The 113,331-nt window shown below is 59.2% G+C and carries 108 protein-coding genes, 2 tRNA genes and 1 pseudogene (2 of these 111 only partly in view); 42 read left to right on the top strand and 69 right to left on the bottom strand.

Going from position 1 to position 113,331, the window contains the following annotated elements:
• Positions 1-664, bottom strand: partial view of a phosphate response regulator transcription factor PhoB gene (gene phoB, locus TAN611_RS05080; RefSeq protein ID WP_015671148.1) — the 5' portion only. Its footprint begins 26 nt before the window's first position; only the first 664 of its 690 coding nucleotides appear in the window; the start codon lies at positions 662-664; the stop codon falls past the left edge of the window.
• 255 nt (positions 665-919) lie between these two features.
• Here phoB and sbcD point away from each other — a divergent pair, with 255 nt between their 5' ends.
• Complete coding sequence (sbcD, locus tag TAN611_RS05075; RefSeq protein WP_203067361.1) at positions 920-2,149, top strand: exonuclease subunit SbcD; 1,230 nt, start codon at positions 920-922, stop codon at positions 2,147-2,149.
• Positions 2,146-5,400 carry an exonuclease subunit SbcC gene (gene sbcC, locus TAN611_RS05070; protein ID WP_203067360.1) on the top strand — a complete coding sequence of 1,085 codons (3,255 nt, stop codon included), beginning with the start codon at positions 2,146-2,148 and terminating at the stop codon, positions 5,398-5,400. The genes sbcD and sbcC overlap by 4 nt, the downstream gene beginning before the upstream one ends.
• A 33-nt stretch (positions 5,401-5,433) precedes the next feature.
• On the opposite strand, the gene mak is transcribed toward sbcC, so the two are convergent.
• Positions 5,434-6,342: a fructokinase gene (gene mak, locus TAN611_RS05065; RefSeq protein WP_105229980.1), complete on the bottom strand. Its 909-nt coding sequence runs from the start codon at positions 6,340-6,342 to the stop codon at positions 5,434-5,436.
• Between the two features lie 173 nt (positions 6,343-6,515).
• Between mak and rdgC the strand changes: the two genes are divergently transcribed.
• Positions 6,516-7,427, top strand: coding sequence for a recombination-associated protein RdgC (rdgC, locus tag TAN611_RS05060; protein WP_105229979.1), 912 nt, complete (start codon positions 6,516-6,518; stop codon positions 7,425-7,427).
• A gap of 44 nt (positions 7,428-7,471) precedes the next feature.
• Here rdgC and ppnP read toward each other — a convergent pair whose 3' ends face one another.
• Positions 7,472-7,762: a pyrimidine/purine nucleoside phosphorylase gene (gene ppnP, locus TAN611_RS05055; protein WP_105229978.1), complete on the bottom strand. Its 291-nt coding sequence runs from the start codon at positions 7,760-7,762 to the stop codon at positions 7,472-7,474.
• Between the two features lie 106 nt (positions 7,763-7,868).
• Complete coding sequence (locus tag TAN611_RS05050) at positions 7,869-8,267, bottom strand: nuclear transport factor 2 family protein (protein WP_105229977.1); 399 nt, start codon at positions 8,265-8,267, stop codon at positions 7,869-7,871.
• 100 nt (positions 8,268-8,367) lie between these two features.
• Between TAN611_RS05050 and TAN611_RS05045 the strand changes: the two genes are divergently transcribed.
• Complete coding sequence (locus TAN611_RS05045) at positions 8,368-9,102, top strand: helix-turn-helix domain-containing protein (RefSeq protein WP_105229976.1); 735 nt, start codon at positions 8,368-8,370, stop codon at positions 9,100-9,102.
• Positions 9,103-9,104: 2 nt separating this feature from the next.
• On the opposite strand, the gene aroL is transcribed toward TAN611_RS05045, so the two are convergent.
• The 7 genes from aroL to TAN611_RS05010 all read right to left on the bottom strand — a co-directional run bounded on the left by aroL (position 9,105) and on the right by TAN611_RS05010 (position 15,838).
• The gene (aroL, locus tag TAN611_RS05040) at positions 9,105-9,632 is read right to left on the bottom strand and encodes a shikimate kinase AroL (RefSeq protein ID WP_111737644.1); all 528 of its coding nucleotides are present in this window, start codon (positions 9,630-9,632) and stop codon (positions 9,105-9,107) included.
• 77 nt (positions 9,633-9,709) lie between these two features.
• Positions 9,710-10,225 (bottom strand): GNAT family N-acetyltransferase, encoded by a 516-nt coding sequence (locus TAN611_RS05035; protein WP_105229974.1) that lies wholly within the window; start codon positions 10,223-10,225, stop codon positions 9,710-9,712.
• 32 nt (positions 10,226-10,257) lie between these two features.
• The gene (locus TAN611_RS05030) at positions 10,258-12,381 is read right to left on the bottom strand and encodes a TonB-dependent siderophore receptor (protein ID WP_201282917.1); all 2,124 of its coding nucleotides are present in this window, start codon (positions 12,379-12,381) and stop codon (positions 10,258-10,260) included.
• Positions 12,374-13,492, bottom strand: a complete 1,119-nt coding sequence (locus TAN611_RS05025) for an ABC transporter substrate-binding protein (RefSeq protein ID WP_203067359.1) — start codon at positions 13,490-13,492, stop codon at positions 12,374-12,376. The genes TAN611_RS05030 and TAN611_RS05025 overlap by 8 nt, the downstream gene beginning before the upstream one ends.
• 250 nt (positions 13,493-13,742) lie before the next feature.
• On the bottom strand, positions 13,743-14,300 hold the full coding sequence (locus TAN611_RS05020; protein ID WP_111737646.1) for a class I SAM-dependent methyltransferase: 558 nt from the start codon (positions 14,298-14,300) through the stop codon (positions 13,743-13,745).
• A 206-nt stretch (positions 14,301-14,506) separates the two neighbouring features.
• Positions 14,507-14,791 (bottom strand): DUF1471 domain-containing protein, encoded by a 285-nt coding sequence (locus TAN611_RS05015; RefSeq protein WP_105229972.1) that lies wholly within the window; start codon positions 14,789-14,791, stop codon positions 14,507-14,509.
• 291 nt (positions 14,792-15,082) lie between these two features.
• A complete protein-coding gene (locus TAN611_RS05010; RefSeq protein ID WP_105229971.1) occupies positions 15,083-15,838 on the bottom strand; it encodes a nucleoside phosphorylase in 756 nt (251 codons plus the stop codon).
• 356 nt (positions 15,839-16,194) lie between these two features.
• Here TAN611_RS05010 and aqpZ point away from each other — a divergent pair, with 356 nt between their 5' ends.
• The gene (aqpZ, locus tag TAN611_RS05005) at positions 16,195-16,890 is read left to right on the top strand and encodes an aquaporin Z (RefSeq protein WP_105229970.1); all 696 of its coding nucleotides are present in this window, start codon (positions 16,195-16,197) and stop codon (positions 16,888-16,890) included.
• Between the two features lie 196 nt (positions 16,891-17,086).
• Here aqpZ and TAN611_RS05000 read toward each other — a convergent pair whose 3' ends face one another.
• Positions 17,087-17,854: a class I SAM-dependent methyltransferase gene (locus tag TAN611_RS05000; RefSeq protein ID WP_105229969.1), complete on the bottom strand. Its 768-nt coding sequence runs from the start codon at positions 17,852-17,854 to the stop codon at positions 17,087-17,089.
• A gap of 101 nt (positions 17,855-17,955) precedes the next feature.
• On the opposite strand from TAN611_RS05000, the gene TAN611_RS04995 reads away from it, so the two are divergent.
• Both TAN611_RS04995 and TAN611_RS04990 read left to right on the top strand, forming a co-directional pair.
• Entirely contained in the window at positions 17,956-18,747 is a 792-nt protein-coding gene (locus TAN611_RS04995) for a helix-turn-helix transcriptional regulator (RefSeq protein WP_203067358.1), read from the top strand.
• A gap of 103 nt (positions 18,748-18,850) precedes the next feature.
• Complete coding sequence (locus tag TAN611_RS04990; RefSeq protein ID WP_105229967.1) at positions 18,851-19,597, top strand: DUF2076 domain-containing protein; 747 nt, start codon at positions 18,851-18,853, stop codon at positions 19,595-19,597.
• A 118-nt stretch (positions 19,598-19,715) separates the two neighbouring features.
• On the opposite strand, the gene TAN611_RS04985 is transcribed toward TAN611_RS04990, so the two are convergent.
• The 3 genes from TAN611_RS04985 to TAN611_RS04975 all read right to left on the bottom strand — a co-directional run bounded on the left by TAN611_RS04985 (position 19,716) and on the right by TAN611_RS04975 (position 21,529).
• Complete coding sequence (locus TAN611_RS04985) at positions 19,716-19,973, bottom strand: hypothetical protein (RefSeq protein WP_105229966.1); 258 nt, start codon at positions 19,971-19,973, stop codon at positions 19,716-19,718.
• A gap of 137 nt (positions 19,974-20,110) precedes the next feature.
• Complete coding sequence (locus tag TAN611_RS04980; RefSeq protein ID WP_203067754.1) at positions 20,111-20,443, bottom strand: hypothetical protein; 333 nt, start codon at positions 20,441-20,443, stop codon at positions 20,111-20,113.
• 198 nt (positions 20,444-20,641) lie between these two features.
• Positions 20,642-21,529 carry a pirin family protein gene (locus TAN611_RS04975; protein ID WP_203067753.1) on the bottom strand — a complete coding sequence of 296 codons (888 nt, stop codon included), beginning with the start codon at positions 21,527-21,529 and terminating at the stop codon, positions 20,642-20,644.
• A gap of 127 nt (positions 21,530-21,656) precedes the next feature.
• Between TAN611_RS04975 and TAN611_RS04970 the strand changes: the two genes are divergently transcribed.
• Both TAN611_RS04970 and TAN611_RS04965 read left to right on the top strand, forming a co-directional pair.
• Entirely contained in the window at positions 21,657-22,562 is a 906-nt protein-coding gene (locus TAN611_RS04970) for a LysR family transcriptional regulator (protein ID WP_232251666.1), read from the top strand.
• Between the two features lie 78 nt (positions 22,563-22,640).
• On the top strand, positions 22,641-23,252 hold the full coding sequence (locus TAN611_RS04965) for a hypothetical protein (protein WP_105229962.1): 612 nt from the start codon (positions 22,641-22,643) through the stop codon (positions 23,250-23,252).
• Positions 23,253-23,265: 13 nt separating this feature from the next.
• Here the strand turns inward: TAN611_RS04965 and TAN611_RS04960 are convergent, their stop codons facing one another.
• The 3 genes from TAN611_RS04960 to pagP form a co-directional block, all read right to left on the bottom strand.
• The gene (locus TAN611_RS04960) at positions 23,266-23,526 is read right to left on the bottom strand and encodes a DUF333 domain-containing protein (protein WP_105229961.1); all 261 of its coding nucleotides are present in this window, start codon (positions 23,524-23,526) and stop codon (positions 23,266-23,268) included.
• A gap of 102 nt (positions 23,527-23,628) precedes the next feature.
• Positions 23,629-24,111, bottom strand: a complete 483-nt coding sequence (locus TAN611_RS04955) for a DUF2501 domain-containing protein (RefSeq protein WP_105229960.1) — start codon at positions 24,109-24,111, stop codon at positions 23,629-23,631.
• 135 nt (positions 24,112-24,246) lie between these two features.
• Positions 24,247-24,837, bottom strand: coding sequence for a lipid IV(A) palmitoyltransferase PagP (pagP, locus tag TAN611_RS04950; protein WP_111737652.1), 591 nt, complete (start codon positions 24,835-24,837; stop codon positions 24,247-24,249).
• A gap of 816 nt (positions 24,838-25,653) precedes the next feature.
• Between pagP and TAN611_RS04945 the strand changes: the two genes are divergently transcribed.
• Entirely contained in the window at positions 25,654-27,333 is a 1,680-nt protein-coding gene (locus TAN611_RS04945) for an alpha-keto acid decarboxylase family protein (RefSeq protein ID WP_203067357.1), read from the top strand.
• A gap of 49 nt (positions 27,334-27,382) precedes the next feature.
• On the opposite strand, the gene TAN611_RS04940 is transcribed toward TAN611_RS04945, so the two are convergent.
• Positions 27,383-28,486 carry a DUF1615 domain-containing protein gene (locus TAN611_RS04940; RefSeq protein WP_105229957.1) on the bottom strand — a complete coding sequence of 368 codons (1,104 nt, stop codon included), beginning with the start codon at positions 28,484-28,486 and terminating at the stop codon, positions 27,383-27,385.
• A 168-nt stretch (positions 28,487-28,654) separates the two neighbouring features.
• Here TAN611_RS04940 and tehB point away from each other — a divergent pair, with 168 nt between their 5' ends.
• From tehB to TAN611_RS04925, 3 genes are all read left to right on the top strand, one after another.
• Positions 28,655-29,263 carry a tellurite resistance methyltransferase TehB gene (tehB, locus tag TAN611_RS04935; protein WP_187043555.1) on the top strand — a complete coding sequence of 203 codons (609 nt, stop codon included), beginning with the start codon at positions 28,655-28,657 and terminating at the stop codon, positions 29,261-29,263.
• 175 nt (positions 29,264-29,438) lie between these two features.
• Positions 29,439-30,077, top strand: coding sequence for a leucine efflux protein LeuE (gene leuE / locus TAN611_RS04930; RefSeq protein ID WP_105229955.1), 639 nt, complete (start codon positions 29,439-29,441; stop codon positions 30,075-30,077).
• 164 nt (positions 30,078-30,241) lie between these two features.
• Complete coding sequence (locus TAN611_RS04925; RefSeq protein ID WP_105229954.1) at positions 30,242-31,741, top strand: aldehyde dehydrogenase family protein; 1,500 nt, start codon at positions 30,242-30,244, stop codon at positions 31,739-31,741.
• Positions 31,742-31,769: 28 nt separating this feature from the next.
• Here TAN611_RS04925 and feaR read toward each other — a convergent pair whose 3' ends face one another.
• The 3 genes from feaR to TAN611_RS04910 form a co-directional block, all read right to left on the bottom strand.
• On the bottom strand, positions 31,770-32,684 hold the full coding sequence (gene feaR / locus TAN611_RS04920) for a transcriptional regulator FeaR (RefSeq protein ID WP_203067356.1): 915 nt from the start codon (positions 32,682-32,684) through the stop codon (positions 31,770-31,772).
• Positions 32,685-32,922: 238 nt separating this feature from the next.
• Complete coding sequence (locus TAN611_RS04915) at positions 32,923-33,138, bottom strand: DUF4762 family protein (protein WP_145961156.1); 216 nt, start codon at positions 33,136-33,138, stop codon at positions 32,923-32,925.
• Positions 33,139-33,536: 398 nt separating this feature from the next.
• Entirely contained in the window at positions 33,537-33,761 is a 225-nt protein-coding gene (locus TAN611_RS04910; protein WP_105229952.1) for a DUF4762 family protein, read from the bottom strand.
• 397 nt (positions 33,762-34,158) lie between these two features.
• Here TAN611_RS04910 and TAN611_RS04905 point away from each other — a divergent pair, with 397 nt between their 5' ends.
• The 5 genes from TAN611_RS04905 to TAN611_RS04885 all read left to right on the top strand — a co-directional run bounded on the left by TAN611_RS04905 (position 34,159) and on the right by TAN611_RS04885 (position 39,861).
• Complete coding sequence (locus TAN611_RS04905; RefSeq protein WP_203067355.1) at positions 34,159-35,646, top strand: UbiD family decarboxylase; 1,488 nt, start codon at positions 34,159-34,161, stop codon at positions 35,644-35,646.
• A 246-nt stretch (positions 35,647-35,892) separates the two neighbouring features.
• Positions 35,893-36,150 (top strand): YtcA family lipoprotein, encoded by a 258-nt coding sequence (locus TAN611_RS04900; RefSeq protein WP_203067354.1) that lies wholly within the window; start codon positions 35,893-35,895, stop codon positions 36,148-36,150.
• A 26-nt stretch (positions 36,151-36,176) separates the two neighbouring features.
• Entirely contained in the window at positions 36,177-37,238 is a 1,062-nt protein-coding gene (gene mdtN / locus TAN611_RS04895) for a multidrug transporter subunit MdtN (protein ID WP_203067353.1), read from the top strand.
• Positions 37,238-39,322, top strand: a complete 2,085-nt coding sequence (locus TAN611_RS04890) for an FUSC family protein (protein WP_203067352.1) — start codon at positions 37,238-37,240, stop codon at positions 39,320-39,322. Before mdtN ends, TAN611_RS04890 begins: the two co-directional genes overlap by 1 nt.
• On the top strand, positions 39,322-39,861 hold the full coding sequence (locus TAN611_RS04885) for a TetR/AcrR family transcriptional regulator (protein ID WP_203067351.1): 540 nt from the start codon (positions 39,322-39,324) through the stop codon (positions 39,859-39,861). The genes TAN611_RS04890 and TAN611_RS04885 overlap by 1 nt, the downstream gene beginning before the upstream one ends.
• Here TAN611_RS04885 and TAN611_RS04880 read toward each other — a convergent pair.
• The 5 genes from TAN611_RS04880 to TAN611_RS04860 form a co-directional block, all read right to left on the bottom strand.
• The gene (locus TAN611_RS04880; RefSeq protein ID WP_203067350.1) at positions 39,826-41,127 is read right to left on the bottom strand and encodes a mechanosensitive ion channel family protein; all 1,302 of its coding nucleotides are present in this window, start codon (positions 41,125-41,127) and stop codon (positions 39,826-39,828) included. The two genes, TAN611_RS04885 and TAN611_RS04880, sit on opposite strands and share 36 nt — an antisense overlap.
• 171 nt (positions 41,128-41,298) lie before the next feature.
• Positions 41,299-42,549: an MFS transporter gene (locus tag TAN611_RS04875; RefSeq protein WP_160031356.1), complete on the bottom strand. Its 1,251-nt coding sequence runs from the start codon at positions 42,547-42,549 to the stop codon at positions 41,299-41,301.
• A gap of 50 nt (positions 42,550-42,599) precedes the next feature.
• Positions 42,600-45,683: a beta-galactosidase gene (locus tag TAN611_RS04870; protein WP_203067349.1), complete on the bottom strand. Its 3,084-nt coding sequence runs from the start codon at positions 45,681-45,683 to the stop codon at positions 42,600-42,602.
• Positions 45,684-45,850: 167 nt separating this feature from the next.
• Positions 45,851-46,921: a LacI family DNA-binding transcriptional regulator gene (locus TAN611_RS04865; RefSeq protein WP_203067752.1), complete on the bottom strand. Its 1,071-nt coding sequence runs from the start codon at positions 46,919-46,921 to the stop codon at positions 45,851-45,853.
• Between the two features lie 96 nt (positions 46,922-47,017).
• Positions 47,018-47,587 (bottom strand): murein L,D-transpeptidase family protein, encoded by a 570-nt coding sequence (locus TAN611_RS04860; protein WP_203067348.1) that lies wholly within the window; start codon positions 47,585-47,587, stop codon positions 47,018-47,020.
• Between the two features lie 347 nt (positions 47,588-47,934).
• On the opposite strand from TAN611_RS04860, the gene TAN611_RS04855 reads away from it, so the two are divergent.
• The 3 genes and pseudogenes from TAN611_RS04855 to TAN611_RS04845 all read left to right on the top strand — a co-directional run bounded on the left by TAN611_RS04855 (position 47,935) and on the right by TAN611_RS04845 (position 49,835).
• On the top strand, positions 47,935-48,273 hold the full coding sequence (locus TAN611_RS04855) for a hypothetical protein (protein WP_145961157.1): 339 nt from the start codon (positions 47,935-47,937) through the stop codon (positions 48,271-48,273).
• A 393-nt stretch (positions 48,274-48,666) separates the two neighbouring features.
• Positions 48,667-48,819, top strand: a pseudogene (locus TAN611_RS04850) (aldo/keto reductase); the annotation flags it as partial.
• Between the two features lie 26 nt (positions 48,820-48,845).
• Entirely contained in the window at positions 48,846-49,835 is a 990-nt protein-coding gene (locus TAN611_RS04845) for an aldo/keto reductase (RefSeq protein WP_197951357.1), read from the top strand.
• Between the two features lie 34 nt (positions 49,836-49,869).
• On the opposite strand, the gene TAN611_RS04840 is transcribed toward TAN611_RS04845, so the two are convergent.
• Positions 49,870-50,763: a LysR family transcriptional regulator gene (locus TAN611_RS04840; RefSeq protein WP_203067347.1), complete on the bottom strand. Its 894-nt coding sequence runs from the start codon at positions 50,761-50,763 to the stop codon at positions 49,870-49,872.
• Between the two features lie 299 nt (positions 50,764-51,062).
• Here TAN611_RS04840 and TAN611_RS04835 point away from each other — a divergent pair, with 299 nt between their 5' ends.
• Positions 51,063-51,401 (top strand): helix-turn-helix domain-containing protein, encoded by a 339-nt coding sequence (locus TAN611_RS04835; protein ID WP_160031358.1) that lies wholly within the window; start codon positions 51,063-51,065, stop codon positions 51,399-51,401.
• Positions 51,402-51,576: 175 nt separating this feature from the next.
• On the opposite strand, the gene TAN611_RS04830 is transcribed toward TAN611_RS04835, so the two are convergent.
• The 4 genes from TAN611_RS04830 to TAN611_RS04815 all read right to left on the bottom strand — a co-directional run bounded on the left by TAN611_RS04830 (position 51,577) and on the right by TAN611_RS04815 (position 53,510).
• Complete coding sequence (locus tag TAN611_RS04830; RefSeq protein WP_203067346.1) at positions 51,577-52,041, bottom strand: DUF943 family protein; 465 nt, start codon at positions 52,039-52,041, stop codon at positions 51,577-51,579.
• 48 nt (positions 52,042-52,089) lie between these two features.
• Complete coding sequence (locus TAN611_RS04825) at positions 52,090-52,554, bottom strand: DUF943 family protein (protein ID WP_203067345.1); 465 nt, start codon at positions 52,552-52,554, stop codon at positions 52,090-52,092.
• A 99-nt stretch (positions 52,555-52,653) separates the two neighbouring features.
• On the bottom strand, positions 52,654-53,028 hold the full coding sequence (locus TAN611_RS04820) for a putative T6SS immunity periplasmic lipoprotein (protein WP_203067344.1): 375 nt from the start codon (positions 53,026-53,028) through the stop codon (positions 52,654-52,656).
• A 125-nt stretch (positions 53,029-53,153) separates the two neighbouring features.
• Positions 53,154-53,510 (bottom strand): putative T6SS immunity periplasmic lipoprotein, encoded by a 357-nt coding sequence (locus tag TAN611_RS04815; RefSeq protein ID WP_203067343.1) that lies wholly within the window; start codon positions 53,508-53,510, stop codon positions 53,154-53,156.
• A 364-nt stretch (positions 53,511-53,874) separates the two neighbouring features.
• Here TAN611_RS04815 and TAN611_RS04810 point away from each other — a divergent pair, with 364 nt between their 5' ends.
• From TAN611_RS04810 to TAN611_RS04800, 3 genes are all read left to right on the top strand, one after another.
• Complete coding sequence (locus TAN611_RS04810; RefSeq protein ID WP_111737662.1) at positions 53,875-54,243, top strand: tlde1 domain-containing protein; 369 nt, start codon at positions 53,875-53,877, stop codon at positions 54,241-54,243.
• The gene (locus TAN611_RS04805) at positions 54,240-54,578 is read left to right on the top strand and encodes a hypothetical protein (protein WP_203067342.1); all 339 of its coding nucleotides are present in this window, start codon (positions 54,240-54,242) and stop codon (positions 54,576-54,578) included. Before TAN611_RS04810 ends, TAN611_RS04805 begins: the two co-directional genes overlap by 4 nt.
• A 293-nt stretch (positions 54,579-54,871) precedes the next feature.
• On the top strand, positions 54,872-55,372 hold the full coding sequence (locus tag TAN611_RS04800; protein ID WP_203067341.1) for an AAA family ATPase: 501 nt from the start codon (positions 54,872-54,874) through the stop codon (positions 55,370-55,372).
• A gap of 283 nt (positions 55,373-55,655) precedes the next feature.
• Here TAN611_RS04800 and TAN611_RS04795 read toward each other — a convergent pair.
• The 6 genes from TAN611_RS04795 to gpt all read right to left on the bottom strand — a co-directional run bounded on the left by TAN611_RS04795 (position 55,656) and on the right by gpt (position 60,877).
• A tRNA-Thr gene (locus TAN611_RS04795) sits at positions 55,656-55,731 on the bottom strand.
• A 202-nt stretch (positions 55,732-55,933) separates the two neighbouring features.
• Positions 55,934-57,187 (bottom strand): glutamate-5-semialdehyde dehydrogenase, encoded by a 1,254-nt coding sequence (proA, locus tag TAN611_RS04790; RefSeq protein WP_203067340.1) that lies wholly within the window; start codon positions 57,185-57,187, stop codon positions 55,934-55,936.
• A 9-nt stretch (positions 57,188-57,196) separates the two neighbouring features.
• The gene (gene proB / locus TAN611_RS04785) at positions 57,197-58,300 is read right to left on the bottom strand and encodes a glutamate 5-kinase (RefSeq protein ID WP_105229937.1); all 1,104 of its coding nucleotides are present in this window, start codon (positions 58,298-58,300) and stop codon (positions 57,197-57,199) included.
• A 107-nt stretch (positions 58,301-58,407) separates the two neighbouring features.
• Positions 58,408-58,809, bottom strand: a complete 402-nt coding sequence (gene crl, locus TAN611_RS04780; protein ID WP_105229936.1) for a sigma factor-binding protein Crl — start codon at positions 58,807-58,809, stop codon at positions 58,408-58,410.
• Between the two features lie 60 nt (positions 58,810-58,869).
• Positions 58,870-60,117 carry an esterase FrsA gene (frsA, locus tag TAN611_RS04775; RefSeq protein ID WP_105229935.1) on the bottom strand — a complete coding sequence of 416 codons (1,248 nt, stop codon included), beginning with the start codon at positions 60,115-60,117 and terminating at the stop codon, positions 58,870-58,872.
• Positions 60,118-60,418: 301 nt separating this feature from the next.
• The gene (gene gpt / locus TAN611_RS04770; RefSeq protein WP_105229934.1) at positions 60,419-60,877 is read right to left on the bottom strand and encodes a xanthine phosphoribosyltransferase; all 459 of its coding nucleotides are present in this window, start codon (positions 60,875-60,877) and stop codon (positions 60,419-60,421) included.
• A 391-nt stretch (positions 60,878-61,268) separates the two neighbouring features.
• Here gpt and pepD point away from each other — a divergent pair, with 391 nt between their 5' ends.
• The gene (pepD, locus tag TAN611_RS04765; RefSeq protein ID WP_203067339.1) at positions 61,269-62,729 is read left to right on the top strand and encodes a beta-Ala-His dipeptidase; all 1,461 of its coding nucleotides are present in this window, start codon (positions 61,269-61,271) and stop codon (positions 62,727-62,729) included.
• A 30-nt stretch (positions 62,730-62,759) separates the two neighbouring features.
• Here pepD and dinB read toward each other — a convergent pair whose 3' ends face one another.
• On the bottom strand, positions 62,760-63,824 hold the full coding sequence (gene dinB, locus TAN611_RS04760) for a DNA polymerase IV (protein WP_203067338.1): 1,065 nt from the start codon (positions 63,822-63,824) through the stop codon (positions 62,760-62,762).
• Positions 63,825-63,994: 170 nt separating this feature from the next.
• On the opposite strand from dinB, the gene TAN611_RS04755 reads away from it, so the two are divergent.
• Positions 63,995-64,897: a glycerophosphodiester phosphodiesterase family protein gene (locus tag TAN611_RS04755; RefSeq protein WP_370576258.1), complete on the top strand. Its 903-nt coding sequence runs from the start codon at positions 63,995-63,997 to the stop codon at positions 64,895-64,897.
• Between the two features lie 9 nt (positions 64,898-64,906).
• On the opposite strand, the gene nqrM is transcribed toward TAN611_RS04755, so the two are convergent.
• From nqrM to TAN611_RS04715, 8 genes are read right to left on the bottom strand one after another with little or no spacing between them, the layout of a single operon-like run.
• Positions 64,907-65,134, bottom strand: a complete 228-nt coding sequence (nqrM, locus tag TAN611_RS04750) for a (Na+)-NQR maturation NqrM (RefSeq protein ID WP_105229930.1) — start codon at positions 65,132-65,134, stop codon at positions 64,907-64,909.
• A gap of 7 nt (positions 65,135-65,141) precedes the next feature.
• A complete protein-coding gene (locus TAN611_RS04745; protein ID WP_105229929.1) occupies positions 65,142-66,173 on the bottom strand; it encodes an FAD:protein FMN transferase in 1,032 nt (343 codons plus the stop codon).
• Entirely contained in the window at positions 66,174-67,397 is a 1,224-nt protein-coding gene (gene nqrF / locus TAN611_RS04740) for an NADH:ubiquinone reductase (Na(+)-transporting) subunit F (protein WP_105229928.1), read from the bottom strand.
• Between the two features lie 27 nt (positions 67,398-67,424).
• Entirely contained in the window at positions 67,425-68,021 is a 597-nt protein-coding gene (gene nqrE, locus TAN611_RS04735) for an NADH:ubiquinone reductase (Na(+)-transporting) subunit E (RefSeq protein WP_105229927.1), read from the bottom strand.
• A 6-nt stretch (positions 68,022-68,027) separates the two neighbouring features.
• Complete coding sequence (locus tag TAN611_RS04730; protein ID WP_105229926.1) at positions 68,028-68,657, bottom strand: NADH:ubiquinone reductase (Na(+)-transporting) subunit D; 630 nt, start codon at positions 68,655-68,657, stop codon at positions 68,028-68,030.
• A complete protein-coding gene (locus TAN611_RS04725) occupies positions 68,650-69,444 on the bottom strand; it encodes a Na(+)-translocating NADH-quinone reductase subunit C (protein ID WP_105229925.1) in 795 nt (264 codons plus the stop codon). Before TAN611_RS04725 ends, TAN611_RS04730 begins: the two co-directional genes overlap by 8 nt.
• Complete coding sequence (locus TAN611_RS04720; RefSeq protein ID WP_105229924.1) at positions 69,434-70,675, bottom strand: NADH:ubiquinone reductase (Na(+)-transporting) subunit B; 1,242 nt, start codon at positions 70,673-70,675, stop codon at positions 69,434-69,436. The genes TAN611_RS04725 and TAN611_RS04720 overlap by 11 nt, the downstream gene beginning before the upstream one ends.
• A gap of 3 nt (positions 70,676-70,678) precedes the next feature.
• Complete coding sequence (locus TAN611_RS04715) at positions 70,679-72,025, bottom strand: Na(+)-translocating NADH-quinone reductase subunit A (RefSeq protein ID WP_111737668.1); 1,347 nt, start codon at positions 72,023-72,025, stop codon at positions 70,679-70,681.
• A gap of 709 nt (positions 72,026-72,734) precedes the next feature.
• On the opposite strand from TAN611_RS04715, the gene dpaA reads away from it, so the two are divergent.
• Positions 72,735-73,526 (top strand): peptidoglycan meso-diaminopimelic acid protein amidase, encoded by a 792-nt coding sequence (gene dpaA / locus TAN611_RS04710; protein ID WP_105229922.1) that lies wholly within the window; start codon positions 72,735-72,737, stop codon positions 73,524-73,526.
• Here the strand turns inward: dpaA and TAN611_RS04705 are convergent.
• Both TAN611_RS04705 and lpcA read right to left on the bottom strand, forming a co-directional pair.
• Entirely contained in the window at positions 73,497-74,264 is a 768-nt protein-coding gene (locus tag TAN611_RS04705) for a class II glutamine amidotransferase (protein ID WP_203067751.1), read from the bottom strand. The two genes, dpaA and TAN611_RS04705, sit on opposite strands and share 30 nt — an antisense overlap.
• A gap of 75 nt (positions 74,265-74,339) precedes the next feature.
• On the bottom strand, positions 74,340-74,921 hold the full coding sequence (gene lpcA, locus TAN611_RS04700) for a D-sedoheptulose 7-phosphate isomerase (protein ID WP_054306523.1): 582 nt from the start codon (positions 74,919-74,921) through the stop codon (positions 74,340-74,342).
• A gap of 247 nt (positions 74,922-75,168) precedes the next feature.
• Here lpcA and fadE point away from each other — a divergent pair, with 247 nt between their 5' ends.
• Entirely contained in the window at positions 75,169-77,625 is a 2,457-nt protein-coding gene (fadE, locus tag TAN611_RS04695) for an acyl-CoA dehydrogenase FadE (RefSeq protein ID WP_105229920.1), read from the top strand.
• A 65-nt stretch (positions 77,626-77,690) separates the two neighbouring features.
• Here the strand turns inward: fadE and mtnK are convergent, their stop codons facing one another.
• Positions 77,691-78,890: an S-methyl-5-thioribose kinase gene (gene mtnK / locus TAN611_RS04690; RefSeq protein WP_105229919.1), complete on the bottom strand. Its 1,200-nt coding sequence runs from the start codon at positions 78,888-78,890 to the stop codon at positions 77,691-77,693.
• 139 nt (positions 78,891-79,029) lie between these two features.
• Here mtnK and mtnA point away from each other — a divergent pair, with 139 nt between their 5' ends.
• The gene (mtnA, locus tag TAN611_RS04685; RefSeq protein ID WP_203067336.1) at positions 79,030-80,058 is read left to right on the top strand and encodes an S-methyl-5-thioribose-1-phosphate isomerase; all 1,029 of its coding nucleotides are present in this window, start codon (positions 79,030-79,032) and stop codon (positions 80,056-80,058) included.
• 46 nt (positions 80,059-80,104) lie between these two features.
• On the opposite strand, the gene TAN611_RS04680 is transcribed toward mtnA, so the two are convergent.
• Genes TAN611_RS04680 through TAN611_RS04670 form a run of 3 tightly spaced genes read right to left on the bottom strand, consistent with a single transcriptional unit; the run spans position 80,105 to position 81,944 of the window.
• A complete protein-coding gene (locus TAN611_RS04680; RefSeq protein ID WP_160028199.1) occupies positions 80,105-80,647 on the bottom strand; it encodes an acireductone dioxygenase in 543 nt (180 codons plus the stop codon).
• Complete coding sequence (mtnC, locus tag TAN611_RS04675; RefSeq protein ID WP_111737672.1) at positions 80,647-81,333, bottom strand: acireductone synthase; 687 nt, start codon at positions 81,331-81,333, stop codon at positions 80,647-80,649. Before mtnC ends, TAN611_RS04680 begins: the two co-directional genes overlap by 1 nt.
• Positions 81,330-81,944 (bottom strand): methylthioribulose 1-phosphate dehydratase, encoded by a 615-nt coding sequence (locus TAN611_RS04670; RefSeq protein WP_105229915.1) that lies wholly within the window; start codon positions 81,942-81,944, stop codon positions 81,330-81,332. The genes mtnC and TAN611_RS04670 overlap by 4 nt, the downstream gene beginning before the upstream one ends.
• A gap of 150 nt (positions 81,945-82,094) precedes the next feature.
• Here TAN611_RS04670 and TAN611_RS04665 point away from each other — a divergent pair, with 150 nt between their 5' ends.
• Complete coding sequence (locus TAN611_RS04665) at positions 82,095-83,255, top strand: pyridoxal phosphate-dependent aminotransferase (protein WP_111737674.1); 1,161 nt, start codon at positions 82,095-82,097, stop codon at positions 83,253-83,255.
• Complete coding sequence (locus tag TAN611_RS04660) at positions 83,243-84,016, top strand: amidohydrolase (RefSeq protein ID WP_111737675.1); 774 nt, start codon at positions 83,243-83,245, stop codon at positions 84,014-84,016. Before TAN611_RS04665 ends, TAN611_RS04660 begins: the two co-directional genes overlap by 13 nt.
• Before the next feature lie 315 nt (positions 84,017-84,331).
• Here the strand turns inward: TAN611_RS04660 and TAN611_RS04655 are convergent, their stop codons facing one another.
• Both TAN611_RS04655 and TAN611_RS04650 read right to left on the bottom strand, forming a co-directional pair.
• A complete protein-coding gene (locus tag TAN611_RS04655) occupies positions 84,332-85,210 on the bottom strand; it encodes a siderophore-interacting protein (protein WP_187043573.1) in 879 nt (292 codons plus the stop codon).
• A 21-nt stretch (positions 85,211-85,231) separates the two neighbouring features.
• Positions 85,232-86,434: an MFS transporter gene (locus TAN611_RS04650; RefSeq protein ID WP_105229911.1), complete on the bottom strand. Its 1,203-nt coding sequence runs from the start codon at positions 86,432-86,434 to the stop codon at positions 85,232-85,234.
• Between the two features lie 138 nt (positions 86,435-86,572).
• Between TAN611_RS04650 and TAN611_RS04645 the strand changes: the two genes are divergently transcribed.
• The 5 genes from TAN611_RS04645 to TAN611_RS04625 all read left to right on the top strand — a co-directional run bounded on the left by TAN611_RS04645 (position 86,573) and on the right by TAN611_RS04625 (position 94,650).
• Positions 86,573-88,318, top strand: coding sequence for an IucA/IucC family siderophore biosynthesis protein (locus TAN611_RS04645; RefSeq protein ID WP_105229910.1), 1,746 nt, complete (start codon positions 86,573-86,575; stop codon positions 88,316-88,318).
• Complete coding sequence (locus TAN611_RS04640; RefSeq protein WP_172606309.1) at positions 88,318-89,268, top strand: GNAT family N-acetyltransferase; 951 nt, start codon at positions 88,318-88,320, stop codon at positions 89,266-89,268. The genes TAN611_RS04645 and TAN611_RS04640 overlap by 1 nt, the downstream gene beginning before the upstream one ends.
• A complete protein-coding gene (gene iucC, locus TAN611_RS04635) occupies positions 89,265-91,028 on the top strand; it encodes an aerobactin synthase IucC (RefSeq protein ID WP_203067335.1) in 1,764 nt (587 codons plus the stop codon). The genes TAN611_RS04640 and iucC overlap by 4 nt, the downstream gene beginning before the upstream one ends.
• Positions 91,025-92,353: a lysine N(6)-hydroxylase/L-ornithine N(5)-oxygenase family protein gene (locus TAN611_RS04630; RefSeq protein ID WP_105229907.1), complete on the top strand. Its 1,329-nt coding sequence runs from the start codon at positions 91,025-91,027 to the stop codon at positions 92,351-92,353. Before iucC ends, TAN611_RS04630 begins: the two co-directional genes overlap by 4 nt.
• Positions 92,354-92,451: 98 nt before the next feature.
• Entirely contained in the window at positions 92,452-94,650 is a 2,199-nt protein-coding gene (locus tag TAN611_RS04625; protein ID WP_187043578.1) for a TonB-dependent siderophore receptor, read from the top strand.
• Between the two features lie 41 nt (positions 94,651-94,691).
• Here the strand turns inward: TAN611_RS04625 and TAN611_RS04620 are convergent, their stop codons facing one another.
• The 3 genes from TAN611_RS04620 to dalD all read right to left on the bottom strand — a co-directional run bounded on the left by TAN611_RS04620 (position 94,692) and on the right by dalD (position 98,884).
• Positions 94,692-95,972: an RbtT/DalT/CsbX family MFS transporter gene (locus tag TAN611_RS04620; RefSeq protein ID WP_105229905.1), complete on the bottom strand. Its 1,281-nt coding sequence runs from the start codon at positions 95,970-95,972 to the stop codon at positions 94,692-94,694.
• A gap of 68 nt (positions 95,973-96,040) precedes the next feature.
• Complete coding sequence (gene xylB / locus TAN611_RS04615; protein WP_105229904.1) at positions 96,041-97,504, bottom strand: xylulokinase; 1,464 nt, start codon at positions 97,502-97,504, stop codon at positions 96,041-96,043.
• Between the two features lie 9 nt (positions 97,505-97,513).
• On the bottom strand, positions 97,514-98,884 hold the full coding sequence (gene dalD / locus TAN611_RS04610; RefSeq protein WP_105229903.1) for a D-arabinitol 4-dehydrogenase: 1,371 nt from the start codon (positions 98,882-98,884) through the stop codon (positions 97,514-97,516).
• Between the two features lie 283 nt (positions 98,885-99,167).
• Between dalD and TAN611_RS04605 the strand changes: the two genes are divergently transcribed.
• Positions 99,168-100,109 (top strand): sugar-binding transcriptional regulator, encoded by a 942-nt coding sequence (locus tag TAN611_RS04605; RefSeq protein ID WP_111737679.1) that lies wholly within the window; start codon positions 99,168-99,170, stop codon positions 100,107-100,109.
• A gap of 95 nt (positions 100,110-100,204) precedes the next feature.
• Here the strand turns inward: TAN611_RS04605 and TAN611_RS04600 are convergent.
• Together TAN611_RS04600 and dnaQ are read right to left on the bottom strand one after the other, a co-directional pair.
• A tRNA-Asp gene (locus TAN611_RS04600) sits at positions 100,205-100,281 on the bottom strand.
• 156 nt (positions 100,282-100,437) lie between these two features.
• A complete protein-coding gene (dnaQ, locus tag TAN611_RS04595) occupies positions 100,438-101,175 on the bottom strand; it encodes a DNA polymerase III subunit epsilon (RefSeq protein ID WP_105229901.1) in 738 nt (245 codons plus the stop codon).
• A 72-nt stretch (positions 101,176-101,247) separates the two neighbouring features.
• Between dnaQ and rnhA the strand changes: the two genes are divergently transcribed.
• On the top strand, positions 101,248-101,715 hold the full coding sequence (gene rnhA, locus TAN611_RS04590) for a ribonuclease HI (RefSeq protein ID WP_015671062.1): 468 nt from the start codon (positions 101,248-101,250) through the stop codon (positions 101,713-101,715).
• On the opposite strand, the gene TAN611_RS04585 is transcribed toward rnhA, so the two are convergent.
• Positions 101,716-102,435, bottom strand: coding sequence for a class I SAM-dependent methyltransferase (locus TAN611_RS04585; protein WP_105229900.1), 720 nt, complete (start codon positions 102,433-102,435; stop codon positions 101,716-101,718).
• Positions 102,436-102,479: 44 nt separating this feature from the next.
• On the opposite strand from TAN611_RS04585, the gene gloB reads away from it, so the two are divergent.
• Entirely contained in the window at positions 102,480-103,235 is a 756-nt protein-coding gene (gene gloB, locus TAN611_RS04580; RefSeq protein ID WP_203067334.1) for a hydroxyacylglutathione hydrolase, read from the top strand.
• Between the two features lie 72 nt (positions 103,236-103,307).
• Positions 103,308-104,699 (top strand): murein transglycosylase D, encoded by a 1,392-nt coding sequence (gene mltD / locus TAN611_RS04575; protein ID WP_105229898.1) that lies wholly within the window; start codon positions 103,308-103,310, stop codon positions 104,697-104,699.
• 61 nt (positions 104,700-104,760) lie between these two features.
• Here the strand turns inward: mltD and TAN611_RS04570 are convergent, their stop codons facing one another.
• Positions 104,761-105,519 (bottom strand): endonuclease/exonuclease/phosphatase family protein, encoded by a 759-nt coding sequence (locus TAN611_RS04570; protein ID WP_238404508.1) that lies wholly within the window; start codon positions 105,517-105,519, stop codon positions 104,761-104,763.
• A 321-nt stretch (positions 105,520-105,840) separates the two neighbouring features.
• Between TAN611_RS04570 and yafC the strand changes: the two genes are divergently transcribed.
• Complete coding sequence (yafC, locus tag TAN611_RS04565; RefSeq protein ID WP_111737681.1) at positions 105,841-106,737, top strand: DNA-binding transcriptional regulator YafC; 897 nt, start codon at positions 105,841-105,843, stop codon at positions 106,735-106,737.
• Between the two features lie 56 nt (positions 106,738-106,793).
• Here the strand turns inward: yafC and TAN611_RS04560 are convergent, their stop codons facing one another.
• The 7 genes in view from TAN611_RS04560 to TAN611_RS04530 are tightly spaced (at most 3 nt apart) and all read right to left on the bottom strand, a layout consistent with a single transcriptional unit that may run on beyond the window.
• Positions 106,794-108,023: a beta-ketoacyl-ACP synthase gene (locus TAN611_RS04560; protein WP_105229895.1), complete on the bottom strand. Its 1,230-nt coding sequence runs from the start codon at positions 108,021-108,023 to the stop codon at positions 106,794-106,796.
• Positions 108,020-108,751: a 3-ketoacyl-ACP reductase FabG2 gene (locus TAN611_RS04555; protein WP_203067333.1), complete on the bottom strand. Its 732-nt coding sequence runs from the start codon at positions 108,749-108,751 to the stop codon at positions 108,020-108,022. The genes TAN611_RS04560 and TAN611_RS04555 overlap by 4 nt, the downstream gene beginning before the upstream one ends.
• A complete protein-coding gene (locus tag TAN611_RS04550) occupies positions 108,748-109,221 on the bottom strand; it encodes a 3-hydroxy-fatty acyl-ACP dehydratase (RefSeq protein ID WP_105229893.1) in 474 nt (157 codons plus the stop codon). The genes TAN611_RS04555 and TAN611_RS04550 overlap by 4 nt, the downstream gene beginning before the upstream one ends.
• Entirely contained in the window at positions 109,218-110,390 is a 1,173-nt protein-coding gene (locus tag TAN611_RS04545) for a beta-ketoacyl-[acyl-carrier-protein] synthase family protein (protein WP_203067332.1), read from the bottom strand. The genes TAN611_RS04550 and TAN611_RS04545 overlap by 4 nt, the downstream gene beginning before the upstream one ends.
• A 3-nt stretch (positions 110,391-110,393) precedes the next feature.
• On the bottom strand, positions 110,394-110,963 hold the full coding sequence (locus TAN611_RS04540; protein WP_160028224.1) for a DUF3261 domain-containing protein: 570 nt from the start codon (positions 110,961-110,963) through the stop codon (positions 110,394-110,396).
• The gene (locus tag TAN611_RS04535) at positions 110,963-113,263 is read right to left on the bottom strand and encodes an MMPL family transporter (RefSeq protein WP_203067331.1); all 2,301 of its coding nucleotides are present in this window, start codon (positions 113,261-113,263) and stop codon (positions 110,963-110,965) included. The genes TAN611_RS04540 and TAN611_RS04535 overlap by 1 nt, the downstream gene beginning before the upstream one ends.
• Positions 113,253-113,331, bottom strand: the final stretch of a protein-coding gene (locus TAN611_RS04530; protein ID WP_203067330.1) for an outer membrane lipoprotein carrier protein LolA. The gene runs 527 nt beyond the window's last position; only the last 79 of its 606 coding nucleotides appear in the window; its start codon lies off the right edge, out of view — the gene reads right to left on this strand; the stop codon is at positions 113,253-113,255. Before TAN611_RS04530 ends, TAN611_RS04535 begins: the two co-directional genes overlap by 11 nt.

Below are 113,331 nucleotides of genomic sequence, written 5' to 3'. Positions count from 1 at the left end.
CTGTGCCGCGAACGGTTTGAACCATCTTGTCATGACCACTGCTCTCCAGCGCCTTGCGCAGCCGGCGGATATGCACATCAACGGTGCGGTCTTCCACATAAACGTTAGTGCCCCAGACGTGATTAAGCAACTGTTCGCGGCTGTAAACACGCTCCGGGTGGGTCATAAAGAAATGCAGCAGTTTGAATTCGGTGGGGCCCATATCCAGCGGCTGTTCGTTGGCCATCACCCGATGCGAAGACGGGTCGAGACTCAGCCCCTGCATCTCGATCACCTCTTCCACCGCCATCGGCGAAATACGGCGCATCACCGCTTTAATCCGCGCCACCAGTTCCTTCGGCGAGAACGGTTTGGTGATGTAATCATCCGCGCCGACTTCCAGGCCGCGCACCCGGTCCTCCTCCTCGCCGCGCGCCGTCAGCATCATCACCGGGATATCGCGGGTCAGCGCTTCGCGCTTCATATGTTTGATAAATTGAATGCCGGAGCCGCCGGGCAACATCCAGTCCAGCAACACTAAATCGGGGAACGGCTCAGACAGGCGCGTTACGGCACTGTCATAATCTTCGGCTTCCAACGGTTGGTAACCATTCTGTTCCAACACAAAGCACACCATCTCGCGAATAGGCGCTTCGTCTTCCACCACCAGTATGCGTCTTGCCATCGTCAATCCTGCCAATGTGTTAGCGTTCACAATTTGTTTGCGGGCGCCATTATGCGTCAGTTTTGTGACAGATTTATGAAATTAACCACTCAGTAACATTCACAATATAAATGCTTATCACCGTCGCGCCGACTTAACCGCCGGAATAGATAGAAATAGCATATTTTTACCCGCCAACCCGTATAATCATCGTCAACGTTTTACCGCCGCCGCGTTTCGCCCCGGCACAACCGACGGCCAATCCCCGGGAGAGTCATGCGCCTGATACACACCTCTGACTGGCATTTGGGTCAGTATTTTTTCACCAAAAGCCGTGCCGCCGAGCATCAGGCGTTTTTGCGCTGGCTGATTGCGCAGATTGAACAGCATCAGGTAGACGCGCTGATCGTCGCCGGGGATCTGTTCGACACCGGTTCGCCGCCGAGCTACGCGCGCGAACTCTACAACCGCTTTGTGGTGGAACTGCAGCAGACCGGCTGCCAACTGGTGGTGCTGGGCGGCAACCACGACTCCGTGGCGACGCTGAATGAATCGCGCGAGCTGCTCTCCTGCCTGAACACCCGCGTGATCGCCAGCGCGCAGGCCGAGGCCGGGCAGCAAATCGTGACGCTTAACCGCCGCGACGGCCAGCCCGGCGCGCTGCTGTGCGCCATCCCGTTCCTGCGCCCGCGCGATTTGCTGACCAGCCGCGCCGGCGAATCCGGCACGCAGAAGCAGCAGGCGCTGCAGGAAGCCATCGCCGAACATTATCTAACGCTGTATCAGGCGGCCTGCGCGCAGCGCAAGGCGCTCGATCTTACGCTGCCGATCGTCGCCACCGGCCACCTGACCACCGTCGGCGTCACCACCTCGGATTCGGTGCGCGATATCTATATCGGCACGCTGGACGCCTTCCCGGCGCAGGCCTTCCCGCCGGCGGACTATATCGCCCTGGGGCATATTCACCGGGCGCAAAAGGTGGCGAAAAGCGAGCATATCCGTTACAGCGGCTCGCCGATCCCGCTCAGCTTTGATGAGCTGGGCAGCGCCAAAAGCGTGTTTATGGTCGACTTCGCCGACGGCGGGCTGCAGCAGGTCACTACGCTGCCCGTCCCGCTTTTCCAGCCGATGCAGTTGATCAAAGGCGATCTCGCCCAGATCGAACAGCAGCTGCAGCAGTTTGCCGACTATCAGGGCGAGCTGCCGGTGTGGCTGGATATCGAGGTGGCGACGCAGGATTACCTCAGCGACATTCAGCGCCGCATCCAGGCGCTGGCGGATAATCTGCCGGTGGAGGTGGTGCTGCTGCGGCGCAGTAAAGAGCAGCGCCGTCAGGCCATTGAGCAGCAGGATAAAGAGACGTTGAACGAACTGAGCGTTGATGAGGTGTTTGAACGCCGTCTGGCGCAGGAAAGCGAACTGGAAGAAGCGCGGCGCGGCCGGATGCGCGCCATGTTCCGCCAGACGGTCGACGCTCTGCAGCAGAATGAGGAGCCATCGGCATGAAAATTCTGAGCCTACGGCTGAAAAACCTCAACTCGCTGCAGGGCGAGTGGAAAATAGACTTCAGCGCCGAACCGTTCGCCAGCAACGGCCTGTTCGCCATCACCGGCCCGACCGGCGCGGGCAAAACCACCCTGCTCGACGCCGTCTGCCTGGCGCTGTATCACCAGACGCCGCGGCTGCACGTCTCCCCCAGCCAGAACGATCTGATGACGCGCCATACTGCCGAATCGCTGGCCGAGGTGGAGTTCGAGGTCAAAGGCGTCGGCTACCGCGCCTTCTGGAGCCAGCGCCGGGCCAAAAACGATCCGAACGGCAACCTGCAGGCGCCGAAGGTCGAGCTGGCGCTGCTGGCGGACGGCAAGATCCTCGCCGATAAGGTGCGCGACAAGCTGGAGGCGGTCGCCGCCATCACCGGCCTGGACTTCGGCCGTTTTACCAAATCGATGATGCTGTCGCAGGGGCAGTTCGCCGCCTTCCTCAACGCCGACGCCAACGATCGCGCCGAACTGCTTGAAGAACTCACCGGCACCGAAATCTACGGCCAGCTGTCCGAGCGGGTGTTCGAACAGCATAAGCAGGCCAAACTTGAGCTGGATGCGCTGCACCAGCGCGCCAGCGGTATTGAACTGCTGAGCGACGAACAGCGCCAACAGTTGGAAACCCAGCTCGACGCGCTGCGTCAGGAAGAAACCGCGCTCAGTCAGCACGATGAACAGCAGCGGCAGACACTTAACTGGCTACAACAGTGGCAGCGTCTGCAGCAACAGCTGCAACAGTGCCGGCAGCGCTTACAGGCGCTGCAACAGGAACAGGAGCAGGCCGAACCGCAGCTGCAGACGCTGGCGCGCAGCGAACCCGCCGAAAAACTGCGCCCGCTGCACAATGAACGCCAGCGCTACCGCGATGAACTGCAGGCATCGCAACAGCAGTTGACCCAGCTTGACCAACAGCAACAGCAGCAGGCCGCACAAATGGCACCGCTGCAGCAGGCGCTGGAGCAGGCGCGCGCCGAACAACAGACACAGGCGGCGCACCGGCAACAGCAGCAGCAGCTGATCGACGAACAGGTGCTGCCGCTCGATCACCACATCGCACAGCTGAGCAAAAGTCGTAGCGAACTGCAGCAAACCCGCGACGACGCCGTGCGCCAGTGCGGACAGCAGAAACAGACGCTGGACAAACTGCACGCCGAACGCGCACAGCTGGCGACACAGGCCGAGCAACATCAGACGCAGCTGAGCGCCCTGACTCAGGCGCTCGCCGCACAACAGCAGCAGCACAGCGTGCTGGAAGCCGAAACGCCGCTGGCCGCCCTGCGCCAGCGCCTGCAGCAGCTGAGCGACCTGCGCCCGACGCGCCAGCAGCTGGCGACCCTGTCCTCGCTGGCACAGCAGTTGGATCAACGGCTGACGCAACAGCGGCAGGAGTTGGCCGCCGGCCAGCAACAGCTGCAACAGCTGGCGCCGCAGTTAGAACAGGCCAGACAGCAGTATCAGCAGCACAAAACCCTGCAGGCGGAAGTAGAGAAAACCCATGAGCTTGAGCAGCGCATTGTCAGTCTGGAAGCCGAACGCGCCCGGCTGCAGACCGACGCGCCCTGCCCGCTGTGCGGCTCTACCGAGCACCCAGCCATCACCGATTATCAGACGCTTAACCCGTCAGCCAGCGCCCGGCGCCTTGACGAGCTGCGCCAGCAGGGCGAAGCGCTGTATAAAAACGGCATCGAGCTGCGCGCCCGTCACGACGGTATGCAGCAACAGCAGCAGCGTCAGCAGCAGGCGATTGAGCAGGATGAACAGCAACTGGCGGCCCACCAGCAACGGTGGCAGACCCTGACCGCCGAGCTGGCGTTTGATTTCGGCCTGCAGGAGAGCGAGCGCCTGAAGCAGTGGCTGAGCGACTGCGACCGCGAAGAGCGCGAGGGCCAGCAGCGCCTCAGCCAACATGAGCAGGCGGCGCAGGCGGTGCAACAGGCCAAAGATGCGCTGATCGCGTTGCAGAACGCACAGCAGCAGGCGCAGCAGCAGACAGCGCTGCTGAATGAACGCCTGACGCTGCTGGAAAAACAGTATGCCGACGCTCAGCAGCAGCAGCAGCGTCTGCAGCAGCAGTGGCAGGACAACGAGGAGCAGCTCGCCGCCCAGCAACGGCAGCGCCTGGCGCTGTTTGGCGAGCAGCCGGTGGCGCAGGCGCGCGAACAGCTGCGCGCCAAACAGGCGGCCTGCGAACTGGCCAGCCAGCAGGCCGCCGAACGCTGGCAGCAGGCGCAGGAACAGCGTGAACGCCTGAACGGCCAGTTGGCGGGGCTGCAGCAGCAGCTGGCGCAGCAAACGCAGCGCGCCGAGCAGGCGCAGCAGCAGTGGCAGCAGGCGCTGAGCGCCAGTGAATTTGCCGATGACGCCGCCTTCCACGCCGCCCTGCTGGACGATGCGCAGCGTCAGCATCTGCAACAGCTGAAAGAGCAGCTGCAACAGCGTCAGGTGGAAACCCGCGCGCTGCTGGCGCAGGCCGAACAGGCGCGCGAGCAGCACCAGCAGCAGCGCCCGCAAGGTGTGGATGACCAACATGCCGATCTCACGGCGCTGGCACAGCAGCAGCAGGCGCTGGCGCAGCAGTTGAAGACGCTGCAGCTGCGTCAGGGCGAGCTGCGCAACCAGCTGACCAGCGACACCGAGCGTCGCGGCAATCAGCAGGCGCTGTTCGCGCAAATTGCCCAGAGTCAGCGGCAGTATGACGACTGGAGCTACCTCAACCAGCTGATCGGCTCAAAAGAAGGCGATAAATTCCGTAAATTCGCCCAGGGGCTGACGCTCGATCATCTGGTCTATCTGGCGAACAACCAGCTCAGCCGCCTGCACGGCCGCTATCTGCTGCAGCGGAAAAACAGCGATGCGCTGGAACTGCTGGTAGTGGACACCTGGCAGGCCGACGCGCAGCGCGACACCCGCACGCTGTCCGGCGGCGAAAGTTTTCTGGTCAGTCTGGCGCTGGCGTTGGCGCTGTCCGATCTGGTCAGTCACAAAACCAGCATCGATTCGCTGTTCCTGGACGAAGGCTTCGGCACGCTGGATGCCGAGACGCTGGATACCGCGCTGGACGCGCTCGACAGCCTTAACGCCTCCGGCAAGACCATCGGCGTGATCAGCCACGTCGAGGCGATGAAAGAGCGGATCCCGGTGCAGATCAAAGTGAAAAAGGTCAACGGCCTGGGGATCAGCCGGCTGGAGCCGCAGTACCGCGTCGAAGGCTAACCGCACACCGGGGCGCTGCCGCCCCGGTTATCATTATTGCTGCGGCCACAGCCAGGCGGCGCCGCGTACGCCGCTGGAATCACCGTGCACCGCCTGACGGATCGGCGTGGCGAACTCGCCGCCGAACACCCACTCCCGTACTTTTTGTGGGACGTTGTGATACAGCCGCTCCACGTTGCTCATGCCGCCGCCCAGCACGATCACATCCGGGTCGAACAGATTGACCGCATGCGCCAGCGACTTCGCCAGACGCTGCTCATAACGACGAATCGCCCGCTCGGCAATCGGATCCTGCTGCGCCGCCAGCGTCATGATCGCTTCCCCTTTCAGGGGATTGCCGCTCAGACGCGCGTAGTCGACGGCAAAACCGGTGCCGGAAATAAAACTTTCGATGCAGCCGGACTTGCCGCAGTAGCACGGGACCTCATCGCGAAAGCGCAGCTCGTCGTCATCCGGCCAGGGCAGTGAATTATGCCCCCACTCGCCGGCAATGCCGTTGCCGCCGGCATGCACCCGGCCGTTGATCGCCACGCCGGCGCCGCAGCCGGTACCGATAATCACCGCAAACACCACCGGTTTGCCGGCGCCGGCGCCGTCGGTGGCCTCCGACACCGCCAGGCAGTTGGCGTCGTTCGCCAGCCGCACCTCGCGCTGCAACAGCGCCGACAGGTCTTTATCCAGCGGCTTGCCGTTCAGCCAGGTGGAGTTGGCGTTTTTTACCAGGCCGGTAAACGGCGACAGCGTGCCGGGAATACCGACGCCCACCGTGCCCCGCTCGCCGGTATGCGTCTCCGCCATCTGCACCAGTCCGGCGATGGCCTGCAGCGTCTGCGCATAGTCATCGCGCGGCGTGGCGATACGGTGGCGAAACCGCTCGCTGCCGTCGTCCGCCAGCGCAATCACTTCAACTTTGGTGCCCCCTAAATCAATTCCAATACGCACTGTTTTCTCCTCTGTGCGACGTCATCGTTTTTTAATGTCACCGAGTGTGCCGCAATACGGATCCACGCGCAAATCAGAGGAAGCAGGCGATTTTTCGGCGTCGATTGGGTATCATGCCGCCCTGCTTTTGATGAACCCGCGTGCGAACGGCACGCCCAGTCAGGGATAACATTATGCTGTGGTTTAAGAATTTGATGGTTTACCGTTTGAGCCGCGACGTTGCGCTAAATGCGGATGAAATGGAAAAACAGCTCAGCGCCTTTTCCTTCACGCCGTGCGGCAGTCAGGATATGGCGAAAACCGGCTGGGTCTCCCCAATGGGCTCGCACAGCGACGCACTGACGCACGTAGTCAACGGCCAGATTATCATCTGTGCGCGTAAAGAAGAGAAGATCCTGCCCTCGCCGGTAATTAAACAGGCGCTGCAGGCGAAAATCGACCAGTTGGAAAGCGAACAGCACCGCAAACTGAAAAAAACGGAAAAGGATGCGCTGAAAGACGAAGTGCTGCACAGCCTGTTGCCGCGCGCCTTCAGCCGCTTTAACCAGACCTTTATGTGGATCGACACCGTCAACGACCTGATCATGGTCGACGCCGCCAGCGCCAAACGCGCAGAAGATACCCTGGCGCTGCTGCGTAAAAGCCTCGGTTCACTGCCGGTGGTGCCGCTGACGATGGAAAGCCCGATCGAACTGACGCTGACCGAGTGGGTGCGTTCCGGCGAGCTGCCGGCCGGTTTTGCCATTCAGGATGAGGCGGAGCTGAAGGCCATTCTGGAAGAAGGCGGCGTGATCCGCTGTAAAAAACAGAACCTGATCAGCGATGAGATCGCCGTGCATATCGAAGCCGGCAAGCTGGTGACCAAACTGGCGGTCGACTGGCAGGAGCGCATTCAGCTGGTGATTGCCGACGACGGCTCCATCAAGCGCCTGAAGTTTGCCGATGCGCTGCGCGAGCAGAACGACGATATCGACCGCGATGACTTCGCCCAGCGTTTTGACGCCGACTTTATTCTGATGACCAGCGAACTGGCGGCGCTGATCCAGAACCTGATCGAAGCCCTCGGCGGCGAAGCCCAGCGCTAAGAGCAAACAACAAGGGCGCTGTCACCAGCGCCCTTGCATCATTATTACTTACTCAGATAGCGGCACAAATAGGCCGTGGCGTCCGCCACCTGCACGTTGAACTCACTGTGGCCCGGCACAAAGAACTTCTCACCCGGCATAAACACCTGCCAGTCCGGCGCCCCCGGCAGCAGCACCCGCAATGCCCCGCTGATCACCGTCATCTCTTCCGGCTGATTGGTGCCGAAGGTGTACTCCCCTTCCTCCATCACCCCAACGCTGGTACGACCGATGCTGCTACTGTCAAAACCGATCGATTTCACTTTTCCGGCAAAATACTCACTTACATTCAGCATAGACTGGCACCCGCGTAGTTATCCGTATTGGAAAGCTCATAGTGGGGGATCGCCCGGCGGCTGTCACTGATTTTCCCGCTAAAATGCGATCGCTATGCGCCGACGCTCAATAACGGCCGCCAAGGTCATGATCGGCACGATCGCCCGACAGCTGACGGGTCAGTTCATCGCAGGCGATAATCTTGCCGTCGCGCAGTATGAAATGCGCCATCACCTGAATCTCACTGCGTGTGCCGTCGCATTTTTCCACCTCGACCCGATGATGGCTCAGCACGCTGTCGCCCTGCGCCGCCAGCGCCTGCACCCGCAGCGTCATCCGCCGGGTGATCTGCTTGAGCAGCGCCATATGACTGACAAACTGCGCATAGTCCAGCGACTGCCCGTCCACCGTCTGCCGATAATCGTCGGCGAAAAACGCGGCGATGGCCGCCGGCTGATGTTGTGGCTGCGCCACCACCTGTTGCAGCGCCTGCAGCACGATATCTTGCGGGGTTAACTGTGTCATTACCTATCTCCGTCAGAGGAATCAGGCTAAATACTAACCGGCGCAGACAATGGCGTGATAACATGATTAAGACCATATATAACGTTAATCGGCCAAAACCATGCAACTGCGCGGCATACCGCTATCTCATCCCAACCGGCACCTTACCCCCTGGCATCAGCATGATGACGGGCAGATTTACCTGCTGACGCGCGGCACTATCGCCCTGGAAACCGAGCGGCGCCAGTGGGCGATGACCGCCGGCACGCTTGGCTGGCTGCCGGCGCGCTGCCGCCATCAGGCGCAGTCCTGCGGGCAGGTTGAGGGTTGGCTACTGTTTCTGCCGCCGGAGAACTGTCAACATCTGCCGACTCAGCCGCGGCTGTTGGCCGCCAGCGCTCTGGCGCAGGCGCTGGTGGCGCGCATCGCGCAGTTTCCGCCGTCGCCGTTACCGGCGCCGCAGCGGCGCATGGTGCAGGTGTTGCTTGATGAGATGCAGGGAGAAGAAGAGACGGCGCTACAGCTGCCGATGCCGCAGGATCCACGGCTGCTGAAAATCGCCCGCGCGCTGCTGGACGACCCTGCCAGCACGCGGCGGCAGAATGAATGGGCCGGCTGGGCCGGCATCAGCGTACGCAATCTCAGCCGGTTATTTATGGCGCAGACCGGCATCGGCTTTGCCCGCTGGCGTCAGCAGGCGCGCATTATCCGTTCGCTGGAAGCGCTGTCGCGCGGAGTTTCGGTCGCCAACGTGGCCGCCGACTGCGGCTATGACAACGTCAGCGCCTATATTGCCGCGTTCCGCCGCCACTTCGGCGTCACGCCCGGCGGCTACTTCGCCGCGCTCCCCGGCTAGCGCTATTTCACCGCCTCATGCAGGCGCAGCATCTCCAGGATCTGCGTCACCACCCGGTGCGGGTCCAGTGCAGCGTCCAGCACATGATGCGCCGCATCCTGATACAGCGCTTCGCGCGCGGCCAGCACCTCCAGCATCTCTTCAGCGATTGGCCGGCCGGTCAGGGTTGGTCGCTGTGCGTCTTGCGGAGACTCCTCCAGCCGCTGCGCCAGCACCTCCGCCGGTGCGCGTAGGTAGATCACCGTGCCGTGCTGCTGCATAAAGCGACGGTTCTCTTCCGCCAGCACCGCGCCGCCCCCGGTGGCAACAATGGTTGACGGACGGGTCACCGCCTGCAAGGCGAGGCTTTCGCGGCGGCGAAAGCCCTGCCAGCCCTCCTGCGCGACGATTTCGGCGACGCTCATCTGCGTCGTCTGCTGCATAAACAGATCGATATCAATAAAGCGATAGTCCATCGCCTGCGCCAACGCGCTCCCCACGGTAGTTTTTCCTGCTCCGCGAGCGCCTACCATGAAAATGGTTTGTGTCATTACGTCTGTACCCTATACGGTGACTGAGTGGCGTTGCTGTTGATGCATCATACCGCCCGCCCTGTGTATTTCAATCTTTACAATAGTGTAAATTTCATCGCACATCGACTGCCCAACGGCAGCCCGTGCTCGGCTTCGCTCGCCATCTGGGCGCGCAGCCGCGCCGACAGCTCCACCGTAGGGATGGTTTCAAACCCCAGCCGGCGGTAATACGGCGCATTCCACGGCACGTTGCGAAACGTGGTCAGCGTCAGCTGCCTGACGCCCTGCCGGCTGGCGCAGTCGGCCACCGCTACGATCAGCTGACGCCCAATCCCGCGTCGCTGGTGCTCAGCCGCTACCGACAATTCGGCAATATGCCATTCGTCCCCATGCCGGCGTACGGCGATAAAACCGGCGACGGCCGCGCCGTCCTGCGCCAGCCATTCGCTCTCTTCGGCAATCAGCGCCGCATGCTGCGCGGCCGACATGATGGCGTCATCGGCAATAAACGCCCACTGTGGCAGCGGGCGAAACAGTTCCGCAGCCGAACGTTCCGCCGCCATCATCGCCTCGATATCCGCAGTCTGCGCCGGACGAATCGTCACACTCATCACTCTCTCCTTAACCGCCGCACCGGGTCGGTTTAAAAATCCACGCTGGCCCGCAGTACCACCTCGCGGGGTTCGCCTACCGCCACCCGCAGGTTGTTGCCGCTGGAAGGATAATAGGTTTTGTCGAACAGGTTCTTGACGTTCAGCTGCCATTTTACCCGATAGCCGTGCAGCGGCATGCTGTAGGCGGCAAAAGCGTCGGCCACGGTGTAGTGATCCAGATAAAAGCTGTTGGCGGCATCGCCCGGCCGGCGTCCGACATAACGCGCCCCGGCGCCGACGCGGAGCTCATCGCCGCTGTACAGCCCCGGCGATCCCAGGTTCTGCGTCAGGAACAGCGAGGCGGTATGGCGCGCCACGTTAGCCATCTCCTTGCCTTTGTTGGCCGGGTCATCCACCACCCGCGCGTCGGTATAGGCGTAGGCGCCGATCAGGCTGAGACTGTCGGTGATATTGCCGGCCATATCCAGCTCAACCCCCTGCGAACGCACGCGCCCGGCGGTGCGGGTCACGCTTTCGCCGTCCACCAGCTCGCTGACCATCACATTGCGTTTGGTGATATCAAACAGCGCCAGCGTGCCGGTGATGCCGTTCGGCAAGGCGACCTTACCGCCCATCTCCCAGGATTTCCCCTGCTCCGGCGGCAGCGAGCCAATCTGGGTGGCGATGGAGGAGTTAGGCTTGAAGGACTCGGTGTAGCTGCCGTACAGCGAGACATACGGCGTCAGTTTGTACACCACCCCGGCGCGCGGCACCAGCTTCGCCTCCGAGCTGTCGGTATTGACGTTAAACGGCCGCCCTTTGCCGGCATAGACGTCAAAGGTGTCGTAACGCAGCCCGCCCATCACCAGCCAGTTATCGGTCAGTTGCAGGGAATCTTGCATAAACCAGCCATAGCTGGTCAGGTTTTCACGCTGATCGCTGTCTTTGGCGCTGACCTTGGTCGAGGCCGGCATCTGACCGTACACCGGATGGTAGATATTGAAATCACTGTTTTTACTGCCGCGGATCATATCGCCGCGGTAGGTGCGGCTGTCTTCGAAATCAAAACCGAACAGCAACTGATGATTGACCCGTCCCCAGTCCACGTCGCCGTTCAACGTCAGCTGCACCGCGTTGGCATGGCTGACCGCATGGGCGGTAGCGTCCGCCTGACGCGTCAGCGCGCCGCTCTCCGGGTCCAGCTTGGTGGCGCGCGCCTGATTATCGCTGTAGCTGTTGCGGTTATAAGCGTAGGTCAGCGAGCTTTTCCAGCGGTCGTTCAGCACCTGATCGATCTGCAGCGTCACGCTGTCCTGATCGCCGCGGGTAGCGTTGTAGGCCTCATCAAAACGGCGATCGCGCGGCGTATCGACCGGCTTGCCGGTGCGCGAATCGATAATGGTGCCGCGGTCGAACGGCGTCAGGTACTCCATATGCTCGTAGGCCAGACGCACCGTGGTGCTCTCGCCGTACCACATCAGCGACGGCGCAATCGTCGTCTGGCGGTTGCGGCCGAAATTGCGCCAGTAGTCGGTTTCATCATGGTCGACGATCATCCGATAGGCAAAACCCGAGGTGCCCAGCGGGCCGGTCACATCCAGCTGGCCGCCGCCGCCCTTAAAGCTGCTGCCCCAGCCTTCAACGTGGGTATGCTGCTGCAGCTGCGGCTTTTTGCTGATCATGTTGATCATGCCGCCCGGTTCGCCCATGCCGTACAGCATCGACGCCGGTCCCTTCAGCACCTCGACCCGTTCGGTGGTCGGGGTAAAGTTACGCGCCTGAATAGAACGGACGCCGTCGCGTAAGATGGAGCCGTCGCGGTTGTCGCCAAAACCGCGCTTCATCACCGCGTCCTGCGTGCCGCCCAGCGTATTGCTTTGGGTAATGCCGCTGACGTTGTACAGCGCCTCATCAAGATTACTGACCGCCTGATCGGTCAGCACCTGCGTCGGCACCACGTCAACCGCCTGCGGCACGTTCAGCAGGCTGGTTTCACTGCGCGTGCCGGTCACGCTGGTCAGCGGCTGATAGCTCTCGGCGCTCGGCGCCTGGCTGCTGCCGATCACCAGCATATGTTCTGATTTATCGTTATGATTTTCGGCCCCGACGGCCGGCCAGACGCTGCCGGCCGCCAGCGGAATGGCGCACAGCCAGCCGCGTTGATAGTTATTCACCTGTTAACTGACTCCAATAGGTCCCTGAAAATGGCAACGGCAAAAATTGTTGGTAGAGCTGCCGGAAAGTCTCTTGCGGATCGATATCGGCAAACAGTTGCGGATAAAACGCCTTGGCAAACATCTCAACCGCCACCACGTGGTACGGGCTGAGATAAAAGTTGTGCCAAATGCTCCAGGCCCGCTGGTTTTTTACCGCGTTCAGCCCGGCGATCATCGGTTGTTGTTGAATCAGGCGGCGGAAGCTGTCGTCCGCCTGCCGGCGGCTGACCTGCGGCCCCAGCAACAGGTCGGAATAGCGCTTGCCCTGCTCACCGGCCATGCCGGTGGCCAGATAGACATCGGGGTTGGCGGTCAGCAGCGTTTCCGGGTTCAGTTCGCCGTACACGCCCTTAATGCTGGCGTTGGCGATATTCTCGCCGCCGGCAAAGGTCACCAGATCCCCCAGATTGCCGTGCGCGGCGGTGGTGCAGCAGGTGTCACGCCGGCCAAGGTGCAGATGCAGCATCACTTTGGGCTTGTCGCCGTGATAGGCAGCCAGCCGTTCGCGGACCGCCGTCATATGCTGCTGATAGAAGGTAATAAACGCCTCGGCACGCGCCTGACGGTTGAGCAGTTCACCCAGCAGGCGCACGCTCGGTACGGTGTTGTGCAGCAGATCGATACGCAGATCGACATATACCACCGGGATCCCCGCTTTACCCAGCGCCGCCACCCGCTGCGCCTCATCGCCGTCTTCGCGCGCATAGCGCGCCAGAATCACCAGATCCGGCCGTAGTTGGATCAGGCTTTCCGGATTGATCTGCCGAAAGTTGCCGCCGCCGATCGCCGGGATCTGCGCAATGTACGGGAATTTCCGGCTGTACAGCTGCCAGCTCTGGGCGTCATACCGCGCCAGATCGCGCGGCCAGCCTACCACCCGCCGGGCCGGATCTCCCGGCTCCAGCAGCGCCAGCGTATACAGCATGCGGCTTTCCCCCAGCACGATACGCTGCGGATTATCGGGCACGTCAACGCGACGGCCCAGAATATCCGTCACCGTTTTCGCCTGGGCGCAGGACAGAATGGAAAATAGCAGGGAGGCCAGTAACAACAGGAAGGATTTACGCATGGTGGTGCCGGAACGGAAAAATATCCACGCATGATAATTACTCTCATTATCATTTTCAATCACTCACCACTGGCGCGGCGTGAAACAGCGTAATTTTTCCCTTTCCCGGCTAAAACACGTTTAACCGCAGGCAAATGGGGTTTAAAAAGTTAAAAAAGTGGCGGGAACGGCGTCGGAGAAGCAAGTTTCGTGCGCGTGCCGCCAGACGCCGTCTGCGGCACGCAGCAATGATCGCTATGAAACCTCGGTTTTAACGCGGGGTGCAGACGTACACCAGCGCCGGCGGGAAATTGCGCACCACGCGCTGCTTCTTCCAGTGGAAGTAGCGCGACAGCAGCTTTTCCGACAGATGGCTGTACTGGAACAGCACCAGCGTACCGTTGCGCCCCTGCAGGTTTTCCCGCGCCTGCTGCAGAATGCGCATGCTGATCTTGAGCGGTATCGACAGCAGCGGCAGACAAGAGAAAATCACGTCGTACTCCCGCTCCAGCCTTTCCGCCGACTGCGCCATCACCTGCAGCCGCGGCTCCTCAATCTGCTGCAGACGCCGGACAAAGTTCGGCTGGATTTCATAGGCGTCCAGCCCGGCGTCGGCGCGCATCCGGCCGATAATACGCTTGGTCAATACGCCGTCGGCCGCGCCCAGCTCGGCGATGGATAACGTGCGGGTCCATTCGATCTGATCCAACATGGCCTGGCATAGCCAGGGCGAGGATGGCGCCAGCGTGCCGACGGTACGCGGCGAGGCCATAAACTGCTGGATATAAGAAAAGCGGTGTTTCAGTTGCAGCCGTGTCGCATTGATCATTCGAGGCTCCTTAACATGAACCCCTTAATCTGGGCGGAAAAGCTTAAAGATTCATTAATACCATTCCGAAAGCGGGCGACACAGTTGTAATAAAATGCAACAGCGATAAAAAAACGGCGGCGATCGTTATCCGCAAACCCGCGCCCTATCGCCGGCTGCCGACCCGTTTCACCACCGTTTTCTTGTGCCGCCGGCGCCGTTAGCGCTTAGCGGTAAATTTCTGCATTACCCCGCCACAGGCTGGAGTCTCCCGGCGTATCGAGACCGATCACACGGTAATGGGAGGCGCCCTGAGCCGCAGCTTTTTCCTGCAGTTTTCTGACCGCGTCGTCCGACGTGCCGGCAACGCCGGACACCGATACCGCACCCAGGCTCTGTAACGATGCAGCCTGCTGATTATTGACCGCCGTGACGCTGAGCGGCGCGGCAAAGGTGGAAAACGAAGCGCCGGCCAGCAGCGCGGCGGTGAGGTAAGAATAAAAGCGTTTCATGGTGGCTCCTGTTGCTTCTTGGTTATTTATTTCGTCGCAACGTTAATTATCTGCCGGCCCATGAAAACGGACGTCATGCAATGTAAAGAAGATCAATCATTGTGAGAGGATTAAGGAGAATCTGTAGCAGGAGATAAACGGACAAGCGCAGCCTGCGCTGCTGAATACACAACATAGCCCGGTCATAACGTAAATAAAACAGCGACTATTCCTAAAGCCGCATGGTTGTGCCGATGCCGACAAAAAGCGCCGACGTTATCGGCGCTTATCCGAACGTGGTATATCGTCGCGTTATTTCCCGCTCTGTTTATCCATCGCGATCAGAATCTTAATCGCTTCACAGGCGGTGTCGATCGCCTTCGCCACCTCGGCGGCCTGATCCGGCGCATCGGAGAAGGCCATCACGCCGGACGCGCGGCAGCCGCGAATCGAGGAGATAACAAAAATCGCCGCCGACTCCATCTCGGAGCACATCACGTTGGAGCGCTGCCAGATTTTCTGCCGCGCCTGCCACAGCTCGCCCGCCGGCACCGCATCAGGGAACACCTGGGTATAGAACGAGTCTTTCGAGTGTGTAATGCCTTCCAAGAAGCGATAGCCCAGCGTATCCGCCGCCTCGGCCAGCGCCTGCACCACCCGCCGGTCGGCGACCGCCGGGTATTCAATCGGTAAATACTGCGTTGTGGTGCCTTCATCGCGGATCGCTGCCGTGACGATGGTACCGGACACACCGCCGTCATGCGCCGGCGCGGCCACACGGCCGGCGGTGCCGACGCGAATAAAGGTATCCGCACCGGCGGCGATCAGCTCTTCGACGGCGATGGCCGTCGACGGACAGCCCATGCCGGTCGAGGTGACCGACACTTTCTCGCCGTTTAACGTCCCCGTCCAGGTTTTATGCTCGCGCTGGTGAGCCACCAGCCGCGGGTTGTCCAGGCTCTGCGCAATGATATCGGTCCTGAACGGGTCCCCCGGCAGCAGCACATAACGCCCGACGTCACCTTCCTTCAGGCCGATGTGGTAAAAAACGTCACCCTTTTTATACATATTATTATCTCCGTCATTTTTTATTTGCTGGCGCCTATTCTGCCAATTCAATTTGCCTGATGTATTGATCTGCTTTCCACAATACGATTTTTATCCCGCTGCCTGTCGCTGCCCGGGAGATTTAATCATCAGGCATAGGGAATAATCTGAACATTTCCCATCGCAAAGCATGGCAAATACAGGTTAATGGCCGAAAACCTATTTTTACATGGACAAAATTGTACGCCGGAGATTTAATAGCGCGCGCGTTTTATATGCCCATAAAGAAAATGGTCAAAACGTCCGCGACAAATTAAAAAGGTGTTCTATAGTTTTTAATGCTAACACCCGTTAGCTATCCCGATAGGATGGAGTCTATGTTAAAGCGATTCTTTGCCGAATTTTTTGGCACATTTTGGTTGGTGTTTGGCGGTTGCGGCAGCGCCGTATTAGCTGCGGCCTTTCCTGAATTAGGCATTGGTTTTGCCGGCGTGGCACTGGCATTTGGTTTAACCGTTGTCACCATGGCTTACGCCGTTGGCCATATTTCCGGCGGACACTTTAACCCGGCGGTAACCGTAGGCTTATTTGCCGGCGGCCGTTTTCCGGCAAAAGACGTTATCCCGTATATCATTGCGCAAGTTATCGGCGCCATTGTCGCCGCCGCAGCGCTGTATACCATTGCCAGCGGTAAAGCCGGCTTTGATGCTACCGCCAGCGGTTTCGCCTCCAATGGCTTTGGTGAACACTCGCCGGGCGGTTATTCACTGCAGGCGGCGATCGTTATTGAATTATTATTAACCGCTTTCTTCCTGATTATTATTCACGGCGCCACAGACAAACGCGCCCCGGCAGGCTTTGCGCCGCTGGCTATCGGTCTGGCGCTGACCCTGATTCACTTAATCAGCATTCCGGTCACCAATACCTCGGTCAACCCGGCGCGTAGTACCGGCGTCGCGATTTTCCAGGGTACCTGGGCGCTGGAACAGCTGTGGATCTTCTGGCTGGTACCGCTGGTCGGCGGCATCATCGGCGGCCTGATTTACCGCTGCCTGCTGGAAGATAAACAATAAGCACCGCGTTAACCCGGTCGGTGTATACCCGTCCTACTTCAAGCTGCAGGTGCGTTGGCGGCGCTCAGTCACCCGAATCACTGACCTGAGTCAACGCATCGGGACTCCTTCCCTTGCCGCCTTCCTGCAACTCGAATTATTGAGGGTATAAATAGCAAATACGCGTAAGGCTGCCGTCACCGGCAGCCTTATTTTTTTAACCGCGCCGCGCCACCAGCATCATAATATCGCTGGTAAAGGTTCCGTCCGGCTGAATGGCGAAATGGCTGACCACCTCGTCGGACACCTGCCGCTGAAACTCCCGGATGGCGGCCACCAGCGTCTCCGGCGTGCGCATCCGCGCCACCCAACTGCTGAACTCCAGCGGCAGACGGTCGCTGGTCACCTCTTCCGCCCGCAACCCCGCCGCCGTCAGCATGCTTAACCACTCACCCGGCGCATAGTTGCGCACGTGCGAAGTATCGCGCAGCACCTCAACGGTCTGCAGATAAATATCCAGCAAAGGATGCCCCGGCGAGACCACATCCATCAGGATCGCCTTGCCGCCCGGCTTCAGCACCCGTTTGACTTCACGCAGCGCCTGCCCGACATCATGCCAGTGGTGTGCCGAATAGCGGCTGATCACCAGATCAAAGTCGCCGTCGGCAAAGGGCAGCGACTCCGCCACGCCCTGCTGCGTCTGAATATTGCTCAGCCCCCGCTCCTGTGCCGCCTGCGCAACCACCGCTAGCATCTGCGCCGACAAATCGTAGGCCACGACCTGCGACACCTGCGCGGCGGCCGTAAAGCTGGCATGCCCGGCGCCGCATCCCAGATCCAGCACCCGCGCCTGCGGGTGCGCCGCCAGCAGCCGGCCCAGACGTTGTAAATCATTGCCCTGCGCGTGCACCGCACTGGTTAAATAGGCGCTGGCCTGTGCGCCAAACTGACGGTCGACGGCATCGTTGTGGCTATTGCTGTTCATAGCGGCTCCTGACTGGTTGTGAATCACTGCCAGCGACTATAATCTGCTTACTATACGGGTACAATATAAGCAGTTATCCTGGTATAAGAAGGTACCATGCTATGACCTCAACATCAGAAGCCCTGTCCGGCCCGAAGGCCCTGGGCGCATTCCTGCGCGCCCACCGGGAACGCATCACGCCGGAAATGATCGGCCTGCCCAGTTCGCCGCGCCGCCGCACCAGCGGCCTGCGCCGGGAAGAGCTGGCGCAAATCAGCGGCATCAGCGCCACCTGGTATACCTGGATAGAGCAGGGGCGAGAAGTGTCGATTTCACCGCACACGCTGGCGCGCATCGCCAAGGCGCTGCGCCTCGGTAATGCGGAACGTCACTACCTGTTTACCCTGGCGCGCGTGGCCGACCCGCAACAGACGCCGCAACAGGACGGCGTCAATCAACTGATTTTGCACAGCGTACAGGCGGTAACGGTGCCCTGTTATCTGCTGGACATCACCTGGAATATGCTGGCCTGGAACGCCCAGGCGGAAGCGCTGTTTGCCGGCTGGCTGGGCGAGGAGACCCAGCCTAATCTGCTGCACTTTATGTTTTTCCATCCGCTGGCAAAAACGCTGGTCGATGACTGGCCGGATCGCGCCCGCCGCGTGGTAGCCGAGTTCCGCGCAGAAACCAGCCATCATCAGAGCAGCGAAACCATGCGCGCTTTCGTGCGCCAGATGACGCACCACAGCGAAGATTTTAACCATTGGTGGCAACAGCACGACGTGATGGCGCGCGCCGGCGGGGAGCGTCGTTTTCGCCATGCCGAGCAGGGCCAGATGCGCTACCAGCAGCTGACCCTGCACCCGGCGGAAAGCAGCGCGCTGAAGCTGGTGATGCTGATGCCCTTGCCGTAATTGGTAACAAATTTGCAGCCAGCTTTACTGACGCGCTATTTATTGCCGCCGGCAAACCGGCTAACGTGACAGCGATCAATCTTTATTTTCCTGGAGTCATCCAATGCAATCAGAAGAACAACGCCTTATCGATGGCCTGTTCGGCCGCTTAAAAGAGGCTGAAACCAAAACGGGACAACGGGATGCTCAGGCAGAACAGCAAATTAACCGGCATCTGAGCGAACAGCCCGCCGCGCCTTACTATATGGCGCAGGCGATCATTATTCAGGAAGCCGCGCTGAAGCAGTTGGATCAGCGGGTCAAAGAGCTGGAAGGCCAAGTCACGCAGCTACAGCAGAACGGCGCCGGCCAGCAAAGCAGCGGCGGATTTCTCGCCGGGCTGTTTGGCGGCGGTACCGGCCGCAGCGCCCCCAGCCCGCAGGCTCAGGCCCAGGCGCGTCAGCAGAACAACGCCGCGTGGAATAATCAGCCGCAGGGCGGCTATGCGCCGCAACAGCAGCAGGCCACGCCGTCACGCGCCGGCAGTTTCCTCGGCGGTGCGCTGCAGACTGCCGCAGGGGTTGCCGGCGGCGTCATGCTGGCGGATATGCTGACCGGTATGTTCCGCCATACCCAGCCGGAAGAGATTGTGAATATCATTAATGAAACGCCCGCCGACGACGCGCAGAACGCTGCGCTGCAGGATGATAGCGCGATGCGTGAGTTTGATGCGTCCAATAATCTCGACACCTTTAACAACGGTGACGGCAGCTTCCTGTCGCAGGACAGCGGCTGGCAGAATGCCGATTATCAGAGCGATGATTTCGCCGACGATGACGGCTTCGGCAATGATGATGATTCATTTCTTTAACGATTAACGCCGCCCGCAATGCCAGCCAGCGCCGCCTGTCTGGCATTTTTATTGCCCGTGACAAGGAACGCATCAGACTGGTTGCCGGGGCACGGCTGACGCCCTGCCGGTACGGGGATTACTGCGGGACTTCGTCCGTTTCGATACGCGCCAGCGCGCGACGGTAGGACTTTACTTTCTGGCGCTTCTTCAGCCAAGTGGTAGTGGACACCAGAAACATGACGCCGGACATGGCCAGTACGCCGGTCGGATGACCGTAGAAGACCATCAAAACAAAATATACCGCCGAAACAATCGCTACCCACTTCGCCATATTACCGACGGCGTGTTTCTCCCGACTTTGGCGACGAATATATTCTTCTTCACTGATTCCCATATGCCTCTCCTTTTATCGTCGAATAGGTATTATATGGGGATCAATTGCTGCAATTTCAAGCAGCCCCTACGTAAAGAAGCGTAAACCAGCGCCGCCTGCGGTAAGCCGGCCGGCTCATTTCGGCCGGCATACCCCCATTAAGACGCAGGCGGCACCGGCGGCTGAGCCGGCAGCTCAACCACCGACACCCGTACTTCATAGCGCTTGGCCTTGCCCGCCGGGATCACCGAGGTCAGCTTATTGATGGTTTCCGTCGGGTTGTTGCTCAGCGATGAGGCGCAAAACAGCTCGCCGCCGTGGCAGAAGCCGGGCTTAGGCATCGGATGCGGCCCCGGGAACGGCGGGCGCTCTTTCCCCGCCATCTGCGGTGCAGGCGCCTCTTTGGCCGTCGGTGCCGATATCGCGCTGCTGCTGAACAACACCGCGGCGGCCAGCGCCGGCAGCGCCAGAGCTTTCAATCGCATTTTCATCATATCACTCCTTATTGAACGGGAACGTCCCTAACCTACTCCGCGCCAATACGCTGAGAAAGCGGCTTTTCGCTACCTTTTCACCATGCTGCCATTTGCTTACATCACGCAGGATTACGTAAGGAAAATGCCTGCCGCACCCATAAAAATGCCGGTCAGCATGTACTGACCGGCAATAAGAGTAGATGGCAGAATTGTTCAGCGTTCCAACTGCGCTTCCACCGGCGGCATCACGCCAAACTCGCCGCTGTTGAAATCATGAAACGCCTGCTGGATCTCCGCTTCGCTGTTCATCACAAACGGGCCGTAACCGACGATCGGTTCATCGATCGGCTCCCCGCTGAGCACCAGCAGGCTCACGTCGTTGTTGGCCTCAACGGTGATGCTGTCGCCGGCGCGATCCAAACGCACCATCTGGGTTTCACGCACGATCTGCTCATCATTGACCAGCACCGCGCCGTGCAGGATCACCAGCGCCAACGTATGGCCCTCGGTCACCGTCAGCTCCGTGCGATGGCCGGCATTCAGCTTCATATCCCAGACGTTCAGCGGGCTGAAGGTGCGCGCCGGGCCGGCGTGACCGTCAAAGTTACCGGCAATCACCCGTACCTGGCCGGCACCGTCCGCCAGCGGAACCTGCGGAATCGCCTGATTCAGCAGCGTTTGGTAACCCGGCGCCTCCATTTTGTCTTTGGCCGGCAGGTTCACCCACAGTTGCACCATCTCTACGGTGCCGCCGCGGCGGGAAAACGCCGTAGAATGAAACTCTTCATGCAGAATGCCGGAAGCCGCCGTCATCCACTGTACATCGCCGGGGCCAATCACGCCGCCGCCGCCGGTGGAGTCGCGGTGTTCCACTTCTCCCTGATAGACGATGGTTACGGTTTCAAACCCACGGTGCGGATGCTGGCCGACGCCGCGCCGCCCGGTGGTTTCACGAAACTTGGTCGGCGCCGCATGATCCAACAGCAGGAACGGGCTCATTTCCGCCCCAAGCTCGTTATATGAGAACAGGGAGTTGACCAGAAAACCGTTGCCGACCCAGTGCGCCTGCGGGCTGTCATACACGCCAAGGATCTTTTTCATCATTTCTCTCCGGTTGCGGACCCCACGGCCCTACTCGATGACGGCAGTGTAATTCACTCTGAATTGCTCAGGTAGTCGGCAAGATATACACTCAGCGTTCTACCAGTAGAACAATGGAGTGACGGTGTTGGTTGATTTAAACGATCTGTTCTTTTTCGCCAGCGTGGTGGATCACCGGGGATTTGCCCCGGCCGGCCGGGCGCTCGGCATCCCCAAATCCAAGCTCAGCCGCCGGGTGGCGCTGCTGGAAGAGCGGCTCGGCGTGCGGCTGCTGCAGCGCTCAACGCGTCGCTTCTCGGTCACCGAGGTCGGCCAGAGCTATTACCGCCACTGCAAGGCGATGCTGGTAGAGGCCGAAGCGGCGCAGCAGGCGATCGAACAAACCCGTGCCGAGCCTTGCGGCACGGTGCGCATGAGCTGTCCGGTGGCGATTTTGCATACCCGCGTTGGCGATATGCTGGCCGCCTTTATGGCGGATTATCCGCAGGTCACGCTGCATCTGGAGGCCACCAACCGGCGGGTAGACGTGGTGGGCGAAGGGCTGGATCTGGCCATCCGCGTACGCCCGCCGCCGCTGGAAGACAGCGATCTGGTGCTGAAAGTACTGGCGACCCGTCGCTGGTGTATCGCCACCAGCCCGGCGCTGGTACGCACCTTGGGCGAAGTGCGGCAGCCGGAGGATCTGGAGCGCTACCCGACGCTCGACCTCGGCCCGGCGCGCGCGCAACATCAGTGGACGCTGTACGGCCCGCAGGAAAAAACCTTCCGCTGGGAGCACCATCCGCGCCTGGTCAGCGACGATATGCTGATGCTGCGTAAAGCGGCGATCGCCGGCGCCGGCATTGTGCAACTGCCGCGTATGATGATGCACGATGAAATGCTACGCGGCGATTTAACCCCGCTGCTGCCTGACTGGCACCCCGAAGGCGGTATCGTGCATGCGGTCTACCCGTCCCGCCGCGGCCTGCTGCCGGCGGTGCGGCTGCTGCTGGATTATCTCGGCCAGCAGTTTGCCGCGCTGGAAGAAGAGTAATCTCCGGCAGGATGTTGTCTATACTGTGCAATAACAACGTTACCGCAGACGTAACGGTTTGGGCGCTAAAGGAAAACTATGTTACTGAGAATCGCAAGGTGGCTGTTTCAATTACCCGGCAGGCTGTTTGGCATGGTATTCAGCCGCCGTCTGACGACCTTTATCTTTTTTATGCTGGTGGCGCTGGGCGTCATCGCCGTGAAGCGCTATCTGCGCACCGACCCGCAGGCCGAGCCGCTCTCCCCGGCCGCGCAGCCCCACTATGATATTCAGCGCGAAGTGCCGCCGCGCGAGGCGCGCGGGCAGTGCGGCGGGCCGCTGCACGACAACCAGGGCAGCCCCTGGCCGGATTCCGCCGGCTATTTACGGCAGCCCGACGCACAGGAACGCGGCCGGACGCAGCGCATCACGCTGGATAATCAGCATAACGCCTTCGCCGTGCGGGTAAAGCTGGCCAGTGCGGAAAACCCGCAGCACGTCGCCGACCTGTTTATTCCCGCCGCCGCCAGTTTCAGTATCCAGACCACCGCGGCGGAACGCTATGTGATGAAAGTGAAAGATATCCAAAGCGGCTGCAGCTACCGTTCACAGCCCTTTGCGCTGGCCAGCGACCACAACTGGCGGCTGCCCATCAGCCTGCACAGCCACGGTAAGGTGCAATTTCAGGCCATTGACGCCGGCCAGTTTTAAGCGCGCCGGCGCGCTATTTTTTCACCGGATGGTCACGGCGGAACAGCTGCCAGCTCTCAATTTCTTCACCGCTTGGCAGCGTACAGGTGGAATACTGGCCGTGCTCATTCTCTTTGGCGTTCAGTTTGCCGCCAATCTCCGTGCAGTAAACATCGGCCGGATTCGCCATGCCGATGGTTCGTGGCGGCGGCGGCGCATCATTATTGGTTTTCATCTGACATCCTTGCAGCAGCGCTGCGCCTGCGAGCAGGGAAAGCAACAACGTTTTTTTCATGATTTCACTGTGATCCGGCCCGCGCCGTAAGTCACGCGCGAGGGGTAGAAACAACAACGCTGCGGCGCATCACGCCCCGCAGCGTCAGATAATATCAGGTGCTTAAGAAATAAAGGATTTGCCCTGTTTCAACACCAGATCGCAGGCTTTCTGCTTCACTTTTTCGGTGATCTGCGAGGTGCCGAGGTTGTTCAGATCCAGGCTCTTGCCTTCGCCGGTTTGCAGCAGGCCGCCCAGCCCCTGCTGGTAGTCTTCGCTTTTGGCGTCAGACTCGCTGCTGATGCCCAGTTTCCCCAGCAGTTTGTCTTTCACATCCGCCGCGCCGCTTTCCGACAGGACATTGTTTTTCACGCAGTACTGCAGGATACCGGCCGCGTTGGTCATGCTGCCGGAGCTCAGCGCCTTGTCGCCGCCGTTCAGCAGACCGGTCAGGGTCGACAGCGACGTACCGCCGCTTTCCCCACCGGATTTGCTCAGTTCGCCGGCGGCGTTGCTGACGGAATCCATTAAACCGGCCTGCGCCGCGCCGGCGCTCAATGAGGTGGCCAATGCCAGCGCCAACAATGCACGATGCTTATTATTCATAGTGTTCAAACTCCTGTCTTCTCTACGGTAAACGGCGATATCGCCGGAACATACTTTCGGACGCTGTGCGCGTCGACAAGTTCCATTTAACTGTTCGCCGCAGAATTTTTAGGATTATGAGCAAACTGCGGCGGCTCAAAACTGCCAGCGCAGCCAGGCGAAGAACACGTTGCCGTTATTGTAGGTGCCGGGAATATAGGTCGCCTGAAACGTCAGTTTTTTATAACCGACCGACGCCAGCGGCAGCGGCGCAGGGATCGGGATATAGTTCCAGTTATCGCGGGCGGTCACGCTGGCGGTGAAGCCCAGCCCCAGGCGGAAATCCTTATCATCCAGCGGACGCCAGATTTTCTCATAGGCGTAGCCGCCGATCGGCTCCCATTTATTAAAGGAGTCTTTAAACGCCATGATATAAATGCCGTGCCAGTCGCCGTCCTGATCGAAGCGCGAGATGCCGTAGCCGGCGCCCCATGGCCGCTCGTTGTACTTGTCGATATGTTCATCGTCGTACGTCCAGCGGTTGTGCCAGGTGATCGCCGGAATATAGAGATCGTGGTTCGGCGAATTGTTCCAGGTTTCCGCAACGTTGTCCGTAAAGCGCTGCCACAGGCCCGGTTTCTCCACCGGTGCGGCAGTGCTATTTTCTGAACTAACCTCAGCCAAAGAAGGCAGTGCAGGAAATATCAACGCCATACAGCCGGCAATGCATGTCCGTTTCAACAACATAAAATAACTCCTGTACAAATTACGGCCGGGGATTCTTACCGATTGCACCTGCAAGATCAAGCCAGGGCAACACTTTCCCGCCGTAAACCGCTGTTCGTTGTCTTTTCGTTAAGTTTAGCCGCTGAATATCGACATTTCGTTTTTACCGGACCAGAACCCGGTAAGACCTCGACGAAAATAGCGCCCGGCAGCGCCGTGAAAAAATATTTACCCCGCTCAAAAATCAGAATGTGATCGCACGCGGCGCCGGCGGCCTGACCTGTCACGGTAATTGTTAACTGCCGCACACATTTCCCCCACATAGCGCAGTTAATTAGATGTAAATCATTTGTGACAAGTTATGTTTAAAAAACAATTAGCACGGTTAATTATTGATATTACGTCGTTTCGCGGCCGTCTGCTGCTACACCGGCGTTAATCTCCGTCGGCCTACCGGCCCCTCATCCACGCCAGAAAAATGCATACCGGTAAAAGTACCGGCTATTCTTCCCTGTCCTTGCCAATACGCCGCCCGGCATCATCCGCACTATTTTTCCTTCATCCTTTCGCCGCTGAAAAATACCCGGCCCACATTATCAGCCTGCCAATTTATCGTTTTCAGATAGTTTCATACGTAAAGCTCCCCATACATTTCCGGCATACGGCGCCAGCCGCCGTTATCTTGAAGCCCGCCCGTGTTTACATAACTGTTATAGCAACGGACGCAATGCCATTAACGCCTCGCGACCTCTGTACACCGACAAATACAACATCGCCAGCAGCCACGCTTGCTGATTTCTACCTGAAACAAAAAAGACAATGAATTCGGAGCTAGAGATGAAAATCACTATCGGACAATTTATCCTGCAACAACTTCGCACCCTGAATATTGAACATATCTACGGCGTGCCCGGCGATTATAATCTGTCGCTGCTGGAAATGATTGAGCATGACGATAGCGTGCAGTTTGTCGGCAACTGCAACGAGCTGAACGCCTCTTACGCCGCCGACGGCTATGCCCGTCTCAACGGCGCCGGCGCGCTGATTACCACCTATGGCGTCGGCGATCTGGCCGCGCTGTCCGGCATTGCCGGCGCCTATGCCGAGTCATCGCCGGTGATCTGTCTGGCCGGCACCCCGCCGTTGCACGCGATGAAAGATCACGCCCTGCTGCACCATTCGCTGGCGGACGGCAACTTCGACAACGTGATGAACTGCTTTAAACAGTTTACCGTCGCCCAGGCGCTGATTACGCCGGAAAACGCCGCCAGAGAAATTCCACGGGTGATTGCCGCCGCCTGGACGGAGAAAAAACCGGTCTATCTGCAGTTGCCGTCAGATATCTGCGAGGTGCAGATCGATATCGCCGGGCCGGTTGCCGCGCCGCAGCTGCCCGCCAGCGATCCGCACAACCTGCAGCTGGCCGCCAAGGCGCTGCTGCAGCGGCTGCGCAGCGCCAAACATCCGCTGATGCTGGTTGATCAAATGGTCGACCGCTATCAGCTGCAGCAACTGACTATCGCCGTGGCGCAACGCTTCGGCATTGCGCTGACCAATATGCCAACCGCCAAATGCATTATTCCGGAGACGACCGCCGGCTGGATGGGGGGCTACAGCGGCAACCTGTCGCGTCCGGAGCTGTTTGAACTGATGGCCAAATCCGACTGCGTGCTGAGCTTTGGCGTACGTCTGGTGGATTCCACCACCGGCTATTTCTCCCACCAAATCCCGGCCGCGGCGCAGGTTGATATCCAGCCCTACTCGCTGAAACTGGATAACACCGCCTACCCGGCGGTGGCGACCGCCGATTTACTGCAGGCGCTGCTCGACGCCGACGATCGGCCACACGCCGCGCCAATGGCAACGCTGCCTAACCCGCACGCCCAGCTGGCCGCGCCGAGCGACGCGCCGCTCGATCAGGCCTATTTCTGGCAGCGAATGAGTCGCTTTATTCGTGAGGATGACGTACTGGTGGTGGAAAACGGCACCTCGGGCGCGGCCGTCGGCGGCATACGAATGCCGGACGGGGTAAAAGTGGTTAACCAGCCGATCTGGGGCTCGATCGGCTACACCCTGCCGGCGCTGCTCGGCACGCTGATGGCGGCGCCGCAGCGACGCCATATGCTGTTTATCGGCGACGGCTCCTTCCAGCTGACCGCGCAGGAAGTCTCGACCCTGCTGCGCTATGAGCAGAAACCGATCATCTTCCTGATTAATAACGACGGCTACACCATTGAGCGCTACATTCTGGGGGAAAATTCGTCCTACAACGATATTGGCCCGTGGGACTACGCCAAACTGCCGGCGGTGCTTAATACCCAGGCGCGGCCGTTCTGCGCAGCGGTAGAAACCAGCCAGCAGCTGGAAATAGCGCTGGAACACGCCTCACGTCAGGAGACGCTGGCGTTTATCGAGGTAAAACTGCCGATGATGGATACGCCGCCGGTGATGAAAGAGTTCTGCAACCGCTGCAACAGCTTTAACTTCGGCCTGACCAACCCGCGCCGCAGCGCATAACGCTCTCCACGGCCGGCGTCAGGCACTGCCCCGCCGGCCGCATTCCGTCTTAGCGGGCGCGCGCCATACAGCGCTGACGCCGCTCGTCCACCCGCTTGGCGAACCAGGCGGTGGTCAGTTTACGGGTAATTTTCGGGCTTTCCAGGGTAATGCCCGGCAGCATTTCACGCGGCAGTTTTTTCCCGGCGGTGTTATCCGCCAGCGCAAACACCTGCTGATACAGATCGGTGTCTTCAAACTCCAGCGTATCCCCTTTCTCCAGCGCACGACGAATGGCGGAATGACTGATATCCAGCCGCTTCGCCAGCGTGCGTACCGCCAGTTCGGTGGTGCCCGGCTTATCACTGCCATAAATAATCAAATCGCCGTCCAGCGCCAGCGGAATGCCGCTGACCTGGCTGACCGCACTCTGGAAGGCGGCATTGCGGCTGGCGTACCAGCCGGCGTTAAAGTCGGCGAAGCGGTACAGCGAGCGGCTGTAATTGGCCGGATAATCCAGCAGGTGCATAATGCCGAAATACATGCCGCCACGGCGGCTGAACACTTCGCGACGAATAGAGCCGTCGACCGAGTACGGGTAACCTTTGGCATGCGCTTCGGCAAAAGCGATGCTGACCTGCATCGGCCCGCCGGTATGCACCGGATTGAGGTTGCCGAACAGGCGCTGCCCCATCGGCACCATATCGATAAAGTCGTCGAAGATGGCGCTCAGCTCTTTTTCACTGCGCACCTTGTCCAGGCGCTCGCTGTAGCTTTTGCCGTTGGATGATTTAAGCAGCAGCGCGGTGCGCACCACAAAATGCGGGATATGCAGCTTATCGGCCCGGCGGTCGATCTCCTGCCAGGCGATTTTCGACAGCCCCGGCACCTGCGGGTCAGCATGGAAGGTGGACTCCTGCTCGGTCACCGCCAGCACGGCGCACAGGTTCTCATCGCTGGCGTCCAGCCCCTGAGCGGCAAAGGCCGCGCTAATGTCGCCGGCCCATCCCTGCTTATTCTGCGCGTTGGCCGGCATCAGTTTGACCACCTGTGCCTTCACCTCCGCCGGAGTGCGGCTTGGCGCCTGCGGCGTAATTTTGCTGGTACAGCCGGCCAACACCAGCAGCGCGGTCAGCGTCAGCGCGCGACCGGTAAATGTTCGATAGTTAGGCATCTTTTCCCTGATCGTTAAGGTATGTGCGCCCAAGACGTTATCCCAGCCGCGCCGGATGATCCAGCCCCACGCGGGAAAATCCGCCGTACCGATTCTGCGATGGCAAGCCGGCGCAATAAGGTGTATTTTACATGCAATTTAAAACTCAGCCCGAACAAGGAGCACACCATGTCCGCAGACATTCAGCCGGAAGACTACTTTCATCAGAAATATGGCTTAACCCGCACCCACTCGGAAGTGATTGCCGCCGCCGGGCGACTGCCCGCTGGCAAGGCGCTGGATCTGGGCTGCGGCGGCGGGCGCAACGCGCTGTATCTGGCGTTGAAGGGCTTTGACGTCACCGCCTGGGATAAAAACGCCGTGGCAATCGCCGAGCTGAACCGCATTATCGACGCCGAAGGGCTGAGCGCGATCCGGGCCGCCGAGCAGGATCTGAACAACCTGCGTTTCCACGGCGACTATGATTTTATTCTCTCGACGGTAGTCATGATGTTTCTGCAGCCTGCGGCGATTCCGTCAATCATTCAGGATATGCAGGCCAGCACCGTCAGCGGCGGCCATAACCTGATCGTCGCCGCGATGGATACGCCGGATTTCCCCTGCCCGCTGCCGTTCCCCTTCGCCTTTAAGCCCGATGAACTGAAAAACTACTATCGGGACTGGCAGATAGTGAAATACAACGAAGACGTCGGCGAACTGCATAAAACCGACGCCAACGGCAACCGCATCAAGCTGCGCTTCGCCACGCTGCTGGCGCGCAAGCCGTCCGCACTCTGACGGCCGCCCGCAAGGGCCGATTATCTGCACGCCGAAGCGGGAATCGCGTTGCCAATCTCGGCGCGCGGCGTTAGGATCGCGCCCGGCCAAAAGACGGGCCAGGGATTACGCCGCACGCCGCGCTGCTTCACGACGATCAACGCGCAGATGCGGCCAGGCATTTTGAGAGGTTATCGTGTTAGAAAGTTTCGGCGTCCTGAATTTATGGACCTATCTGGCCGGGGTGATATTTATTATCGTGCTGCCCGGCCCTAATACCCTGTTCGTACTGAAAACCGGCATCTCCCGCGGTATCCGCGCCGGTTACACCGCCGCCCTCGGCGTATTTATCGGCGACGCCATTTTGATTTTTTGCGCCTATATCGGCGTGGCCACGCTGATCCGCACTACGCCGCTGCTGTTTACGCTGGTGCGTTATCTGGGGGCAATTTATCTGCTGTTCCTCGGCGTGAAGATCCTCTACGCCAACTTTGTGCAAAAAAATCTGCCGGAACACCAGACGCTGGAAGACAGCCACAGCATTCTGCGCAAGTCGCTGACGCTCAGCCTGACCAACCCCAAGGCGATTTTGTTTTACGTATCTTTCTTCGTGCAGTTTATCGACTTCAACTACGCGCATACCGGCCTGTCTTACACCATTCTGGCGCTGATTCTGGAATCGGTCAGCTTTATCTATATGAGCACGCTGATCTTTGCCGGCAGCATGCTGGCGCACTTCTTCAGCCATAAAAAACGGCTGGCCAAACTGGGCAACGGCCTGATCGGCCTGCTGTTCCTCGGCTTTGCCACCCGCCTGGCGACGCTCAGCTCCTGAACCGCGCCAAAACCGGGGCGCCTTAACGCCCCGGTATGCCGCCGTCATTTTGTCACGGCGGACAAACCGAATGTCAGACAGAGCAAATTTTCCTCCCGCCATCGCGATTATGCTAAGTCGGTGAAGTTTTTCCCGATCGATCTCTTCGTATGACAGGAGGGCATATGCCTGATACTACCGTAGCAGTGATGGACAACGTGTTGCGCTTTCTTGAACGTCAGCACGGCTTGTATATCGATGGACAGTGGCAGAGCTCGCAGTCTGCGACGCGGCTGCCGGTCTATAACCCCGCCGACGGCAAACAGATCGCCACCAGCGCCGACGCCAGTGCGGACGATGTCGCCCGCGCGGTGCAATCCGCCCATCGGGCGTTCAGCGACGGCGTCTGGTCACGGCGCCTGCCGGCCGAGCGTGAACGTATTTTGCTGCGCTATGCCGATCTGGTAGAGCAGCACGCCGAAGAGTTGGCGCAGCTGGAAACGCTGGAACAGGGCAAATCCATCAATATCTCCCGCGCGTTCGAAGTGGGCTGCACCCTGAACTGGATGCGCTATACCGCCGGGCTGAGCACCAAAATCACCGGCCAGACGCTGGACGTTTCCATTCCGATGCCGCCGGGCGCCAACTACCAGGTATATACCCGCAAAGAGCCGATCGGCGTGGTGGCCGGCATCGTGCCGTGGAACTTCCCGCTGATGATCGGCATCTGGAAAGTGATGCCGGCTCTGGCCGCCGGCTGTTCAATCGTGATTAAACCGTCGGAAACCACGCCGCTGACCCTGCTGCGGATGGCTGAACTGGCCAGCGAAGCCGGCGTGCCGCCGGGAGTATTCAACGTGGTGACCGGCAGCGGTGCCGTCTGCGGCAAAGCGCTGACCGAACATCCGCTGGTCGCCAAAGTCAGCTTTACCGGCTCGACCGCCGTCGGCAAGGGCATCGCCCGCGCCGCCGCTGACCGGCTGACGCGCGTGACGTTAGAACTGGGCGGCAAGAACCCGGCCATCGTGCTGAAAGACGCCGATATCCCGCAGGTGGTTGAGGGTCTGATGATGGGCAGCTTCCTGAATCAGGGCCAGGTGTGCGCCGCCAGCTCGCGGATCTATATTGAAGCGCCGATCTACGACCAACTGGTCGCCGGCTTTGAGCAGGCGGTGAAATCCCTCAGCGTCGGGCCGGGGATGGATCCGGCGGCGCAGATCAACCCGCTGGTTTCCCGCGCGCACCGCGACAAGGTCGCCGCCTATCTGGAAGACGCCAGAAACAAGCGCGCCGAACTGATCGGCGGCGCCAGCGGCCCGGCGGGCGACGGCTTCTATATTCCGCCGACGCTGGTGGTCAACCCGGACGACAGCCTCAACCTGACGCGCGAAGAGGTGTTCGGCCCGGTGGTCAACCTGATTCGGGTGGCGGACGGTGAAGAGGCGCTGCAGAAGGCCAACGATACCGATTATGGCCTGACCGCCAGCCTGTGGACCACCAGCCTGCAAACCGCGATGGCCTATACGCCGCGCATTCAGGCCGGGACGGTGTGGGTCAACACCCATACGCTGATTGACGCCAATATGCCGTTCGGCGGCTTTAAGCAGTCAGGCAGCGGCCGCGACTTCGGCCCGGACTGGCTGGATGCCTACACCGAAAGCAAATCTGTCTGTATCCGCTACTGAATGCCCTTCCCCCGGCCCGGCCGGGGGCTTACTGATAGCGCTTGCGGTATTCGCTGGGCGAAATGCCAAAGTGCGTTTTAAACGCGGTGGAAAAATGGCTGTGGTCGCGAAACCCCCAGTCATCGCTAAGATGGGATAATTTTTGCCATGCCGGCGCATGGCGCAGCGCCTGCGCGCACAGTTCCAGGCGGCGCTGTTTAATATATTGCGCCACCACCAGCCCGTGGCGGGCAAACAGCCGGTACAGCGTACGCAGCGACATGCCGATCTCCTCCGCCACCCACTCCGGCCGCAAACTCTCGGACTGAATATGGCGATCGATAAAGCGTAGCGCCTGATTAAACCCGCGTTCGCCCTCCTCTCCCGTCGCTTCCCCGCCGACCAGCAGCGGATGCAGCAGGCTGGCCAGCGCGTTCAGCGTGGCTTCGCTCTCTTCCGCCCCCAGCGTCGGGCCGTTGATATAGCCGCACACCAGTTGATGGCTGAATCTGACCAGCGCATTCCCGGCATCAAGACGCACGGCGCACTGCACCTTGCCGCGACGCGCCGGAGATTCAAGATAGTGACGCGGCAAAAGCAGCGAGATTTGCTGCGAATCATGCTGGAACAGGAAATTGCTGGGCCGCCCGGCGTCAATCAGCGTCATATCGCCTGCCGACAGGCATGCCTGCCTTTCACCCTGCTCCATCAGGGCGCTGCCGCGCAGTTGAAAGACGGTAAAAAAGTAGCCGCCATTGCTCTGGGCGACATCCCGCCGGGTGCGGTACAGCCGCGTCTGCGCCGCATCAACGATGCTCAGCCGCAGCGCATGCGTATGGTATGCCTGCATCGCGCCGCTGAACGCCGGCCCCAGCGTTGTGGCGCGAAAACGCCCGCAGGCCGCGTTGATGCTTTGCAGCCATTCGTCAAAACCGGCACTCCGGGCCTGTACGGTAACCGCCATAATGTCCCCTTCCAGCTATCAGCAGTGACGCAGATAACAGCGGCGTCGATCGTTCAGCCAACATAGTCACTCGTTAACTTTTACGCAACAACACAAGGGAGATTTAGCGATGCGATCACAAGTTTGCGCCCGCTGGCGGCATTCGGCGGGGAAGATAACGTCTAAAAAAATCGGGGGCGGCAACGCTGCCGCCCCCGGAGTTGTTACAGGGATTGTTTCGCACTGACAGGCTCAGGCCTTAAGGCGTAGGCGTTGGAGCAGGTTTGGCAGGGCAGTAGTTCTTGGCCACAACGTTTATCGTCTTGCGCGGTACGCCATACTTATTGCGGCATTCCACCACCGAATAGCATAAATCGCTATTTCCCCCGGCGCCCCATTCAAACGTTTCCGGGCTGCAGAAAAGAATATAACCGCCGATGACCTTATCAGCTTTTTTCATGCTTATTTTTTTCATTGTAATATCCTTATATGGTGATATTGATACATCAAATAAGAAAAGCGCCAATCTTTAAACTGAAGCACATAGACAGCGTCTCCCTCACGCCAGCAATTCTAATCACTCAGGGAACGAGAGTAAAATAACAACATCATAAATGGATAACAACGGGATATAACTGAATACTTTCAAAGAAAATTAACTCCGCTTGAAATGAATCGTCAGCGAATATATCTATAACATATGGAAAATAAAAAGCAGCATCTCTCTGTGCTGAGGGCGTAAAATCACTGACCATAAATCCGCTACCTGTCGGTAATGGTATTGCCGGAAGCGCGTTGCTGAGGGTAAAGCCGAACGTTGAAATCAAACAGGCGGGGATTGGGTGCGGCAATGCGCCGCACCCGGCAAAACGATTACGGCGTCGTTGGAGGCGTGGTGGTGCCGCCGCCGGTAGAGGCGCAGTTGCTTACTGGCACGTAAAACATCACTTTCGTCGGCTGGCCAAACTTGTTGGTGCAGTTTCTGACTGCGGTGCAGCTTTCAACTCCGCCTACCGTTGATTTCTCATAGGTGGTTGCTGAACAGTTATAATAACCGCCGATGATGTTGGAAGATTCCATCATGGTCATCTTTTTCATTTTTTATCCTTAATAATGATATTGGTGTGTTTGCATAAGAAAATATCTTGATTTACTTTCAACAATAACCAAGACAAATATTACTCTCATGCCGATTAATTATATGGATCGATAAAAAAAAGAGTCAATTGCATTCCATCTTCGCGGGCAACAAACAGAAACACCCGCAATAAAAAACAAGAATAATCACATAAATGCACCCATTTAAATTCACCAACGAAATAACACATAATACTATAAGGCCAAATCTTATCGTTTCTCTGGCCTGCTCCTATGCCGAACAATAAAAAATCAGCGACAAACGCTGATACGCCACACCACCACCTTACGCACAGACCCGCACTCTCTTCTCAGCTAGTCTGGCAGGTGATAACAACCTGTGATTGAGGAGAAAAGCATGAGCCATCTGCCTGCCGCCACGGACTTTCGCCAGTTTATCGACTACTTGCGCGCGCATCAGGAACTGCTGGATATCAACATAACCGTCAGCTCTGAGCTGGAAGCCGGCGCGATTACCCGCAAGGTCTATGAAACCGGCGCCCCGGCGCCGCTGTTTCAGACGCTGGAAAACAACCCGCACGGCTTCAGGATCCTCGGCGCCCCGGCCGGGCTAAGCCGCCGCGACGGCCAGCGCTACGCCCGTCTCGCCGCCCACTTCGGCCTGCCGAAAAACGCCACGCCGCGCGAAATACTGGAGACGATTATCAGCGCCGGCGATCGGGCGCCCATCACGCCGGTTCAGGTCAGCAGCGCACCCTGCAAGCAGAACGTGCTGCTGGGCGATGACGTCGATCTGCACCGCTTTCCCATTCCGCTGCTGCACCAGGAAGACGGCGGTCGTTACTTCGCCACCTACGGCTTCCACGTGGTGCAGTCACCCGACGGCCGCTGGGACAGCTGGTCCGTGGCGCGCGCCATGCTGCACGATCGGCGCACGCTGGTCGGCCCGGCGATGGCGCAACAGCATATCGGCATGATCCATCAAATGTGGCGTGAACAGGGCAAGAATGCCCCTTGGGCGATGGTGCTGGGCGCACCGCCGGCGGCGATGGCGGTCGCCGGTATGCCGCTGCCCGCCTGGGTCAGCGAACCGGGCTACATCGGCGCGCTGACCGGCCGGCCGGTGGAGGTAGTCAAATGTGAAACCAACGATCTGTACGTGCCAGCCTCGGCGGAAATCGTGGTGGAAGGCGAGATCAGCGTCGGGCAAACCGCGATGGAAGGCCCGATGGGCGAGTACCACGGTTACGCGTTCGCCGAAGGTAAACCGCAGCCGTTGTTCCACGTCAAGGCGGTGAGCTATCGCGATCGCGCCATTTTGCCAATCTGCGTCGCCGGTACGCCGCCGGAAGAAAACCACACGCTGTGGGGCACCATGATTTCCGCCGAAGCGCTGAAACACTGCCGCCAGCAGCAACTGCCGATCGATATGGCCTGGTGTTCCTATGAGGCCGCCACCTGCTGGCTGGTGCTGTCGGTGGATATTGAAAAACTGGCGGCGCTGAATACCGACGCCGACGGCCTGGTACAGCTGATTGCCGACAAATTTTTCACCTCGCACGTCGCCTGGCTGGTGCCGAAAATACTTCTGGTCGGCAACGATATCGATATCACCGATATCAATCAGGTGGTCTGGGCGCTGGCAACCCGCAGCCATCCGAAACGTGATTTCCATGACTTTAGCGACAGCCCCGGCATTCCCATGGTGCCATATCTGGACGCCGAGGATAAACAGGCCGGCAGAGGCGGTAAAATGATCATCAACTGTCTGTTCCCGGAAGCATTCGCCGGGCGACAGCGCGCCACCACCGCCAATTTTGAACACTCCTACCCTGAGACGATTAAACAGCAGGTGAACCGCCGCTGGCGCGATTACGGCTTTTAATCCCGTAACGGCTCCCTTGCCGGCACTGCGTCGGGAAGGGAGTGTTATCAGTGATAAATGATGAGCATATCTGGCGATTATGCTTAGGAAGTTTACCTATCACAGGCAACAACAAAAAAAACATATCAGATTGAAAAATAATAAGTTTAATAAAAACCAAGCCAATAACCATTGTAGATACATGGTTGTATGTCCATAAATCCCTGGTGTATCTTTCGCCTATTCTTCTCAGGCCGATACCTACTTATGCGCAAGTTATTTATGATCGCGGGACTCGCCATGCTGCTCAGCGGCTGCCATTCCCGTTCTCCTTCCATCAATGTGCTCGGTGCCTATTTCCCCGACTGGCTGTTTTGCATCACCGGCGGCTGTCTCACCACCGTCGTGGTGTACATGATTCTGACGGCGAAGAAAAAAGCAGAGTGGCTGACGCCTTATATCCTGACCTACCCCTTGCTTATCGCACTGTTTTCCATGGGGTATTGGGCTATTTTCTTTAACTGATTACACCAGCTCAGCAAGGAGAGAGCATGTTAAACGCTGCAGGAAATACGCTAAAAAAACGGCTGTTCGTCGCCATACTGACGGTGGTGACGCTGGCCGTACTGATCTGGGTGATCAAAACCATTGATGAAGCACCGAGAACCGATGACGCTTATGTGTATGCCGATACCATCAATGTCGCCCCTCAGGTTAACGGCCGGATTATCGAGATGCCGATTAAAGAAAACCAACTGGTGAAAAAGGGCGACGTGCTGTTCCGCATCGATCCGCGCCCCTACCAGGATGCGCTGAGCCGCGCGACAGCCAGCCTGGCGCAGCTTGAACAGCAAATCATTCTGACGCAGCGCGATGTCGATGCGCAGGGATACAACGCGCGGGCAGCGGAAAAACGCGTCGACGCAGCACGGGCGGCCGCCGAACAGGATGCCAATACGCTGCGCCGTCTGGAAGCGCTGCGCCCGCAGAATTACGTCTCCAAAGAGTCGCTGGATCAGGCTCGTGCGGCGCAGCGCGCTTCCGCCGCCCAACTGCAGTCAGCCAGACTGCAGGCGCAGCAGGCCAACGCGGCTATCAGCAGCGTGGCGGCGCTGGTCGCCCAGCGCGACGTCGTCAAGGCGGATATCTCCACCGCGCAGTTCAACCTAGACCATACCACCGTGACAGCACCTTTCGACGGCCGTATCACGTCGTTAACCACCACCACGGGGCAATACGCCAGCGTCGGCCAGGCGATCTTTACCCTAATCGACAGCAGCACCTGGTATGTGGTGGCCAACTTCCGTGAATCCGAGCTGCAGAATATCCGCGACAACGCCAAGGTCGATGTCTATCTGATGAGCAACACCCGCAAGAACTTTACCGGCGTGGTGGATTCCATCGGCTATGGCGTCTACCCGGACGACGGCGGCTCCACCCAGGGCGGGCTGCCGAACGTGTCCCGCAGCATCAACTGGGTGCGCGTCGCCCAGCGCTTCCCGGTGCGCATCCGTATCGTCAATCCGGACGCCAATCTGTTCCGTATGGGCACCTCGGCAGTGGTCAATATCCGTTCCGGCGAACTATTCGGCCACAACGACGATAACGCATAATGAGTGAACCCATCGCCACCACGGAGAAACAAAACGCCCTGCTACGCTTTTTACAGCAGGAGCTGAGCGTATTCCCCGGCCGTTACAACGCCATGCTGCGCTACCTGATCTCCTCGCTGATCGTCATCATTATTTCGATGGCGCTCAACGTGCCGATGCTCTCCTTCTCCCTGCTGGTGATCTTCTTCGCCACACAGCAGAACATCGTGCTGACCCGGATGATCTTTCCGCTATTTATTCTGAGCAATACGCTGGCGGTCGCCTGCGCGATCCTGATTCTCAAGTTCACCATCAATTATCCGCTGCTAAGGCTGCTCACTGCGGCCTGCATACTGATAGTGCTGCTGTACCTGATGCGTGCCTCCCGGCTGGGTTTTCTGTTTTTCGGCGTTGCCATCACCGTCACCTACGCACAGAGCTTTGTCGATCTGAGCGCTAACGGGGAAATGCTGGTGCGTAACTGCCTGTGGGCTTGGGTAGCCGGCTGCTATGCCACCGTGGTCGCGCACGTGATCAATACGCTGTTCTTGCCGGTCGAGCCCGTCCGGCAGTTACAGCAGGAAATGGGGCGTATACTGGAACGGGTCAGCAGCTCGTTATACTCGCTGGCGGACGGCAAGCCCGTCTCCGCGCCCAGCCTGGAAGAGATTCAAAACAGCACGCTGACGCTGCATAAATACTTAAAATTCTCCGTAATGCGCGACGCCGACTACCGCAGTCATGAAGGCCGCCATCTGGCGGAAATCGCCACGGTGGAGCGTTTGTACTCCGCAACCCGCAGCCTGTACCAACTGGCCGCCGACGCGCCGTCGCCGGAGATTGCCGCACACTGCCGTCTGCTGGCCCGGGAGTGCCGCGTATTCTTGCAAAGCATGCAGAATGGCGCGCAGCCGTATCGGCTGATGCTGCAGCAACGGGAACAGGCCGACGCCCTGCCCGCCTGCCTGCGGGAAATGTACAGCGCGCTGCTGAGTATTTCACTACTGGACACACCGCAGCAGGAGACAGATGCAGCCGGCAGTGCATCGCAGCCACAGCCGACAGCGAAAACAGACATTTCGTACACCTATGTCAAATACGCGGTGAAAACGCTGCTGGCGGTAGCGATTTGCTACGTGTTTTATACCAGCACCCAATGGCCCGGTATTCACACCTCCATGCTGACCTGCATTATCGTCGCCCTGCCGGGGCTGGGCGCTTCGGTGCAGAAAAGTCTGCTGCGCATCGGCGGCTGCCTGGTGGGCAGTGCGCTGGCGCTGATCTGTACGGTATTCATCCAGCCGCATCTGGATTCCATCGTCGGGCTGCTGCTGATGGCGGCTCCGGTGATAGCCCTGAGCGGCTGGGTGACCGCCGGTTCAGAACGCAGCAGCTACGCCGGCGTCCAGATTCTGTTCGCCTTTTCTCTGGCAATGTTCAGCGACTTCGCCCCCAGCCCGGAGCTGCCGGAAATCCGTGACCGGGTAGTCGGTATTCTGCTGGGTATCGTGGTCACTACGCTGGTACACGGCCTGCTGTGGCCGGAAACCGAAGGAAAAACGCTGCGGCAGTCGCTGGCTGGCCTGTTTACCTACTTCGGCGGGAAAATCAGCCCGCTGAAACTGAACAACGGTGCGCAGGCAGGCGGCTGGGCCAAACTGGAGGCCACGCAAAAGCTGCTGGCGCAGGTGGCGCTGGAGCCCAACTGGCGCAGTAATGACAACGAACTGCTGACGCTGAACTGCCAGACCCTGCTGGGGAAACTGCGTGAATTGCACGTAGCCCTGCATCGGCTGGAAACCGAATACGCGCTGGCGGCTGAAAAAATGCCGGGCAGCCCGCGGCTGGCCCTGATTGAACAGGCGATGCTGACGCTGGCGGCGGATCTCAGCGCCTACGGCGCGGGGCTGCAGCACGAGCCGGTTCAGCCGGTAGTCATCGGCCGCGCCTTGGCGCACGGCACCCCGCTAAGTCAGGCGCTGCAGGACATTTCGCCGGCCCCCTGGGAAAAAACGCTTTTGCTTCACGCTCAAGAGGTTATTACTCTATGCCGTTCTATTCCGCCATGGCGTGCGGACGGTGAGGTAATCCTATCCAAGGTGTGATGATGAAAAGAGAAGTGATTCAGCGCAATGCTGACGAGACCAGAAACAAATTGCTGCTCGCCGCGAAAAACCTGCTGGCGGAGGAAGGCTATATCGCCTTTAGCGAAAACCGCATTTGTGACATGGTCGGCGTCACCCGCGGCGCGTTGCGGCACCACTTCCCCGCCGGACGTTATGATCTGATCAACGCTCTGGCGTCGATGTTCCTGCAGGAGGTACCGGCCGGCGATACCCGTGACAGCAAACAGCGTATTATCGAACTGATGACATTTATGTATCAGCAGCCGAAGCATAATCCGCTGGTGCTGCTGATGGAGATCTGGCTGGCCACCTCGGCCGACCCACGACTGGCGGCGGCGGTGAAAGAGGTGTTTGACCAGCGCTACCAAATCTTCTTCGGCGTTGACTCACCGGAGTCGCTGCCTGAGCATACCACGCCGTATCGCCTGCTCTTCTGGGGCGCCATTCTGGCCTTGCATCAGCAGGATAACGACACCCGCAGCCTAAAGGCGGCGCTCGATTTCCTGAGCGCCAACTGAATGCTCCCCCGCCGGCGCATCGGCGGGGAGAGAATGCGCGCCGTGGCGCGTTCTTTTCGGCATCATATTGTTCATATCAATACCCGATGGCTTCTGATAGATACCCAGCGCGAAATAGCGGGCGGTGGCGTACATGTATTCGAAAATTTCCGACTGCGTATCTTCGTACTCGCTCCAGAACACCTTCGAGGTAAAGCAGTACACCTCGATAGGCAACCCCTCGGAAGTCGGGCTAAGCTGGCGCACCACCAGGTACATATCATTGCGGATATCGTCGCGCGCCTTCAGATACTCAAGCAGATACTTGCGGAACAGGCCCAGGTTGGTAATGCCGTGGTGGATCAGCTGTTCGTCGGACAGCGTTTCCATCTTTCCGCTGAGATAGTCGCTCAGCCCGGCGAATTTCACCGGCGATACCGTTTTCAGCCGCTCCAACAGCGCGCCGTCGGCAAAGGTGATGCTGGACTGATCGATAAAGAAACTGCGCTTGATACGTCGGCCGCCCGAGGAGAACATCGGCTGCCAGTTAGTATAGGTTTCGGTAATAAAGTTCTTGGTCGGCACCCGGGAAACGGTGTTGTCCCAGTTGCGGATGGTGATGGTATGCAGCGCGATATCCGTCACCTCGCCGCTGATATTGCCCTGCGGCATCTCCACCCAGTCTCCCAGCTGAATCACATTGGATGACGACAGCTGGATATTGGCCACCAGCGAAATCAACGTGTGCTGGAACACAAACATCAGCACCGCGGCGACCGCACCCAGACTGGAGATAATGATCACCGGCGATTTGTTGGACAGCGTGGCGATCACCAAAATGGTGGCGATCGACGACACGATGATCTTGCCGATCTGCACATAGCCTTTGATCGAGTGGGATTTTTCGCCGTGCTTGCGGATATAGGCGCTGTTGCTGATATCCAGCAGTTCATTAATCAGCATCGCAGAGTGGATAATGAACAGCACGCCGCAGATCGCCTGAATGGTTTCCAACAGCCCTGACGGCAGCCCCTGCACCAGTCGCGACAGGAAATAAACCGTCACCACCGGCACAATATTGGCCAGCCGTCTGGCGACCCGCATATCTTTATCCAGCGGATCGGATTTATGGGTGTGTAAGATAAAGCGTCTGACAATGCCCAGTAGGAACAGTTTACAGACCACAAAGGAAACGAAGCCGGCGAAGAGCAGAAAAGCGATCGACAACAGGGAAAACGTCAGCGGCGTCGCCAGCAGCCAGTTCCAGATAGATAACAGCTCTTGCATGTCAGAGATCTCAAGAAAGGAAAATTCCCTGCCACAAGAATAGCGACTCTTCGCCGATTTTTTTCACCAAACATGTGATTGAGCGCATGGAACTGCCCGTTTGACGCGATATCTCCCCTACCAGAAGCTCTGATAAGACGCGCGACCAAGCGCGCGCCATCCGACATAACGTTACACCGCCTCTTTGGCACCACGGCGCAGAGAAAACGGCCCGGCTCCGCTGAGGGTGAACACGGACATCAGCGTAAAGCCCAGCGTAACCAGCCCCAGTACCAGATACGCGCCCTGGAAGCCGATGCTTTCATACATATTGCCGGCAAACACCGACATGAAAATCATCGCCAGCTGCTTGAAGAAACAGAAGCACACCAGATAGATGGTGGCCGAAAAGCGCACTTCAAACTGGCTGGTGATGTATTTGAAACAGCCGACAATCAGGAACGGCACCTCAAACATATGCAGCGTTTTCAGGATCACCACTTCCAGCGCCGAGGTGGCAAACGAGGAGCCGATAATACGCACCGACATAATGGCGCCCGCCAGCAGCAGCGCATTCTTGCCGCCGATACGGTTGACGATCAGCGGTGCAAAAAACATGATGGTGGCGTTCAGCAACTCGCCCAGCGTGGTGACATAGCCGAACACCCGGGTACCCTGTTCACCGGAGGCGAAGAAAGAGGTGAAAAAGTTGGCGAACTGCTGGTCAAACACATCGTAGGTGCAGGAGACACCCACCACGTACAGCGAGAGGAACCACAGCTTCGGCTGTTTGAACAGTTCCAGGGCCAGCTTCAGGCTAAAGGCGCTCTGATTGGCGCCCACGGCGTCCGCCACCACCGCAGAAGAGTGCGTATCGGTGCGTGAAAAGAACAGCAGCAGCGCCAGAATCACGGCACAGCCGGAACCCAGCCAGAACACAAATTCGTTGTTGATGGTAAACATAATGCCGACGATCGAAGCGCACAGCGCCCAGCCCACGCAGCCAAACATGCGCGCACGGCCGAATTCAAAGCTGCTGCGGCGGCTGACTTTTTCAATATAGGCCTCAATCGCCGGCGCGCCGGCGTTGTAAATAAAGCCGAGGTAAATCCCGCCGACGATCGAGCCCAGTAAGATATTGAACTGTAATAGCGGCCCGAAGACGTAAATAAAGAACGGGGCAAACATCACCAGCATACCGGTGATCACCCACAGCAGATGTTTACGTAAACCAAGCTTGTCGGACAGCAGCCCGAAAACGGGCTGGAACAGCAGGGAAAACAGAGAAATACAGGCAAAAATAACGCCGGTATCCCGTTGGCTGATATGATTAATTTCGTGTAGCCAGATAGGGAAGAATGGGAAATAGGCTCCCATAATAAAAAAGTAAAAGAAGAAGAAAAAACCGAACATCCAAAAATTAGTATTTTTTAAATAATACATCATGGATTTCCTCAGTTAAAAAAATGGGCAGGCCCAGGCCTGCCCGCTTATTATTTTTGACCCCAGACCAGCTGGTAGCGATAGCGCCCGGCGCTGAGCAGGTATTCCGGTGCAACGGAAGGACTCCAGGAGTCGTCGCCGCCGATCCCCATATGGAAACCGTCAATATTCAGCCAGACGCCCGCCTCCGGCTGCAGCAGGTGACGATGGCTGGTTTCCATCAGCTGCTGCTGGCTATAACGGCTGATGTTGAACTGGAAGTCGCCACGCCAGCGGTGCGCGCCATATTGCAGTTCGCGGGTGCCGCAGCGCAGGCCGTTTTCGCACGGGAAGACGTACGGGGTGTACATCGCCTCCAGCGGCTGCTCCCAGCGGTCAAAGCAGGCGGCGGTCAGGCGGTCCGGGTAATTCTCGTGCGGCCCCAGCCCCAGCCAGTTCACGCGCTGCGCCAGCTGCGACAGCTGGCAGCTCAGGCCGATGCGCGCCGGCGGCGGCGTGCCGTTGGCGACCTCAACCTCCGCCGTAATCTGCAGATCGCCACGGCCGTCGATGCGATAGGTTTTGCGGCTGATAAACAGCGTTGCTCCCTGATGCTGCCAGGCATGCGCGGTGGTGATCAGCACCGCACGGGGCAGCGCTTCGGCCTCGCACTGCAGCAGCGCGGCCTCTGCCCGGTAGTGGCCGGCGGCCTTCCAGCGTTCAACCCAGGCGTTCGGGTCGATGCGGGTGACCTCGCTGACGCCGATGTCATTATCCAGCGGCGCGCGGGTGAACTGATCGCGCAACGGGCTCAGCAGCTGCGCCTCTTCACCGATCCAGTACTGCATCAGCACGCCCTGCCGGCGGCAGAATTCCCAGCGCTTATCACCCAACGCAATACTAAAATGCGTCTCGCTGCTGGTCAGCTGCGGAGCCTCGTCGGCGTGCGCGGCAGGCTGCCCGTCGAGTTTTTCCTCCAGCGCCCACTGCTGCCAGGCGCTGATATGCCCGGCCGGTGACCATGCCGTCGCCTGCGGCTGCGCCACGTGCACCGTCAGCCACAGCTGTCCCGCCGCTTCCGGCATCGGCACGGCCGGCAGGGCGATCAACTGACGGCCCTGCGGAGCGATATCCAGCACCACCTCTCCCGTAGCCAGCGGCCGGCCGTCCTGCGCAATCGACCAGTGCAACACTTCGTTATCGCTATGGCGGAACAAATACTCGCTGACGACTTCAATCCGGCGCTCATCACCCGGCAGCAGCGTAAACTGGAACAGCTGCTGCGCATGTTTGGCCTCATACAGCGAAGGATGCGGTGTGCGGTCTGCAAACAGCAGCCCGTTCATGCAGAACTGGCGATCGTTGGGCGTATCGCCAAAATCGCCGCCGTATGCCGCCCACGGCGTACCGTCGGCGTCATACTTGGTCAGGGACTGATCCACCCAGTCCCAGACAAAACCGCCCTGCAGTCGCGGATACTGGCGGAAAGCCTGCCAGTATTTCGCGTAGCCGCCGAGGCTGTTGCCCATCGCGTGGGCATATTCACAGAGAATCAGCGGGCGCTGCTCTCCCGGCATCGACAGCCACTTCTTGATCGACCATTTTGGCGCGACGGGGAACGGTTGATCCTGATCGACGCGCGCATACATTGGGCAAATAATATCGGTCGCCGCGGTATTCGCGCCGCCGCCCTCATACTGCACCGGACGCGACGGATCGTCCGTTTTCAGCCAGCGGTAAAGGGCATCGTGGTTGGCGCCGTGGCCGGACTCATTGCCCAGCGACCAGATAATAATGCTCGGGTGGTTGCGATCGCGCTGCACCATGCGCGTTACGCGCTGGCTCATGGCCGGCAGCCAGCGCGGATCGTCACTCAGCCGGCTCATCGGCGTCATGCCGTGCGTCTCGATATTCGCCTCGTCCACCACATACAGGCCGTAGCGGTCGCAGAGCGTGTACCAGCGCGGATGATTCGGGTAGTGGGAGCAGCGCACCGCGTTAAAGTTATGCTGCTTCATCAGCAGAATGTCCTGCAGCATAGTCTCTTCGTCCATCACCTGGCCGCGCTGCGGATGATGCTCGTGGCGGTTGGTGCCGCGAATCAGCAGCGGTTTGCCGTTCAGCAGCAGCAGACCGTTTTCAATGCTGACCTGACGGAAGCCGACATCGCAGGCTTCCGCCTCAACCAGCGTGCCATCGGCGCGCTGCAGCAGCACCACGGCGCGGTACAGGTGCGGGGTTTCCGCACTCCACAGCGCCGGGCGTTCAACCTCCAGCCGCAGCGTAGCGCGCTCGGCGTAGGCGCCGCGCTCATCAATGGCGGCGCTGCCGAAAGGCGCACTGGCCTCTGCCGTCAACGCGTCGTCCCGCCACAGCTGAACGGTGACGCGTAAATCGTCACGCGGTTCCCCCGCCATCCTGACCTCTGCCTCCAGACACGCGCGGCTAAAATCATCGTTAAAACGGGTCGTGATGCGCAGATCGCCGATGTGCGCCGCCGGTTTATGCAGCAGGGAGACGTCGCGGAAAATACCGCTCATCCGCCACATATCCTGATCCTCCAGATAGCTGCCGTCGCTCCAGCGCAGCACCATGACCGCCAGACGGTTTTCACCGTTGACCAGAAAATCGCTGAGATCGAATTCGGACGGCAGGCGGCTGTCCTGGCCGTAGCCGACCCAGCGCCCGTTGCACCACAGATGGAACGCGGAGTTCACACCGTCAAAGATGATACGGGTCTGCTCACCGCGTATCGCCTGCTTATCCAAACTGAATGTGAGCGAGTAACAGCCTGTAGGATTGTCGGCCGGCACCTGCGGCGGATCGACCGGAAACGGATAGGTAATGTTGGAGTAGATTGGCGCATCGTAACCGTCCATCTGCCAGTTAGAGGGCACGGTCACGGTGTCAGCATCGGTCAGATCGTTCAGCAGCCAGCTTTCCGGCACCGCTTCCGGCGCGGAAAACCAGGCAAATTTCCAGTCGCCGTTCAGGCTGCGCACCCGGTCGGCGTGGTGGTTATGTCGCGCCTCATCGGCATTGCGCCAACTGCAAAAAGGCGGGTGGGCCTCCAGACGGTTAAGCTGTGTCACGCCGGGGTTTTCCCAGTCACGACGCGCCAGAACGGCGGCAAGTGAATCCGTATTCAGGGTCATGGCTATGTCCTATCAAAAATTGATATCCGCTCACAATTGATAAAGAACATACGGAGACGGGGCAATTTCTGTAAAGGAGTAGCTGTTTAATGAGTGAGCCGACTCACATTAATGGCGCCATTTGGTGAAAAAATGTGAGCGCTTCGCCACAGCGCACGACCGTGCGCTTACAGACGTGAAACCTGCCGCGCAAGCTGCAGCAGCGATTCGGCCAACGCCTGCGGTGAAGAGGCCTGTGCGTTGAACGGCAGGACGGTTTTACGTTTGACCAGCGTGACCGGCAGCAGTTGGTTGCCGGTGACGGACTCGCCACGGGAGAGTTGCAGCAATCTGTCGACGCTGCTCAGCCCCAGCTGCGGGAAGTCCTGCTTGATAGTAGTCAGCGGCGGGATATAGCAGGAGCTGTCTTCAGTATCGTCATAGCCAATCAACGAAATATCAGCCGCGACGCGCAGGCCGAACTCGCTTATCGCGCGCATCGCCCCCAGCGCCATCTGATCGTTGGCGACCAGCATCGCCGTGGGCAATGTGCCATCGTTCAGCATCTGCGACGTCTGTTGAAAACCGGACATCGCACTCCAGTCGCCTTCAATTTCCGCAACGGGCTGCAGCTGATGCTGCGCCAGATACTTATGCCAGCCCGCCAGCCGCAGCCGCGCCGAGATGGAAGAACGCGGCCCCGCCAGCAGCGCTATGCGTTGATGACCGTGCTGCAGCAGATGTTCGACCCCCAGCCGCGCGCCGTCGTCATGAGAGAAAATAATGCTGTTAACGGGGTAGCTATCGGAAACATCGAGGAACACCACCGGCACGTTGCCGCAGGCCTTGGCAACGGCGAGCGCATCGTCTTCATCCAGCGGGTAGTTGATAATCAGCCCGTTGACCCGCTGCGTCAGCAGGTTATGCACCGCCGCCTGGCACGCCTCCACGCCGCTGCGTTCGACCATGCCGATCACCACGCTGGCGCCGGCCTGGTCGGCGCGGGACTTAATGGCGGCAACGATTTGTGACGGCGCATGCAGCGCCAGGTTGGCGGTGACGACGCCGATCAGCGGCATCTGCTTGCCCGCCAGCTGCTGGGCGACGCGGTTGGGGATATAATTGAGCGCCGCCATTGCGGCCTCGACTTTCTCACGGGTTTTGGCGGAAACGTGGTTGGCCTGGTTAACCACGCGGGAGACGGTCTGATAAGAGACGCCCGCATGCGCTGCAACATCGTATAGCGTGACCGGTTTCACATTCATCCCCTGATTCCAAAGTTATCCGCGCTATCATGCCACAGCCGGCAAGATTTTTCGTCACCGGGCAAAGGAGCGCCGCAGGCCCCCGCTGGTTTACGGCTCAATACGTACCGGCGTACCGGCCGGCACCCGCGACCACACGTCCTGCATTTCGGCGTTGGTCACTGCGATACAGCCATCGGTCCAGTCCATACGCTGCAGCAACGGCGCCAGCCATCCCCAGCCGTTGGGCTGTCCGTGGATCATAATATGGCTGCCAGGCGAATAACCGCCCGCTTTGGCCTGCGCGATATCGTCAGCATCCGGGTAAGAGATATGCAGGCTGAGAAAATACTTGGAGCGGGAGTTGCGCCAATCGATGGTGTAATCGCCTTCCGGCGTTTTCCGATCGCCCTCGCGCGTTTTCGCCCCGCCGTCTGCCGCCCCCCCTAGTGCAATAGGGTAACTGGCAACCACCCGGTTGTCCTTCAGCAGGCTCAGCGTACGCGACGCCTTGCGAATCAGCACCTGGTCAACCTGCTCTGCCGCCGTACGCTGCGCCGGCGGCGCACCGTAGCCAAAGTGCGCCATCAGCCAGCTATAGGCCAGCGGACACAGCACCAGCAGTGTGAAAAAAATCAGCAGATAACGGCCGACACGGCCAGGGCGCTTGAGGCGATGCATAACGGTGAGATCTCCATAAAAATGGGCTGAGCAAGGTGCTCAACCGCGGGTCCTTACGTTTGTTCTTCGCCGTCGCCGGTACGCGTCAGCGGTTCTGCGGAAAATAGATATAGCATTCATATATCAATCATCCGCAGCATATTATATGAATCCGTTACCGGCGACCATGAAAAATAAAACAATCAGACTATAAGCCATAGATAAAATTAATAACCACAGCGCAGAAAAAAAACACGGTGAAAAACGTTTAACAGCAAGTATACTACGACAGGCTATGCATCAGGATTGACAGTAGCCATTTAAAATATCAATAAATCCAAAAGAATCATAAAAAAAGGGAATATTCAATGAATAAAATAATTAGCGCCGCCATATTGGGGACGGCTTTTTTGTTATCCGGCTGTTCATCAGAACCTTCAGAGAGCGATATCACCAAAGCGATACAAGCATCATTCGACGAGAGTAATAAACAACGTGAAGAACTCGTTGGTGAGATTGCAAAAAAAGAAGAAAACAGAGTCTCTCTTATTTCTGCCAGAAAAATATCCTGTTCCAAATCAGGGGATAAGAAATACAACTGCGAAGTCGAAATGGAAACAAAAATGCCGCTGGTAGGCACATCAAAATCAATAAGTCCGTTACAGTTTATCAAAGACGACGGCAGATGGAGGCTGGTCTCAGGCTAATTTATAACAAACTGAAAACACTGGCATATCGGCCGGTGTTTTCAGTGTTGGAGACAGAAAGACAGAGCCGCTCCTCTCAGCGCTGAATAAAGTTCAGATTACCCGGCCTCTGCAGGAAAAAACGCCGTAGCAAGGTTCAGACAAGATTAATGAATTCCTCTAATCAACCCTAGCGAATTGCCCCATCTAATCAAATAAATCCCTCTGCGTTATGCTCTTTCCACTCCACGCTGAAAGGGTAACGCCATGCAAACAGTAAAACTGAACAACAATACTGATATGCCTCTACCTGGCTTTGGCGTGTACCCGATCACAAATACCGCCGAATGAGAGCGCGCCGTTACTGACGCCATCGAAAGCCTGAACGATACGACGGCAGCCTATCAGCATGCGCGCATGGAAGAAAATATCAACGTCCTCGATGTTGCGCTCAACCCCGAAGAGATGCTGCAGATTACCGCTCTTGATACCGCAAGCAACGCGTTCTTCTCACGCCATGACCCGGCCAGAGTGGAATGGCTGACCAATCGTAAACTCGACGTTTAATCCCGCCACAGAAGAGGTAGTTATCGATGCAAAAACGTTATCTTGGTAAATCCGGCCTGGAAGTGTCGGCATTAGGACTGGGTTGCATGGGGCTGAGCTACGGCTATGGCCCGGCGACCGATACCCGCCAGGCCGTCGAACTGATTCGCGCCGCCGTTGAGCGCGGCGTGACTTTCTTCGATACCGCCGAAGTCTATGGCCCGTACCTGAATGAAGAGGTGGTGGGCGAAGCCCTGAAGCCGCTGCGCGATCGGGTGGTTATCGCCACTAAATTTGGCTTTACCTTTGGTGATGATAACAAGCAGCAGATTTTAAACAGCCGTCCGGAACACATCCGTGAAGCGGTGGAAGGTTCACTGCGCCGCCTCAACACTGAGGTGATTGATCTGCTGTACCAGCACCGCGTCGATCCCGATGTCCCGATCGAAGACGTGGCGGGCACGGTGAAAGATCTGATTGCCGAAGGCAAGGTCAAACACTTTGGCCTTTCCGAAGCCGGAGCGCAAACCATTCGCCGTGCGCATGCCGTCCAGCCGGTCACCGCCCTGCAGAGCGAATACTCAATGTGGTGGCGTGAACCCGAGCAGGAAATCCTGCCGCTGCTGGAAGAATTGGGAATTGGCTTTGTGCCGTTCAGTCCGTTAGGCAAGGGCTTCCTGACCGGCGCCATCACCGCCGGGACGACGTTCGGCGCGGACGATTTCCGCAGCAAAGTACCGCGCTTTACGGCAGAAGCGATTGAAGCCAATGAAAAACTGCTCACGCTGCTGGGCGAACTTGCCGCAGAAAAAAGTGCGACCCCGGCGCAGATTGCGCTGGCGTGGCTACTGGCGCAAAAACCGTGGATTGCACCCATCCCCGGCACCACAAAACTGCACCGGCTGGAGGAGAACCTGGGGGCTGCCGCCATCACCCTGTCTCAGGACGATTTGCGCAAAATGTCCCAGGCGCTGGAGACGGTGAAAATCGTCGGCGAGCGCTACCCCGCCGCGCTGCAGGCTCGCGTCGGCCGGTAAGGCTTAAACCGGCTTGCGGCACACCGCAGGCCGGTTACTCCGAATAGCGCAGCGCATCTATCATCAACGCAAAGGCAGGCGGATGCTGCTTACGGCTGGGATAATACAGATAATACCCCGGAAATGAGGGGCACCATTCCTGCAGAACCTGGACGAGTTCCCCGGATGCAACCTGCTCCTGCACCATATCCTCTGGCACACAGGCAAGGCCGAATCCCGACAGCACCGCATCCATCCTTTCCGACAGCAGATTCAACGTCAGCTGCCCTTCAACCCTGACGCGCAGCGGCTTCCCGTCCTTTTCAAACTCCCAGTGATACAGTCCTCCGGCGGTGGGCAGACGCATATTGATGCATCGATGATGCTGAAGCTCATGCGGCGTCTGCGGAATGCGGTTAGCCGCAAAATACTCCGGCGCGCCGACGACCGCCAGACGCATATCCGGCCCTATTTTCACCGCAACCATGTCCTTATCGACGCTTTCACCAAGCCGCACGCCGGCATCGTAACGCCCGGCGACAACATCGACAAAGCCATTATCCACCACCAGTTCGACATTGATTTGTGGATATTCCCGAAGGAACGGTTTCAGCTTTGGCCACACCAGGCTGCGTGCGGCATGTTCCCCCGCCGACAGGCGGATATTCCCGGAGGCGGTGCCGTTGAGCTGAATCAGCGCCTCTAGCTCCTGCTCCAGATCGGTAATGCGTGGTTCCAGGCAGGCAATGATTCTTTCGCCGGCTTCCGTCGGCGCAACGCTGCGGGTGGTCCGGGTCAGCAGGCGTATATTCAACCGCCCTTCCAGCGCCTTCATCGCATGGCTGAGCGCGGACTGCGAAACCCCAAGCTTAGCGGCCGCCTTGGTAAAACTTCTCTCCCTGGCAACCACAAGAAAGATCTGCAGTTCGTTGAAGTTCTCTTTCAGCATTAGCGGTTTCCTTATTTACAACACTCATGAAAGCCATTCATAGATGCAATCATTTTAGCCCCGTTACTAACAATAATGATAATTGATATTCTTTCCCTATCGTCAACAAACCGGAACTGGCTGGCATTTTTTGCGGCGGTGTATATCACATATTGAAAAACGTGCGCAGATAATCAAACTCATACCGCCCCGATGGGCCTAACTGAGTGGTTCAGCGCATGGCCCCGCGCACTGAACGTCATGACAGGAAAAGACACGCCGAGCGTCTGGTCAGGGCAGCGGCTATCAAGGGTGAAATCATGATAAAAACAGAAGACATCATCGAAGAAATAACCCTATGGATTGACTCAAACATTCATAAGCCCCTGCGGATTGAGGATGTGGCATCCCGGGCCGGCTATTCCAAATGGCACCTGCAGCGTATTTTTTCTCAGGTGCAAAAAATCAGCATCGGAAAATATATAAGGGAGAAAAGGTTAGCACTGGCAGAAAAGGAACTAGTTGAAACCAACGCCCCGATTATCGACATTGTTTGTAAATACGGCTTTGATTCACAGCAGACGTTTACCAGAGTATTTTCAAGGAATTATAAGCTGCCGCCGTCAAAGTACCGGGATATGAAGAGAATGCAGGGCTGAAACAACCCCCCTGCTCGCGCCTAATGGGCGTATTTTTATCGCTGATTGTACATGGTAGACGCCAACCTCAGGGCGAAAGTGCCTACTCTTCGGCAAACGTGCCGGGTGGCGCCACGATGATGCAGAGTCTTGCTGGCTGTCAAACCGACCTTTATAGATGCAATAGGCATCGCTATTACTCACGCACAATGCTGACCACATCTCCGTTATCTTGCAGTAAATAGCGGCCGTCATATGTAATCAATAACGTACGATCATTTTTTATCTGTCTTACGGAAAACACGGCGTTCTTATCAATACAATTATCCTTGGCTTTCCTGGCATCAAAACACAGCCTGTCATACTTCCCTTCCTCTTTATAGCCGCTGCCAAAATCCCAAAAAGTTATGGTAAAACTACCATAGCTTGCCGGTTTGGGAATACTATAGCGCTCCTTTAGCATATCTTTATTATTCAGCCACCAGTCTATTTTTCCACGGTCCGTGAGAGGAAACTCCTTGACCAAAACATCGCTAAAATTATCATTCTCATAAACTGCGACAATTTCAACCGTACACAGCGAGAGCCAAACGAAAGACCCAACAAGGAGACAAGTAATCATTGCCGGTATATAAAGCTGCTTTTTATTCATTAATTTCATTCCGTTACAAACCACTCTCCAGGTCAAGTCCATGACGTAAAAATCGCTTTACCACCCTTTCACTTTCACAATATCGCCATTACCTTTCACCATATAGCGCCCATTATCCACGGTGAAAAATACGCTCCCAGCACGGTTATTGCTAACAATAAGCACGGCATCTTTTTCAATGCAGTTCACATCTTTCTTCATCTCAGGAAAACAAAGCCTGTCGTATTTTTCTTTCTTTTTATAGCCGTCACCAAAATCCCAAAAAGTAATGGAGAAACGTCCAGAATCAAGGGATGGGTTAGGTATACCATAGTTTTTACTTAACTCATCCTTATTCTCCAACCACCAGTTTATCTTTCCTTTATCTGTTAAAGGGAAATTAGTTACCAAGACATCGCTGAAGTTGTCATTTTTATGGACTACTATAATCTCAACCGGACGTAGCAACATCCAGGACAAACAAACGATAAATGTGCATACAACCAATAACACATAACGTATAGTTTTATTTTTTGCTTTCATTGCGTCCTCCATGATTCTTTGAAAGCAGCTGACGACTATTCGCCAATGGTATAACATACTTTACTCATCTAGCCTACGGAATATTTCCCCATCATAATATTAATTGACGGCATAATTTAAATTACCAATGTAAAAGTTAGCTTGAATCAATTTTTGCCGTTTCGATTTATCGTTATCCAAGCCATAATAGACAACGTAGTTCCTATAGTTTTTGAAGTGATAACCAAACGTAGGTAAGCATTGACCACTCACAACTCTAAAAGGGACATCGTCAAATAGCTTCCTAAATGATGCCTCTTTTTCGTTAGTGATTTGAATTGAGGTAATACGATCACCTAACTTAACAGGGTATAATACGCATGGTGCGTTACCCTCTACCTTAACATCTGCATATAGCGTTTCCGGTAAACGGTCGCCAGAACCGGGGCAACCAGAGAGAAGTAAAATGGAGCATATAATAAAAAATTCTTTCATTATTTTCCTCTTCCTTGTGATAACCCTTTCAGGGCGGTGGCAACTATACGTTAAACACCGGTAACTTCACCAATAGTACCGACACAAAAATGATATATCCAATTATCACTCGGGAAACATATACGTCACGGTTTACTATAAGTTTTTGTTACCTTTTTATGGCCATAGGTTATAAATTCAAATCTGTAATACTGACCGCTAAGCACGTAGAGCAGTTCATAATTCGTACTTTCCTTCAATAGTAAGGGAATACAAGTATCAGGATATCGCTTTACAATACCGTCCTCCATTGCCAGTGGCTTTTTATGATTGTTTTCTGATGAGCTTAATGAGTAATACTCCAGCGTATCCCCAGGAGAAGAAGTTATACATATACGGTTTTTATCTACAGTAGCATCACCTGCCTGATGAAAAGTCAGCCTATCGCCAGCACATCCCGTTAGAAATACAAGCAAAACGAATAAAGAAGGATATTTAATCATTTAATAAAACCTATTGATAATTTCTTGCATTAACCAACCGCATAATTCACAACTGCGTCGCAGCATAGTTCGTTAATACTTCCTTATCTTATCTATAAAAACAACTAGAAAACCAACTAGAAAACCAATAAATTCACACCATATAAAACACATAAAAACAGTCATATTAATTATGATTCATAATAAAAACATTATGGTTAGTTTATATTATCGAGAATTATAAGACATTGTTACATCATGTATACTTTGATCTATGGCACATTTATTAAAGCAGAGAGCGGAAACATCAAGAATCTATGGCAAGATATCTAAGGCATGGAATTATGCTCGTATTTAACATGGTTATACTTAAAGGGATATTGATATGGCTTGGGTTTATCAGCAAAGCACAGGGAAATTATCCAGAAATGGAAAATTGGTTAGTATTGGGTATGCGGGCGCGGATAAAGGAAAGAACAATCCAGAGCTTCAGAACGTGGCCAACGTTGGTCCCTTGCCGAGGGGAAAATACATCATCACCGGACGCCCATTTCATCATCCCACCACAGGAAAATATTCCATTCGCCTGCAACCGTGCCCATCAAATGAAATGTTCGGGCGAGCTGGCTTCTTGATTCATGGTGATAGCATTGCCCGACCAGGGACAGCATCTACCGGTTGCATTATAATGCCACTACGAACACGACAGGAAATATGGGCAAGCAACGACAGATACCTAGAGGTGATCCTATGAATAAGCTTTTACTGATCGCCGGGCTGATGTTCACCATCTCCGCCGGAGCAGCAGCTCCCGGCTGTACATCATGGCCGATGAACATGGCTGAAGTCTGGATGAAAAATGAAAAAATTGTTGATATCGCAGATATTGACGAGGCAAAAACAGAATCCAAACTGCTGGCTATCGAGAAACATGACAAAGGAGAATACACACAGATTTATCACTTTGTATTTCATGATAAAAATGGGAATAAGTACGAAGTAATCACGCAAAATGACGCATCGGCCGAGGAGTGCTCATTAAGCGACGTTAATGTTTTCTTGGTATCAAAAAGTACTGTTACTCACTGACAGAATTACCATATCAGTGATGTCAGTCTGACTCTTTACGTCAGGAAATATTGCCAGTTTTCAGGGATAAAACTCAGTGCATGCCACACTGACATGAGGATCGGTCTCACTTCTGGCACGACATGGTTACCAAGAAAAGTGACTAGGTTTGTTGTGAGCGAGGAGCGGACACGGCAGGTATCAGCACGAGCAGCAATACTCTTCACTTATCATATCGCCGCGGCGCCAAACCACACAATTTAAAACCTACTGTGTTTTAATACTGTTGGGTTTCATCAGTTAAAGGACAAGTTATGCTAATCATCTTCAGTGGATTGCCGGGAAGCGGAAAGAGCACTATCGCTCAAGCTTTGGCAAAGCAGTTAAGCGCATTTTACTTGCGAATCGACACGATTGAGCAAGCCATACTCAAAGCCGGAGAAGATAGCCGTGAAATGGGGCCTGCTGGTTATTTTGTCGCTTACTCACTCGCTAGGGAGAATCTGCTCTTAGGATCAACAGTAATCACTGACTCAGTGAACCCAATGGCGTTGACCCGTGATGCCTATCGAGAAATCGCTGTATCAGCAAGAACCCGTTTTTTAGAAATTGAGATTGTATGCTCCGATGAGATCGAACATCGTAAACGAGTAGAAACAAGAGTGTCAGAAGTAGAGGGGTTAACCCTGCCTGACTGGAAATATGTCACAGAGTTGACTTATGAACCCTGGAACAGAGAACACCTCATTTTAGACGCCTGCAGCTTATCCAGTAATGAATGTGTCTCGCGGATCACCGACGTTCTTTCCCAATGACTCGATCTTGAGAAACGCTCCAATGAGAGCTTAGCAATGCCCGCTTTTGGCACATAGCAGACTCCGCCATCCCCCCGAACAACTTTGGATATAGACTAGACTTTCCTTCAGCCAACCTTTGGTGAAACTACATCATTCAACCGAGAGCAATTCGTCAAACTTGTGATGTTGCGAGATACTGAACATGGCAATGCATTGCCCATATCTACAACACGAAAACGCACTTTGGTGCTGAACAAAGCAAAACACCGAAACGATAACTTAATGATTTTATGCAGAAATATGGTGCCGATAATAGGAGTCGAACCTACGACCTTCGCATTACGAATGCGCTGCTCTACCAACTGAGCTATATCGGCTTTGGGAGGTGGATCTGCGGGCAGATCGGCGTGCGTTGAACAACTTATGCAAAAGCTGGCGATGAGTCAATAGGCGGCTAATCGTTCGCTGAATATCTCATCAACCGTATACTTATTGTGGGCTAAATCCGTCGCGGGCGGCAGAAATAAACGGGGCGCAGCATGCTGCGCCCCGCCGACTTGGTTACCCGCTCGCTACGCGTCAGCCGCGCACCAGATCGTCGCCGTAGCCAATCCACTTATAGGTGGTCAGCGCGTCCAGCCCCATCGGGCCGCGGGCGTGTAATTTCTGCGTGCTGACCGCCACTTCCGCGCCCAGGCCGAACTGGCCGCCGTCGGTAAAGCGGGTGCTGGCGTTCACGTAAACCGCCGAGGAGTCCACCGCGCGGACAAAGTACTCGGCGTTGCTCAGCGAACGCGTCAGGATCGCGTCGGAATGGTTGGTGCCGTGGCTGCGGATATGGTCAATCGCCTGGTCGATATCGTCCACCAGCGTCACGTTCAGATCCAGCGACAGCCATTCGTCTTCGTAATCTTCCGCCTTCACCGCAGTTACCTGCGCCGGGCCGTCCTGCAGCAGCGGCATCGCGCTGTCGCTGGCGTGCAGCGTCACGCCGGCCGCCGCCATCCGGGCGCTGAGCGCCGGCAGGAAGCTGTCGGCAATGCTGCGGTTCACCAGCAGCGTCTCCACCGAGTTACAGGCGCTGGGGCGCTGAATTTTGGCGTTCTCAATCACCGTCAGCGCCTTGTCGTAATCCACATTGTCATCAACGTAGATATGGCACACGCCGATACCGCCGGTAATCACCGGAATGGTGGACTGCTCGCGGCACAGCTTGTGCAGGCCGGCGCCGCCGCGCGGGATCAGCATATCGACGTAGCGATCCATCCGCAGCAGTTCGTTCACCAGCGCCCGGTCCGGGCTGTCGATCGCCTGTACCGCCGCCGCCGGCAGGCCGCACTGCTCCAGCGCCTGCTGGATCACCTTAACCGTCGCCTGATTGGTATGATGCGTCTCTTTACCACCGCGCAGGATCACCGCATTGCCGGTTTTCAGGCACAGGCTGGCAACGTCGATGGTGACGTTGGGCCGCGCCTCATAAATCACGCCGATCACGCCCAGCGGCACGCGCCGACGCTCCAGCTTCAGCCCACTGTCCAGCAGGTTGCCGTCCAGCACCTGGCCGACCGGATCGTTCAGGCGGCACACCTGCCGCACGTCGTTGGCGATCGCCGTCAGACGCGCCGGCGTCAGCAACAGGCGGTCCAGCAGGGCTTCGCTCATCCCGCTGGCGCGCGCCTGCGCCATATCCTGTTGGTTAGCCTGTAAAATGATGTCGCTGTCGGCTTCCAGTCTGTCGGCCATCACCGACAACACCTGATTTTTTTTCGCCGTGCTGAGCACCGCCAGTTGCCAGGAGGCCTGCTTGGCGGCCTTCCCCATCTGCTCGAGCATGCTTACTCCTTAACTTACGATCATATCGTCGCGGTGCACGGCCACCGGGCCGTATTCATAACCGAGAATGTCACTGATTTGCTGTGAATGGTGCCCGGCGATCATGCGCATGGCGTCGCTGTTGTAGCGGCTGACGCCGTGGGCCAGATCGCGCCCCGCCAGGTTGCGGATGCGGATCACTTCGCCACGGGAAAAGTCGCCCTTCACCTCGCGGATGCCCTTCGGCAGCAGCGAGCTGCCACGCGCCATAATGGCATCGACGGCGCCGTCATCCACGGTGATCTCGCCGGCCGGCGGTGCGCCGAAGATCCAGCGTTTACGGTTCTCCAGCGGGGCTTCCAGCGCGTGGAAGCGGGTGCCCACCGGATGGCCGTCAATCACGTCGGCCACCACGCCCGGCTTGCCGCCGGCGGCGATCACCACGTCGATGCCCGCCCGGCAGGCTACGTCTGCCGCCTGCAGCTTGGTGCCCATTCCGCCGGTGCCAAGGCCGGAAACGCTGTCGCCGGCAATCGCCCGCAGCGCATCATCAATGCCGTGCACTTCGCGAATCAGCTCCGCCTGAGGGTTGTTGCGCGGGTCGGCGGTGAACAGGCCCGGCTGGTCGGTCAGCAGCAGCAGTTTGTCCGCGCCGGCCAGGATCGCCGCCAGCGCCGACAGGTTGTCGTTGTCGCCGACTTTGATCTCTGCGGTGGCAACCGCGTCGTTCTCATTGATCACCGGCACGATGCGGTTATCCAGCAGCGCATTCATGGTATCGCGCGCGTTGAGGAAACGTTCGCGGTCTTCCAGATCGGCGCGCGTCAGCAGCATCTGCCCGACGTGGATGCCGTAGATCGAAAACAGCTGTTCCCACAGTTGGATCAGGCGGCTCTGCCCTACCGCCGCCAGCAGCTGTTTAGAGGCGATGGTGGCGGGCAGTTCAGGGTAGCCCAGGTGCTCACGCCCGGCGGCAATCGCCCCGGAAGTGACAATAACAATGCGGTGACCCGCAGCATGTTGCTGTGCGCACTGGCGCACCAGCTCGACAATATGGGCTCGGTTCAGACGCAGCGATCCGCCGGTCAACACGCTGGTGCCCAATTTCACAACCAATGTCTGGCTGCCGTTCATAATTATTCGCCGTTGAAAAAGAAGAAATGCAGAGGACTTTGTAACAGGAGAGACGCGTTATGCCAACAGGCACAACGCGAATTCAGTGCAATTGCCGGGGAAACAGCCTAAGCAGAAAGTTTGATCGGCTGCTCGTTAAAATCGTCGGCAGGTTCCAGCGACAGTTCCATCCCGTTCAGCAGCTCCGCCAAACGCTGATGGAAATCCCGCAGCGTGGTTTCCAGCTTGTCTTTTACTTCAGCATCTTTAATCTTTTCCGGCTGCCATACGCCTTCTTTATTAAACAGCCCGAACTGATAAGTATAGGTAAAACGTGCATCATCCGCCTGCAGCTCAATCCACCAACCCCAGAACTCTCGCTTCTCCGGCGCGGGTTTCACGTTGACGCATACGGCCAGACAGTCAAAGAAAAACCGGTCGTTCTCACATTGCCCTTCACGCAGGTACGGCCCCAAGCTGGCAAATCGTTTCATTAGTCGGCTTTTAGGGTGACCACTCGGTAACGTCATACTGCAACCTCCTTAATGTAGACCCCTCTTTTTAACAAACTGTTAAAAATTAGCAACTCTTTAACGCATTTTGTCATTCAGCCAGCTACTCATCTGCTGCAGCGCCTTGTGGAAGCTGCGGTAAACCGGCGCGCGTGGAATCGCCAGCAGTTTGCCGTCCAGCGACGAGGAGGCAATCAGCTGCGACTCCGCTTTTGCACTGAGCGGGTCCTGCTCCCAATAGCCGGACAGCATCGGCGTGTAGCAGCGACGGCCGAGCAGGCCCTGCATTTTCAGTGAGTAGCGGTTCAGTTCCATTTTCAGCACATTATCGGAAGCGTCGGCCATGCCCATCCGGCTGGCCAGCACGTCCATATACATGTCCGGCACCTGCTGCTGGTTGCGGGCATCGCACAAAATACCGTGCACCACCGGGCCCAGGCAGGCTACGCCGCGCAGGCGCTGCGGTTCCAGATACGCCAGCCGCACCGCCACGTTGGCGCCAAAGCGGAAGCCGAAGGCGGTCACCCGCTGATGGTCGACCCAAGGCACGCCGGGCAGCTGGTTCAGCACCTGCTGGTGCAGGAAGCTGGAATCCTGCGTCAGTTTCCATTTGGAGGAGGCGCCGATTGACGGCATATCGATGGTCAGCATCGCAATGCCCAGCGGGGCCAGATAATCGTTAAACAGGCGGTGGTAGTCGGTCTGCAGCGTATCGAGGCTGCCGCACATCAGCACCGTCGGGAACGGCGCCTTGCCCTGCTCCGGCATATGCAGGAAGCCGGTAATCGGGCTGCCGCCTTCAATCTTGAACTCCAGCTCCTTCAGCTGATAAGGGAGCAGCAGCGCCGCCTCTTCATAGGCGCGGTTGGCCAGCACTTCGGCCTGCTCCGCCAGCTCGTCGCCCTTCAGGTGCGGATAGCCGGCGATGCTGTAAAAGTTGGCGGCACGCAGCCAGTGCCTGCCCGCCTGCAGCGGGTCCTGCTGTTCCAGCGCGCGCTGCTGCCACTGCATGCCCTGATGCACCCACTCGTAAATCCAGTTGCCGTTACGGTAGCCCACCACGGTATCGAGCAGGCGCTCGTCGCTGTGTTCCGCCGCGGAGGCCGCAATGCGTGACAGCACCTCGACAATCTCCACCGCGTCCACGCCGCGCCACGACCACAACAGGCGGTTCAGCATGCGGTACCAGTTATTGGCGGTGTCGCCTTCCAGCGGCGAGTGCATGCTGGCAGAGCGGGCGTGCGGCGCACGCTGAATCAGCGTCGACGTCTCGCGGTGCTTGAATGAGGGCTTGAATAAAATCTCAGAAAGGTTGGCTTGTGCCATGGTAACAACAGCCTCCGTAAATCTGGCGCAGGCGAAAAACGGCCTGATGATTGCCTGTAGTGTACCTAACTCCGGCGGCGGAAACCAAACTATCTCATTGTTAAATATGCGTTAATTTTACGCATCAATGCGGCGAAAGCGCCCGCTAGCGCACTGATAACTAATCCGTTTATCGCTAATAGCGGCGGAAAAAAGCGCCGGACGGCAGGGGAAAAAACGGCGGGAATTTACAAAAATAAAGCGGCAGGAGGCCTGAAAATGCCAACGCCCGGCATCACCGGGCGTTTCAACAGCGTGACGCTTAGCGGCCGCCGATCGGTGGGACGAAGCTGACGCCCATATCCCAAGGCTGTTCGATCCAGGTATCCTGCGGGATGTCGACCACGTAGTCGTCCACCAGCGGGCGACCGGCCGGCTTGGCGAAAATGGTGACGAAGTGGGCTTTCGGGTACATGTCGCGGATGGCTTTCGCGGTGCCGCCGGTATCCACCAGATCGTCAACTACGATGAAACCTTCGCCGTCACCTTCAGCGCGCTTGAGGATTTTCATCTCACGCTGGTTGTCGTGGTCATAGCTGGAAATGCAGACGGTATCGACGTGGCGAATCCCCAGTTCACGCGCCAGCAGCGCTGCCGGCACCAGGCCGCCGCGGCTTACCGCGATAATACCGGTCCATTTTTCGGCAGGCAGCAGGCGATGCGCCAGTTTGCGCGCTTGCATTTGCAACATATCCCAGGTAACAACGTATTTTTCGCTCATAAAAGGTGTCCCAGCCAGTGTAAAATCGGCTTACTAAATGTTCAGGGGAAAAAAGGTTGCGCGAGATTATAGAGATTGGGCGCGCTGAATACCAGTTGAACCGAGGAATTGATCGCGAATTCGTTACCGCCCGCCTCTGGCGATTCATGCTGAAAAAGCCGGCAACTTCCTATAAAACCGCGCCCTTTTACCGATTATGCAGCGTGATACGGCACGCGCAACGGCGCAAATAAAATGATATTCTCTGACTATCGTGCCGACGCGGCACATAGCTAGCCACGCTAACGGCAGCCGCCCCGGCCACGCGTTTATCTCCGCCGGGCATTGCCCTTAACTTAACCGCACGGCCTCCGCCGTCTGAGCCGGAAGCGCCGTCAACAGGAGACTCAACGTGTCTGAATTGTCTCAACTTTCACCACAGCCGCTGTGGAACATTTTCGCCAAAATCTGCTCGATTCCGCACCCTTCTTATCATGAAGAAGCGCTGGCGCAGCATATCCTCGACTGGGCCAAAGAGAAAAACCTGCACGCCGAGCGCGACCAGGTCGGCAATATTCTGCTGCGCAAGCCTGCTACCCAAGGCATGGAAAACCGTAAGCCGGTCGCGCTGCAGGCGCACCTGGATATGGTGCCGCAAAAGAACAACGACACCGTGCACGACTTCGCCAAAGATCCGATCCAGCCGTATATCGACGGTGAATGGGTCAAAGCGCGCGGCACCACGCTGGGCGCGGACAACGGCATCGGCATGGCTTCCGCGCTGGCGGTGCTGGCGGATGACAGCGTTGAGCACGGCCCGCTGGAAGTGCTGCTGACCATGACCGAAGAAGCCGGCATGGACGGCGCGTTCGGTCTGCAGCCGAACTGGCTGCAGGCGGATATCCTGATCAACACCGATTCGGAAGAAGAAGGCGAGATCTACATGGGCTGCGCCGGCGGGATTGATTTTATCACCACCCTGCCGCTGCAGCGTGAAGCGCTGCCGGCCGGTTATCAGACGCTGAAACTGACCATCAAGGGCCTGAAAGGCGGCCACTCCGGCGCGGATATCCACCTGGGTCTCGGCAACGCCAACAAGCTGCTGGCCCGCTTCCTGTTCGCTCACGCCTCGCAGCTCGGCCTGCGCCTGCTGGAGCTGAACGGCGGCACGCTGCGCAACGCTATCCCGCGTGAAGCCTTCGCCACCGTGGCGGTCGCCGCGGACCAGGTTGAAGCGCTGAAAGCGCTGAGCCAGGAGTTCCTGGCAACGCTGCAGAACGAACTGGCGGCAAAAGAGAAAAACATCACCGTGCTGCTGGAGCCAAGCGACAGCGCGCAGCAGGCGCTGACCGCCGACAGCCAGCAGCGCTTCCTGGCACTGCTGAACGGCACGCCAAACGGCGTAATCCGCATGAGCGACGCGGTGCAGGGCGTGGTGGAAACCTCGCTGAACCTCGGCGTGATCACCACCAGCGACAGCGAAGCAGAAATCATCTGCCTGATCCGCTCGCTGATCGACAGCGGCAAAGACTACGTGGTCGACATGCTGACCGCGCTGGGCCAACTGGCGGGCGCCAAAGTGGCGCCGAAAGGCGGCTACCCGGGCTGGCAGCCGGACGCCGATTCAGCGGTGATGCATCTGGTGCGCGAACTGTATCAGCGCCTGTTTAACAAGACGCCGAACATCATGGTGATCCACGCCGGTCTGGAGTGCGGGCTGTTCAAGAAGCCGTATCCGGATATGGATATGGTCTCTATCGGGCCGACCATCACCGGGCCGCACTCGCCGGATGAACAGGTGCAGATCGAAAGCGTCGGCCTGTACTGGCAGCTGCTGACCGAACTGCTGAAAGCCATCCCGGAGCGCGACTAAGCACGCATCAGGGCCGGGTTCATCCGGCCCTTAACCGTCCCACGGCAGCAGCAGCTGCCGTTCTATCTGCGGATCCAGTAAGGTGACGTGCAACCCCACCAGCCGGACGCCGCGCCCTTCACGCCGCTCACGCCACACCTGCTGCGCTACCGCCAGCAAGTCCTCCCGGTTCAGCACCGGCCAGACGTGCTCCTGCGTGGTCAGCTGGAAATCCTGAAACTTCAGTTTCACCCCCTGACGGGCAATATGCAGGTCGGGTTTTACTTTGCGCAGACGCGCTTCCAGCTCGGGGTAGAGTTTGTCGACAATCAGCGTCTCGCACTGCGACCAGTCGTGAATATCCTCTGCCAGCGTGCGTTCCACGCCGACCGATTTACGCAGCCGCTCCGACGAGACCTGACGTTCGTCAATCCCCTGACTGCGCTCCCACAGCACCCGGCCGAACTTGCCAAAGCGCTTTAACAGCGCGGCCAGATCGTAACGCTGCACGTCGGCGCAGGTGTGCAGCCCCAATTCTTCCAGCCGCTTGGCGGTCACCTTACCCACGCCGGGAATTTTGCCAAGCGGCAACTGCTGCAGAAAAGGCGCCACCTGCGCCGGCGGGATCACATACTGTCCGTTAGGTTTATTCAGATCGGAGGCGATCTTGGCAAGAAACTTGATCGGCGCCACGCCGGCCGAGGCGGTGAGCTGCAGTTCATCAAAAATGGCCTGCCGGATTGCTTCCGCCATCAGCGTGGCCGAGCCGTTGCATTGCGGGCTGTCGGTCACGTCCAGATAGGCTTCATCCAGCGACAGCGGTTCAATCAGCGAGGTATAGCGCGCAAAGATCTGGCGAATATGCTGCGAGGCCTCTTTATAGGCCGTCATGCGCCCCGGCAGCAGCGTCAGCTGCGGGCACAGCTTCAGCGCCATCGCGGTCGACATCGCGCTGCGCACGCCGTAGCGACGCGCCGGATAGTTGGCGGTGCTGATCACGCCACGCCGTTCGGCACTGCCCCCGATCGCCAGCGGAATATCCCGCAGGCTGGGATTGTCGCGCATTTCCACTGCGGCAAAGAAGCAATCCATATCGACATGAATGATTTTACGCATCGCGCCCTCCGGTAATACTGTATAAGTATACAGCAAAATTATCGGTACTCAATACGGGGCCTGGGCAATATCTGAATACAGGCGGCGGGGAGTAAAAAAAGCGTCATTTTTCAGCCGTATGATAACGCCAGGTCAAATTCAGGAAGGTTATTATGTTGCCACTACGCGCTCTGCCCGCGCTGCTGCTACTGCTGTGCACCCCGCTGTTGAACGCCGTTGCCGCGCCGCAGCCGGCGATTATCGCCCACCGCGGCGGCACCGCCGACGCGCCGGAAAATACCCTGCCGGCCATCCGCAGCGCCTTGGACAACGGCGCCGATGCCGTGTGGATCACGCTGCAGCAGGCCAAAGACGGCGTCATCGTGCTGTATCGCCCCGCCGATCTGCAAGCACTCACTAACGCCCGCGGCCCGGTCTCCGCCTACAGCGCCGAACAGCTGGCGCAGACGGATGCCGGCTGGGCCTACGCCCGCAGCGGCGACCACCCGTACCGCGCGCAGGGCATCGGCATTCCCCGACTGGCAACGGTGCTGCAAACTTTTCCGCACGCCACCTTCTATCTAGACATCAAGTCGCCGGACGCCGATCCGGCCCGCTTCGCCCGCGCGCTGCTGACGACGCTGGAAACGCAGCACGCGCTGACGCGCACCCGGGTCTATTCCACCGATGCCCGTTACCTGCAAGCGCTGCCGCCGCAGATTGCGCGCTTTGTCAGCCGCGATGAAACCCGCAGCCTGCTGGCTAACGTCACCATGGCGCACCGCTGCCAGCTGCAGCCGCACGGTAATGCGCCCCGCTGGTACGGGCTGGAACTGACGCGCGAAGTCGAGGTGGTGGAAAAATACACGCTGGGCGAAGGACGCTCCAAGGCACAGCTCAGTTGGGACGATGAATCGATGGCCTGTTTCCGCTCGCAAGGGCCGGCGCGGATTGTCCTATTCGGCGTCAACTCGCCGCAGGCTTACCGGCAGGCGCAGATATTAGGCGCAGACGCGGTAATGGTGGATTCGCCCAAACAGGCGCAACGGTGGCGGGAGAAAAATCAGGGCGCGGTCAGCCGCGCCCCGGAATGATATCAACGACTATAAAATACGGTGCTTTTCCAACTGTTCCCGGCGCTGCGCCTCTTTCGCCAGGCGCTTTTTACGCGCATCGCAGGGTTCCGGGCAGTCGCAGACTTTCTCCATCCCCAGCGCGGTGATGCCGCCACAGCTGCCCTGCAGGCTTTTGCGTTTAAACACATAGCCCAGCGACATGCCGCCGATAATCAGCAGAAATAACACGAAGGTGGCAACAAATACCGTCAGCATAGCGGCCTCACAGGATTTTCTTCATATACGGTTCAAAGGCTGCGGAATAGCGCTCTTCAAAACCGTCGTCGGTTTTCACGATCATATAGACCGGGATCCCGAGCAGGTTGGCCAGCGCCATGCCGCGTTCCGGCCCCATCACGTCCAGCCCGGTCGACAGGCCGTCGGCGGTCATACAGGTCGGGCTGATGACGGTAATCGACGCCAGGCGGTGCTCAACCGGCCGGCCGCTGCGCGGATCGATGGTATGCGAATAGCGCACGCCGTCCTGCTCGAAGTAGTTGCGATAGTCGCCCGAAGTGGCGATCGCCATATTGCCGGGCTGAATCACCAGCTGTGCGCGCTGTTGCGCGTCGTCGCTGGGCCGCTCGATGGCAATCCGCCACGGCTGCTCCTTGCCGTTCAGACCACGGGTGCGTACTTCGCCGCCGATATCCACCATGTAGTTTCGCACCTGCCGGGATTGCAGGTAGTTCACCACCACGTCGACGCCGTACCCCTTGGCGATCGACGACAGGTCAACATACAGTTCCGGGATATGCTTCACCAGCGCATTGCCCTGCACCGCCAGCTTGTCGATGCCGGTCCAGGCGCGGCGCTGCGCCAGTTCTGCGGCCTCCGGCACCTGGGTTCTGCGCCCTTCCGGGCCAAAGCCCCACAGGTTGACCAGCGGCCCGACGGTGACGTCCAGCGCGCCGTCGGTCACGCGGTTAATACGCAGCGCCTCGCTGACCACCTGCGCCGTCGCGGCGGACACCGGGAACGGCGTATCGACCGCGCGGCTGCGGTTAAAGCGGCTTAGCTCTGAATCCGGCCGGTAGGTCGACATCTGGTCATTTACCAACTCCAGACGTTTGTCGATCTCCGTCTGTATCTCGCTGGCCGACGGCGTATCGTCGCCGGGCAGATAGCGGATCGAATAGGAGGTCCCCATGGTTTTACCCTCGAGGCTCACCTGCGCCGGCCCGCATCCGCTTAATAACAAGGTGGCGCCAAGCGCCACCAGTGTTAGCCAGCCTTTCATTGCTGACGCGCGCATTTAGCCACCAAAGTCATCAAGCATGATGTTTTCATCTTCAACGCCCAAATCCTTCAGCATCTTGATCACCGCGGCGTTCATCATCGGCGGCCCGCACATGTAGAACTCGCAGTCTTCCGGCGCCGGATGGTTCTTCAGGTAGTTCTCCAGCAACACGTTGTGGATAAAGCCGGTGTAGCCGGTCCAGTTATCCTCAGGCTGCGGATCCGACAGCGCCACGTGCCAGGTGAAGTTTTCGTTCTCTTCCTGCAGATGATTGAAGTCATCTTCATAGAACATTTCACGCAGCGAGCGGGCGCCGTACCAGAAGGTAATCTTGCGCTTCGAGTGCAGGCGTTTCAACTGGTCGAAAATATGCGAACGCATCGGCGCCATACCCGCGCCGCCGCCGATAAAGATCATCTCGGCGTCGGTCTCTTTGGCGAAGAACTCGCCGAACGGCCCGGAGATCGTCACCTTATCGCCCGGCTTCAGCGACCAGATATAAGACGACATGATGCCCGGCGGCACATCCGGATTGTTCGGCGGCGGCGTGGCGATACGCACGTTCAGCATGATAATGCCTTTTTCATCCGGGTAGTTCGCCATGGAATACGCACGCACCGTGGTGTCGTCAACCTTGGAGCGGTAGCGGAACAGGTTAAACTTGTCCCAGTCGCCGCGGTACTCTTCCGGCACGTCAAAATCGGCATAGCCGATATCGTGCGCCGGCGCTTCAATCTGAATAAAACCGCCCGCACGGAAAGGCACGTCTTCGCCGTCCGGGATCTTCAGCTTCAGCTCTTTGATAAAGGTCGCTTTGTTGTCATTGGAAATGACTTCGCATTCCCATTTCTTCACGCCGAAGATCTCCTCCGGCAGCTCGATTTTCAGATTCTGCTTCACGTTGACCTGGCAGGCCAGGCGGCAGCCCTCTTTCGCTTCGCGCTTGGTGATATGCGACAGTTCGGTCGGCAGGATATCGCCGCCGCCTTCTTTGATCACTACCCGGCACTGGCCGCAGGAGCCGCCGCCGCCGCAGGCCGAGGAGACGAAAATCCCCTGACCGGACAGCATATTGAGCAGCTTGTCCCCCGCCGGCGCGTGGAAGCTTTTATCCTTGTCGCCGTTGACTTCAACGGCCACGTCGCCCGTGTTCACCAGTTTAGATTTGGCAAACAGGATCAGTAGCGCCAGCACCATGACGATGCAGGTGAACATCGCTACGCCTAAAATAATTTCCATAAATTTTCCGCCTTTATCTCTGGGTTATTACAACTGAACCCCGGAGAAGGACATAAAGCCCAACGCCATCAGCCCGGTGGTAATAAAGGTGATGCCCAGACCGCGTAACCCTGCCGGCACATCGGCATACTTCAGTTTCTCGCGGATCCCCGCCATCGCGACAATCGCCAACATCCAGCCGGTGCCGGAGCCGAAGCCGTACACCACAGATTCCGCGAAGTTGTAGTCACGCTGCACCATGAAGGACACGCCGCCGAAGATGGCGCAGTTCACGGTAATCAGCGGCAGGAAGATGCCGAGGGCGTTGTACAGCGACGGGAAGAAGCGATCGAGGATCATCTCCAGAACCTGTACCAGCGCCGCAATCACCCCGATAAAGGTGATGAAGTTGAGGAAGCTCAGATCCACACCGTCCATCAGCGCGCCGTCGCGCAGAATCAGGTTGTAGACCAGGTTGTTCGCCGGCACCGCAATGCCCAGCACGATGGTGACGGCAATCCCCAGACCAAAGGCGGTAGAGACCTTCTTCGACACCGCGAGGAAGGTACACATGCCGAGGAAGAACGCCAGCGCCATGTTTTCAACGAAAACGGCGCGGACAAACAGACTGATATAATGTTCCATCGCCGATTACTCCTTTTCAACCTGCGCAGGCTTCAGCGTGCGCAGCGCCCAAATCAGCAGGCCGATAATAAAGAATGCGCTCGGCGCCAGCAGGAACAGGCCGTTCGGCATGTACCAACCGCCGTTCTGCAGCGTTTCCAACACCGACACGCCGAACAGCTTGCCGGAACCGATCAGCTCGCGCAGGAAACCGACCAGGATCAGAATCACGCCGTAGCCCAGCCCGTTGCCGATGCCGTCCATAAAGCTTTCGATCGGCGGCGACTTCATCGCATAGGCTTCGGCGCGTCCCATCACAATACAGTTGGTGATGATCAGGCCGACGAATACCGACAGCTGTTTGGAGATTTCAAACGCGTAGGCGCGCAGCACCTGGTCAACCACGATCACCAGCGAGGCGATAATCGCCATCTGCACGATAATGCGCACGCTGTTGGGAATGTGGTGACGGATCAGTGAAATAAAGAAGCTGGAGAACGCCGTCACCAGCGTGACCGCGATAGTCATCACCACCGCCGTTTCCAGCTTGGTGGTCACCGCCAGCGCGGAACAGACGCCCAGCACCTGCAGGGCAATCGGGTTGTTGTCAAACAGCGGCCCCAGCAGGACCCGTTTAATCTCTTTGGAATCAGCCATTTTTCAGCGCTCCTTCACGAACTTTTTTCAGGAACGGGCCAAAACCATGTTCGCCCAACCAGAAATCAAAAGTGTGCTGTACGCCGTTGGAGGTCAGGGTCGCGCCGGACAGGGCGTCCACGCCATGAATATCCCCTGCGGGCGCGCCGCCTTTCACCACGCGGATGGCCGGCTTGCCGCTGTCGTCAAACAGCTTCTTGCCCACCCACTGCTGGCGCCAGGACGCATTTTCCACCTCACCGCCCAGCCCCGGGGTTTCCCCCTGGTCGTAGTAGGTGATGCCTTTGACCGTGTCGCCATCGCCGTCGACGGCGACAAAGGCGTACATCATCGACCACAGGCCGGTGCCGTATACCGGCAGCACGATTTTGCTGACCGCGCCGGCGTCGTCGCGCACCAGGTAAATTTCAGCCTGGTTGCTGCGACGCTTGATGCCCGCCGGATCCTGCGCCGCCGGCAAGGCGATGCTCTTGGCGTTATCGCGCAGCGCTGCGGCCTGATCGAACGATGTCGCATCGCCCTGCACGAAATCGCCGCTGTTCAGATCCACCAGCCGCGCCTCAATGCGTTTGTCGAAGATTTGCTTCACCTGCTCGCCGGGCATCGCCGGCTGCAGCAGCCCCGCCACGTCCAGGATATTGCGCTGCTTATCCAGCAGCTTTTGCTCCTGCTGTTTGGACTTCAGGCCGACGGCGGAGCCCGCCACCACCACTGAACACACCAGACACAGCAACAGTACTACCAGCAGCGTTTTACCGATGCTGTCATTTTTTGCTTCACTCGCCACGGGCTTTTCTCCGCTTGATGTTAGCCTGCACCACCAGATAATCGAACAGCGGCGCGAACAGGTTGGCGAACAGAATCGCCAGCATCATCCCTTCCGGATAGGCCGGGTTGACCACGCGAATCAACACGCACATCACGCCGATCAGGATGCCGTACCACCACTTCCCTTTGTTGGTGAAGGCGGCGGAAACCGGGTCGGTCGCCATAAAGATCATGCCGAAGGCGAAACCGCCCAGCACCATGTGCCAGTACCACGGCATGGCGAACATCGGGTTGGTGTCGGAGCCAATTGCGTTAAACAGATAGGCGGTGGCGATCATGCCGAGCATCACACCGGCGACGATGCGCCAGGAAGCGATGCGGGCAAACAGGATAATCGCGCCGCCGATCAGGATCATCAGCGTGGAGACTTCACCGACAGAGCCGGGAATGTTGCCGAGGAAGGCGTCCATCCAGGTGATGGAGTGGCCGGTCGCCACGTTGCTCAGGCCCTGCGCGCCGCCGGCGCTCCACTGGGCCAGCGGGGTTGCGCCGGAGAAGCCGTCCGCCGAGGTCCACACCAGATCGCCGGAAATCTGCGCCGGGTAGGCGAAGAACAGGAACGCGCGCCCTGCCAGCGCCGGGTTGAGGAAGTTGCGCCCGGTGCCGCCGAAGATCTCTTTGGCAATCACCACGCCGAAGGTAATCCCCAGCGCCGCCTGCCACAGCGGCAGCGTCGGCGGTACGATCAGCGCAAACAGAATCGAGGTGACGAAGAAACCTTCGTTAATCTCATGCTTGCGGATGATGGAGAACAACACTTCCCAAAAGCCGCCGACGATAAACACCACGGCGTAAATCGGCACAAAGTAGGTTGCCCCCAGCACCATTTTACTGACCCAGCCGGCGTCCGGCGCCAGCGAGGCGCCCAGCCACTGCGCCAGCACGTAGTGCCAGTCGCCCGCCAGCACCTGTTGCAGCTGATCGCCGCTGTACATCTGGTGCAGCGCGGGGATCGCCTGCTGCCCCACGTTGTACATGCCCCAGAACATCGCCGGGAATACCGCCATCCACACCAGGATCATCATGCGCTTCAGGTCGATGGCGTCACGCACGTGCGAAGCGCCGTGCGTCACCGTGCCCGGCGTGTAGAAGACCGTAGTGGTGGCTTCATATAACGGGTACCACTTTTCCAGCTTGCCGCCCGGCGTGAAGTGATGCTCGATTTTCTCAAAATAGTTCTTCAGGCCCATGGGTTATCCTTCCAGCTCAATCTTGGTCAGCACGTCGCGCAGCACCGGAGCGTATTCATACTTACCCGGGCAGACAAAGGTGCACAACGCCAGATCCTCTTCATCCAGCTCCAGGCAGCCCAGAGACTGCGCGCTGTCGGTATCGCCCGCCAGCAGATCGCGCAGCAGCAGCGTCGGCAGAATATCCAGCGGCATCACCCGCTCGTAGTTGCCGATCGGCACCATGGAACGTTCGCCGCCGTTGGTGCTGGTGGAGAAGGCGAACAGTTTGTTCTTCAGGAAGTGCCCCAGCGTGGTACGGGTGATAGTGAACTTGTTCGACGAAGGCAGCACCCAGCCGAGCAGCTCTTTTTCACGCCCTTCTTCCAGCACGGACACCTGACTGTGGAAGCGGCCGAGGTAGGCCTTCGGGCCGACGGCGTGCGTGCCGCTCAGCACTGAGCCGGTGATCACACGGTTTTCGCCGTCTTTCAGGCGGCCCGCGGTCAGCTCATCCAGGCTGGCGCCCAGACGGGTGCGCAGCAGCGCCGGCTGTTCAACCTGCGGCCCGGCCAGGGCAACCACGCGACGCGTGTCGAGTTTGCCGGTGGTGAACAGCGTGCCGATGGCGATCACATCCTGATAGCCGATATGCCACACGGTTTTCTTGATGCTTACCGGCTCGATAAAGTGAATGTGAGTGCCTACCAACCCTGCTGGGTGCGGGCCGGCGAACTCGTTGTAGGTGATTTGCGCGTTATCGGCGCCGGACAGTTTGCCGCCGGCCGCCTGGCAGACGTGCACCTTGCCGTCGGTCAGACGCGTCAGCACCGTCAGGCCGGCGTTAAACGCCGCCAGCTGCTCGGCGATGATCACCTGCGGATCGGCGGCCAGCGGCTGGGTGTCGATAGCGGTGACGAAAATGGCGCGCGGCGTGCTGCCCGGACGCGGCGTTTTACTGAAAGGACGGGTGCGCAGCGCGGTCCACAGGCCGCTGCTCAGCAGCTCGCCTTCTACCATGCCGCGTTCCAGCTGCGCCAGATCGGCCGGTGAGTAATGGGCGAACGTTTCCTGCTGCGCGTCGTCGTCAACGGCAATCACCACCGATTGCAGGACGCGACGCTCGCCGCGGTTGATGGCGACGATTTTGCCGCCGGCCGGCGCGGTGAATAAGACCCCGGGGTTCTTTTTATCTTCGAACAGCGCCTGACCAAGCTTAACGCTGTCGCCCTCCTGCACCAGCATGGAGGGACGCATACCGATATACTCCTCCCCCAGCAGTGCCACGTGCTTGAGATGCGGGCCGTCCTGAATCGCCTGAGTCGGTGCTCCGGCTATCGGCAGGTCTAACCCTTTTCTGATTTTAATCATAGGATTTATACGATGTTTTTATGGTTTCACATGTCGTCGTGGCCAGGGCCAGTACGGACAATGCCAGGATGATGAGACGCCACACGTCGCCTCCGGGTTGAATACTCCAACGCCGTATTCAACATGAATTCTCGCGTATTGACGCTATGAGTAGAGAACAGCACTTCCATTGTTATTGACGCCCCCTTCCCTCACCCACAATTCAACCGGCGCAACGCTGCTTCGCCACTGGCGAAACGGCCGCTGAACGCGAACGGTTTGTTTGCTTGCCAATACCCGACCTGCTGGCCACAGCCCAGCGGTATCAAGCCGAAGATGGTAACATTTTTCGCAACATTTTTCTCCATTCGTCAGTGACCTGAGTCAAGCAAACGGAATTAAGTTGTTGCTTATTTCCTGCATGAATCGTTAAAAATTGGCAGTTAATTCACTTTTATCGAGCTTTGTAGTTTTTTTATACATATCCTATATTGCTAAATATAAACACGCTGGTAATCTGGCGTGGCGTAAATGCAACAAAAAGTCAGTGGCACGCGGACGGTTAATCACCGTCGGCACATAAATATTTATCCTGAATAATTCAAGTCACACCAGGACGGCGACCGGGCATCGGTTCCGCAACAGGCCATGGCCTGCGGCGGGAAGCGCGGCACTATGGCCGGCACGGGTATGGCGCGGGATTATGACGGGGTATAGCAGGAATAATTTAATGAGCAGAATCGCGCTGTTATTTGCGATGCTGGTTTCTATGCCGATGATCACCGCCTGCAGCGCCAGCGAGCAGGTGCCTGAAACACCGGTTGTTAAACAGCAATTAATGGGTTCGCCCGTCTATATCCAGATATTTAAAGAAGAGCGGACGTTAGAACTTTACGCCAAGATGGGCAATGAGTTCCGTCTGGTGAATAGTTTTCCGATCTGTAACTATTCCGGCGGACTGGGGCCGAAACGCGTCCAGGGCGACTTTAAGAGTCCCGAGGGCTTTTATAGCGTCGACGTGCGCCATCTGAAACCCGACAGCCGCTATTATCGGGCGATTAATATCGGCTTCCCGAATGCGTACGACCGCGCGCAGGGCTATTCCGGCGCCTACCTGATGATCCACGGCGAATGTAAATCCATCGGCTGCTACGCCATGACCAACGGTTATATGGATGAGATCTACCGCTATGTGGCGGCGGCGTTCAACAACGGCCAGCGTCTGGTGGATATCAGCATCTACCCGTTCCGCATGACCGAACAGAACATGATACGCCACCGCTCCTCGGTGTACGCCAGCTTCTGGCGTCAGCTGAAGCCGGGCTATGACTACTTTGTCAAAAACCACCAGCCGCCGACCATGCAGGTCGCCAACGGCCAGTATGTGCTGGGCAAACCGCTGATGAACGGCGGGCAGTCGAATACGCTGTTCGCCTCGACAACGCAGCCGGCAACCACCTCCGGCGCGCAGTCAGGCAACCCGTTCAGCCCGTCACAGCAGCCGCTCACCGTAGTGAAATAAGGCAAACTCGCCTGGCTCAATCTTGTGCCAGGTTTCATTGCCGGTCAGCGGCTGGGTGGCAATCACCGTGACCACGTCGTTTGGCGTGGTCTGCCGCTGAAAATCAATCTCCACGTCCTGATCGAGCAGCGTCGCCTTGCCAAACGGCGCGCGGCGCGTGATCCAGTACAGGTTGGTCGAGCAGAAGGCCATCACGTACTGGCCGTCCGACAGCAGCATATTGAACACGCCTTTACGCCGCAGCTGCTGCGCCAGCAGCGCGATATAGCGGAACACCGCCGGCCAGCGGCCCGGCGTACGCGGGTATTTCAGCGACAGCTGGTGCAGCAGCCAGCAGAATGCATATTCGCTGTCGGTCTGGCCGACCGGGCGGAAGGTGCCGGTTTCCAGGTTACGGTAGCCTTTCAGCTGGCCGTTGTGCGCGTAAGTCCAGTTGCGTCCCCACAGCTCGCGGGTAAACGGATGGGTATTTTCCAGCGCCACCTCGCCGCGGTTGGCCTGGCGGATATGCGAAATTACCGCGCAGGACTTGATTGGGTAGTCCTGCACCAGACGGGCGATCGGCGAATTGAAACTGGGCTGCGGATCTTTAAACGTGCGGCAGCCGTTGCCTTCATAGAAGGTGATGCCCCAACCGTCTTTATGCGGACCGGTGCGGCCGCCGCGCTGCACCAGGCCGGTAAAACTGAAACAGATATCGGTCGGCACATTCGCGCTCATCCCGAGCAGTTCACACATCGAAAACCACTCCTTCATAGTGGGCGCCCTGCGCCCCTACATCATGAAGACGGGGACGCGCGGCCCCCGTCGGCCTTAAGCCTTAACCATCTCTTTTTCGATCAGCTGAATCAAGATATGAATCGCTTTGATATGGATTTCCTGAATGCGGTCAGCGTAGCCGAAGTGCGGCACGCGGATTTCCACATCGGCGGAACCGGCCATTTTACCGCCGTCTTTGCCGGTCAGGGTGATCACCTTCATCCCTTGGGCGCGCGCTGCTTCAATCGCCTTGATGATGTTGCCGGAGTTGCCGGAGGTAGAGATGCCCAGCAGCACGTCGCCTTCGCGACCCACGGCTTCCACATAGCGGGAGAACACATAGTCATAACCGAAGTCGTTGCTGACGCAGGACAGGTGGCTCACGTCGGAAATGGCAATCGCCGGGTAGCCCGGACGGTTCTCGCGGTAGCGGCCGGTCAGCTCTTCGGCAAAATGCATCGCGTCGCAGTGCGAACCGCCGTTGCCGCAGGAGATCACCTTGCCGCCGGCTTTAAAGGAATCGGCCAGCAATACGGCGGCGCGCTGAATGGCGTCGATGTTGGCGTCATCGCTGATAAATTTCGCCAGCGTATCCGCCGCTTCATTCAGTTCACTGCGAATCAGGTCGTGGTACATGAGATAGCCTCTTTTTATCGTCAATCTTCCGCCTTGCAGTGTAACGGATCGGGGAAAAACCGAGAAGCACTGCGCGCGAAACTACGCATCGGTTGAGGAGCGCCTGCGTTTTTTGACCTTTGGTGCTGTCAGTTTGTGACCTGAGTTGTAATTAAAGTGTAAATGCATTGATAAAAACAATCGCCTGAACTAAAACCAATCTATACACCAAACAGGTCAGACCTCTTACGACTTAGGAGCTGTAATCATGATGGTTCTTAGTATTGTTGTGCTACTGGCGCTTATCAGCGTGCTGTTCTACCACCGGGTAAATCTGACCCTCAGCAGCCTGCTGCTGTTGGCCTATACCGCCGTCATGGGCGTTATCGGCCTGTGGAGTTTCTGGATGCTGCTGCCGCTGGCCGTGATCCTGCTGCCGCTGAACGTGACGTCACTGCGTCGCGGCTGGCTGTCCGCACCGGCGTTAAAAGCGTTCCGTAAAGTGATGCCGCCGATGTCCACCACCGAGAAAGAGGCGATCGACGCCGGTACCACCTGGTGGGAAGGCGATCTGTTCCGCGGCGCGCCGGACTGGAACAAGCTGCATAACTATCCGCAGCCGCAGCTGAGCGCCGAAGAGCAGGCGTTCCTCGACGGCCCGGTGGAAGAAGCCTGCCGTATGGCCAACGACTTCCAGATCACTCATGAGCTGGCCGATCTGCCGCCGGAGCTGTGGGCATACCTGAAAGAGCACCGCTTCTTTGCCATGATCATCAAGAAAGAGTTCGGCGGGCTGGAGTTCTCACCTTACGCCCAGGCGCGCGTGCTGCAGAAACTGGCGGGTGTGTCCGGCATTCTGGCGATCACCGTCGGCGTACCGAACTCCCTCGGCCCGGGCGAGCTGCTGCAGCATTACGGCACCGAAGAGCAAAAAAACCGTTATCTGCCGGGCCTGGCGCGCGGCGAAGAGATCCCGTGCTTCGCGCTGACCAGCCCTGAGGCCGGTTCGGATGCCGGCGCCATTCCGGACGTCGGCACCGTGTGCATGGGCGAGTGGCAAGGCGAACAGGTTCTGGGCATGCGCCTGACCTGGAACAAGCGCTATATCACGCTGGCGCCGGTGGCTACCGTGCTCGGCCTGGCGTTTAAACTGTACGACCCGAATCACCTGCTGAGCGACGACGAAGCGCCGGGCATCACCTGCGCGCTGATCCCGACCAGCACGCCGGGCGTGGAGATCGGCAACCGCCACTTCCCGCTGAACATTCCGTTCCAGAACGGCCCGACGCGCGGCACCGACGTCTTCGTCCCGATCGACTACATTATCGGCGGGCCGAAAATGGCCGGTCAGGGCTGGCGCATGCTGGTTGAGTGTCTGTCGGTCGGTCGCGGCATCACGCTGCCTTCCAACTCCACCGGCAGCGTGAAATCGCTGGCGCTGGGCATCGGCGCCTACGCTCATATCCGCCGTCAGTTCAAAATCGCCATCGGCAAGATGGAAGGGATCGAAGAACCGCTGGCGCGCATCGCCGGCAACACCTATGTGATGGATGCCGCCGCCTCGCTGATTACCTATGCGCTGGTGCAGGGCGAAAAACCGGCGGTGCTGTCAGCGATCGTCAAATACCACTGTACCCACCGCGGTCAGCAGTCAACGATTGACGCCATGGATATCGCCGGCGGTAAGGGCATTATGCTGGGCGAATCCAACTTCCTGGCCCGCGCCTATCAGGGCGCGCCGATCGCCATCACCGTGGAAGGGGCCAATATCCTGACCCGTACCATGATGATCTTCGGTCAGGGGGCGATCCGCTGCCATCCTTACGTCCTGCAGGAAATGGCGGCGGCGCAGAACAACGATCTGGCCGATTTCGACCGGGCGCTGTTCGGCCACCTCGGCCACGTGGGCAGCAACAAAGTACGCAGCTTCTGGCTCGGCCTGACCAACGGCCGCACCAGCGCCTCGCCGACCAAAGACGCCACCCGCCGCTACTATCAGCAGCTGAACCGCCTGAGCGCCAACCTGGCGCTGCTGTCGGACGTCTCCATGGGCGTACTGGGCGGCGATCTGAAGCGTCGCGAACGCATTTCCGCACGCCTGGGGGATATTCTCAGCCAGATGTATCTGGCCTCCGCCACGCTGAAACGTTTTGAAGATGAAGGACGTCAGAAGGACGATCTGCCGCTGGTGCACTGGGGCGTGCAGGACTGTCTGCATCAGGCCGAGCAGGCGCTGGACGATCTGCTGCGCAACTTCCCGAACCGCTTTATCGCCGGGGCGCTGCGGCTGGTGATCCTGCCGTTCGGCCGCGTGCATCAGGCGCCGTCCGATCGTCTGGATCACCAGTTGGCGAAGATCCTGCAGCAACCGTCCGCCACCCGCAGCCGTCTGGGACGCGGGCAGTACCTGGCCGCCAGCGAGCACAACCCGATAGGCCTGCTGGAAGAGGCGCTGGTGGATGTGATCGCCGCCGAGCCGATTCATGCCCGCCTGTGTAAAGAGGCCGGTAAAAACCTGCCGTTCACCCGGCTGGATCGTCTGGCGCAGCGCGCACTGGAAGAAGGCAAGATCAGCGATGAGGAAGCGCGCATCCTGACCAAGGCCGAAGAGAGCCGTCTGCGTTCGATCAACGTGGATGACTTCGCACCGGAGGCGCTGGCGGCGCAGCAGCCGGAAAAGCCGCAGCCGCAGGAGAAACGCCGTCCGCATACTGAAGCGGCGTAAACACACGCGGTAATCATTAAGGGGCGATCTTCGCCCCTTTTTTGATCGCCGCAACCCGCCGCGATTTAACTGTGCTGGCGAATACGCGCCAGCAGCTCATCGACATTGGCCATCTGCGGCTCATTAACGATCAGCGCCCGTCCCAGGCTCAGCGCGTTACGCTGGCATTCGGCACGCATATCAGCATCCTCAATCGCATCCAGATCGGCGACGTGCGCCAGGCCGATGGTGCGGCGAATCAGTTCGGTACCGCAATAGCCCACCGCATCCTGCCATACCTGCTGCAGGAAGCGCTCCGCATAGCCGGACGTCGCCAGCGCGGCATCTTCCGTCTTTTGCTGACACAGCGCCAGGAAGCGGTCGGCGAAAATCAGCCACAGCTCGCGCACGTCCTGCAGCCGCTGTTCGCGGCCGGCGGCGGCGTCGCGCGGGCCAAGCAGCCCCGGCAACCCGCAGTAGTTCAGCAGCAGGTTGCCCAGCGCGGTACCCACGTCGAAGCCGATCGGCCCGTAGAAGCCGAATTCGGCATCAATCGCCTTCAGCCGCCCTTCGGCAACAAATATCGAGCCGCTGTGAATATCGCCGTGCAATAACGCTTCGGCTTTGCTGAGAAAACGGTGCTTCAGCCCGGCGACCGCCAGCTTCAGCGCCGCGTCGTGGCGCAGCTCGCGTACCTGCGGCAGCAGCGCTTCGTCAAACTGATTGCGTTCGTGGTCGCAGTAAGGATCGCTGAAAAACAGATCTTCGGTAATCTGGCACAGCTCGGGGTTGGTAAAGCGGCTGACCTGCGCCTTTTTCTGCTGCGCATTTTGGTAAAAATCAGAGGTATGAAACAGCGTCTGCGCCAGATACTCCGCCAGCTGGCCGACCGCCAACGGATAGTAATGCCCGGCGATCAGCGCGTTGCGCCAGATTTGGTGGTCGGAGAGATCTTCCTGCACCATCACCGCCAGCTCCGCGTCATGATGCAGTACGCGCACGGTATGGCGCGGGCAGAACTCGCCATGGGTCAGCAGCGTTTGGGCCTCAATGCGCGCCCGGTCGAGCGTCAGCGGCCAGGACTCACCGACGCAGCGTACGTACGGCAGCGCCTGCTTGACGATCGCCCGGCTGACGCCTTCCCGGTCGCGGATTTTAAACACCAGGTTCAGGTTGCCGTCGCCGATCTCCTCGGCGCTGACCAGCGTGTGCGGATCGGCCAGTTGTCCGAACTGGCGGGCGTATTCAACGGCATCGGCTGCCGTAAAGGTACGGTAAAGCGACATCTCAACCCCTCTGGTATCACTGACAAACAGGATCTTATTTTTTTAGACGTAAAGGCATTTGGACATCTATACATCCGAAAATCATGTTGGCAGAATAGCGCTACAGATGCAATACGCTCGTAACAAGGATTTAACTGCTATGCGCCCTCTTAACACCACCAGTTTGATACTGCGCGACAACCGGCTGTGGATCCTCGATCAGCAGGCGTTGCCCCAGGAAAAACACTGGCTTGCCAGCGACAGCGTTGAAGAACTCGTCGGCCATATCCACGCCCTGCGCGTGCGCGGCGCACCGCTGATCGGGCTGTCCGCCAGCCTGCTGCTGGCTCTGCTGGCCGAGCGCGGCCTCGCCCGCGACGACGTCATGCAGGCGCTGAGCACGCTGCGGGCGGCGCGGCCGACCGCCGTTAATCTGATGAATAATCTGGATCGCATTAAGCAGGCGCTGGCGCAGCCGGCGTGGCGCGCGGCGGTAAGCGCGGAAGCCTGGCGGCTGGTGGAAGAAGATCGCGCCCTGTGCGACCGCATCGCCGACCACGGCGCTGCGCTGGTCGCCCCCGGCAGCCGGCTGCTGACCCACTGCAACACCGGCGGGCTGGCCACTGCCGGCATCGGCACGGCGATTGGCGTGCTGCTGCGCGCCCACCAGCAGGGCAAAGTGGAACGCGTGTGGGTGGATGAAACCCGTCCGCTGCTGCAAGGCGGCCGGCTGACCGCCTGGGAACTGGGTGAGCTGGGCATCCCCTACCGGCTGATCTGCGATTCGATGGCCGCCAGCCTGATGGCGCAGGGACAGGTCGATGCGGTGTGGGTCGGCGCCGATCGCATCGCCGCCAACGGCGACGTCGCCAACAAGATCGGCACCTACAGCCTGGCGGTGCTGGCGCATTATCACGGCATTCCGTTTTACGTCGCCGCACCGCACACCACGCACGATCCGGCCTGCGCCGACGGCGCCGCCATTCCGATTGAGCAGCGCGCCGCCGAGGAAGTGGCCGGCGTCAGCGGCAGCTTCGGCCAGTGCCGCTGGGCGCCGGAAGACGCCGACGTGTATAACCCGGCGTTTGACGTAACGCCGTCAGCGCTGATTAGCGGTTGGGTGCTGGACAGCGGCGTGATTACGCCGCAGCAGGTCAAGGCGGGGATTTTCCAGCGGGCGCTGGGGTAACGCTGTAACAGGGCTGATTATGCAGCCCTGTTGATCACCCGGCGCGTTAATCCAGACGCGGGAACGCGTCAGCGATCGGATCGCCGGTAAACTGCGCGATCCAGCCCTGCGGATTATCAAACACGCGAATGGCGGTAAAATGCGGCGCGGCGCCCATATCAAACCAGTGCGGCGTATGGGCCGGCACCGAGATCAGATCGTTTTTTTCACACAGGATCTGATACACCCGCTGGTTCAGATGCAGGCAAAACAGCCCGGCGCCCTCGACAAAGAAACGCACCTCATCTTCGCCGTGGGTATGTTCCGATAAAAACTTCTGCCGTAGATCCTCGCGCTGCGGATGATCCGGGCGCATGGCGATCACATCCCAGCTTTGGTAGCCCTTTTCCGCCACCAGCCGATCGATGGCGTGCTGATAGGCGGCGATCACCGCCTCCGGCTGCGGATCGTCCTCCAGCACGCGATCCGCCTGCCAGCGTTCGAAACGCACGCCGACCTGCTCCAGCTGCCGGCGGATCTGCTCGCCGTCGCGGCTCTGCCACAGCGGCTGCTGCGGCTGTTCATCGCTATAAATGGTCAAGGCGCTCATCAGCAAAACTCCCCTAAGTCGATACGATCAAAACGGTTAACCTGCGGGTGGCGGCTGTGCGGATCGTCCTCGCCGCGAATCAGCTGACAACCGTGCCAGCCGGCGTCGTGCGCCGCGTCCAGCTCCTGGCGGATATCCGACAGGAACAGCAGTTCGGACGGCGCCAGGCCGATGGCCGCGGCGATATTGCGGTATGAACCCGCCTCGCGTTTGGCGCCGACGCGGGTATCAAAATAACCGCTGAACAGCGGCTGCAGATCGCCGGCTTCGCTGTAGCCGAACAGCAGTTTCTGCGCTTCAACCGAGCCGGAGGAGTAGACATACAGTCCGATACCCTGCCGCTGCCACGCCGCCAGCTGCGTCGCCACCTCCGGATAGAGATGGCCGCGAAAGTCGCCGTTGTGGTAACCGCTGCGCCAGACGATGCCCTGCAGCGCCTTCAGCGCGGTGGATTTGCGATCTTCATCCATAAAACGGTACAGAGCGGCGATCAGCTGCTCGGCATCGGCCTGCGGCTGCGCGATCTCTGCCCGCAGCGCCGCCAGCGCCTCGGCCACCTCGCCGTCGTCCGCATGGCGGCGTACATAATCGGCCAGATGCTGGCGGGCGTAGGGAAACAGCACCTGATGCACAAAGCGGATATCGCTGGTGGTGCCTTCAATATCGGTAACAATCGCGCGAATCATTGCGCCTCCAGTAAACGACGTTGCAGTTCACACTGGAATAAAAACTCCAGCCCTTCAAGGTGACGGCGCGCTTCCTGCACCTGCCGCCCCCAGCAGTACAGCCCGTGGCCGCGAACCAGAAAACCGTACGCCAGCGGCGTCTGTTCGGCATAGGCCGACACCTGCGCCGCCAGCCGGGCAATATCCTGGTCGTTGTCGAAGATCGGGATGCATACCTCGTCCTGATGGCTGCGCTGGCCGCTGAGCGATTTTTGCATTTCATAACCCTGCAGCCGCAGCGCGCTGCCCTTTTCCACCCGCGACAACACCGTGGCATTGACCGAGTGGGTATGCAAGACGGCGTTCACCTGCGGATAGAGACGATACAGCAGCGTATGCAGGCCGGTCTCCGCCGACGGGGTGCGCCCGTCCGGCGCGGCATTGCTGGCGATCTCCACCCGCAGAAAATCCTGCTCGCGCAGGCTGCCCTTATCCCTGCCGGATTCGGTCACCAGGCAGTGTTCGTCATTCAGGCGCAGCGACATATTGCCGCCGGTAGCCGGGCACCAGCCTTTGTCGCCAATCCAGTGGCAAACGGCCAGCAGCGCGCTGAGTTGCTCGTTTTCGCTCATGAGTATCCCGCAGTGAAAGGTACGGATGGCAGCGCCGATGCGATTCGGCGACCGCCTCACAGATATAGCCATCTAAACGTCTTGATTGCCAGATACTAGCATCGTGCTATATTGTCAGCAACATCAGCATAATGGGACACCACATCGCTTATGACGCTTTCCGCACCGACTCCCGACAGTAAACTGCCCGCCCTCGGCACCACCATTTTCAGCCAGATGAGCGCGCTGGCGCAGCAGCATCAGGCGATTAACCTGTCGCAGGGCTTCCCCGACTTCGACGGCCCGGGCTATTTAAAGCAGCGTTTGGCCTGGCACGTCGAACAGGGCGCCAACCAGTACGCGCCGATGACCGGCGTCGCGCCGCTGCGCGAGGCCATCGCCGACAAAACCGCCGAGCTTTATGGCTGGCGGCCGGACGCCGGGACGGAAGTGACCGTCACCGCCGGCGCCACTGAGGCGCTATTCGCCGCCATCAGCGCGCTGGTGCGGCCGGGCGATGAAGTGATCTGCTTCGACCCGAGCTATGACAGCTACGCCCCGGCGGTGCAGCTGTGCGGCGGCATTCTCAAACGCATCGCTCTGCAGCCGCCGGCGTTTAACGTCGACTGGCGGCAGTTCCGCGAACAGCTGTCGTCGCGCACCCGGCTGGTGATCGTCAATACGCCGCACAACCCGTCCGCCACCGTCTGGCAGGCCGAAGATTTACAGCAGCTGTGGCAGGCCATTGCCGGGCAGGAAATCTACGTGCTCAGCGATGAAGTGTACGAGCATATCTGCTTTGCCGATAATGGCCACGCCGGCGTACTGGCCCATCCCCAGCTGCGCCAGCGGGCGATCGCCGTCTCTTCCTTCGGTAAAACCTTCCATATGACCGGCTGGAAAGTGGGTTACTGCGTCGCGCCGGCCGCGCTGAGCGCCGAAGTGCGCAAGGTGCATCAGTATCTGACCTTTGCGGTCAATACCCCGGCCCAGCTGGCGCTGGCGGACATGCTGCGCGCCGAGCCAGAGCACTGGCGTCAGCTGCCGGCGTTTTACCGCGCCAAGCGCGACCGCTTTGTGCAGGCGTTAAGCCGCAGCAGGCTGGAAATTCTGCCGTGTGCAGGTACATACTTCTTACTGGCGGATTACAGCGCCGTGTCGGATCTGGACGACGTGGCGTTCTGCCGCTGGTTAACGGAACAGGTGGGCGTAGCGGCGATCCCGCTGTCGGTGTTCTGCGCCGATCCTTTCCCTCATAAATTGATCCGGCTGTGTTTTGCCAAACAGGATGACACGCTGGATGCGGCTGCGGAGCGGTTATGTCGACTTTAAAAATTACCCTGTTGCAGCAACCGCTGGTATGGCGCGACGGGCAGGCCAACCTGCAGCATTTCGACCGGCTGCTGGCCGATATTCACGGCCGCGATCTGATCGTGCTGCCGGAGATGTTCACCACCGGTTTTGCTATGGACGCCGGCGAAAGCGCGCTGCCCGAACGCCAGGTGATTAACTGGCTGCACGGCTGGGCGATCAAAACCAATGCGGCCATCGCCGGCAGCGTGGCACTGAAAACCGACAAAGCGGCGGTGAACCGTTTTCTGCTGGTGGAGCCGGGCGGCACGGTGCACGCTTATGACAAGCGCCATCTGTTCCGCATGGCCGGCGAACACCTGCATTATCAAGCGGGAAAACGACGGGAAATCTTTGAATGGCGCGGCTGGCGGATTTTACCGCAGATCTGTTACGACCTGCGCTTCCCGGTCTGGTCGCGCTGCCAGCAGGATTATGATTTGGCGCTGTACGTCGCCAACTGGCCGGCGGCGCGCAGCCAGCACTGGCAAACGCTGTTGGCGGCGCGCGCCATTGAAAATCAGGCTTACGTGGCCGGTTGCAACCGGGTCGGCGAAGACGGCAACGGGCTGAGCTACAGCGGCGACAGCCTGATTATCAGCCCGCAGGGAGAGACGCTGGCCAGCGCCGATGCCGGTGCTGCCGCGCGCCTGGACGCCGATCTGTCGCTGGAGAATCTGCAGATCTATCACACCGCCTTCCCCGCCTGGCGCGATGCCGACGATTTTCTGCGCCACGATTAATCCCCAGGGCGCGCTCAGGCGCGCCCGCCTTCCTGACGACGGCAGCGGCCTGCCAAGCCAACAAGCCAACAAGCCAACAAGCCAACAAGCCAACAAGCCAACAAGCCAACAAGCCAACAAGCCAACAAAATATTAGCTTAACAAGCTAACATCAACGCAGTCGTCGTGATTAAATCGATAAATTATTAACTTAATAGCTTATTTAATTAATAACTAAAAAAGGCTGATAACCCATTAAGTTATCAGCCTTATTAAGCAGCAAACCCATTGTTAAAATAATAACTTATTAAGCCGCTAGCCTGGCGGCTTACGCTATCAGCACCAGTAGGCCATAAAGTTGACCGTGGAACGATCCAGGTCGCATTCGCCGACCAGATAGCGGCGCAGCGATTTCACCGTCGACGATTCGGCGGCAACCCAGGCGTAAAAGCTGCAGGCGCCCTCAGCCCTTTCCCACAGCACCTCGCCGCCCAGGCTGTTTTCCGCCAGCGACTGCGCTTCGGCGCGCGCAGAATCGGGAATCGTCACCCGGCGGCGCACCGACTCCAGCAGCAGCGTGCCGTGCAACTGCTGCGGCCCGACGTCACGCGGCAGCCAGAACACCTCGGCAAACGGGAACTGCGCCACGCTGACGCAGTCGCCGGCCAGCGGCACTTCAAAAAAGGCCTGCACCCGCGGCGGGTTGTCCTGCTGCGCCAGCCGTTCGAGAATGCCCATCGCCGCCGGCAGCGCGGTTTCATCGGCAATCAACAGCGCCTGGTTCATCTGCGCCGGCGGCGCCCATTCATAACCGCCGCTGTCGCCGGCAAAATCGGCGTTGGGCGCCACAATCTGAATGGCGTCGCCCACCTGCGCATGCGTTGCCCAGGCGGAGGCCGGGCCGCTGTCGCCGTGCAGCACAAACTCAACGTCCATCTCCTGCCGCTCACTGCGCAGCGCACGCAGGGTATAGGTGCGCATCACCGGCCGCTGCGCCTTCGGTATCGCCATATAGTCGCGATACCAGTCATCGCCGTTCGCCAGCTGCAACGACTGCCCTTCCGCACTCGGGAACAGCAGCTTGATACGCTGGTCCGGCGCTTCCAGCTTCATCCGGCTCACCTGCGGACCGCTGAAGACGCAACGCACCAGCGACGGGGAAATCTGGCGTTTCTCGGTTAACTGAACATCAAAAATACGATAGCTCGCGGACATCTGACGGCCTCTCCCGCTTATTTATTTTTCTCGCCGGCGCCATAGCCAGCCGCTTACGCCGCCCAGCAGGACGGCCATCGCCAGCGCCGCCGCAATCAGCTGCGACTCGCCGTAAAATTTCGCCACCGCCGGCACCATCAAAGCGCTCAGCCCGTAGCCCAGCGTGTGGCTGGTGGCGATAACCCCGGAACCTTTGCCGGTAGAGAGTTTGTCATTCAGCAGCAGCTGGTAACCCGGCGTGGCCATCGCTGCGCCAAATGACGTCAGCGCACAGCCCAGATAAAACAGCGCCAGCGGCTGTGCGCACATCAGTGCCAACCCTACCACCATCAGCAGCGCGGCAATTAGCAGCAGCTGCGCTGGCGGAAAACGCTGCGGCCGCACCACCAGAAACTGCGCCAGCAACGTACAGCCGGCCGCCACGCTCAGCAGGATCGCCACATGGTGGCTGACCAGCGTTGTCGAATTCTGGAAGAGCGGGGTCAGATGCGGCGCCAGCCCCAGCTGCATCAGGCTGACCGCCGCCGCCAGCAGCAGAGCGCACAGCAGGTACGGCAGCATATGCCATTGCAAACGGTTTTGCTGCTGCGCCACCGGCGGCAGCGGCGGATCGTTCTGCTGGCGGCACACCACCAGCAGGGCAAGCAACGGCGCCAGGGCCATCAGCCACAGCGGCGCCATCGGATGTAGGGAGAGCGCCAGCGCCGCGCACAGCGGCCCCAGCAGACGGCCGCAGCTCAGCCCTGAACTGATGGTGGCCAACGCCGCCATGCGACGCTCATGGCCGGCGCGCTGCAGCGCCCAGGTCTGGCTGGCGGGCACCATGCCGGACACCGTCAGGCCGTACAGAATACGCGCCGCCACCAGCGCGCCGAGGCCCGCCAGCGGGGGCAGCCAGCCTGCCGCCAACCCCCATACCGCCAGCGCCAGCAGCGCAAAGCTGAGCAGATAGCCGCCCAGCGCCATCAGCACCACATATTTACAGCCGCGCACTTCGCACTGCCGTCCCCAATAGGGGGAACCGACTAAAAACAGCATCGAACCGAGCGTCAATAATCCTGCCCAGACCGACAGAGACAGGTGGGTCATGCTGACCAATGCCGGCAGCGCCACCAATAAACCATTTTGCCCGATGCCCAATAAGCCGGCACAGAACGCCAGGGGCCAGTTGGCAGGCGCAATGTTGTCGCCTGCAAGAACGTCCGGTTGTGGGGATAGGCTCATGAAAAGTAAAGTAACCGTTAAGAAAATAAGAGTTTTACGTGCGATTTATGCTAAAAATTGTACCACGGGATTATTGTGAATGTGAACCATTCTTGATATAAGAATCATTCTCAATTGTTTCATAGTGAATCTGGGATCATGACTATTCAGTTTGCAACCGCAAAGAACGATGTGGCTGCGCAGTGTTTTCTCAACGCATTAATGCGCGAAACCCGGGATTGGCAAGTTCTTCCGGCCACCGACCACCAGCAACATCCTCAGCTCCATATTCCTCTTAATCACCATCAGGCTATCCGCATTAATCTGCGCTACACCTCACCGACGCAGCACCACCACTACCTGTTCCCGGCCTATCTGCATCAGTCAGACGACGGTCAGGCGACGGCGCTCAGCGTCGAGCAACTGGTGGATCTGCTGCTGGCCAAGCCTGCGGTAAAAGGCGAACTGAACGACCAGACCGTGGCGCGCTTCCGCCAGCGCGTGCTGGAGAGCCACGACAATACGCAGCAGGCGATCGCCGTGCGTCTCGACTGGCCGACGCTGCGCGACCGGCCGCTGAACTTCGCGCAGGCGGAACAGGGATTGCTGGTCGGCCACGCGTTCCACCCGGCGCCGAAATCCCACGAACCGTTCGATCCGCAGCAGGCGCGGCGCTATCTGCCGGACTTCGGCGCGCGCTTCCCGCTGCGCTGGTTTGCCGCCGACAAGCGCGTGGTGTGCGGCGACAGCCTGACTCTGACGCTGCAACAGCGGCTGCAGCGCTTTGCCGCTGAAAGCGCGCCGCAGCTGCTGGCGCATTTTACCGATGACGTCTGGCTGCTGCCGATGCATCCGTGGCAGGCCGACCATCTGCTGGCCCAGCCGTGGTGCCAGTCGCTGGTTGAACAGGGGCTGCTGCGCGATCTGGGCGAGGCCGGCGCACGCTGGCTGCCGACCAGTTCCTCCCGCTCGCTGTACAGCGAAAGCAACCGCGACATGATCAAATTCTCCCTCAGCGTGCGCCTGACCAACTCGGTGCGTACGCTGTCGGTCAAAGAAGTCAAACGCGGCATGCGGCTGGCGCGGCTGGCGCAAACCGAGCGCTGGCAGACGCTGCAGGCGCGCTACCCCACCATGCGCGTGATGCAGGAAGACGGCTGGGCCGGTCTGCGCTCCGCAGACGGCGAGATTCAGGAAGAGAGCCTGATGGCGCTGCGGGTCAACCTGCTGTTCGATCGCCCTGATACGCAAACCAACGTGCTGGTGACGCTGACCCAGGCCGCGCCGGACGGCGGCGACAGCCTGCTGGCGGCGGCGGTGCGCCGCCTGGCCGCACGCCTTGATCTGCCGCTGGCGCAGGCCGCGCGCTGCTGGCTGGACGCTTACTGTAACCACGTGCTGCTGCCGCTGTTCAGTACCGAAGCGGACTACGGCCTGGTGCTGCTGGCGCACCAGCAAAATATTCTGGTGGAGATGCAGCAGGATCTGCCGGTCGGCATGCTGTACCGCGACTGTCAGGGCAGCGGTTTTACCCACAGCGCGACGCCGTGGCTCGATCAGATCGGCGAAGCCGAAGCGGAAAACCGCTTTAGCGAACAGCAACTGCTGCGCTACTTCCCCTACTACCTGCTGGTGAACTCCACGCTGGCGGTCACCGCCGCGATGGCCGCCGCCGGTTTCGACAGTGAACAAAACCTGATGGGACAGGTGCGCGACGCGCTGGCCGGCCTGCGCGCTACGGCGCTCGACACCCGCTGTCTGGACTACGTATTGGACAGCAGCCACTGGAACTGCAAGGGCAACTTCTTCTGTTACCTGCACGACCATAACGAAAACACCATCGTCGACCCTGCGGTGATCTACTTTGATTTCACCAACCCGCTGCGCGCGCAGGAGGATAAATAATGTCGATCGCCAAACTGATGCATGCCGCCGGCGGCTTCCGCTGCGAAATGCTGGCGCAAAACCTGCCGCTGAGCCTCGGGCTGGACGGCAGCGCGGTACTGCACCCGCCGGGCGTCGCCCTGCCCGACGGCTGGCTGGTGCAGGCGCTGGATCAGCTGTTGGTCGCCGCGCCGCAGCTGACGGGCATCGCCCTGCCGTATGCCGCATGGCGTGAAGAGCCGCAGGCGCAGGCGCTGTTCGCCCTGGCGCACGGCGACTATCTGGCGCGTGAAGCCTTTTACCAGCTGCCGCTGTGGCTGACGGCACCGCGCGCGCCGGCCGGCGGACAGATGCAGTACGACGCCGAACGCGAGCTGTGGTTTCCGCAGCGCCCGGCGCGTCCGCAGGGCGAGGTCTACCGCCGTTTCGACCCGCAGATCAAGCACACGCTGAGCTTCCGCCTGCCGGAAGTGGCGCAGGATGCGGAGCGCTTCACCCGCTGGATGAACGCCCCGCGCGTCGCCGCATTCTGGGAGATGACCGGCCCGCAGGAACAACAGGCGGCCTATCTGCAGCGTCAGCTGGATTCCAGCTACTGCTACCCGCTGCTGGGCTGCTTCGACGACCAGCCGTTCGGCTATTTCGAAGTCTACTGGGCGGCGGAAGACCGCATCGGCCGCCACTACCGCTGGCAGCCGTTCGACCGCGGCCTGCATATGCTGGTGGGCGAAGAAGCGTGGCGCGGCGCGCAGTTTATCCGCAGCTGGCTGCGCGGGCTGACCCACTATCTCTATCTGGACGAGCCGCGCACCACCCGCGTGGTGGCCGAGCCGCGCGCCGACAATCAGCGCCTGTTCCGCCATCTGCCGGCGGCCGGCTACCAGACGGTGAAGGAGTTTGATTTTCCGCATAAGCGCTCACGCCTGATCGTCAACCAACGTCACGATTTCTTCCAGGGGCAAGCGGTATGAATCTCACGGAATACACGGACTGGCAGCACGTCAACCGCCAGATGATCGCCAAGATCCTGGCGGAACTTGAGTATGAACGCACGCTGCGCGCCGAAGCCGAAGCCGAAGCCGAAGCCGAGGGCTGGCAGCGCATCGCGCTGGGGGATACGGTCTACCGCTTCCGCGCCCGGCGCGGCATCTGGGGCTGGCTGCATATCGACGCCGATTCGCTCTCCTGTGGCGACCAGCCGCTGGCGGCAGACCAGACGCTGCGCCAGCTGGCGCAGGTGCTGACCATGAGCGACGCGCAAATCGCCGAGCACCTGGAAGATCTGTACGCCACCCTGCGCGGCGATCTGCAGCTGCGGGCGGCGCGCCACGGCATGAGCGCGCAGGATCTGATCGCACTGGATCCTGATGAGCAGCAGTGCCTGCTGGCCGGCCACCCGAAGTTTATCTTCAATAAAGGCCGGCGCGGCTGGGGGCTGGAGGCGCTGCAGCGCTATGCGCCGGAGTATCAGGGGCAGTTTTGCCTGCACTGGGTGGCGGCGCGGCGCGACAGCTTCGTCTGGTGCGCCGATGACGACTATCCGCTGGATAACCTGCTGGACAGCGCCATGGACGTCAGTGAGCGTCAGCGTTTCGACCGGCGCTGGCAGGAACTGAAGCTGACGCAGGATTGGATTCCCGTGCCGCTGCATCCGTGGCAGTGGCAGCAGAAAGTCGCCCTGCACTTCCTGCCGCAGCTGGCGAGCGGCGAACTGGTGGAGCTGGGGGAATTCGGCGATCGCTATCTGGCCCAGCAATCGCTGCGCACGCTGACCAACGTCAGCCGCCGCTCGGCCTTTGATATCAAGCTGCCGCTGACCATTTACAACACCTCCTGCTACCGCGGTATTCCCGGTAAATATATCGGCGCCGGCCCGGCGGCCTCCCGCTGGCTGCAGCAGATCTTCGCCGGCGACGCCACGCTGCGCGCCAGCGGCGCCCAGATTCTGGGCGAACCGGCGGCCGGCTACATGGCGCACCAGACCTACGCCAGCCTGCCGCAGGCGCCCTACCGCTATCAGGAGATGCTCGGCGTGATCTGGCGTGAAAATCCGTCCGGCTATCTGCAGGAAGGTGAGCAGGCGATACTGATGGCGACGCTGATGGAAACCGACAACCACGGCCAACCGCTGATCGCCGCCTATATTGAGCGCTCCGGCCTCAGCGCCGAGGCCTGGCTGACGCAGATGTTCCGGGCGGTGGTGATCCCGATGTACCACCTGATGTGCCGCTACGGCGTGGCGTTGATCGCCCACGGCCAGAACATCACTCTGGTGATGAAGGATTACGTGCCGCAGCGCGTGCTGCTGAAGGATTTTCAGGGCGATATGCGCCTGGTGGAGCAGGAATTTGCCGAAGCGGCGTCGCTGCCGCAGTCGGTGAAGGACGTCACCGTGCGCCTGCCGGCCGACTACCTGATTCACGATCTGCAGACCGGCCACTTTGTCACCGTGCTGCGCTTTATCTCCCCGCTGATGGCCAGTTGCCAAATCAGCGAAGAACGTTTTTATCAACTGCTGGCGACGGTGCTGCAAGACTATATGGCGCAGCACCCGGACATGGCGGAACGCTTTGCACTTTTCAGTCTGTTTAAACCACAAATTATTCGCGTGGTGCTCAACCCGGTGAAACTTACCTATTCAGAACACGATGGCGGCAGCCGCATGTTGCCGAACTATCTGCAGGATCTGGATAACCCGCTTTATTTGGTCTCCAAGGAGTCTGCCCAATGAATCAGCCCCTCGATTTCATCGGCATCGGTATCGGTCCGTTCAACCTCAGCATTGCCGCGTTGGGCAGCGAAGTCGACGGTTTCAACAGCCTGTTTCTCGAACGCAAACCGCACTTCTCCTGGCACCCGGGCATGATGGTGCCGGATTGCCATATGCAAACCAGCTTTCTCAAGGATCTGGTCAGTGCGGTGGCGCCGACCAACCCGTACAGCTTTCTCAACTATCTGGTAAAACGTAAAAAGTTCTACCGCTTCCTGACCACCGAACAGCGCACCGTATCGCGCGAAGAGTTTGCCGACTACCTTGACTGGGCGGCCAACGGACTCAGCTCGCTGGCATTCAGCCAGGAGATCCAACGGGTGGAATTCAACGATACGCAGCGGCTGTTTGAGGTCACCACCCAGCGCGGCACCTTCCGGGCGCGCCACGTGTGCCTTGGCATCGGTAAAAAACCGCTGCTGCCGGAGTGCGTCAGCGAGCAGAACGATCGCTGCTTCCACGCCAGCGAAATGGCGCTGCGCAACCCGGATCTGGCCGGCAAACGCGTCACCGTGGTCGGCGGCGGCCAGAGCGGCGCCGATCTGTTCCTGAATATTTTCCGCGGCGAGTGGGGCCAGCCGGTACAGCTCAACTGGGTATCGCGCCGCAACAACTACAATGCGCTGGACGAAGCGGCGTTCGCCAACGAGTACTTTACGCCGGACTACGTGGAAAGCTTCTATACCCTGAACGACAGCGCCAAGCAGCGCATGCTGACGGAGCAGAAGATGACCTCGGACGGCATCACCACCGAGTCGCTGCTGGCGATTTACCGCGCCATGTATCACCGCTTTGAAGTGCTGCGCGAAACGCCCTGGGCGCGCCTGCTGCCCAGCCGTTCGCTGGCGGCGATGCAGCCGCAGGGCAACGGCTACCAGCTGGTCACCCACCACCACCTCGATCAGGGCAAAGAGACCTTTGACAGCGACGTGGTGATTTTCGCCACCGGCTATCAGCCGGAGCGCCCGGCGTTTCTGGCGCCGCTGGCCGACCGGCTGCGGCTGACCGACGACGATAACTATCGCGTGGCGCCGGACTTTACGCTGGAATGGGACGGGCCGGCGGAAAACTGCCTGTTTGCCGTCAATGCCGGCATGCACAGCCACGGCATCGCCGAACCGCAGCTCAGCCTGATGGCCTGGCGCGCGGCGCGCATTCTCAACCGGGCGCTGGGGCAGGAAGCGTTTGATTTAACCTCAAGCCCGTCGCTGATTCAGTGGCGTAGCCAACAATCCGGGGCGACAGCACGAAATGAGCAATCTATGCTGAATTATTCTGAATTTTAGTTTTTAATATTCATCCCTGCGGCGAGCAAGGCGCGCGAAGCCGCGTCCGCCGCCGGGATGCGCAATAATCACAACAACGGGAAAGATTGAGAATAACGATGAAACGCAAGCACCTCTGGATACTGAATCCCTGCCTGCTGGCCATGCTGGCGCCGACCGCTTGGGCGGACGATCAAAAAAATGAAGACCAGTTGGTCGTTTCCGCCAACCGTATGCACCGCAGCGCGACGGAAATGGCGCAGACAACCTGGGTGATTGAAAGCCAGGAAATTGAACAGCAGGTGCAGGGCGGCAAAGAGATCAAAGAGATCCTCGCCCAGCTGATCCCGGGGATGGACGTCAGCAGCCAGGGGCGCACCAACTACGGCATGAACATGCGCGGCCGTTCGATGCTGGTAATGATTGACGGCGTGCGCCAGAACTCCTCGCGCACCGACAGCCGTCAGCTCGATTCGATCGACCCGTTCAATATCGACCATATTGAAGTGATCTCCGGCGCTACGTCGCTGTTCGGCGGCGGCAGCACCGGCGGCCTGGTGAATATCGTCACCAAAAAAGGCCAGCAGGAAAAACAGGTGGAGCTGCAAATCGGCGGCAAAACCGGCTTCGGCGGCCATAACGACCACGATGAAAACGTGGCGGCGGCGGTCAGCGGCGGTAACGAACACGCCTCCGGGCGCCTGTCGGTCTCCTATCAGCGCTACGGCGGCTGGTATGACGGCAAGGGCAAAGAGGTATTGATCGACAATACCCAAACCGGCCTGCAATATTCCGACCGCATCGACGTGATGGGCACCGGCACCCTGAATATTGACGACCACCAGCAGCTGCAGCTGACCACCCAATATTACAAAAGCCAGTCCGACGGCGACCACGGCCTGTATCTGGGAGAGAATTTCTCGGCGGTCACCGGCAACGGCACCGCCTCCAACAGCGGCAATCTCGACTCCGACCGTATTCCCGGCACCGAACGTCATCTGATCAACCTGCAGTACTCCAACACCGATTTCTGGGGCCAGGATCTGGTGGCGCAGGTCTATTACCGCGATGAGTCGCTGACCTTCTACCCGTTCCCGACCCTGAGCAAACAGGGCGACGTCACCAGCATCGGCGCGTCGCAGCAGAAAACCGACTTCTACGGCGGCAAGCTGACGCTGAACAGCAAGCCGGTCGACGGCCTGACGCTGACCTACGGCGTCGACGCCGAGCATGAAAGCTTTAACGCCAACCAGCAGTTCTTCGATCTGGATAAGGCGAAGCAGTCCGGCGGCATGCACCTGGAGAACAGCTACAACGTCGGCCGTTACCCCAGCTACACCACCACCAACCTGGCGCCGTTCCTGCAGGCCAGCTACGACATCAACCCAATCTTCACCCTGAGCGGCGGCGTGCGCTATCAGTACACCGAGAACAAGGTGGATGATTTCGTCGGCTACGCGCAGCAGCAGGGCATCGCCAACGGCTTGGCCAACTCCGCCGACGCCGTGCCGGGCGGTAAAACCAGCTACAACAACGCGCTGTTCAACGCCGGCCTGCTGGCGCATCTGACCGAACGCCAGCAGCTGTGGTTCAACTTCTCGCAGGGCTTCGAGATCCCGGATATCGCCAAATACTACGGTTCTGGCAACTATGATCTGGTTAATGGCCACTATCAGCTGAAAAACAGCGTCAACGTCAATGACTCCAAGCTCGACGGCATCAAGGTCAACGCTTACGAGCTGGGCTGGCGCTACACCGGCGATAACCTGCGCACGCAGGTGGCGGCTTACTACTCGCTGTCCGACAAGACCATTTCGATCAACAAGACCGATATGACCATCAACCTCGACGACGATAAGCGCCGGATTTACGGCGTGGAAGGGGCGGTGGATTACTTCTTCGACGACGGCGAATGGAGCACCGGCGCAACCTTCAACCTGATCAAGTCGCAGACCAAGGTTGACGGCAAGTGGGAGAAACTGACGGTCGATACCGCCAGCCCGTCAAAAGCCACCGCTTACGTCGCCTGGGCGCCGGGCGACTGGAACCTGCGCATGCAGTCGCAGCAGACCTTTGACGTCTCCGATGCCGACGGTAAAAAAATCGACGGCTATAACACCGTCGATTTCCTGGGCAGCTACATGCTGCCGGTGGGGAAAATCAGCTTCAGCATCGAGAACCTGCTGGACAAAGACTACACCACCACCTGGGGCCAGCGGGCGCCGTACCTGTACAGCCCGACCTACGGCGCGCCTGAGCTGTATAGCTACAAAGGCCGCGGCCGCACCTTTGGTCTGAACTACTCGGTACTGTTCTGATCCCTGCCCGAACGGGGGCGCGCCGCGCCCCCGCTTTTCCCTTATGACGATATCCCGGCGGTTTCGCCCTCGCCGCTTGTCTGCCGGCCAATTCCCGGCTGCTCGACGCGAATCAGCGGACAGAGGAAAAACGCCAGCACATACAGCGCCGTGTACGCCACCACCACGCCGATGGTGCTGAAGTACGGCAGCAGCACCACCGCAATCGCCGGCGCCAGGAAGTTCGACATGCCGGCGGACAGGTTATACACCGAAATCGCCGCGCCTTTATGCTTCGGCTCCAGCGCCGGGAACACCGCCGCCATCGGCACGAACGCCGCGACGAAGATCCCCAGGGCAACCGCCGGAATCAACGCCATGGCGAAGTTATGGCCGAAATGCTGCGGGATGTAGTAAAACGCCAGACTGGAGAGCGCCATGCCCACGCAGCCGAACCAGCGCACCACCTTCATCCAGCCCATCTTCTCCGCCACAATGCCCCAGAATACGTTGGAGAAAATGGTGGTAAAGAAGAACACCGCCCATACCTGCAGCCACTCCGGCGTGGTGAAGCCCAGCTCATCGACGAACATCAGCGGCATAATGACCGCAAAGCCGAACAGCGACAGCGTGTTGATAATGCGCACCATGCTGGAGAGCAGAATGCTGCGGTTGGTGTACAGCAGCGTCACCGCGCGGCTCAGTTCGCCGAACTTCTCGCGGGTGGTGAGGTTGCGCATATGGCGCGGCGTTTCGGTATTGCGCAGCGCCACCATCGAGATAATGCCGCCGATCACACAGAACACCAGCGCCAGCCACAGGGTGCCCAACTCACCGATCTGCGGAATGGTAAAGCTCGGAATATAGCTGCCGAGCACGCCGATGCCGATGGAATACACCGCCCAGAACCAGCCCAGCGCCGAGCTCGCCCTGTCGCTCGGCACGTTATGCACGATGGCGACGATAAAGGCGTACAAGAACAGCGGATAGGCCAGGCCGCGAATGCCGTAAAACAGCAGAATCAGCGGATAGTTGGCATCGCCCAGGCCGAACACCAGGAACAGCACGTGGAAAATGCACCACATGACAAAGCCGATCATCATGGTTTTCTGCGGAGTGATAATCTCCGCCACCACGCCGGAGATCCAGGCGGCCAGCGCCGCCGCCAGCCCGTAAAGGGTGAAGGCGAAAGAGGCCTGCGCCGGCGTAAAGCCCAGCTCTTTAATGTAGTGCGACAGGAAGGCCAGCTCGAAACCGTCGCCGGTCATAAAGACCGCAATGGCGATATATCCCCATATCAGGTTCAGGGGCAGTCCGAGCCACTGTTTGTTGTTTACCGACATAATGACCTCGTTTTCAGGGTACCGAGGGCCGCCCTGCGAGCGGCCGCGATGTATTATTGTTATTAAAATCAGTGCTTACGGTAATTCAGGTCGTTGACATACAGCGCATTGAACTGCGCATAGCGCGTCATCAGCCGCTGATGGCGCGCCGCCTCCGGCCGCCAGGTGCGGAAGATTTCCGGCTTTTCACACACCGCCGCCAGCGGCTTGCCGGCCGCCAGGCAGGCCAGACGCGCCGCGCCCAGCGCGCCGCCGGTTTCGCCGCCTTTATGCGTCACCACCGGCAAATTCAGGATGTCTGCCAGCAGCTGCGCCCAGAACGGGCTGCGGGCGCCTCCGCCCACCAGCGAACACTGTTCGATACGGGTGCCGCTCTCCTGCAGCACCCGCAGTCCGTCCGCCATGCCGAAGCTCACGCCTTCCAGCACCGCGTAGCCCATCAATGCGCGCTGGCTGGCATGGTTCAGCCCCCAGAACATGCCGCCCGCATCCGGGTCGTTATGCGGCGTGCGTTCGCCGGACAGGTACGGCAGAAACAGCGGCGCGGCGGCTTTTTCTTCCTCGCTCAGCTGGGCGATCTCCTCCAGCAGCGCGTTTTCCGTGACCCCCACCAGCCGGCAGAACCACTGCAGACAGCTGGCGGCGCTGAGCATCACGCTCATCTGGTGCCACAGATTCGGCAGCACGTGACAAAAAGCGTGCACCGCCGACTGCGGCGCCGGCCGGTAAGCCTCCGTCACCACAAACAGCACGCCGGAGGTGCCCAGCGAAATAAACGCATCGCCCGGCGACACCGCGCCGACGCCGATGGCGCTGACGGCGTTATCACCGCCGCCGCCGGCCACCAGCACCGATGGGTTCAGCCCCCAGCGCGCGGCCAGCTGCGGCTCCAGCGTGGCGGAAACCTCACAGCCTTCCACCAGCGCCGGCATATGACGCCGCGACAGGCCGCACTTATCCAACAGCGCGTCCGACCAGTCGCGGCGCGCCACGTCCAGCCACAGCGTGCCGGCCGCGTCCGACATATCGGAGATTTTTTTACCGGTCATTTGGTAGCGCAGATAATCCTTCGGCAGCAGTACCGTCGCGATGCGGGCAAAATTGTCCGGTTCATGGCGGCGCACCCACAGCAGCTTCGGCGCGGTGAAGCCCGGCATGGCCAGATTGCCGGCCACCTGATGCAGTTCCGGCGCGATGTCTTCCAGTTCCACGCACTCCTGCGCGCTGCGGGTGTCGTTCCACAAAATAGCCGGCCGAATAACCTCATCGTTGTCATCCAGCAACACCGCGCCGTGCATCTGCCCGGACAGCCCTATCGCCTTGATGGCTGACCAGTGCTGGCCGCACTTTTCACGCAGCGTGGCCATCAGATAGTCCGTCGCTTCCCACCAGGCCTGCGGCGCTTGTTCCGACCAATGCGGCTGCGGCCGCTGGATGGTCAGCGGCGCGCTGTGGCTGGCGACAATCGCGCCATTTTCATCCACGATCAGCGCCTTGACTTCGGATGTGCCAAGATCGATGCCTAAATACATAGCCGCCCCTCAGTTAATCAGCGCGTAAACCGCAGCAATCTTCTCGCGCAGCAGCGCGACAAAATCCGCCCGCTGCGTCAGTTCGCCAAACAGCGCGCTGTCCTGCGCATAGGCGGCGATCGGATCGTCCGATTCGAACATCGCATGCACCGCCGGCGCATTGAGAATGCCGTCCTGATAGTCGTACGGCAGCCCCCCCTGATGCCATCGCTCCATAAAGACAAAGAACAGCGCCGGCAGCATGGCGGTGGCCTCCGGCCGCGCGCCGCGCTGGTAGCACTCCTGCAGGGTAGGTGCAATCATCGCCGGGATCTTGGAGAAGCCGTCCGCCGCCACCCGCTGGTTGGTATCCTGAATATGGGGATTGGTGAAACGCTTGAGCACCACGTCGCGGTAGGTGGGCAGATCGATGCCGTTGTCCCCTAAGCTTGGGATCACGTCCTGTGTGACATAGCGGTCGGCAATGGCGTAAACCGCGGCGGTCAGCGTACTCTCATGGATATATTGCTGACCGAGCAGCGTACCGGCCCAGGCGATGCAGCTGTGCGAAGCGTTAAGAATGCGGATTTTCGCCTCTTCGTAAGGGATCACCGATTCCACCAGCTCCACGCCCACGGCGGCCAAGTCCGGGCATCCGGCGCGGAAATTGTCTTCCACCACCCACTGGATAAAGCTCTCCCCCATCACCGGCGCTTGATCGTCGATCCCGGTTTGCGCCTTGATGCGCGCCGGCAGATCCGCCGCCGGACGCGGCGTGATGCGGTCAACCATGGTATTCGGACAGCTGGCGTTGGCCGCCAGCCAGTCGCTGACCGCGCTTTTGCCGGTCAGCTGCAGGAATTCCGTCAGCCCGTCGTGGAAGCGATCGCCGTTGTGGCGCACGTTGTCGCAGCTCAGCAGCGTTAACGGCCCGGCATTCTGCGCCATCCGCTGTTCCAGAATTTTGGTAATCGCGCCGTAAATGGTTTTGCAGTCGCCGTTCAGGTCGGCCGCCAAATCGGCATTCTCCACGTCCAGTTTGTGGCGGGTATTCAGGTAGTAGCCGCCTTCGGTCACGGTAAACGCGATCACCTTCGTCTGCGGCCGGGCGCCCTCCTCAATCAGCGGCTGCAGATCCGGCTGCCACGGCAACAGCGTCTGAATCGAAGTAATCTCTTCATACTCGCGCTCGCCGTCCGGGCTGACGGTTTCCAGCACATAGCGCCCGTCTTGCGCCGCCAGCGCCTGCACCACCTGTTCCGCATCATTACGGATATTGCCGGCGGCAATATGCCAGCGCCGGTCACCGCCGGCGATCAGACGGTGCAGATACCACGCCTGATGCGCGCGGTGAAAAGATCCCAGACCGATATGCAGCCACGTGTTTTGATCGTTGTTCATGATTCAACTCCCCAGTACGGTTATGCCGCCCACTGTAGATGATCATTTGAGTTGAATAAGAGCCATGGATCACAAAAGAGCAAAAGACCAATAAAATTACATATGACCAATAGTGAGCAAATAACTTGCCTGAAGACATAGCTGACGACACAATGAAGGCCTTATTCCGACAGGCGCTTTTCCGCTTTCATTCACATGCGGACAGCGCGCTGGCAGAGGCTCCCCCGCGCGCATGACGCCGCTACCGGGGGCGGGCGTGCGGCTTTTACCTGAGGCAAAGTTCGTGAGTAAAGAAGATGATATCCGGCTGGATCAAAAGGTCCGCGCCGCGTGGATGTACTACATCGCCGGTCTTAACCAGAGCGAAATCGCCAGCCAGCTCGGCACATCACGGCCGGTAGTGCAACGGCTGATCGCGGCGGCAAAGGAAGAAGGCATTGTCTCGATCGGGCTGCATCACCCGGTGGCCAACTGTCTGGACTATGCGCAGCTGCTGCAGGAAAAATATCGCCTGCTGGAGTGTAACGTGGTGCCGGCTTACGGCGGCGAGGGAACGCTGGACAGCGTCTCTTTCGGCTGCCAGCAAATCATGGCGCGCTACCTGCGTGACGCCGAGGCCAAGGTGATCGGCATCGGCTCCGGGTTGACGCTGAAAAAAACCATCCACCGCATCGACTTCAGCAGCCAGAACGCCCGCTGCGTCGCCCTGATCAGCGCCATGAACGAAAACGGCGAGTGTAACTATTACGACGATGTGCCGCTGCTGCTGGCGCGGAAAATCCAGGCGAAGTACTACCAATGGCCCGCACCGCGCTACGCGCAAACCACGCAGGAACACGCCATGTGGAGCGGCAGCCGGCTGTACCGCAACGTCTCGGCGGTGGCGGAAAACTCGGACGTGATCTTTGTCGGCATCGGCGCATTGGGCACGCAAAGCCCGATCTTCAAAGACGGCTTTATCGACCAGCCGCAGCTCGCCGAGCTGACCGCTCTCGGTGGGGTCGGTGAAATTCTGGGGCGCTTTATCGACGGTGACGGGGAAGTGCTCGACTGTGCGATCAACCGGCGCAATACCAGCTACGATATCCGCCGCAGCGATTGCCCGCGCATCGCCGCAGCCTGCGGTGAAGATAAACGGCCGGCGATACTGGCGGCGCTGAAAGGCGGCTGGATCAATGGGCTGGTGACCGACGAGCACAGCGCCCGCTGGCTGCTGACGCGCTGAACCCGACGCTGCGCACACCGCGCGGCGCAGGATGCGCTGAATCGCAGAAACGAAAAGGCCCGATGTTATTTGTTAATAACATCGGGCCTGAATAGTGGCGGAACGGACGGGGCTCGAACCCGCGACCCCCTGCGTGACAGGCAGGTATTCTAACCAACTGAACTACCGCTCCGCGTCGTTCCCTCTTGCGGGGGAACGACGCGAATATTACGGATGAGCGCGCATTCCGTCAACGCCTTTTTTTCGGGAAAAACGCCGTTTGCACAGTTTTTCAGCTAACCGGACAAGCGAGTGATTTTATTGCGCTTTTTTTCGCCGCGAAACGCCGTTATTCTACGCGCCACAGGCAGTTGCCGCCGCCCTTTTTCGCCACCAGATCCAGGCGCGCCTCATGGGCAACCAGCTCTTCATCGCTGGCGTACACCACTTTCATCGCATTAGCCGGACGCACGATACGCTGCACCTCCTGCACCGAGTCGCTCTGCTGGGTATCTCCTTCCATCTGGAACGCCATCGAGGTCTGGCCGCCGGTCATCGCCAGATAGACTTCCGCCAGGATCTCGGCATCGAGCAATGCGCCGTGCAGCGTACGCTTGCTGTTGTCGATTTCGTAGCGGCTGCACAAGGCATCCAGGTTGTTGCGCTTGCCCGGGAACAGGCGGCGCGCCATCATCAGGCTATCGGTGATGGTACAGAAGGTATCGGTATTCGGGATATCCCGCTGCAGCATGCGGAATTCGTGATCCATAAAGCCGATATCGAACGATGCGTTATGAATAACGAGTTCGCCGCCGCGGATAAAGTCGAGAAACTCGTCGGCAATCTGATCGAAGGTGGGCTTGTCGGCCAGGAATTCATCGCTGATGCCGTGAACGCCGTAGGCTTCCGGATCCACCAGCCGATCGGGTTTGACATACACATGATAGTGGCGGCCGGTCAAACGCCGGTTGATCACCTCTACCGCACCGATTTCGATGATGCGGTGCCCTTCATAGTGAACCCCTAGCTTGTTCATACCGGTGGTTTCGGTATCAAGAACGATCTGTCTGGTTGGTGTAGTGATCATATTGCAGTGCTCATCGCGCTCGTTTATGTCAGACTTGGCTTTTAAAACCTAATTAGGAAGAGTCTACCAGAGATGCTCAAACAGGTAGAAATTTTCACCGACGGCTCATGCCTTGGCAACCCCGGCCCCGGTGGTTACGGCGCTATTTTGCGCTACAAGCAGACGGAAAAAAGCCTCAGCGCCGGCTATCGGCTCACCACCAACAACCGCATGGAGCTGATGGCGGCGATTGTCGCGCTGGAAACCCTGACCGCCCCCTGTGCGGTGGTGCTCAGCACCGACAGCCAGTACGTCCGTCAGGGGATCACCCAGTGGATCCACAACTGGAAAAAGCGCGGCTGGAAAACCGCCGACAAAAAGCCGGTCAAGAATGTCGATCTGTGGCAACGGCTGGATCTGGCGATCGCCCGCCATACCGTGCAGTGGGAATGGGTCAAGGGCCATGCGGGCCATCCGGAGAATGAACGCTGCGACGTGCTGGCGCGCGAGGCGGCCGGCAACCCGACTCAGGAAGACAGCGGCTATCAGCCGGACGCCTGATTACGGCAGTTTGCGGTAGCTCTTGGTCGCGCCGACCGCGCGGCCAAGGGACGGTTTACGCGCCCCCATTCTCAGCGGCGTCGGCGTCAGCGGCAAGGTGCGCTTACGCGCCACTATCAAGCTCATACAGCCCAGCGCCGGCAGATGCGTGCTGAGAAACTGCCCCCCTTTGCGATGCCACGGCAACACGTGGAAGCGCGTCTGACAAAGCACTTCATAATTCAACAGGCTCAGCCAGTCCAACAGCCGCATCTGTGTGAACATGCGGCTGGCGTACGGCTGGCGCTGACGCAGCCGCGGCACCAGTTTTGCCAGCCCCAGCAGGCTGAACGGGTTAAAGGCGCTGATCACCAGCCAGCCGTCATCAACCAGAATGCGGTCCACCTCACGCAGCATACGGTGCGGATCGTCGGCGTAGGGCAGGCTGTGGGCCAGCAGGCAGGCATCCACCGACTTGGCGGCAAACGGCAGTTGGTAGACGTCGGCGCGCACCTGGAGCGCCGCGCCGCTCATCCCCACGTTGACCTGGTGGGAGATAGCGCACTTGTCAGTGGTCAGCTCCGCGCTCAGGCTACCGATTTTCAACAGATGAAAACCAAACAGTTTCGGCCACCAGGGTTGCAACTGCTGCTCCAGCGCTGCACGATAATATTCCCCCCATGGCAACTCGGCCCACGACTGCGGACTATGAAGCTTTTGTAGAGTGTGGGCTGGTTTCATGATTTATTATCTTCTTTCAAGCCGTTGCCAACGAGAGGTGTCCCATGAATCTTATCAGCATTCCTGCCTTCCAGGACAATTACATTTGGTTATTAGACGACCAGCAAGGCCGCTGCGTCATTGTCGACCCGGGCGAGGCGCCGCCGGTGCTGGCGGCATTGCAGCGCCTGCAGCTGACGCCGGACGCCATCCTGCTGACCCATCATCACCACGACCACGTGGGCGGCGTCGCGCAAATTGTCGCGCAATATCCGGCCCTGCCGGTATACGGCCCGCAGGAAACCGCCGATAAAGGCGCGACGCAGGTGGTTAAAGGCGGTGATACGATCGATGTCGGTGGCAGAAACTATCAGGTGATGGCGGTTCCCGGCCATACGCTGGGCCATATCGCCTTTTACAGCGCTCCTTATCTGTTCTGCGGCGATACGCTGTTTTCCGCCGGCTGCGGACGTTTATTTGAAGGCACCGCAGAGCAGATGTACCACTCATTGCAACAATTCATGCAACTTCCCGATAACACCTTAATTTGCTGCGCTCATGAATATACGCTGGCAAATCTTAAGTTTGCACGGGCTATTCTGCCGCAAGATCGACAAATAGAAACATATCAGCAACAGGTTGAGGCATTACGGGCAAAAGGCCAACCCAGCCTGCCGACAACCCTGCAATTAGAGCGAAAAATAAACGTATTCTTACGTTGCCATGACACTGATTTACAAAAAGAATTAGGCTTTAACTCTCCACCGGACGACCTTGATTCGGCTTTTTCCGAATTACGCCGCCGGAAGGATACCTTTTGAAGCTTTTGGTTGTGTTGATTGGCGAAGCACAGTATTATTGCTCGTCTTTTAAGCAACCACATTGACACACACATGAAGGCTAAAGCGATATTACTCGCCTCAGTCTTGCTTGTTGGTTGCCAGTCGTCCAAGCAGGACGCGCCGGCTCCAGAACAGCATGCACAGAGTTTGTCTTCGGCAGGTCAAGAAAGTGAAGCAGGAAAGTACACAGCAAATAGTCGAGCGAGCTCGGCGCAGTGGCTGAATAAAAACGGCAACAGCGCCCAGCAGCAAGATCTGTGGAACTTCATTAGCGACGAGCTGAAGATGGAGGTTCCGGAAAACTCCCGGATCCGTGAACAAAAAAGAAAGTATTTAAAAAGTAAGAGCTATCTCCACGATGTAACATTACGGGCTGAGCCGTACATGTACTGGATAGTCGAGCAGATTAAAAAACGCAATATGCCGATGGAACTGGTACTGCTACCCATAGTGGAGAGCGCTTTTGACCCACACGCGACCTCGAGCGCCAACGCCGCAGGGCTTTGGCAGATCGTGCCGCAAACGGGTCGTAACTATGGTTTAAAGAACAACAAATGGTATGACGGACGTCGTGACGTCGTCGCCTCAACCACGGCGGCGCTGAACATGATGGAATACCTGAACCGCATGTTTAAGGGAGACTGGCTGCTGACCGTTGCCGCCTATAACAGCGGCGAAGGTCGCGTGATGCGCGCCGTCAAGGCGAACCGCCGCCAGGGTAAACCGACCAACTTCTGGGCATTGTCGCTTCCGCGTGAAACGTCAATCTATGTCCCGAAAATGCTGGCGCTGAGCGAGATTATCAAGCACAGCAAAAAGTATGGCGTGCGTTTGCCGAAAACGGATGAAAGCCGGGCGCTGGCGCGTATCGACGTCGGCCAGCAGATGCGTCTGACCCAGGCGGCCGAGCTGTCCGGGCTGTCGCTGACCAAGATTAAGGCGTTTAATCCGGGTTACAAAAAAGGTGTGACCGCGCCTAACGGGCCTCATTACATCATGGTTCCCCAAGGGCATGCCGATCAGCTGAAAGGGTCGCTGGCTAACCGCGAGGTTGCCGTGACACAGCCAACCACCCAGTTGGCGAAAAACAGCGGCCTGACCGGCGGCAGTACCTATAAAGTGCGCTCCGGCGACACCTTATCGGGCATTGCCCAGCGGCTGAACCTCAGCACCAGCGATCTGCAGAGCTGGAACAACCTGCGCAGCAAAAGCACGCTGAAGGTTGGACAAACGCTGCAGGTAGCCCGCAATGGCGGCAGTAACAGCAGCATCACCTACCGCGTACGCAAAGGTGACTCGCTGGCCAGCATTGCGCGTCGTCACGGCGTTGAAATTAACGACGTGATGCGCTGGAACAGCGCGCTCGAACGCAAGAACAGCAGCTTGCAGCCGGGCCTGACGCTGACGTTGTTTGTGGACAACAATGCCTCGCCGGATACCTGACCGCGCGTAAACGTAAAAAAGCACCTTTCGAGGTGCTTTTTTATTGCCTGCCGCCAGAAGACTAACGCGCCGGCTGGAACTCCACCAGCAGCGGATTATGATCCGAAGCGCGCGTCACCAATACCGACGCCTCCGCCACGCCCAAATCGCGGTAGAACACAAAATCCAGCGGACGGCCAAAGGCTTTGCGCCGATGATCGTCAGTAAAGTTCACCTCGCGCAGCGCCATATCGCTGGCAAACTGATACAGCGCATTGATGCGCCTGCGGCTCCAAGCGTTAAAATCCCCCGCCATAATCACCGGCCCCTGATGGCTGGCAATCTGTTCGCCAATCGGCCCCAGCTGTTTACTGTAAACGTCCACGCCCAGGCTGAAGTTCACCGCATGGATGTTCACCACCATCAGCAATTCATCGTTAAATAACGGATAGACGGTAATCAGCGCCGATTTCGCCAGACGCAGCAGCGGCTCTTTTTCACGCAGCGGGCAACAATACACCGGGTGCGCCGCCGCCAGCGTCATCACGCCGGAGGGATGTTGCGGCAGGGAAAAAGCCGGCACCTGATCGGCCGCCAGATAGTTCGACGTGGCGAACTGCACCAGCTCCGGCGTGGTTTGCGCCTCCTGTAACAGTACCAGCTGCGCGTCTTTGCCAAAGCTTTTCAGCACCGACAGCCAGTCGGCGCGCTGCTGCTTGAAGATATTCCAGACCATCACCCGCAGCGCGCCGCCGGTAGGCAACGCGGCGCCCGGCGGCAACGGGGCATTGTGGGTGCCAGGGAAAATGCGTTCTACTGGCTGGCCTGCGACATACCGCATGGCGTAAGTTCGTTTCGGCACGCTATTCGCCTATTTCCCGTTGGATGAAAGGGCGGTAATTATTCCCGCCAACAATGAATTGATTATACGCCGCTCCTGCCCGCTTGTTAGGCTTTCCGCTGCATAACCTTAAATGTTATAGGGGCGACGCTGCGGGTTTTCAATCATAAAGGCGTCCCACGTCTGTAAAGATAGTCGCTTATTTGCTGCCGCATTCAGTTCCCGCCACGCCGGTTCAGATTGATGACGCCCGTTATCCCCTTTATGCTTAACTGATAAAAATGCTCAAAGTTTTAAGTCAGCCTTGCTAGCGGAGCAACAATGAAAGCGAATTCGGATGAACTGATCACCTTTGTCACGGTGGTGGAAAACGGCAGTTTCAGCCGCGCGGCGGAGCGCCTGGGCCAGGCCAACTCCGTGGTGAGCCGCACGGTAAAAAAACTGGAAAACAAGCTGGGGGTGACCCTGCTCAACCGCACCACCCGGCAAATCAGTCTGACGCAGGAAGGAGAAAGCTATTTCCGCCAGGTGCAGAAGGTGCTGACAGAGATGGCGGCGGCGGAAAATACGCTGATGGAGAGCCGCCAGCGGCCGCAGGGGCTGCTGCGCGTCGATGCCGCCACGCCGGTGGTGCTGCATGTCCTGACGCCGCTGGTGGCCGAGTTCCGCACGCTGTATCCCGACATGTCGCTGTCGCTGGTCTCGTCGGAAACCTTTATCAATCTGATCGAACGCAAGGTGGATATCGCCATTCGCGTGGGGGAACTCACCGACTCCAGCCTGAAGGCGCGCAAACTGATGAACAGCTACCGTCAGGTGCTGGCCTCGCCGGCCTATCTGGAAAAATACGGCACGCCGACCACCGTGGAGGAGCTGCATCAGCACTGCTGCATCGGCTTTAACGATCTGGTGGCGCTCAACCGCTGGCCGCTCTCCTGCGCCGACGGCCGTCAACTGGAGATCGAACCGGGGCTGACCAGCAACAGCGGTGAAACCCATCGCCATCTGTGCCTGTATGGCAACGGCATCGCCTGCCTGTCCGACTTTATGATTGGGGAAGACGTAAAGCGCGGCGATCTGGTGCCGATCCTGACCGAGCAGACGCTGCCGCTCGCCATGCCGATAAATGCGGTGTACTACAGCGACAGCGCGGTCAGTAACCGGCTGCGCAGCTTTATCGATTTTATCAGCGCACGTCTCGGCCCGGTTCAGCCATAAAACAGGCGCCTTACGGCGCCTGCGTCATGATGAGCGGCGGTTCCGCTCGGATATGGCTACGGCCAGCGGCGCAGAACCAGCGAGGTGTTAATGCCGCCGAAGGCGAAATTGTTCGACTGAACAAATTCGGTCTCAATGGCGCGGTAATCCCCCATGATGTAGTCCAGATCGCCGCAGGCGCTGTCCGGCTCGCTCAGGTTAATCGTCGGTGCAAACCGACCGTCGCGCATCATCTCCAGCGCCAGCCAGGCTTCCAGCGCACCGCAGGCGCCCAGCGTATGGCCGAAATAACTTTTCATCGACGAAATTGGCGTACGGTTGCCGTAGATCGCCGCGGTCGCCAGACTCTCGGCAATATCGCCCCGATCGGTAGCCGTGCCGTGCGCGCTGATATAACCGATATCCGCGGCCGTCAGACCGGCGGCATCCAGCGCCTGCTGAATGCAGATCTGCATGGTTTCACGCTGCGGCTGAGTAATATGTGCGGCGTCGCAGTTGGTGGCAAAGCCGACAATCTCGCCGTAAATCGTCGCGCCACGCGCCTGCGCATGTTCCAGCGATTCGAGGATCAGCGTCGCCGCGCCTTCGCCGATCACCAGCCCGTCGCGCTGACGGTCAAACGGTCGCGGCGTCAAATCCGGCCGCTGATTCTGCTGGCTGGTGGCGAACAGGGTATCGAACACCGCCGCCTCTGACGGGCACAGCTCCTCCGCCCCCCCCGCCACCATCACCGTTTGGTAACCGTGGCGGATGCTCTCATAGGCATAGCCAATCGCCTGGCTGCCGGAGGTGCAGGCGCTGGAGGTCGGGATCACCCGGCCGCGCAGGCCGAAGAACAGGCCGGTGTTGACCGCGGCGGTGTGCGGCATCATCCGCACATAGGTGGTGCCGGTAATATTGTGGGTGTGCTTTTCGGTCAGCATGGTGGCGAACTCGCTCACCGAGTCGGTGCTGCCGCTCGACGAACCGTAGGCGATGCCGGTCGCGCCGCTGGTCAGCACCGCGTCCTCCAGCAGGCCCGCCTGTCCGAGCGCCAGCTCGGTGGCGCGGGTCGCCAGCAGCGACACCCGCCCCATGGAGCGAATGCGTTTACGCGTGTAGTGCTCCGGCAAGGTAAAGTCCTCTACCGGCGCGCCCAACCGCGCATTCAGCCCCCGATACGCTTCCCACTGAGCCATATAGCGCACCGCGCTTTTCCCCTGCCGCAGACGCGCGTCAATCTGCTGCCAGTCGTTGCCGAAGGCGGTGATGCCCGCCATGCCGGTGATCACCACCCGCTGCGTCATACCATGCCTCCGTTAATGGAAATCACCTGCCGCGTCACATAGCCGGCAATATCTGACATCAGGTAGCTGGCCAGCCCGGCAACCTCCTCCGCCGTGCCCATCCGTTTTAACGGAATGGCGCGCATCGCCTCATCCCGCGCCAGTGGCTCCATATCAATCATGCCGGTATCAATCAGCCCGGGAGCAATGCAGTTAACGGTGATTTTGCGCTTCGCCAGTTCAATCGCCAGCGCCTTGCAGGCGCCGATCACCCCCGCCTTGGCGGCGCTGTAGTTGACCTGCCCGCGGTTGCCCATCACACCGGACACCGACGACAGTGCGATAATCCGCCCGCCTTTGCGCAGACCGATCATCGGCATCACGCACGGATGCAGCACGTTATAAAAACTGTCGAGATTGGTGTGGATCACGCCGTCCCAGTCCCCGTCGCTCAGCGCCGGAAACGCGCCGTCACGGGTGATGCCGGCGTTATTCACCACGCCGTAGTAGGCGCCGTGGCGCTCGATGTCCTGCTCCAGCCGCTCGCGGCACTGGGCGCGGTCGCTGATGTCAAACTGAATCAGCCGCCCCTGACCGCCGGCCGCCGTAATGTGCTGCAGCGTCTGTTCTGCGCCGGCCCTGTCGCGGTGATAGTGCACCACCACATAAAAACCATCGGCCGCCAGACGGCAGGCGATCGCCTGCCCGATTCCTTTGCTGGCGCCGGTAACTAAAACGGAACGCGTCATGCGTTGCCCCCTGGATTGGTGAGTTGAGTAATTTCCTGTTGGTCGGGCTGGTAGGTATTAAGTCTGCCGTGTGCAACCTGCCGCCCATTCAGCGTCAGCGCGCATTCGAAACAGGCCAGCTTCTCATCCTGAAACAGCAGCCGGGCGCTGACCACCAGCTCACTGCCGGCGGCAAACGCCGGCTGCTCGCAGTGAATGGCGCGGCCGCCCAACAGCATGCCCAGCGCCGGCGGCCGGCCGGACTGGCGCCCGTGCCAGCCGCTCCAGACGCCGATGGTTTGCGCCATCAGTTCGACCGCATACCAGGCGGGCAGTGCGCCCTGTGCGTCGAGAAATGGCGCCAGCACGCCGCGATCGCAGACGCTGACCGCGCAGCAGGCGCCCTCTTTATCCACGCTGATGACCCGCTCCAACAGCACCATCGGCGCCGCATGCGGCAAATAGTATTCAGCAGCCTGATAACCACTCATGGCAGCGCTCCTAACAGCAGGCAGGCATTATTGCCGCCAAAAGCAAATGAATTCGATAAAATCGTCCGCCGCGTCAGCGCCTGCGGCGCGGTCAGCAGATCGATCGCCGCCAGCTCGTCATCGCGCGGTGCCTGGCTGAAATCCTGCGCCGGCAGCGGCAGATCTTCCGTCAGCAGCAGCCAGCTCAGCCCGGCCTCCACCGCGCCGGCGGCGCCCAGCGTATGGCCGGTCAGATGTTTGGTCGAACTGCACGGCGTGGCGGAGCCAAAGATACGCTGCACCACCTGCGCTTCCATCGCGTCATTCAAGCGGGTCGCGGTGCCGTGCAGATTGATGTAGCCAATATCCTGCGGCTGCAGCCCGGCGCTCTGTAGCGCCATCGCCATCGCCCGTTCCGCCCCCAGCCCCTGCGGATGCGGCGCCGACATATGCCAGGCGTCGGACGATTCGCCCACGCCCAGCAGCGCCACCGGCGCCGGCTCTGAGCTCAGAAGGATCAGCGCCGCGCCTTCGCCGATATTGATGCCGCTGCGCCCTTGGGCAAACGGCGTACAGCGCGTTGCCGACAGCGACTCCAGGCTGCGGAAACCATTAATCGCCATCCGGCACAGGCTATCGGCGCCGCCGACAATCGCCGCATCCACCAGCCCGGCGTCGATCAGCCGTTTACCGCTGATGATCGCCCGCGCGCTGGAAGAACAGGCGGTCGACAGCGTATACGCCGGCCCCTGTACGCCAAGCAGCGCGCCAAGAAACTGAGCCGGATCGCCCAGCTCTTGCTGGGCATAATCATAGCCCGGCGGCCAGACGCCGTGCTGCTGGTAATACTGCAGCCCCAGCTCTCCTTCGTGGATCCCCGAGGTGCTGGTGCCGAGGATCACCGCCACGCGATCCGCGCCGTAGCGCACTATCGCGTCCTCAACCTGCGGCGCAATCTGCGCCAACGCCGCCAGCAGCAGGCGGTTATTGCGCGAATCATGACGGCGCAACGTCGCCGGCACCGCCGGCAAGCTGTCTTCCACCGCGCCATACCATGACGGCTCATCGCCCAGAAGCCACTGGGTTTGCGGCTGCATGCCCGGCGCATGACCCGAACGCAGATTATGCGCGGTTTGCGCCAGAGTTGTGCCCAGGGCGCTGACCATGCCCAATGCGGAGAAATAAATCATCGCTTATTCATCCAGATTCTCAATGGCGATCCGGTAGTGGAACGCCGACTGACTGATGGATACCGGCTGGCGGCGCGCACTCGTCTGGTAGCGGATCTCACTGATCAACGCCCCGCGATCGTCATACAGACGACGGCGATCGCCGCGATCCTCCAGCCGCCAGCCCGTCGGCAGTTGAGCCTGCCACTGCGCCTGCGGCCAGTAGCTCAGCATAATATCCGCCAGCACCTGGGCGGCCGGCGGCAGCTCACCCAGCTTGATAAACTGCTGACTGCGGATACCCTGTTCATCATAAACCAGATTAAACAGACGAATACCCAGCGGCGACATGCCCACCAGCGTCAGACGCTGACCGTCGGCGTTCAACAGCACCATCATCGTGTGCCGTTGTCCTTTTACCTGCGCGTTCAGCAACTGCTGCTGGCTGAACGGCTGCGCCAACGTCGGCGGCGGCAGGGCAACCCGTGTGCCGGGCTTCAGCCAGGCGCTGGGCGCATCGGGCGCGGAAGATGAACCGGCACAGCCGGTCAGCAGCGCGCCAAGCAGCACGAGCGGGAGCAATAGGCCGCGCATCAGACATTACCTCTTAACGTTTTTCTCAGGGTCAGCGGCGCCAGCAAAAACGCCACCGCAATGCCGCCGCTCAGGACGATGCCAAAACTGGCGATCGCCTGCGTATGGCTGAATACCAGCATGCCGAAGGTCAGCTGCGTGGTGAACACCGCCATAAAAATGGCAAACATCGAGGTGGTCGGCGTCCCGCGCGGATTGGTGAAAAACAGCGTGTAGTTGATACCAATCCCCAGCACCAGCACCAGCGCCAGCAGCGAAAACAGATTCAGCGTATGGCCGCTCAGCGCCAGCGCCGCAATGCCGCCGCCCAGCGACAGCAGGGTCGGCACCATGCAGCGCAGCGCGTGGCGGATGCCGAAGCGCCACAGATAGATAGCCGCAATCGCCGCCACCGAGAGCATCAGCAGGTAGGACAGATACAGCCGGTAGTGGCCAAACAGTTCGCTGAACTCCGTTTTGCGGTCGATCCAGCCGCCGCCCGGCACCTGCTGCGCCAGCTTCAGCATCGCGGCGCTGTCCTGCACGCCGCTGACGGGAACCAGCGCCGCGCTGCGACCGTCCGGCAGCGACAGCCATAATAGCCGCCACCCTTCGCTGACCACGCTGGTTAACCATTGCTCCGGCTTCACCCAGCGCGCCTGCAGATCGGGCTGAACGACCGCGACGCCGGCCTGCTGCAGCTGCGCCGTCACCTGCGGGGCCACGTGCGCCAGCAGCGCCGCGTCTGCATGCTGCTGACGCAGAGAAGGCAGCGGCAGCAGGCGATAATCACCCAGCAGCCCCTGCCGCTGCGCCTGCTGCAGTTTAGGCCGCAACATTTCCAGCCGCTGCAGCGTCTGCTGCGCATTCTGCCCGTATATCACCAGCCATTTCTGATCGTTATGCTGCCCGGTCAAGGCGGCGATCTGCCGTTCTTGCTGCTGCAGCCCGGCGGGCAGCGACTGCAGCTGACCAATATCATCGTCAACACGCAGTTGACTGATGCCCACGACCACCACCACGGCGATCGCTCCGGGCAGACCAAAACGCAGCAGCGGCCGACGCCAGGCCCGCAGCCAGCGCATTATCAGCGTCAGCCCCGGCGCGCTGCGCACCGGCAGACGCCGTGACAGCTGCGGGTACCAGCAGATCACCGTCATGCACGCCGCGCTCAGTCCCACGGCGGCGAACACCGCCAATTGCTGTAAGCCCGGGAACGGGGCGATTAACAGCGCCAGATAGGCCACCACCGTCGTCAGCAGCGCCATCGACAGCGCCGGCAGCAACTTACGCAGGCTCTGCAACGGCGTCGACTGCCGGCCATGCACCATGCGCTCACTGAGGAAATACAACGTATAGTCGGCAGAAATGCCGACGATGCTGATGCTCAGCACCAGCGTCATCAGATGAACTTCGCCGAACGCCAGCAAGGTGGCAACCGTTCCCGCCAGCGCGCCGACGCCGATCGACAGCGCACACAGCAGCAACGGCAGCGGCGAGCGGAACATCAGCAGCACCAGTAGAAATACGCCGGCTACAGAGGCCAGTCCGATGGTGGAAATATCGTGCTCAGCCTGCTGGCTGGCATAATCGCTGTAATACAGCGCGCCGCGCTTTAACACCTCACTGCCCGGAAAACGCTGCTGCAGCTGCTGTTGCAGTCCGTTCAACGTCTCTACCATCTGCCGCGCGCTGCGCATATCGTAAGAAGAAGCGCGTAATTCGCCATGCAGCAGGTACCAGCTGCGCCCCTGCCGATCCTGCGCCGTCAGCCAGCCGTCCTGCAGATGCAGCGCGCCGCCGTTTTGCTGCTGCGCCAGCTGCGCGCCCCGCACCAACAGCAGCGGATCGTGCGTCAGTTCCTTGCCGCTGACCCCGGCGAACGCCGAATAGAGCTGGCCGAGGATCCATTGGCTTTGCGCCTCCGCGCCCTGCTGCAAGCGCTGGCGGGTTGCGTCATCCAGCAACGCGTTGCGGTGCTGATAAAAGAACTGCCCCCACTGCTGCTGACGCCCGGCATCCAGCGGGCCGGCGACCTGCTGCAGCGCCGGCTGCGCCTGCAACTGCTGATACCACCAGGTCACCGCGGCGTCATCCTGCCCCGGCGCCGGGCTGACCAGCCACATCAGCTGGCGATCCAAACGCTGGCTGAAACCGTCCGCCAGCGCCTTCGGCACCTGGGACGGCGAGGCGTGCGGCAACAGCGCCAGCACGCTGCTGTTAATCTGGCTGCGCGGCGCCAGTACGCACAGCGCCGCGATCAGCGACAGGCAAACCACCAGCCAGCCATAAGCCAGGCGGCGGTGAATATTAGGGCGCAAAACGTTGCAGCTCCTCGGCGGTCAGCGTCGCCGGCACGGTACGCTGATTAAAGAAGCGAATATGGGTG

It is taken from the genome of Serratia sp. Tan611 (assembly GCF_905188235.1).
Lineage (GTDB): Bacteria > Pseudomonadota > Gammaproteobacteria > Enterobacterales > Enterobacteriaceae > Serratia_B > Serratia_B rhizosphaerae.
Note: the sequence above shows the minus strand (reverse complement) of the source record. Positions and strands in the feature narration are given on the sequence as shown.

Bases quoted from the DNA above. Each gene is read 5' to 3' on its own strand.
- sbcC (WP_203067360.1), top strand. From the start codon at position 2,146: ATGAAAATTCTGAGCCTACGGCTGAAAAACCTCAACTCGCTGCAGGGC.
- TAN611_RS04715 (WP_111737668.1), bottom strand. From the start codon at position 72,025: ATGATTAAAATCAGAAAAGGGTTAGACCTGCCGATAGCCGGAGCACCG.
- TAN611_RS04705 (WP_203067751.1), bottom strand. From the start codon at position 74,264: ATGTGTGAACTGCTCGGGATGAGCGCGAATGTGCCGACCGATATCTGT.
- TAN611_RS04625 (WP_187043578.1), top strand. From the start codon at position 92,452: ATGAAACGCAAGCACCTCTGGATACTGAATCCCTGCCTGCTGGCCATG.
- mtnC (WP_111737672.1), bottom strand. From the start codon at position 81,333: ATGATTCGCGCGATTGTTACCGATATTGAAGGCACCACCAGCGATATC.
- TAN611_RS04800 (WP_203067341.1), top strand. From the start codon at position 54,872: ATGCTAATCATCTTCAGTGGATTGCCGGGAAGCGGAAAGAGCACTATC.
- gpt (WP_105229934.1), bottom strand. From the start codon at position 60,877: ATGAGCGAAAAATACGTTGTTACCTGGGATATGTTGCAAATGCAAGCG.
- TAN611_RS04720 (WP_105229924.1), bottom strand. From the start codon at position 70,675: ATGGGCCTGAAGAACTATTTTGAGAAAATCGAGCATCACTTCACGCCG.
- TAN611_RS04845 (WP_197951357.1), top strand. From the start codon at position 48,846: ATGCAAAAACGTTATCTTGGTAAATCCGGCCTGGAAGTGTCGGCATTA.
- mltD (WP_105229898.1), top strand. From the start codon at position 103,308: ATGAAGGCTAAAGCGATATTACTCGCCTCAGTCTTGCTTGTTGGTTGC.
- TAN611_RS04900 (WP_203067354.1), top strand. From the start codon at position 35,893: ATGCGCAAGTTATTTATGATCGCGGGACTCGCCATGCTGCTCAGCGGC.
- TAN611_RS04650 (WP_105229911.1), bottom strand. From the start codon at position 86,434: ATGAGCCTATCCCCACAACCGGACGTTCTTGCAGGCGACAACATTGCG.
- TAN611_RS04875 (WP_160031356.1), bottom strand. From the start codon at position 42,549: ATGTATTATTTAAAAAATACTAATTTTTGGATGTTCGGTTTTTTCTTC.
- TAN611_RS04880 (WP_203067350.1), bottom strand. From the start codon at position 41,127: ATGCAAGAGCTGTTATCTATCTGGAACTGGCTGCTGGCGACGCCGCTG.
- TAN611_RS04990 (WP_105229967.1), top strand. From the start codon at position 18,851: ATGCAATCAGAAGAACAACGCCTTATCGATGGCCTGTTCGGCCGCTTA.
- TAN611_RS05035 (WP_105229974.1), bottom strand. From the start codon at position 10,225: ATGAGTGTGACGATTCGTCCGGCGCAGACTGCGGATATCGAGGCGATG.
- TAN611_RS04905 (WP_203067355.1), top strand. From the start codon at position 34,159: ATGAGCCATCTGCCTGCCGCCACGGACTTTCGCCAGTTTATCGACTAC.
- aqpZ (WP_105229970.1), top strand. From the start codon at position 16,195: ATGTTAAAGCGATTCTTTGCCGAATTTTTTGGCACATTTTGGTTGGTG.
- dinB (WP_203067338.1), bottom strand. From the start codon at position 63,824: ATGCGTAAAATCATTCATGTCGATATGGATTGCTTCTTTGCCGCAGTG.
- nqrM (WP_105229930.1), bottom strand. From the start codon at position 65,134: ATGCTGACGGTATTTGTTGCCACCTTCGTGTTATTTCTGCTGATTATC.
- TAN611_RS04855 (WP_145961157.1), top strand. From the start codon at position 47,935: ATGAATAAAATAATTAGCGCCGCCATATTGGGGACGGCTTTTTTGTTA.
- TAN611_RS04940 (WP_105229957.1), bottom strand. From the start codon at position 28,486: ATGCCTAACTATCGAACATTTACCGGTCGCGCGCTGACGCTGACCGCG.
- TAN611_RS05015 (WP_105229972.1), bottom strand. From the start codon at position 14,791: ATGAAACGCTTTTATTCTTACCTCACCGCCGCGCTGCTGGCCGGCGCT.
- TAN611_RS04570 (WP_238404508.1), bottom strand. From the start codon at position 105,519: ATGCGGTATGTCGCAGGCCAGCCAGTAGAACGCATTTTCCCTGGCACC.
- TAN611_RS04640 (WP_172606309.1), top strand. From the start codon at position 88,318: ATGTCGATCGCCAAACTGATGCATGCCGCCGGCGGCTTCCGCTGCGAA.
- mtnA (WP_203067336.1), top strand. From the start codon at position 79,030: ATGCGCCCTCTTAACACCACCAGTTTGATACTGCGCGACAACCGGCTG.
- gloB (WP_203067334.1), top strand. From the start codon at position 102,480: ATGAATCTTATCAGCATTCCTGCCTTCCAGGACAATTACATTTGGTTA.
- TAN611_RS04915 (WP_145961156.1), bottom strand. From the start codon at position 33,138: ATGAAAAAAATAAGCATGAAAAAAGCTGATAAGGTCATCGGCGGTTAT.
- TAN611_RS04680 (WP_160028199.1), bottom strand. From the start codon at position 80,647: ATGAGCGCCTTGACCATTTATAGCGATGAACAGCCGCAGCAGCCGCTG.
- TAN611_RS04670 (WP_105229915.1), bottom strand. From the start codon at position 81,944: ATGAGCGAAAACGAGCAACTCAGCGCGCTGCTGGCCGTTTGCCACTGG.
- TAN611_RS04645 (WP_105229910.1), top strand. From the start codon at position 86,573: ATGACTATTCAGTTTGCAACCGCAAAGAACGATGTGGCTGCGCAGTGT.
- lpcA (WP_054306523.1), bottom strand. From the start codon at position 74,921: ATGTACCACGACCTGATTCGCAGTGAACTGAATGAAGCGGCGGATACG.
- TAN611_RS04925 (WP_105229954.1), top strand. From the start codon at position 30,242: ATGCCTGATACTACCGTAGCAGTGATGGACAACGTGTTGCGCTTTCTT.
- TAN611_RS04980 (WP_203067754.1), bottom strand. From the start codon at position 20,443: ATGAAAATGCGATTGAAAGCTCTGGCGCTGCCGGCGCTGGCCGCCGCG.
- mdtN (WP_203067353.1), top strand. From the start codon at position 36,177: ATGTTAAACGCTGCAGGAAATACGCTAAAAAAACGGCTGTTCGTCGCC.
- ppnP (WP_105229978.1), bottom strand. From the start codon at position 7,762: ATGCTGAATGTAAGTGAGTATTTTGCCGGAAAAGTGAAATCGATCGGT.
- TAN611_RS04545 (WP_203067332.1), bottom strand. From the start codon at position 110,390: ATGATTTATTTCTCCGCATTGGGCATGGTCAGCGCCCTGGGCACAACT.
- TAN611_RS04985 (WP_105229966.1), bottom strand. From the start codon at position 19,973: ATGGGAATCAGTGAAGAAGAATATATTCGTCGCCAAAGTCGGGAGAAA.
- TAN611_RS04815 (WP_203067343.1), bottom strand. From the start codon at position 53,510: ATGATTAAATATCCTTCTTTATTCGTTTTGCTTGTATTTCTAACGGGA.
- TAN611_RS04995 (WP_203067358.1), top strand. From the start codon at position 17,956: ATGACCTCAACATCAGAAGCCCTGTCCGGCCCGAAGGCCCTGGGCGCA.
- tehB (WP_187043555.1), top strand. From the start codon at position 28,655: ATGTCCGCAGACATTCAGCCGGAAGACTACTTTCATCAGAAATATGGC.
- TAN611_RS05020 (WP_111737646.1), bottom strand. From the start codon at position 14,300: ATGATCAATGCGACACGGCTGCAACTGAAACACCGCTTTTCTTATATC.
- TAN611_RS05045 (WP_105229976.1), top strand. From the start codon at position 8,368: ATGCAACTGCGCGGCATACCGCTATCTCATCCCAACCGGCACCTTACC.
- TAN611_RS04960 (WP_105229961.1), bottom strand. From the start codon at position 23,526: ATGAAAAAAACGTTGTTGCTTTCCCTGCTCGCAGGCGCAGCGCTGCTG.
- frsA (WP_105229935.1), bottom strand. From the start codon at position 60,117: ATGGCACAAGCCAACCTTTCTGAGATTTTATTCAAGCCCTCATTCAAG.
- TAN611_RS04620 (WP_105229905.1), bottom strand. From the start codon at position 95,972: ATGTCGGTAAACAACAAACAGTGGCTCGGACTGCCCCTGAACCTGATA.
- TAN611_RS05010 (WP_105229971.1), bottom strand. From the start codon at position 15,838: ATGTATAAAAAGGGTGACGTTTTTTACCACATCGGCCTGAAGGAAGGT.
- TAN611_RS04820 (WP_203067344.1), bottom strand. From the start codon at position 53,028: ATGAAAGAATTTTTTATTATATGCTCCATTTTACTTCTCTCTGGTTGC.
- fadE (WP_105229920.1), top strand. From the start codon at position 75,169: ATGATGGTTCTTAGTATTGTTGTGCTACTGGCGCTTATCAGCGTGCTG.
- crl (WP_105229936.1), bottom strand. From the start codon at position 58,809: ATGACGTTACCGAGTGGTCACCCTAAAAGCCGACTAATGAAACGATTT.
- feaR (WP_203067356.1), bottom strand. From the start codon at position 32,684: ATGGCGGTTACCGTACAGGCCCGGAGTGCCGGTTTTGACGAATGGCTG.
- proA (WP_203067340.1), bottom strand. From the start codon at position 57,187: ATGCTCGAGCAGATGGGGAAGGCCGCCAAGCAGGCCTCCTGGCAACTG.
- TAN611_RS04660 (WP_111737675.1), top strand. From the start codon at position 83,243: ATGTCGACTTTAAAAATTACCCTGTTGCAGCAACCGCTGGTATGGCGC.
- TAN611_RS04945 (WP_203067357.1), top strand. From the start codon at position 25,654: ATGAAAATCACTATCGGACAATTTATCCTGCAACAACTTCGCACCCTG.
- nqrF (WP_105229928.1), bottom strand. From the start codon at position 67,397: ATGGAAATTATTTTAGGCGTAGCGATGTTCACCTGCATCGTCATGGTG.
- TAN611_RS04555 (WP_203067333.1), bottom strand. From the start codon at position 108,751: ATGACGCGTTCCGTTTTAGTTACCGGCGCCAGCAAAGGAATCGGGCAG.
- rdgC (WP_105229979.1), top strand. From the start codon at position 6,516: ATGCTGTGGTTTAAGAATTTGATGGTTTACCGTTTGAGCCGCGACGTT.
- TAN611_RS04890 (WP_203067352.1), top strand. From the start codon at position 37,238: ATGAGTGAACCCATCGCCACCACGGAGAAACAAAACGCCCTGCTACGC.
- TAN611_RS04825 (WP_203067345.1), bottom strand. From the start codon at position 52,554: ATGAAAGCAAAAAATAAAACTATACGTTATGTGTTATTGGTTGTATGC.
- TAN611_RS04630 (WP_105229907.1), top strand. From the start codon at position 91,025: ATGAATCAGCCCCTCGATTTCATCGGCATCGGTATCGGTCCGTTCAAC.
- xylB (WP_105229904.1), bottom strand. From the start codon at position 97,504: ATGTATTTAGGCATCGATCTTGGCACATCCGAAGTCAAGGCGCTGATC.
- TAN611_RS04965 (WP_105229962.1), top strand. From the start codon at position 22,641: ATGTTACTGAGAATCGCAAGGTGGCTGTTTCAATTACCCGGCAGGCTG.
- sbcD (WP_203067361.1), top strand. From the start codon at position 920: ATGCGCCTGATACACACCTCTGACTGGCATTTGGGTCAGTATTTTTTC.
- TAN611_RS04975 (WP_203067753.1), bottom strand. From the start codon at position 21,529: ATGAAAAAGATCCTTGGCGTGTATGACAGCCCGCAGGCGCACTGGGTC.
- TAN611_RS04835 (WP_160031358.1), top strand. From the start codon at position 51,063: ATGATAAAAACAGAAGACATCATCGAAGAAATAACCCTATGGATTGAC.
- dalD (WP_105229903.1), bottom strand. From the start codon at position 98,884: ATGAACAACGATCAAAACACGTGGCTGCATATCGGTCTGGGATCTTTT.
- TAN611_RS05050 (WP_105229977.1), bottom strand. From the start codon at position 8,267: ATGACACAGTTAACCCCGCAAGATATCGTGCTGCAGGCGCTGCAACAG.
- nqrE (WP_105229927.1), bottom strand. From the start codon at position 68,021: ATGGAACATTATATCAGTCTGTTTGTCCGCGCCGTTTTCGTTGAAAAC.
- iucC (WP_203067335.1), top strand. From the start codon at position 89,265: ATGAATCTCACGGAATACACGGACTGGCAGCACGTCAACCGCCAGATG.
- TAN611_RS05025 (WP_203067359.1), bottom strand. From the start codon at position 13,492: ATGCGTAAATCCTTCCTGTTGTTACTGGCCTCCCTGCTATTTTCCATT.
- TAN611_RS04860 (WP_203067348.1), bottom strand. From the start codon at position 47,587: ATGCATCGCCTCAAGCGCCCTGGCCGTGTCGGCCGTTATCTGCTGATT.
- TAN611_RS04885 (WP_203067351.1), top strand. From the start codon at position 39,322: ATGATGAAAAGAGAAGTGATTCAGCGCAATGCTGACGAGACCAGAAAC.
- TAN611_RS04910 (WP_105229952.1), bottom strand. From the start codon at position 33,761: ATGAAAAAGATGACCATGATGGAATCTTCCAACATCATCGGCGGTTAT.
- TAN611_RS05000 (WP_105229969.1), bottom strand. From the start codon at position 17,854: ATGAACAGCAATAGCCACAACGATGCCGTCGACCGTCAGTTTGGCGCA.
- aroL (WP_111737644.1), bottom strand. From the start codon at position 9,632: ATGACACAAACCATTTTCATGGTAGGCGCTCGCGGAGCAGGAAAAACT.
- TAN611_RS04870 (WP_203067349.1), bottom strand. From the start codon at position 45,683: ATGACCCTGAATACGGATTCACTTGCCGCCGTTCTGGCGCGTCGTGAC.
- TAN611_RS04745 (WP_105229929.1), bottom strand. From the start codon at position 66,173: ATGCGCGCGTCAGCAATGAAAGGCTGGCTAACACTGGTGGCGCTTGGC.
- TAN611_RS04540 (WP_160028224.1), bottom strand. From the start codon at position 110,963: ATGCGCGGCCTATTGCTCCCGCTCGTGCTGCTTGGCGCGCTGCTGACC.
- yafC (WP_111737681.1), top strand. From the start codon at position 105,841: ATGAAAGCGAATTCGGATGAACTGATCACCTTTGTCACGGTGGTGGAA.
- proB (WP_105229937.1), bottom strand. From the start codon at position 58,300: ATGAACGGCAGCCAGACATTGGTTGTGAAATTGGGCACCAGCGTGTTG.
- TAN611_RS04560 (WP_105229895.1), bottom strand. From the start codon at position 108,023: ATGACGCAGCGGGTGGTGATCACCGGCATGGCGGGCATCACCGCCTTC.
- TAN611_RS04550 (WP_105229893.1), bottom strand. From the start codon at position 109,221: ATGAGTGGTTATCAGGCTGCTGAATACTATTTGCCGCATGCGGCGCCG.
- dnaQ (WP_105229901.1), bottom strand. From the start codon at position 101,175: ATGATCACTACACCAACCAGACAGATCGTTCTTGATACCGAAACCACC.
- TAN611_RS04840 (WP_203067347.1), bottom strand. From the start codon at position 50,763: ATGCTGAAAGAGAACTTCAACGAACTGCAGATCTTTCTTGTGGTTGCC.
- TAN611_RS04955 (WP_105229960.1), bottom strand. From the start codon at position 24,111: ATGAATAATAAGCATCGTGCATTGTTGGCGCTGGCATTGGCCACCTCA.
- pagP (WP_111737652.1), bottom strand. From the start codon at position 24,837: ATGTTGTTGAAACGGACATGCATTGCCGGCTGTATGGCGTTGATATTT.
- TAN611_RS04830 (WP_203067346.1), bottom strand. From the start codon at position 52,041: ATGAAATTAATGAATAAAAAGCAGCTTTATATACCGGCAATGATTACT.
- TAN611_RS04665 (WP_111737674.1), top strand. From the start codon at position 82,095: ATGACGCTTTCCGCACCGACTCCCGACAGTAAACTGCCCGCCCTCGGC.
- TAN611_RS04655 (WP_187043573.1), bottom strand. From the start codon at position 85,210: ATGTCCGCGAGCTATCGTATTTTTGATGTTCAGTTAACCGAGAAACGC.
- TAN611_RS04585 (WP_105229900.1), bottom strand. From the start codon at position 102,435: ATGAAACCAGCCCACACTCTACAAAAGCTTCATAGTCCGCAGTCGTGG.
- dpaA (WP_105229922.1), top strand. From the start codon at position 72,735: ATGAGCAGAATCGCGCTGTTATTTGCGATGCTGGTTTCTATGCCGATG.
- rnhA (WP_015671062.1), top strand. From the start codon at position 101,248: ATGCTCAAACAGGTAGAAATTTTCACCGACGGCTCATGCCTTGGCAAC.
- mtnK (WP_105229919.1), bottom strand. From the start codon at position 78,890: ATGTCGCTTTACCGTACCTTTACGGCAGCCGATGCCGTTGAATACGCC.
- TAN611_RS04810 (WP_111737662.1), top strand. From the start codon at position 53,875: ATGGCTTGGGTTTATCAGCAAAGCACAGGGAAATTATCCAGAAATGGA.
- TAN611_RS04730 (WP_105229926.1), bottom strand. From the start codon at position 68,657: ATGGCTGATTCCAAAGAGATTAAACGGGTCCTGCTGGGGCCGCTGTTT.
- TAN611_RS04805 (WP_203067342.1), top strand. From the start codon at position 54,240: ATGAATAAGCTTTTACTGATCGCCGGGCTGATGTTCACCATCTCCGCC.